The organism is Staphylococcus sp. GDY8P57P (assembly GCF_017892585.1).
Lineage (GTDB): Bacteria > Bacillota > Bacilli > Staphylococcales > Staphylococcaceae > Staphylococcus > Staphylococcus borealis.
Genome location: NZ_JAESLK010000019.1, coordinates 244,706 through 360,048, shown reverse-complemented (window position 1 = coordinate 360,048; position 115,343 = coordinate 244,706). Strand labels below are relative to the sequence as shown.

Annotated in this window: 111 protein-coding genes and 1 pseudogene (1 of these 112 cut by a window edge); 42 read left to right on the top strand and 70 right to left on the bottom strand. The window is 33.4% G+C overall.

The annotated features are described in order from the left end of the window. The 5 genes from KA878_RS08595 to KA878_RS08575 all read left to right on the top strand — a co-directional run. Nucleotides 1-183 carry the 3' portion of a hypothetical protein gene (locus tag KA878_RS08595; protein WP_193839044.1) on the top strand. It extends 168 nt beyond the left edge of the window, so the window shows 183 of its 351 coding nt (coding positions 169-351); its start codon lies off the left edge, out of view; its stop codon occupies nucleotides 181-183. A gap of 221 nt (nucleotides 184-404) precedes the next feature. Then, the gene (locus tag KA878_RS08590; protein ID WP_193839043.1) at nucleotides 405-1,457 is read left to right on the top strand and encodes a MupG family TIM beta-alpha barrel fold protein; all 1,053 of its coding nucleotides are present in this window, start codon (nucleotides 405-407) and stop codon (nucleotides 1,455-1,457) included. Next, complete coding sequence (gene murQ, locus KA878_RS08585) at nucleotides 1,457-2,344, top strand: N-acetylmuramic acid 6-phosphate etherase (RefSeq protein ID WP_193839042.1); 888 nt, start codon at nucleotides 1,457-1,459, stop codon at nucleotides 2,342-2,344. Before KA878_RS08590 ends, murQ begins: the two co-directional genes overlap by 1 nt. A 12-nt stretch (nucleotides 2,345-2,356) precedes the next feature. Further along, on the top strand, nucleotides 2,357-3,790 hold the full coding sequence (locus KA878_RS08580; protein ID WP_193839041.1) for a PTS transporter subunit EIIC: 1,434 nt from the start codon (nucleotides 2,357-2,359) through the stop codon (nucleotides 3,788-3,790). Beyond that, on the top strand, nucleotides 3,791-4,663 hold the full coding sequence (locus tag KA878_RS08575) for a MurR/RpiR family transcriptional regulator (protein ID WP_053028609.1): 873 nt from the start codon (nucleotides 3,791-3,793) through the stop codon (nucleotides 4,661-4,663). A gap of 274 nt (nucleotides 4,664-4,937) precedes the next feature. On the opposite strand, the gene KA878_RS08570 is transcribed toward KA878_RS08575, so the two are convergent. Continuing rightward, complete coding sequence (locus tag KA878_RS08570; protein WP_075108046.1) at nucleotides 4,938-6,326, bottom strand: amino acid permease; 1,389 nt, start codon at nucleotides 6,324-6,326, stop codon at nucleotides 4,938-4,940. A gap of 421 nt (nucleotides 6,327-6,747) precedes the next feature. On the opposite strand from KA878_RS08570, the gene KA878_RS08565 reads away from it, so the two are divergent. Then, on the top strand, nucleotides 6,748-7,098 hold the full coding sequence (locus KA878_RS08565; RefSeq protein WP_193839040.1) for a hypothetical protein: 351 nt from the start codon (nucleotides 6,748-6,750) through the stop codon (nucleotides 7,096-7,098). Beyond that, entirely contained in the window at nucleotides 7,098-7,289 is a 192-nt protein-coding gene (locus KA878_RS08560) for a hypothetical protein (protein WP_053028612.1), read from the top strand. Before KA878_RS08565 ends, KA878_RS08560 begins: the two co-directional genes overlap by 1 nt. A gap of 122 nt (nucleotides 7,290-7,411) precedes the next feature. Here KA878_RS08560 and KA878_RS08555 read toward each other — a convergent pair whose 3' ends face one another. Together KA878_RS08555 and KA878_RS08550 are read right to left on the bottom strand one after the other, a co-directional pair. Further along, nucleotides 7,412-7,603 carry a hypothetical protein gene (locus tag KA878_RS08555; RefSeq protein WP_053028613.1) on the bottom strand — a complete coding sequence of 64 codons (192 nt, stop codon included), beginning with the start codon at nucleotides 7,601-7,603 and terminating at the stop codon, nucleotides 7,412-7,414. A 5-nt stretch (nucleotides 7,604-7,608) separates the two neighbouring features. Beyond that, the gene (locus KA878_RS08550) at nucleotides 7,609-8,253 is read right to left on the bottom strand and encodes an HAD family hydrolase (RefSeq protein WP_193839039.1); all 645 of its coding nucleotides are present in this window, start codon (nucleotides 8,251-8,253) and stop codon (nucleotides 7,609-7,611) included. A 309-nt stretch (nucleotides 8,254-8,562) separates the two neighbouring features. On the opposite strand from KA878_RS08550, the gene KA878_RS08545 reads away from it, so the two are divergent. Continuing rightward, nucleotides 8,563-9,093, top strand: coding sequence for a hypothetical protein (locus tag KA878_RS08545; RefSeq protein WP_075108049.1), 531 nt, complete (start codon nucleotides 8,563-8,565; stop codon nucleotides 9,091-9,093). A 254-nt stretch (nucleotides 9,094-9,347) separates the two neighbouring features. Here the strand turns inward: KA878_RS08545 and KA878_RS08540 are convergent, their stop codons facing one another. Further along, the gene (locus KA878_RS08540) at nucleotides 9,348-10,949 is read right to left on the bottom strand and encodes an alpha-glucoside-specific PTS transporter subunit IIBC (protein ID WP_075108050.1); all 1,602 of its coding nucleotides are present in this window, start codon (nucleotides 10,947-10,949) and stop codon (nucleotides 9,348-9,350) included. Between the two features lie 190 nt (nucleotides 10,950-11,139). Between KA878_RS08540 and KA878_RS08535 the strand changes: the two genes are divergently transcribed. After that, entirely contained in the window at nucleotides 11,140-11,901 is a 762-nt protein-coding gene (locus KA878_RS08535; RefSeq protein ID WP_075108051.1) for a MurR/RpiR family transcriptional regulator, read from the top strand. A gap of 154 nt (nucleotides 11,902-12,055) precedes the next feature. Here KA878_RS08535 and KA878_RS08530 read toward each other — a convergent pair whose 3' ends face one another. From KA878_RS08530 to hutG, 7 genes are all read right to left on the bottom strand, one after another. Next, nucleotides 12,056-12,571, bottom strand: coding sequence for an SRPBCC family protein (locus KA878_RS08530; protein ID WP_075108115.1), 516 nt, complete (start codon nucleotides 12,569-12,571; stop codon nucleotides 12,056-12,058). Nucleotides 12,572-12,698: 127 nt separating this feature from the next. After that, nucleotides 12,699-14,009: a Na+/H+ antiporter NhaC family protein gene (locus KA878_RS08525; RefSeq protein WP_053028618.1), complete on the bottom strand. Its 1,311-nt coding sequence runs from the start codon at nucleotides 14,007-14,009 to the stop codon at nucleotides 12,699-12,701. Between the two features lie 118 nt (nucleotides 14,010-14,127). Continuing rightward, nucleotides 14,128-14,739, bottom strand: coding sequence for a flavin reductase family protein (locus KA878_RS08520; protein WP_075108052.1), 612 nt, complete (start codon nucleotides 14,737-14,739; stop codon nucleotides 14,128-14,130). Nucleotides 14,740-14,819: 80 nt separating this feature from the next. Continuing rightward, nucleotides 14,820-15,701 (bottom strand): SDR family oxidoreductase, encoded by an 882-nt coding sequence (locus KA878_RS08515; protein WP_075108053.1) that lies wholly within the window; start codon nucleotides 15,699-15,701, stop codon nucleotides 14,820-14,822. 126 nt (nucleotides 15,702-15,827) lie between these two features. After that, nucleotides 15,828-16,952 (bottom strand): amidohydrolase, encoded by a 1,125-nt coding sequence (locus KA878_RS08510; protein WP_193839038.1) that lies wholly within the window; start codon nucleotides 16,950-16,952, stop codon nucleotides 15,828-15,830. Then, nucleotides 16,949-18,124 (bottom strand): SulP family inorganic anion transporter, encoded by a 1,176-nt coding sequence (locus tag KA878_RS08505; protein WP_193839037.1) that lies wholly within the window; start codon nucleotides 18,122-18,124, stop codon nucleotides 16,949-16,951. Before KA878_RS08505 ends, KA878_RS08510 begins: the two co-directional genes overlap by 4 nt. 221 nt (nucleotides 18,125-18,345) lie before the next feature. Further along, nucleotides 18,346-19,281, bottom strand: a complete 936-nt coding sequence (gene hutG / locus KA878_RS08500) for a formimidoylglutamase (RefSeq protein WP_070854612.1) — start codon at nucleotides 19,279-19,281, stop codon at nucleotides 18,346-18,348. A 255-nt stretch (nucleotides 19,282-19,536) separates the two neighbouring features. Between hutG and sdpC the strand changes: the two genes are divergently transcribed. Then, on the top strand, nucleotides 19,537-20,628 hold the full coding sequence (gene sdpC, locus KA878_RS08495; protein ID WP_193839036.1) for a peptidoglycan release complex CPBP-like subunit SdpC: 1,092 nt from the start codon (nucleotides 19,537-19,539) through the stop codon (nucleotides 20,626-20,628). A 202-nt stretch (nucleotides 20,629-20,830) separates the two neighbouring features. On the opposite strand, the gene KA878_RS08490 is transcribed toward sdpC, so the two are convergent. After that, nucleotides 20,831-21,532: a ribose 5-phosphate isomerase A gene (locus KA878_RS08490; protein ID WP_075108057.1), complete on the bottom strand. Its 702-nt coding sequence runs from the start codon at nucleotides 21,530-21,532 to the stop codon at nucleotides 20,831-20,833. A 161-nt stretch (nucleotides 21,533-21,693) separates the two neighbouring features. On the opposite strand from KA878_RS08490, the gene KA878_RS08485 reads away from it, so the two are divergent. Further along, nucleotides 21,694-22,356, top strand: a complete 663-nt coding sequence (locus KA878_RS08485) for an MOSC domain-containing protein (RefSeq protein ID WP_193839035.1) — start codon at nucleotides 21,694-21,696, stop codon at nucleotides 22,354-22,356. Nucleotides 22,357-22,433: 77 nt separating this feature from the next. Here KA878_RS08485 and KA878_RS08480 read toward each other — a convergent pair whose 3' ends face one another. The 4 genes from KA878_RS08480 to KA878_RS08465 all read right to left on the bottom strand — a co-directional run bounded on the left by KA878_RS08480 (nucleotide 22,434) and on the right by KA878_RS08465 (nucleotide 24,941). Beyond that, nucleotides 22,434-23,444: an aldose epimerase family protein gene (locus KA878_RS08480; RefSeq protein ID WP_193839034.1), complete on the bottom strand. Its 1,011-nt coding sequence runs from the start codon at nucleotides 23,442-23,444 to the stop codon at nucleotides 22,434-22,436. A gap of 30 nt (nucleotides 23,445-23,474) precedes the next feature. Continuing rightward, nucleotides 23,475-23,801: a YnfA family protein gene (locus KA878_RS08475; protein WP_070854607.1), complete on the bottom strand. Its 327-nt coding sequence runs from the start codon at nucleotides 23,799-23,801 to the stop codon at nucleotides 23,475-23,477. Between the two features lie 200 nt (nucleotides 23,802-24,001). After that, nucleotides 24,002-24,757 carry a hypothetical protein gene (locus KA878_RS08470; RefSeq protein WP_193839033.1) on the bottom strand — a complete coding sequence of 252 codons (756 nt, stop codon included), beginning with the start codon at nucleotides 24,755-24,757 and terminating at the stop codon, nucleotides 24,002-24,004. Beyond that, nucleotides 24,744-24,941: a helix-turn-helix transcriptional regulator gene (locus KA878_RS08465; RefSeq protein ID WP_075108061.1), complete on the bottom strand. Its 198-nt coding sequence runs from the start codon at nucleotides 24,939-24,941 to the stop codon at nucleotides 24,744-24,746. The genes KA878_RS08470 and KA878_RS08465 overlap by 14 nt, the downstream gene beginning before the upstream one ends. A gap of 213 nt (nucleotides 24,942-25,154) precedes the next feature. Between KA878_RS08465 and KA878_RS08460 the strand changes: the two genes are divergently transcribed. After that, entirely contained in the window at nucleotides 25,155-25,763 is a 609-nt protein-coding gene (locus KA878_RS08460; RefSeq protein WP_053028630.1) for a DNA-3-methyladenine glycosylase, read from the top strand. Nucleotides 25,764-26,076: 313 nt separating this feature from the next. Beyond that, complete coding sequence (gltS, locus tag KA878_RS08455) at nucleotides 26,077-27,288, top strand: sodium/glutamate symporter (protein WP_075108062.1); 1,212 nt, start codon at nucleotides 26,077-26,079, stop codon at nucleotides 27,286-27,288. An 83-nt stretch (nucleotides 27,289-27,371) separates the two neighbouring features. Here the strand turns inward: gltS and fni are convergent, their stop codons facing one another. Together fni and corA are read right to left on the bottom strand one after the other, a co-directional pair. Beyond that, nucleotides 27,372-28,421: a type 2 isopentenyl-diphosphate Delta-isomerase gene (gene fni, locus KA878_RS08450; protein ID WP_193839032.1), complete on the bottom strand. Its 1,050-nt coding sequence runs from the start codon at nucleotides 28,419-28,421 to the stop codon at nucleotides 27,372-27,374. A gap of 44 nt (nucleotides 28,422-28,465) precedes the next feature. Further along, the gene (gene corA, locus KA878_RS08445; RefSeq protein WP_053028633.1) at nucleotides 28,466-29,413 is read right to left on the bottom strand and encodes a magnesium/cobalt transporter CorA; all 948 of its coding nucleotides are present in this window, start codon (nucleotides 29,411-29,413) and stop codon (nucleotides 28,466-28,468) included. A gap of 120 nt (nucleotides 29,414-29,533) precedes the next feature. Between corA and KA878_RS08440 the strand changes: the two genes are divergently transcribed. Continuing rightward, nucleotides 29,534-30,010: a thioesterase family protein gene (locus KA878_RS08440; protein ID WP_075108064.1), complete on the top strand. Its 477-nt coding sequence runs from the start codon at nucleotides 29,534-29,536 to the stop codon at nucleotides 30,008-30,010. 3 nt (nucleotides 30,011-30,013) lie between these two features. Further along, nucleotides 30,014-30,418 (top strand): hypothetical protein, encoded by a 405-nt coding sequence (locus KA878_RS08435; RefSeq protein WP_193839031.1) that lies wholly within the window; start codon nucleotides 30,014-30,016, stop codon nucleotides 30,416-30,418. A 271-nt stretch (nucleotides 30,419-30,689) separates the two neighbouring features. Here KA878_RS08435 and KA878_RS08430 read toward each other — a convergent pair whose 3' ends face one another. Then, entirely contained in the window at nucleotides 30,690-31,589 is a 900-nt protein-coding gene (locus KA878_RS08430) for an alpha/beta hydrolase fold domain-containing protein (RefSeq protein WP_193839030.1), read from the bottom strand. 194 nt (nucleotides 31,590-31,783) lie between these two features. On the opposite strand from KA878_RS08430, the gene KA878_RS08425 reads away from it, so the two are divergent. Further along, the gene (locus KA878_RS08425) at nucleotides 31,784-32,431 is read left to right on the top strand and encodes a hypothetical protein (RefSeq protein ID WP_193839029.1); all 648 of its coding nucleotides are present in this window, start codon (nucleotides 31,784-31,786) and stop codon (nucleotides 32,429-32,431) included. A 127-nt stretch (nucleotides 32,432-32,558) separates the two neighbouring features. Here KA878_RS08425 and KA878_RS08420 read toward each other — a convergent pair whose 3' ends face one another. Both KA878_RS08420 and KA878_RS08415 read right to left on the bottom strand, forming a co-directional pair. Continuing rightward, nucleotides 32,559-34,613, bottom strand: coding sequence for a DHA2 family efflux MFS transporter permease subunit (locus KA878_RS08420; RefSeq protein ID WP_193839028.1), 2,055 nt, complete (start codon nucleotides 34,611-34,613; stop codon nucleotides 32,559-32,561). A gap of 12 nt (nucleotides 34,614-34,625) precedes the next feature. After that, nucleotides 34,626-35,273, bottom strand: a complete 648-nt coding sequence (locus tag KA878_RS08415) for an HlyD family secretion protein (RefSeq protein ID WP_053028639.1) — start codon at nucleotides 35,271-35,273, stop codon at nucleotides 34,626-34,628. Between the two features lie 128 nt (nucleotides 35,274-35,401). On the opposite strand from KA878_RS08415, the gene KA878_RS08410 reads away from it, so the two are divergent. Beyond that, nucleotides 35,402-35,953 (top strand): TetR/AcrR family transcriptional regulator, encoded by a 552-nt coding sequence (locus tag KA878_RS08410; RefSeq protein ID WP_053028640.1) that lies wholly within the window; start codon nucleotides 35,402-35,404, stop codon nucleotides 35,951-35,953. A gap of 74 nt (nucleotides 35,954-36,027) precedes the next feature. Here KA878_RS08410 and tcaB (KA878_RS08405) read toward each other — a convergent pair whose 3' ends face one another. The 3 genes from tcaB (KA878_RS08405) to tcaR all read right to left on the bottom strand — a co-directional run bounded on the left by tcaB (KA878_RS08405) (nucleotide 36,028) and on the right by tcaR (nucleotide 39,506). Continuing rightward, on the bottom strand, nucleotides 36,028-37,236 hold the full coding sequence (gene tcaB, locus KA878_RS08405) for a putative multidrug effflux MFS transporter TcaB (RefSeq protein ID WP_193839027.1): 1,209 nt from the start codon (nucleotides 37,234-37,236) through the stop codon (nucleotides 36,028-36,030). A 323-nt stretch (nucleotides 37,237-37,559) separates the two neighbouring features. Then, nucleotides 37,560-38,936 carry a membrane-associated protein TcaA gene (tcaA, locus tag KA878_RS08400; RefSeq protein WP_075108070.1) on the bottom strand — a complete coding sequence of 459 codons (1,377 nt, stop codon included), beginning with the start codon at nucleotides 38,934-38,936 and terminating at the stop codon, nucleotides 37,560-37,562. Between the two features lie 111 nt (nucleotides 38,937-39,047). Beyond that, the gene (gene tcaR / locus KA878_RS08395; protein ID WP_107629005.1) at nucleotides 39,048-39,506 is read right to left on the bottom strand and encodes a MarR family transcriptional regulator TcaR; all 459 of its coding nucleotides are present in this window, start codon (nucleotides 39,504-39,506) and stop codon (nucleotides 39,048-39,050) included. 165 nt (nucleotides 39,507-39,671) lie between these two features. On the opposite strand from tcaR, the gene KA878_RS08390 reads away from it, so the two are divergent. Next, entirely contained in the window at nucleotides 39,672-40,628 is a 957-nt protein-coding gene (locus KA878_RS08390) for a YdcF family protein (RefSeq protein ID WP_193839026.1), read from the top strand. Between the two features lie 172 nt (nucleotides 40,629-40,800). Here KA878_RS08390 and KA878_RS08385 read toward each other — a convergent pair whose 3' ends face one another. Both KA878_RS08385 and KA878_RS08380 read right to left on the bottom strand, forming a co-directional pair. Further along, nucleotides 40,801-41,466, bottom strand: coding sequence for an ABC transporter ATP-binding protein (locus tag KA878_RS08385; protein ID WP_075108072.1), 666 nt, complete (start codon nucleotides 41,464-41,466; stop codon nucleotides 40,801-40,803). Then, nucleotides 41,466-42,521, bottom strand: coding sequence for an ABC transporter permease (locus KA878_RS08380; protein ID WP_075108073.1), 1,056 nt, complete (start codon nucleotides 42,519-42,521; stop codon nucleotides 41,466-41,468). The genes KA878_RS08385 and KA878_RS08380 overlap by 1 nt, the downstream gene beginning before the upstream one ends. A 135-nt stretch (nucleotides 42,522-42,656) precedes the next feature. Between KA878_RS08380 and KA878_RS08375 the strand changes: the two genes are divergently transcribed. Genes KA878_RS08375 through KA878_RS14335 form a run of 3 tightly spaced genes read left to right on the top strand, consistent with a single transcriptional unit; the run spans nucleotide 42,657 to nucleotide 44,996 of the window. Beyond that, complete coding sequence (locus tag KA878_RS08375; protein WP_053028646.1) at nucleotides 42,657-43,331, top strand: response regulator transcription factor; 675 nt, start codon at nucleotides 42,657-42,659, stop codon at nucleotides 43,329-43,331. Then, nucleotides 43,324-44,697 carry a sensor histidine kinase gene (locus tag KA878_RS08370; RefSeq protein ID WP_193839025.1) on the top strand — a complete coding sequence of 458 codons (1,374 nt, stop codon included), beginning with the start codon at nucleotides 43,324-43,326 and terminating at the stop codon, nucleotides 44,695-44,697. The genes KA878_RS08375 and KA878_RS08370 overlap by 8 nt, the downstream gene beginning before the upstream one ends. Further along, complete coding sequence (locus KA878_RS14335) at nucleotides 44,685-44,996, top strand: DUF3021 domain-containing protein (RefSeq protein WP_075108076.1); 312 nt, start codon at nucleotides 44,685-44,687, stop codon at nucleotides 44,994-44,996. The genes KA878_RS08370 and KA878_RS14335 overlap by 13 nt, the downstream gene beginning before the upstream one ends. A 74-nt stretch (nucleotides 44,997-45,070) precedes the next feature. Here the strand turns inward: KA878_RS14335 and mqo are convergent, their stop codons facing one another. Then, on the bottom strand, nucleotides 45,071-46,549 hold the full coding sequence (gene mqo / locus KA878_RS08360) for a malate dehydrogenase (quinone) (RefSeq protein WP_070854589.1): 1,479 nt from the start codon (nucleotides 46,547-46,549) through the stop codon (nucleotides 45,071-45,073). Nucleotides 46,550-46,857: 308 nt separating this feature from the next. On the opposite strand from mqo, the gene KA878_RS08355 reads away from it, so the two are divergent. Then, complete coding sequence (locus KA878_RS08355) at nucleotides 46,858-48,009, top strand: glycosyltransferase family 4 protein (RefSeq protein ID WP_193839024.1); 1,152 nt, start codon at nucleotides 46,858-46,860, stop codon at nucleotides 48,007-48,009. A gap of 511 nt (nucleotides 48,010-48,520) precedes the next feature. Here KA878_RS08355 and KA878_RS08350 read toward each other — a convergent pair. After that, on the bottom strand, nucleotides 48,521-50,122 hold the full coding sequence (locus KA878_RS08350; protein WP_075108078.1) for an L-lactate permease: 1,602 nt from the start codon (nucleotides 50,120-50,122) through the stop codon (nucleotides 48,521-48,523). Between the two features lie 375 nt (nucleotides 50,123-50,497). On the opposite strand from KA878_RS08350, the gene KA878_RS08345 reads away from it, so the two are divergent. After that, nucleotides 50,498-52,186, top strand: a complete 1,689-nt coding sequence (locus KA878_RS08345; RefSeq protein ID WP_193839023.1) for a CDP-glycerol glycerophosphotransferase family protein — start codon at nucleotides 50,498-50,500, stop codon at nucleotides 52,184-52,186. Between the two features lie 76 nt (nucleotides 52,187-52,262). On the opposite strand, the gene KA878_RS08340 is transcribed toward KA878_RS08345, so the two are convergent. Next, nucleotides 52,263-52,778, bottom strand: a complete 516-nt coding sequence (locus KA878_RS08340) for a GNAT family N-acetyltransferase (RefSeq protein WP_193839022.1) — start codon at nucleotides 52,776-52,778, stop codon at nucleotides 52,263-52,265. Nucleotides 52,779-52,940: 162 nt separating this feature from the next. Between KA878_RS08340 and KA878_RS08335 the strand changes: the two genes are divergently transcribed. Next, the gene (locus KA878_RS08335) at nucleotides 52,941-53,174 is read left to right on the top strand and encodes a twin-arginine translocase TatA/TatE family subunit (protein ID WP_107629235.1); all 234 of its coding nucleotides are present in this window, start codon (nucleotides 52,941-52,943) and stop codon (nucleotides 53,172-53,174) included. Continuing rightward, nucleotides 53,116-53,871, top strand: coding sequence for a twin-arginine translocase subunit TatC (gene tatC / locus KA878_RS08330; protein ID WP_075108082.1), 756 nt, complete (start codon nucleotides 53,116-53,118; stop codon nucleotides 53,869-53,871). Before KA878_RS08335 ends, tatC begins: the two co-directional genes overlap by 59 nt. A 67-nt stretch (nucleotides 53,872-53,938) precedes the next feature. On the opposite strand, the gene KA878_RS08325 is transcribed toward tatC, so the two are convergent. The 3 genes from KA878_RS08325 to efeO are packed head-to-tail and all read right to left on the bottom strand — an operon-like array spanning nucleotide 53,939 to nucleotide 57,748. Next, nucleotides 53,939-55,684 (bottom strand): FTR1 family iron permease, encoded by a 1,746-nt coding sequence (locus KA878_RS08325; RefSeq protein ID WP_193839021.1) that lies wholly within the window; start codon nucleotides 55,682-55,684, stop codon nucleotides 53,939-53,941. Then, complete coding sequence (gene efeB, locus KA878_RS08320; RefSeq protein WP_193839020.1) at nucleotides 55,665-56,891, bottom strand: iron uptake transporter deferrochelatase/peroxidase subunit; 1,227 nt, start codon at nucleotides 56,889-56,891, stop codon at nucleotides 55,665-55,667. Before efeB ends, KA878_RS08325 begins: the two co-directional genes overlap by 20 nt. Next, nucleotides 56,888-57,748, bottom strand: coding sequence for an iron uptake system protein EfeO (gene efeO, locus KA878_RS08315; protein WP_053028659.1), 861 nt, complete (start codon nucleotides 57,746-57,748; stop codon nucleotides 56,888-56,890). Before efeO ends, efeB begins: the two co-directional genes overlap by 4 nt. Nucleotides 57,749-58,082: 334 nt before the next feature. Here efeO and KA878_RS08310 point away from each other — a divergent pair, with 334 nt between their 5' ends. After that, the gene (locus tag KA878_RS08310) at nucleotides 58,083-59,078 is read left to right on the top strand and encodes an acrylyl-CoA reductase family protein (RefSeq protein WP_193839019.1); all 996 of its coding nucleotides are present in this window, start codon (nucleotides 58,083-58,085) and stop codon (nucleotides 59,076-59,078) included. Nucleotides 59,079-59,134: 56 nt separating this feature from the next. On the opposite strand, the gene KA878_RS08305 is transcribed toward KA878_RS08310, so the two are convergent. From KA878_RS08305 to KA878_RS08270, 8 genes and pseudogenes are all read right to left on the bottom strand, one after another. Further along, nucleotides 59,135-59,536: a GNAT family N-acetyltransferase gene (locus KA878_RS08305; RefSeq protein WP_075108086.1), complete on the bottom strand. Its 402-nt coding sequence runs from the start codon at nucleotides 59,534-59,536 to the stop codon at nucleotides 59,135-59,137. Between the two features lie 21 nt (nucleotides 59,537-59,557). Then, nucleotides 59,558-60,589, bottom strand: coding sequence for an NAD(P)/FAD-dependent oxidoreductase (locus KA878_RS08300; protein ID WP_193839018.1), 1,032 nt, complete (start codon nucleotides 60,587-60,589; stop codon nucleotides 59,558-59,560). 196 nt (nucleotides 60,590-60,785) lie between these two features. Beyond that, a complete protein-coding gene (locus KA878_RS08295; RefSeq protein WP_075108088.1) occupies nucleotides 60,786-61,202 on the bottom strand; it encodes a DUF2871 domain-containing protein in 417 nt (138 codons plus the stop codon). 207 nt (nucleotides 61,203-61,409) lie between these two features. Then, the gene (locus KA878_RS08290; RefSeq protein ID WP_053028664.1) at nucleotides 61,410-62,021 is read right to left on the bottom strand and encodes a YcnI family protein; all 612 of its coding nucleotides are present in this window, start codon (nucleotides 62,019-62,021) and stop codon (nucleotides 61,410-61,412) included. 14 nt (nucleotides 62,022-62,035) lie between these two features. Then, the gene (locus KA878_RS08285) at nucleotides 62,036-63,283 is read right to left on the bottom strand and encodes a copper resistance protein CopC (RefSeq protein ID WP_075108089.1); all 1,248 of its coding nucleotides are present in this window, start codon (nucleotides 63,281-63,283) and stop codon (nucleotides 62,036-62,038) included. Nucleotides 63,284-63,700: 417 nt separating this feature from the next. Further along, the gene (locus KA878_RS08280; RefSeq protein ID WP_193839017.1) at nucleotides 63,701-65,056 is read right to left on the bottom strand and encodes an MATE family efflux transporter; all 1,356 of its coding nucleotides are present in this window, start codon (nucleotides 65,054-65,056) and stop codon (nucleotides 63,701-63,703) included. 112 nt (nucleotides 65,057-65,168) lie between these two features. Then, on the bottom strand, nucleotides 65,169-65,597 hold the full coding sequence (locus KA878_RS08275; protein ID WP_053028667.1) for a MarR family winged helix-turn-helix transcriptional regulator: 429 nt from the start codon (nucleotides 65,595-65,597) through the stop codon (nucleotides 65,169-65,171). 159 nt (nucleotides 65,598-65,756) lie between these two features. Continuing rightward, nucleotides 65,757-67,039, bottom strand: a pseudogene (locus KA878_RS08270) (YhgE/Pip domain-containing protein). A 165-nt stretch (nucleotides 67,040-67,204) separates the two neighbouring features. Between KA878_RS08270 and KA878_RS08265 the strand changes: the two are divergent. Both KA878_RS08265 and KA878_RS08260 read left to right on the top strand, forming a co-directional pair. Further along, nucleotides 67,205-67,819 (top strand): TetR/AcrR family transcriptional regulator, encoded by a 615-nt coding sequence (locus tag KA878_RS08265; RefSeq protein WP_002487365.1) that lies wholly within the window; start codon nucleotides 67,205-67,207, stop codon nucleotides 67,817-67,819. Between the two features lie 31 nt (nucleotides 67,820-67,850). Beyond that, a complete protein-coding gene (locus KA878_RS08260; RefSeq protein WP_075108091.1) occupies nucleotides 67,851-68,792 on the top strand; it encodes a magnesium transporter CorA family protein in 942 nt (313 codons plus the stop codon). A 47-nt stretch (nucleotides 68,793-68,839) separates the two neighbouring features. Here KA878_RS08260 and KA878_RS08255 read toward each other — a convergent pair whose 3' ends face one another. Continuing rightward, complete coding sequence (locus KA878_RS08255) at nucleotides 68,840-70,282, bottom strand: sucrose-specific PTS transporter subunit IIBC (RefSeq protein ID WP_075108092.1); 1,443 nt, start codon at nucleotides 70,280-70,282, stop codon at nucleotides 68,840-68,842. Nucleotides 70,283-70,462: 180 nt separating this feature from the next. Here KA878_RS08255 and KA878_RS08250 point away from each other — a divergent pair, with 180 nt between their 5' ends. The 4 genes from KA878_RS08250 to KA878_RS08235 all read left to right on the top strand — a co-directional run bounded on the left by KA878_RS08250 (nucleotide 70,463) and on the right by KA878_RS08235 (nucleotide 75,023). Beyond that, nucleotides 70,463-70,840, top strand: coding sequence for a YbgA family protein (locus KA878_RS08250; protein ID WP_193839015.1), 378 nt, complete (start codon nucleotides 70,463-70,465; stop codon nucleotides 70,838-70,840). Between the two features lie 1,023 nt (nucleotides 70,841-71,863). Further along, nucleotides 71,864-73,969: an AraC family transcriptional regulator Rsp gene (gene rsp / locus KA878_RS08245; RefSeq protein ID WP_193839014.1), complete on the top strand. Its 2,106-nt coding sequence runs from the start codon at nucleotides 71,864-71,866 to the stop codon at nucleotides 73,967-73,969. 67 nt (nucleotides 73,970-74,036) lie between these two features. Continuing rightward, nucleotides 74,037-74,459 carry a pyridoxamine 5'-phosphate oxidase family protein gene (locus KA878_RS08240; RefSeq protein WP_193839013.1) on the top strand — a complete coding sequence of 141 codons (423 nt, stop codon included), beginning with the start codon at nucleotides 74,037-74,039 and terminating at the stop codon, nucleotides 74,457-74,459. A gap of 210 nt (nucleotides 74,460-74,669) precedes the next feature. Beyond that, on the top strand, nucleotides 74,670-75,023 hold the full coding sequence (locus KA878_RS08235) for a DUF4889 domain-containing protein (protein ID WP_053028691.1): 354 nt from the start codon (nucleotides 74,670-74,672) through the stop codon (nucleotides 75,021-75,023). A gap of 154 nt (nucleotides 75,024-75,177) precedes the next feature. Here KA878_RS08235 and KA878_RS08230 read toward each other — a convergent pair whose 3' ends face one another. Beyond that, entirely contained in the window at nucleotides 75,178-76,455 is a 1,278-nt protein-coding gene (locus KA878_RS08230; RefSeq protein WP_193839012.1) for a cation:dicarboxylate symporter family transporter, read from the bottom strand. Nucleotides 76,456-76,617: 162 nt separating this feature from the next. Then, nucleotides 76,618-76,977 carry a DUF3139 domain-containing protein gene (locus KA878_RS08225; RefSeq protein ID WP_193839011.1) on the bottom strand — a complete coding sequence of 120 codons (360 nt, stop codon included), beginning with the start codon at nucleotides 76,975-76,977 and terminating at the stop codon, nucleotides 76,618-76,620. Nucleotides 76,978-77,257: 280 nt separating this feature from the next. Between KA878_RS08225 and KA878_RS08220 the strand changes: the two genes are divergently transcribed. Together KA878_RS08220 and KA878_RS08215 are read left to right on the top strand one after the other, a co-directional pair. Continuing rightward, a complete protein-coding gene (locus KA878_RS08220; RefSeq protein WP_075108098.1) occupies nucleotides 77,258-77,701 on the top strand; it encodes a MarR family winged helix-turn-helix transcriptional regulator in 444 nt (147 codons plus the stop codon). A gap of 223 nt (nucleotides 77,702-77,924) precedes the next feature. Then, on the top strand, nucleotides 77,925-78,341 hold the full coding sequence (locus KA878_RS08215; protein WP_075108099.1) for an Hsp20/alpha crystallin family protein: 417 nt from the start codon (nucleotides 77,925-77,927) through the stop codon (nucleotides 78,339-78,341). A 74-nt stretch (nucleotides 78,342-78,415) separates the two neighbouring features. On the opposite strand, the gene KA878_RS08210 is transcribed toward KA878_RS08215, so the two are convergent. From KA878_RS08210 to KA878_RS08120, 19 genes are all read right to left on the bottom strand, one after another. Next, nucleotides 78,416-79,573, bottom strand: coding sequence for a nitrate/nitrite transporter (locus KA878_RS08210; RefSeq protein WP_193839010.1), 1,158 nt, complete (start codon nucleotides 79,571-79,573; stop codon nucleotides 78,416-78,418). A 367-nt stretch (nucleotides 79,574-79,940) separates the two neighbouring features. Further along, complete coding sequence (gene nreC / locus KA878_RS08205; protein ID WP_193839009.1) at nucleotides 79,941-80,594, bottom strand: nitrate respiration regulation response regulator NreC; 654 nt, start codon at nucleotides 80,592-80,594, stop codon at nucleotides 79,941-79,943. A gap of 21 nt (nucleotides 80,595-80,615) precedes the next feature. Further along, nucleotides 80,616-81,650, bottom strand: a complete 1,035-nt coding sequence (gene nreB / locus KA878_RS08200) for a nitrate respiration regulation sensor histidine kinase NreB (RefSeq protein WP_053028697.1) — start codon at nucleotides 81,648-81,650, stop codon at nucleotides 80,616-80,618. 9 nt (nucleotides 81,651-81,659) lie between these two features. Next, nucleotides 81,660-82,109: a nitrate respiration regulation accessory nitrate sensor NreA gene (gene nreA / locus KA878_RS08195; protein WP_210125911.1), complete on the bottom strand. Its 450-nt coding sequence runs from the start codon at nucleotides 82,107-82,109 to the stop codon at nucleotides 81,660-81,662. A 23-nt stretch (nucleotides 82,110-82,132) separates the two neighbouring features. Next, nucleotides 82,133-82,816, bottom strand: a complete 684-nt coding sequence (narI, locus tag KA878_RS08190) for a respiratory nitrate reductase subunit gamma (RefSeq protein WP_070854659.1) — start codon at nucleotides 82,814-82,816, stop codon at nucleotides 82,133-82,135. Further along, complete coding sequence (narJ, locus tag KA878_RS08185; protein WP_053028699.1) at nucleotides 82,809-83,384, bottom strand: nitrate reductase molybdenum cofactor assembly chaperone; 576 nt, start codon at nucleotides 83,382-83,384, stop codon at nucleotides 82,809-82,811. Before narJ ends, narI begins: the two co-directional genes overlap by 8 nt. Continuing rightward, nucleotides 83,377-84,930 (bottom strand): nitrate reductase subunit beta, encoded by a 1,554-nt coding sequence (gene narH, locus KA878_RS08180; RefSeq protein ID WP_053028700.1) that lies wholly within the window; start codon nucleotides 84,928-84,930, stop codon nucleotides 83,377-83,379. Before narH ends, narJ begins: the two co-directional genes overlap by 8 nt. Next, nucleotides 84,920-88,603, bottom strand: coding sequence for a nitrate reductase subunit alpha (locus tag KA878_RS08175; protein ID WP_210142137.1), 3,684 nt, complete (start codon nucleotides 88,601-88,603; stop codon nucleotides 84,920-84,922). The genes narH and KA878_RS08175 overlap by 11 nt, the downstream gene beginning before the upstream one ends. A 207-nt stretch (nucleotides 88,604-88,810) precedes the next feature. Next, nucleotides 88,811-89,755, bottom strand: coding sequence for a uroporphyrinogen-III C-methyltransferase (cobA, locus tag KA878_RS08170; RefSeq protein ID WP_075108102.1), 945 nt, complete (start codon nucleotides 89,753-89,755; stop codon nucleotides 88,811-88,813). Continuing rightward, nucleotides 89,746-90,060 carry a nitrite reductase small subunit NirD gene (gene nirD / locus KA878_RS08165; RefSeq protein WP_011274977.1) on the bottom strand — a complete coding sequence of 105 codons (315 nt, stop codon included), beginning with the start codon at nucleotides 90,058-90,060 and terminating at the stop codon, nucleotides 89,746-89,748. Before nirD ends, cobA begins: the two co-directional genes overlap by 10 nt. Nucleotides 90,061-90,063: 3 nt before the next feature. Continuing rightward, nucleotides 90,064-92,475, bottom strand: a complete 2,412-nt coding sequence (nirB, locus tag KA878_RS08160; RefSeq protein ID WP_075108103.1) for a nitrite reductase large subunit NirB — start codon at nucleotides 92,473-92,475, stop codon at nucleotides 90,064-90,066. Nucleotides 92,476-92,723: 248 nt separating this feature from the next. Beyond that, nucleotides 92,724-93,440: a sirohydrochlorin chelatase gene (locus KA878_RS08155; protein WP_193839007.1), complete on the bottom strand. Its 717-nt coding sequence runs from the start codon at nucleotides 93,438-93,440 to the stop codon at nucleotides 92,724-92,726. Nucleotides 93,441-93,646: 206 nt separating this feature from the next. Beyond that, nucleotides 93,647-94,468, bottom strand: a complete 822-nt coding sequence (locus KA878_RS08150) for a formate/nitrite transporter family protein (RefSeq protein WP_075108105.1) — start codon at nucleotides 94,466-94,468, stop codon at nucleotides 93,647-93,649. A gap of 142 nt (nucleotides 94,469-94,610) precedes the next feature. Then, complete coding sequence (locus tag KA878_RS08145; protein WP_053028706.1) at nucleotides 94,611-94,793, bottom strand: hypothetical protein; 183 nt, start codon at nucleotides 94,791-94,793, stop codon at nucleotides 94,611-94,613. A 59-nt stretch (nucleotides 94,794-94,852) separates the two neighbouring features. Continuing rightward, nucleotides 94,853-95,332, bottom strand: coding sequence for an SRPBCC family protein (locus KA878_RS08140; protein WP_075108107.1), 480 nt, complete (start codon nucleotides 95,330-95,332; stop codon nucleotides 94,853-94,855). A 158-nt stretch (nucleotides 95,333-95,490) separates the two neighbouring features. Continuing rightward, nucleotides 95,491-96,006 carry a YceI family protein gene (locus KA878_RS08135; RefSeq protein ID WP_053028707.1) on the bottom strand — a complete coding sequence of 172 codons (516 nt, stop codon included), beginning with the start codon at nucleotides 96,004-96,006 and terminating at the stop codon, nucleotides 95,491-95,493. A gap of 136 nt (nucleotides 96,007-96,142) precedes the next feature. After that, entirely contained in the window at nucleotides 96,143-97,693 is a 1,551-nt protein-coding gene (adcA, locus tag KA878_RS08130; RefSeq protein ID WP_193839006.1) for a zinc ABC transporter substrate-binding lipoprotein AdcA, read from the bottom strand. A 442-nt stretch (nucleotides 97,694-98,135) separates the two neighbouring features. After that, entirely contained in the window at nucleotides 98,136-98,729 is a 594-nt protein-coding gene (locus KA878_RS08125; protein WP_075108110.1) for a DsbA family protein, read from the bottom strand. 22 nt (nucleotides 98,730-98,751) lie between these two features. Continuing rightward, the gene (locus KA878_RS08120) at nucleotides 98,752-99,111 is read right to left on the bottom strand and encodes a DUF4467 domain-containing protein (RefSeq protein ID WP_053028710.1); all 360 of its coding nucleotides are present in this window, start codon (nucleotides 99,109-99,111) and stop codon (nucleotides 98,752-98,754) included. Between the two features lie 254 nt (nucleotides 99,112-99,365). On the opposite strand from KA878_RS08120, the gene KA878_RS08115 reads away from it, so the two are divergent. Continuing rightward, complete coding sequence (locus KA878_RS08115) at nucleotides 99,366-100,610, top strand: aminoacyltransferase (protein ID WP_193839005.1); 1,245 nt, start codon at nucleotides 99,366-99,368, stop codon at nucleotides 100,608-100,610. Nucleotides 100,611-100,683: 73 nt separating this feature from the next. Here the strand turns inward: KA878_RS08115 and KA878_RS08110 are convergent, their stop codons facing one another. The 4 genes from KA878_RS08110 to KA878_RS08095 form a co-directional block, all read right to left on the bottom strand. Beyond that, on the bottom strand, nucleotides 100,684-101,415 hold the full coding sequence (locus KA878_RS08110) for an amino acid ABC transporter ATP-binding protein (protein ID WP_193839004.1): 732 nt from the start codon (nucleotides 101,413-101,415) through the stop codon (nucleotides 100,684-100,686). Continuing rightward, entirely contained in the window at nucleotides 101,412-102,131 is a 720-nt protein-coding gene (locus tag KA878_RS08105) for an amino acid ABC transporter permease (protein ID WP_053029051.1), read from the bottom strand. The genes KA878_RS08110 and KA878_RS08105 overlap by 4 nt, the downstream gene beginning before the upstream one ends. Continuing rightward, nucleotides 102,112-102,912: a transporter substrate-binding domain-containing protein gene (locus KA878_RS08100; RefSeq protein WP_053028713.1), complete on the bottom strand. Its 801-nt coding sequence runs from the start codon at nucleotides 102,910-102,912 to the stop codon at nucleotides 102,112-102,114. The genes KA878_RS08105 and KA878_RS08100 overlap by 20 nt, the downstream gene beginning before the upstream one ends. Before the next feature lie 265 nt (nucleotides 102,913-103,177). Continuing rightward, nucleotides 103,178-104,629, bottom strand: a complete 1,452-nt coding sequence (locus tag KA878_RS08095; RefSeq protein ID WP_193839003.1) for an MDR family MFS transporter — start codon at nucleotides 104,627-104,629, stop codon at nucleotides 103,178-103,180. Between the two features lie 168 nt (nucleotides 104,630-104,797). Between KA878_RS08095 and KA878_RS08090 the strand changes: the two genes are divergently transcribed. Continuing rightward, nucleotides 104,798-104,911: a putative metal homeostasis protein gene (locus tag KA878_RS08090; protein ID WP_142237115.1), complete on the top strand. Its 114-nt coding sequence runs from the start codon at nucleotides 104,798-104,800 to the stop codon at nucleotides 104,909-104,911. Nucleotides 104,912-105,006: 95 nt separating this feature from the next. On the opposite strand, the gene KA878_RS08085 is transcribed toward KA878_RS08090, so the two are convergent. Next, nucleotides 105,007-105,693 (bottom strand): 2,3-diphosphoglycerate-dependent phosphoglycerate mutase, encoded by a 687-nt coding sequence (locus KA878_RS08085; RefSeq protein WP_011274961.1) that lies wholly within the window; start codon nucleotides 105,691-105,693, stop codon nucleotides 105,007-105,009. Between the two features lie 512 nt (nucleotides 105,694-106,205). Here KA878_RS08085 and KA878_RS08080 point away from each other — a divergent pair. Beyond that, nucleotides 106,206-106,727 carry an aggregation-promoting factor C-terminal-like domain-containing protein gene (locus tag KA878_RS08080; RefSeq protein WP_193839002.1) on the top strand — a complete coding sequence of 174 codons (522 nt, stop codon included), beginning with the start codon at nucleotides 106,206-106,208 and terminating at the stop codon, nucleotides 106,725-106,727. A gap of 319 nt (nucleotides 106,728-107,046) precedes the next feature. Here KA878_RS08080 and KA878_RS08075 read toward each other — a convergent pair whose 3' ends face one another. From KA878_RS08075 to KA878_RS08065, 3 genes are all read right to left on the bottom strand, one after another. After that, complete coding sequence (locus KA878_RS08075) at nucleotides 107,047-107,928, bottom strand: cation diffusion facilitator family transporter (protein WP_053028716.1); 882 nt, start codon at nucleotides 107,926-107,928, stop codon at nucleotides 107,047-107,049. Nucleotides 107,929-108,139: 211 nt separating this feature from the next. Beyond that, on the bottom strand, nucleotides 108,140-108,520 hold the full coding sequence (locus KA878_RS08070; RefSeq protein WP_053028717.1) for a GtrA family protein: 381 nt from the start codon (nucleotides 108,518-108,520) through the stop codon (nucleotides 108,140-108,142). Between the two features lie 27 nt (nucleotides 108,521-108,547). Continuing rightward, nucleotides 108,548-110,020 (bottom strand): hypothetical protein, encoded by a 1,473-nt coding sequence (locus tag KA878_RS08065; protein WP_193839001.1) that lies wholly within the window; start codon nucleotides 110,018-110,020, stop codon nucleotides 108,548-108,550. A 138-nt stretch (nucleotides 110,021-110,158) separates the two neighbouring features. On the opposite strand from KA878_RS08065, the gene KA878_RS08060 reads away from it, so the two are divergent. From KA878_RS08060 to KA878_RS08040, 5 genes are all read left to right on the top strand, one after another. Then, a complete protein-coding gene (locus KA878_RS08060; protein WP_193839000.1) occupies nucleotides 110,159-111,304 on the top strand; it encodes a glycerate kinase in 1,146 nt (381 codons plus the stop codon). 17 nt (nucleotides 111,305-111,321) lie between these two features. After that, entirely contained in the window at nucleotides 111,322-112,122 is an 801-nt protein-coding gene (locus KA878_RS08055; protein WP_193838999.1) for a hypothetical protein, read from the top strand. A gap of 235 nt (nucleotides 112,123-112,357) precedes the next feature. Beyond that, nucleotides 112,358-113,557: a putative multidrug effflux MFS transporter TcaB gene (gene tcaB, locus KA878_RS08050; RefSeq protein WP_075109327.1), complete on the top strand. Its 1,200-nt coding sequence runs from the start codon at nucleotides 112,358-112,360 to the stop codon at nucleotides 113,555-113,557. A gap of 208 nt (nucleotides 113,558-113,765) precedes the next feature. Continuing rightward, entirely contained in the window at nucleotides 113,766-114,434 is a 669-nt protein-coding gene (gene scdA / locus KA878_RS08045; RefSeq protein ID WP_193838998.1) for an iron-sulfur cluster repair di-iron protein ScdA, read from the top strand. Nucleotides 114,435-114,454: 20 nt separating this feature from the next. Continuing rightward, on the top strand, nucleotides 114,455-115,213 hold the full coding sequence (locus tag KA878_RS08040) for a class I SAM-dependent methyltransferase (RefSeq protein ID WP_247878259.1): 759 nt from the start codon (nucleotides 114,455-114,457) through the stop codon (nucleotides 115,211-115,213). The last annotated feature ends 130 nt before the right edge of the window (nucleotides 115,214-115,343 follow it).

The window sequence follows — 115,343 nt, the reverse complement described above, 5'->3', positions numbered from 1 at the left end:
GACGCTAACAACAGTCACACATCATCTTCCCTTGAACTCAAACATACTTATCATAAATTACTAAATCATTTATCCTCACACCCGTTACATGATTTTCAACAAGGAACGATATTAATTGATTTACAACAACGCCAAAATCAAATTCATCAAACATTCGTTCACTTGTCAAATGCGTTCCAGTAGTTTCATTCCCCCTGTACAACCATCGATGCCCATTATTTCTTCAAACTTTTATGCATCTTTCTTAGTTATAAATTAACGTCAATTCTGTCATTCAATCTCATCTTTGAATACGTAGCGATTCACCAATTAAATATAAAAATTATATAATATATATGTAAATTGTAATAAAAAACGTGAAACGCTATAATTGTAAGTGATTACAGTAATTAAGGAGGATTCACATGCTAGGTTTCTCAGTCTATTTAGGTCAACCATTAAATATTTCTTATATTTTAGATATGGTTCATCATGGTTATGACGTTATTTTCACATCATTACAAATACCTGAGGAAAATGATGAGACAAAATTGACGTATTTGGGAGAATTATGTCAATTACTAAAAGATACATCAGTAACCTATATCATTGATATCAATCCTTCATTGCTGAATCAAAACGTTTACCGTTTTTTCGATCAATTTCCAAATGGGGATTTTGTTATTAGAATAGATGAAGATTTTAAGCGTAGTTTAATAGAAGACTTATATCAGCATCATTTAAAGTGTTGTTTAAATGCTAGTACGATTACCGCTCATACCCTTGATACACTTTACAATCAAAAATCATTACCGAAAATTTATTTTTGCCATAATTACTACCCTAGACCTGATACAGGTTTAGCTTTAAGTTTCATTGAACAACAAAATGAACTTATACGAAAATATGATGAACATGCTCCGATTATGGCCTTTATTCCTGGAACTACTTTTAGAGGTCCAATGTTCAAGGGACTTCCAACTATTGAGCAACACAGACATATGACGTTACTTCAATCTGCACAAGCTTTAGTTGATTCTAGACTAAACTATATTCTTATTGGTGACACTGCTATCACCCGCTCAGAGGCAATCGCTTTACAGCAGATGATTGATCATCGTCATTTCAAGCTTCGTCTAACTTATTTTGATGAATCATACGAGCAACTCATCTTCAAACATCATACATCTCGTCTTGATGCACCAGAACATGTCATACGATCTAAGTATTCTAGATCAACAAAGGTCAATATTCCTCCTAATAATCAGTCGAATCATAATCGTACTAGAGGAGATATTACAGTGGATAATTCACTTAACAAACGTTACGAAGGTGAGTTGCAAATTATTAAATCAGATTTGCCTAGTCATAAAGCGATTAATCATGTTGCTTCAATATGTGCTGAAGATATAGCAATCATTGACTTAATCCAACCTGGTGACACATTTGAATTTATTACTGAAAAGGAGAAACGCTAATGGAACATTTAACAACTGAAAGTAGAAATACACAAACGATGCATTTAGATGAAATGTCTATTTTTGAAGCTTTAAAAGCAATGAATCAAGAAGATCAATTAGTAGCTAAAGCAGTAGCCTCTATACTGCCACAGTTAAATAAAGTCATTGAAGCAACCATCACTCGATTTCGCGATGGTGGTCGCATTATATATATTGGAGCAGGTACAAGTGGTCGTTTAGGTGTATTAGATGCAGCCGAATGTGTTCCAACCTTTAATACACAGCCAAATGAAGTAATCGGTTTAATTGCTGGAGGTCAACAAGCTATGACTGAAGCAATTGAAGGTGCTGAAGATAACGTAGAAATGGGAATGACCGATTTAAAAACAATCCATTTAAATCATAAAGATGTTGTCATAGGTATTTCCGCAAGTGGACGTACGCCTTATGTTAAAGGAGCGTTAACGTACGCTAATGAAATCAATGCAATGACAGTCGCTCTATCATGCAATTCAAATAGTGACATCAGTACAATCGCCAATCATGCACTTGAAGTCAATGTTGGACCTGAAGTATTAGCTGGCTCTACGAGACTAAAATCAGGCACAGCACAAAAGCTTGTGCTTAATATGATATCAACCATGACTATGATTGGTGTTGGAAAAGTGTATGATAACTTGATGGTTGACTTAAAGGCGACAAATTACAAACTTGAACAACGCTCTATACATATTATTGAAGACATTTGTGGCTTAACTTTTGAAGAAGCGCAATCACTATATCAACAAGCCGACAATGATATCAAAGTTGCAATCGTTATGAATCTATGTGACACAACGAAAAGTGATGCTAAATCGAGACTAGTAAAGCATAACGGTATTGTGAAACAAGCAATTCAATCTTAAGGAGGCAATGATATGAATAAGGATCAACAATTAGCCCATCACATCTTAGATGCGGTTGGTGGCATTGATAACGTGGATAATATCATTCATTGTATGACACGTGTGCGTTTAAAAATAAATGATGAGTCAAAAATTGATTACTCAAAACTTAAAAATATAGATGGTGTACTCGGCGTAGTACAAGATGAGCGTCTTCAAGTCGTGGTTGGACCCGGTACAGTTAATAAGGTATCAGCTGAAATGGTCAAGCTAAGTGGTGTGCAACTAGGAGAAGATATCCCCCATCATAGCAATAAGTCTAATATTGAAGCGCAAGCTAAAGAAAATAAAAGTGACTATCAACAAAAGCACAAACAAAGTAAACTAAACAAGATTTTAAAGTCTATTGCTAACATCTTTATACCATTAATCCCTGCATTTATAGGTGCTGGTTTAATTGGTGGTATTGCAGCAGTACTCAATAACTTTATCACAGCAGGCACTATTTCAGCCGATTGGGTCAAACAGCTTGTAGCCGTACTTAATGTCATTAAAGATGGTATGTTAGCGTATTTAGCTATCTTTACTGGATTTAATGCTGCTAAAGTATTCGGTGCAACACCAGGTTTAGGTGGTGTTATTGGGGGTACCACATTATTAACAGGTATTACTGAAGACAACCCAATCAAAAATATCTTTACTGGTGAACCTTTATTAGCAGGTCAAGGTGGTATTATAGGGGTTATCTTAGCAGTATGGTTATTAAGTATGATTGAGAAAAAGTTACATAAAGTCGTTCCAAATGCGATAGATATTATCGTAACACCAACAATTTCATTACTCATTATAGGTTTGCTAACGATATTCTTAATTATGCCTATTGCCGGATTTATATCTGACGGTTTGGTGGGCGTCGTAAATTGGGTCATTGGTGTAGGTGGCATATTTAGCGGATTTATTATAGGTGCGTTCTTCTTACCACTTGTTATGTTAGGCTTACATCATATATTCACCCCGATACACATCGAATTAATTAATCAATCTGGTGCAACTTACTTACTACCTATCGCAGCAATGGCTGGTGCTGGACAAGTAGGTGCAGCTTTAGCTTTATGGGTAAGATGTAAGCACAATACAACACTAAGAAATGCGATTAAAGGTGCATTACCTGTTGGTTTCTTAGGAATTGGTGAACCGCTTATTTATGGTGTGACTTTACCATTAGGTCGACCTTTTATTACCGCTTGTATCGGTGGTGGTATTGGCGGTGCTGTTATCGGTGGAATTGGTCATATCGGTGCTACCGCAATAGGACCTAGTGGTATTTCATTATTACCTTTAATTGCACATCAGAAATATTTAGGCTACATTATAGGATTACTATCTGCGTACCTAGGTGGTTTTATTTTCACATACTTTTTCGGTACGACTAAAGAAATGAGAAACTTAAATAAACTAGGTGATTAGATGACAAACATTTTATATTTAATCGACGACAATTATCCTTCTTTTTCTAAAAATGAAAAGAAATTATCACGATTTATATTAAACTCACCACATAAAGTGATTCGCATGTCGAATCAGGAGATTGCTGAAGAACTGGAAATGAGTGTTTCAACATTAAATCGATATAGCCAAAAATTAATTAATCAAAGCTTTCATGAAGTCAGAACACAATTAGCAACATTATTCCCTAAACAGGAAACACCGTATAAGATTGAACTGCTTAACAATGAGTCGGTAGACACTTTAAAAAAGAAGTTATATCATCGTGCAGAAGAAGCACTTCAAAAGAGTTCTACCTTTGCGGATAATGCAACAATAGATAACATATGCAAACAGTTTAAACGTGCGAATACGATTTTTATATTTGGCTATGGCGCATCATACGTCTGTGCTACGGATTTATATCAAAAATTATCGCGTATTGGGCTAAATGTTCAACTTGTACAAGAAACACATTTATTCACAACGATGTTGTCTACGCATGATAAAGATGATTGTGTAGTATTTATAACGAATAACGGCGATCAAAGTGAACTTCGAGCGATGGTCAAAGTGGTTTCAGATTACCATATTCCAATTATTACCATCTCAAGTTCTGAGCATAATCATGTAGCCAAGCTTTCTGATATTGTTCTAACGTATGGCCATTCAGACGAAAATGAATTGCGTATGGGGGCAACTACTTCTTTATTTGCTCAGATGTTTACGATTGATGTTCTTTTCTATCGTTATATTGCATTAAATTATGAAACGTCATTAGATTTCATTACGCAATCAAAAATGGCACTTGATAATTATCGTAAGCATTTATCAAATGTGGAATTTAAGCATTAATCTTTTCAAACAAGAAATAAGATATAGAAAAGCCAGTAAGTGAATTTAATAAAAATTCTCTTACTGGCTTATTTAATGTAACCAAGACATTATGACTTGGGTTTTAGCTCATTTTGTTACGACGCTTTCTTTCGGTAAAAGCGTTAAAAAGAGAGCGGTACAGAATTGATTTAAATTCATTGTACCACTCCCCTTCATATGAATCTAAGCACTTTGTGTCTTAGTCCATTTTGAATCATGTGTTGATGATGTTTGATTTGATTGATTTATGCGCTTATTTAACTTTACGGTATCCATCATTTTTGTGATGTCCACGAACGAAGTAGTAAGTCGTTACCGCTGCTAAGAAAATAATACCAATGACAACTGAAACAACTGTTTCTTTGTTGAATAACATGCCAATTAATACAATTAATAAGAATAAGATTGTAATTGCACTCGCAAACGTTCCACCTGGCATTTTAAATGGATGACCTTCAACTTTCTCAGGATGCAATCTTCTGAAACGAATGTGACTAATTAAAATCATAAACCAAGGAATCATACCAGGTAATATAGATGCACTATATACATATACGAAAATACTATCCGCACCTTTAATAAATAAAGGAAGAATAACATTTAATAACGCACCTACTAAGATACCTAAAGCAATGGCTAATACTGGATAGAATGGCACACCATTTTTCATAACTCGTGTAAAGATTTTAGGCATTTGACCTTTTTGAGCTAATGTAAAGATCATACGACTTGCACTAAAGATACCTGAGTTACATCCAGATAATGCTGCAGTTAAAACAACGAAGTTAATTAATCCAGCTGCAAAAGTGATACCAATTTTAGCAAATGTAGCTACGAATGGGCTACCGATTTCACCTAATTGATCCCATGGATAGATAGTAACAATTACGAAAATCGCACCAATGTAGAAAATTAATATACGCCAGATAACACCGTTTACTGCACTTTTAATATTTTTCTGAGGATCTTTTGTTTCTCCGGCAGTGATACCAATTAATTCAACGCCTTGGTAAGAACCAATAACAATTGATAATGCAAAGAAGAAACCTACAAATCCATTAGGCATAAAGCCACCATGAGACCATAAATTTGAAAGTCCAATCGCATGGCCACCATTACCAATTCCAAAGAAGATTAATCCTAAACCAGCAATGATCATTAATATAATTGTTACAACTTTAATCATTGCAAACCAGAATTCAAATTCACCGAATGCTTTAACAGAAGTTAAGTTAGCTGCTAATAATAACAGCACGGCAACGACACCAGGAATCCATTGTGGCAAGTTCGGGAACCAATAATTCATATACTCGCCCACTGCAATAACTTCACTCATTCCTACAACAATCCATTGGAAGATATTACTCCATGCTGTCATATATCCTGCTGCAGGGTGAATGTAATCACTCGCAAATGTAGCGAAAGATCCAGTAGTTGGATTTAAGTAAATCATTTCCCCCATTGCTCTCATGATTAAGAATAAAAAGATCCCTGCGATTAAATACGCAAAAATAACTGATGGACCAGTCCATTTAATCGTACTTGTTGCTCCCATAAATAAACCAACACCAATAGTACCACCAAGTGCGATCATTCTAATTTGACGTGCACTTAGCCCCCTATGTAATTCATTGTTATCCATTAAAATAACCCCATCTCTATTAAATCTAAGGTTCGAATACTTTTGTCTTTCAGAAAACCCTCTTTTGCTTTCCTTCTTTTCCCTTAAAAGTTCCTTTACCTTAATGAAGTTATTATACTATAATTTGACAAAATTAAAACATAAATTTTACAACTTTTTGAAATCGCTTCCATTACTGTTGTAATAACTCTTTTCAAATTTTTAAAAACCTTGATTTTACAGTATTTTTGCCATTTAAACAAAGTTACTTTTTACAATATTTTTTATTGAGATTTTTCACTTTTACAAATAATCTTTTTTTAATTCAATTGTTTATAATCATTTTCTATGCGTTTGATTGATGGGAATGTCGTAAAATGAATTTAGAGTGTGATATACTTTTGTTAGAATTTTTACTGATCAATACAAGGAGTATTAATGAATGCAAGCATTGTTAAAAAAGAGTGTTAAAATTTCTATTATATTTGGCATCGTTTTCTTTCTATTAAACTATTTCAGTGCCAATCATGATACCGTTAATCCACTAATCATAAGAACAATTATCGCAACTTTAACTTTTTTCTTATTATATTTTGCTGTGTTTACAATTTTCAATTCAGATGAGCGTAAGTTAAAATTTGGCATTACGTTGCCAATCGCTTTAATTCTTTTCATAATTATAGGTGCCCTCTTCTTTACACTGGAAATGGGTGTTATAGCGGGTCTCATTGTTGGTCTTTTAGCAGGATTTATTTGGGAATGGATTGATAAACAGAATGGAGGTACAAAATAATGTCTGTCACAATAGGTATCATTTTAATTATTGTCTTACTTATACTAAGTTTAGTGCCTAATTATAAAGCGATGCAACAAGCTAAATCACAAGGTCAAAAATCCACACGTTATACAATTATGGTAGGTATTGATTTAATTCTCATCGTCTTATTAATCGTCACTATTATATTAAAAGTATTTATGAATTAAGCGGTAATCATAATCTAATCGTAAAACTAGATTTTTATAGAAAGAGGGAGTGGGACGACGAATTTAAAAGAATTCTGTCCCACTCCCACTCTTTTCTATTTACTAACTATCATACGAGTGCTTTATATTCTTCCTTGTAACAATAAGTAATAGCCTATAGTAGCTAAAATCAAATAGATCATTGTACCGACAACGAAAGAACGCACTTGAACTTTAAAAGGTATATGTTTACTAAATATAGGGCCTAATACTAAATTTCCTATGCCTATGATAATAGGACCTGCTAAAAAGAATATGATAATTTGCCACGACATCATATTTACTCCTTATTCGCTTCAAAGAATGTATTTACTATCTCTTCAAAGCTTAAATCTTTGCCGACATAAGCGATGTCAGAAAAGTCTTGTGCTTCTGTCATCTCATTTGTATTAATAATTACATCTAACCCAGCATTCATTGCACCAGTAGCACCATTAGCTGAATCTTCAATAGCTAAGCAGTGTGCAGGTGAATAATTTAAGCGTTGTACAGCCGTTAAATAAAGCTCTGGGTCTGGTTTCACCGCTTCAACATCTTCTCTTCCTACAATCACATCAATATAATCGTTAATACCTAACGTTTGAATCGTAGGCATAATTTCTTCCCTATAACTACTTGTCGCAATCGCCATAGGTATGTGTCGTTGCTTTAAATATTTCATTAATGAAGACACTGTGTCGATAATATCTAATTCATGACTCGTATTATTATGTTCATCATATATTTTTTGTTTCTTCTCAATGCCAATTTGTTGTTCAAGATAGTCATGTAACCCTTGCGCATGTCCCCCAATGTGACTTCTGTAAAACTCAAGTGTTACAGGTTTCACGCCATGAAATGAAAGATGTTTATTAATTATTTCATATAAGTGTTTCTCAGTATCTATTATGGTACCGTCGAAATCAAATACTATAGCTTTATACATAAGATTGCTCCTTTAATTACTCCAATTATTGCTAAGTTTATCATATGACATATGAATTTCATACTTCGCCGAATACGTACTAACACGTTTAGAAGAAAACGCTATTTGAATGCGCAAATTTAATTCCATGTTAAATCGCGTTACGATTAGATTACAAAATAATTAAATCGAAGTTCATTCAAAAGTCCTAGTGCTAATATTAATAAAGAGTGATACAATCAGTGTGTATAAAAGAACGGTGTACGACTTAAGGGAATTTACAGGCTAAATGCTTTTTACATACGTTAAATAAATATAGGAGGTCATTGCATGTTGTTAGACAAATTTGAAACTTACATCATCAACATTGTAGGTTTAAAATCTAGATCAACTCGAAAACATTTAATTAAAGTCTGCAAAGACGTTAAATTTTGCGATTCATTTCAATATTCAATAATCAAATACGATGATATACCCGTTTTAGAAGTTAGCTTACCTAAGCAGCAACTGCCATATTTTATTAGCTTTTTAAGTTTTTATCAATTCTCAATTTATCAAATTTTATCTCCTAAACGAGTAAATACGTTACTAGATACTGAACAACCTTATCAATCATCTAAACGTTTCGATTTAGCAATAGACGGCCTCCAAGATGCATTCATTAAAGATAAAGTTATTGATATTATGACTTATTTCTCAAATAACTTTGATATCAAATACACATTAAATAACAACTGTGCAAGCGTATGTTGTGCACCTGAAACATTCAGCAAATTACTACAAACGATTGCATGCAGAAATATTGATATTCTTTCTGCATCTTATAAAACACGTGTACTACATAAAGCAAACATTTCTTAATTAACTATCATCATAGTAGTTCAATAATACGTAGAATAACCAAACTAGTTAGGAGTGGGACAAAGAATTTAAATAGCATTCTGTCCCACTCCTTATGCATTTTCTTTTTATGATAACAATGGGTTTAAATCCAAGTGACGCTCTGTTTAAGGTGAGTAAGTGATAGAAACGTTTTACCAAAAAGGATTGTACACAAAAAAAGACCAGTAGAAAATCTTATTCCAGATTTTCTACTGGTCTTTTAATTAAATACATTATTTTTTATCATTGTCATCATAAACTAAATGTTCAAATGCTTCACGTACTTGTGGGACAGTCATTCCAACTACCACCTGAACGTTTTTACCACTTTTCACGAGTCCATGAGCCATTTGTTCATGAGTGAAGTAACCACTATCTTCAACTTTTGATTCATCATTAACTGTTAGGCGTAAACGCGTTGTACAATTTGTAACGTCTTTAATATTTTCTTTTCCGCCTAATCCTTCTAGATAATAATGTGCTTTCGCTTCATATTCATTGCTAGGTTCAAAGCCTGAATTATCCGTACTTCCATCGCCTTTTTTCTCTTTATAATCTTTCTTAGAGAATAATTTAACTTCTTCTTCAGCTCGACGTCCTGGTAATGGAATATCAAATTTCAAGATTAAGTATCTGAATACAACGAAATAGATACCTGAGAAAATCAATCCTATCACAACTTGAGCTACATAAGTTAACCAATGATTTTGTCCTAATGGAATCCAGTTCGTCGCGATGAAATCGAGTAAACCACCGCCCATGTTACCAACAACGCCGAAACCATACATAATTGTATCCATTGTCGCTGCTAATAATGCATGAATTACAAATAAGTAAGGTGCGATAAATAAGAATGTAAATTCTAAAGGTTCAGTAATACCAACAACTACCGCAGTTAAAGTAGCTGGTACTAACAATGCTGCAACCTTTTTACGGTTTGCTTTAGGCGTTGTAGAATACATTGCTAGTGCAATACCAATCGCACCAAACACTTTACCGTTACCTTGTAACATGAAACCATAATGGAATTGTTCTTTTAAAGGTTTACTACTTTCAGCAAACTCATTTAAATGTCTAAACCATTCTGCTTTAAGTCCATCTTTTGCTACAACTGGACCTACTTCAATTGGTGCATAAATGAAGTGATGTAAACCAGTTGGAATTAACACACGTTCTAAGAAATGATATAACCAAACACCAATATAACCAGATGCGATAATGAAATGTTGCATTGATTCAATACCACTTTGTATTGTTGGCCATACAACACATGTGATTGCTGCAATTGGTAACATAACAAAGAATGATATTGTTACAACAAATGTTAAACCTTGGAATACACCTAACATTTCTGGTAATTTCTTGCTATAGAATCGGTTATGTATCCATGTCACGATGGCAGAAATAATGATACCACCAAGAATATTTGTATCTAATGTTTCGATACCAGCAATTGCTTTTAACCCAGTTACATTTTCAACACCTTTTTCTAAGTTGGCACCAAATGTATGTGGCCATTGCGTTAAAATCGCGTTGATAAATGTATTGAACATTAAATAGCCCATTAATGCAGCTAAAGCAGCATGACCAGGTGCTTTCTTAGCTAATGATAAAGGCAATCCAACCACGAATACAATTTCCATATGATTGAAGATAACCCAACCACCTGATTCAATCACAGACCAAAATTTAAACCAAAATGTATGATCATTTGCTAATCCGCCCATGATAGTTGGATTTTTGAATAATGTCGCAAAACCTAATACAATCCCAAAGAATGCAAACATTAATACGGGAACGATCATAGCACTCCCAAATCGTTTAATAGCGTTCATAATTTAACCCCCAAATCTTTCTATGTTGTACTTAAGTCCATCGTACATATAAAAGCGTTTTCTTAATATCTATTATAGTAAACGCTTACACATATACAATGACGTTGACCGATTTTGAAATAATTTTGTATAATCAGTTTATGTTTTCTATACATGAAAATATTTTCAGGAAAGAATGAGAGGTGTCTTTGTGCTATTAGATGAAAAAGTAAATGCTAATTTCGACAAGTTAAATGATAACGACCTTCAAATTGCACATTTTGTAAATACGCATGTCAATCAATGTAAAACTTTAAAAATACATGAACTCTCGCAATTCACTCATGCATCTAATGCTACGATTCATCGTTTCACACGAAAATTAGGATTTGATGGTTATAGTGACTTTAAATCCTATCTTAAATTTGAAAGCGAACATTTAAGTCAACTGCCCAAAGATTCAATGGATGCTTTTAAACAAGAAATAGAAACAACATTTAGCTATTTAGATCGCATCGATTATAATTTGATTACAGATAAACTGAATCATGCATCTACTGTTTATTTATATGGCACCGGTCGCGCGCAAAAAAACGTTGCGGAAGAAGCGCAACGAATACTGTTAACAATGCATAAAAATATCATTGTCTTACATGACGTGCACGAATTAAAGATGGTACTGAACCGTTCAGTAGCTGAAGATTTATTTTTCATTATTTCTCTTTCTGGTGAAAGTCATCAACTTTCAGATGTAACTAATCTACTTCAATTACGTCAAAAATATTTTATCTCAGTGACAACAATGAAAGATAATACACTAGCGCAAAAGGCTAGCTACAACGTTTATGTATCAAGTAATACGTTCTATTTATATGATGGTACAGATTACTCAAGTTTTATTAGTTATCATATTTTCTTCGAAACATTACTACGAAAATATAACGAACGTAAAGATATCGGTGAACTCAGTTAAGCACGATTAACAAATTAGGGGTGGTACACCATTCGTAATGAATGTAGTGTACCACCCCTACTTTTATGACTGACTTATCTTGAGATATCATGAGACCATTGTTAACTGAAATCAACCAACTACTGTCAATGTTTGTAGTCGTTTCAGTCATTGATTATAATAATTGATTATCTTCTACATATTGTTCAAGTATTTGATGCATTTTATCGAACATCAATTCTAGACCATGAACAGTTGAGTCATGATATTCTTTTTTCTTTTGTTTATATTCTAATGTTGTTAAACGTCTTTCACGTTCGACTAATGACTGATAATAGAAGAACATTTGTGTACCGCCACTTTCACGTTCTTCAAATTCGACTTCAATAATATCTTCTTGATCACTTAATTCAGGCATACCAATTGTCATTTTAATATACTCGTTATTAACGAGTTCTTGATATGTACCTTGAATTATATTTTGACGCCCATTACGTGAATCTACAATTCGATATGAACCGCCTTCTTTCATATCTACATCAATAGATTTATTTGTACGTTGAGAAGTCATAAACCATTGTTTTAATAAATCTGCGTCTGTCCAAGCTTGATATACTAATTCTGGTGAGTATTTCAATAAGCGTTCGATATGAATTTCAACATGTTCATTCTCTACATTATATTTTGCCACTTGTTTCACCTACTTTCACTCTTACTTCTATTTTAACGTATTTCAATACAGTTCCAAACTTTGAACTATTAAAATGTTTAATTATTTTAAATTTCTTAATAAAAAACAACCTACACAACTGAGCTGATTACTTAGGATTGCTGTTCGGCTTAGCTTTAACACGTGGATATCTTAATATAATAGCTAAAATGCCACAAATTCCTAGTAAAAAGGAATAAATACAATACGGCATAACACTAAACGGAGATATACTTGCCACGCCAGCCGCTGCAATGACTTGTGGACTATAAGGTAAAAAGCCTTGGAAACATCCCGCAAATATATCTAACAAACTTGCTGATTTACGCGGATCAACATCATATTCATCAGCAATATTTTTCGCAAGTGGCCCCGACATGATAATTGAAATTGTATTATTAGCTGTTGCAATATCTGCAGCACTCACTAATCCAGCAATACCAAATTCTGCGCCACGTTTCGTTTTAACTTTAGAACGAACAAAATTCAATAACCATTCAATGCCACCGTTGTGTTGAATGATTCCAACTAAACCACCAATTAGCACTGCAATGATTGCAATATCCTCCATACCAATAATTCCTTCTGATACTGCTTGTAATAATCCCTTCCAACCAAAAGAACCATCAAACAAGCCAATCAAACCAGATAATAATGTACCACCGATTAAAACGATGATTACATTCACACCAATCAGTGCTAAGGCTAATACCAATACGTAAGGAATGACTTTAATTAGATTGTAGTCATAGCTTTTAGAGTGATCTATTGAAATGCCATTAGTAAGGAAGAATAAGACAACGATTGTTAATAGTGCTCCTGGTAATACAATCCAAAAATTCACTTTAAATTTATCTTTCATTCGTGTCTTTTGCGTTCGAACTGCAGCTATCGTTGTATCAGAAATCATCGATAAATTATCGCCGAACATGGCACCACCTACAACCGTACCCATTGCTAACGCTGCTGGAATATCCGTTGCTTGAGCAAACCCAAAGCCAACAGGTGCTAATGCCGCAACGGTTCCTACTGAAGTACCCATTGAAATAGAAACAAACATACATATTACAAATAAACCAACGATAATTAAATTTTGCGGTATTAATGATAAACCTAAATTTACAGTTGATTCAACGCCACCCATTTTTTCAGTTGTGGTTGAAAAGGCACCGGCCAATATAAAGATAAAGACCATCAAAATAATGTTTGAATGACCTGCACCTCTTGTAAATACCTCAACTTTATTTGCGAATGTTTCTTTTCTATTCATAATTAAGGCAACGATAACAGTAATTGTGATTGCTACATTAAGGGGCATATTTGTAAAATCACCTGTAACTGCACCAACACCTAAAAACAAGGCAATAAATAATACTAGTGGCAGTAATGCCCATGCATTGCCTTTTCTTTGTTCTTCCATACTTAACCTACTTTCCTTATAAAAATAATTTTATTATTAAAGTTACAAGAATACTGTCATAACGTCAATAAAGTTTTATGGAAATTGCATATTTAAAACCATCGTTTGTGACATGACATTAACGATTAGGTCGTTCAATTGTAAATTGCTCTCCTAATTTAGCGTAATCATTACCTGCTAAACGTGCAACAGGTTTGAGTTGATTTGCATTAATTTTACTGTCTCCAAAATATACATCGTCCTGTATATGATACTTAACAATTGTTCCAATAATTAAATCGGCGCCCTCATCTTCAGAGCCTAATAAAATCATTTGTTCAAGTTGACACTCAAATCTAATTTTGGCTTCTTTGATTGCTGGTACATCAATAATATCAGAAGTAATCATATGGAGTTCAGTCAAATCAAGTTCATTGTCTTCAGGTTGGATTGGCGCTGCAGTTTTATTAATTTCTTCAACATTATCTTCATCCGTAATATGAACAACAAATGATTTAACGTTTTCAATATTGATTGCAGTATCTTTGCGTTTTCCTGCTTTTCTTTGTGCGGAAATAGCAATCATAGGTGGCGCATTATTAACGATATTGAAAAAGCTAAATGGCGCGGCATTTAAACGCCCTTCACTATCTGAAGATGTAACAAATGCGATAGGTCTTGGAATAATCGAACCACTTAATAATTTATAATTTTGAACATCTGATAATTGGTTAGGATCAATGTGCTTCACGTTCTATCACTCCTACTCATTTCATTATAAAAACGCAAGAGTCTTATTCAAACCCTTGCGTTGGATTTACAATCTTATATTTAATTAATTTGAATACCACCAGTTACACCGAAGACTTGACCAGTTGTATAACTTGAGTCCTCAGAAGCAAGTAAGACGTATGTGCCAGCGAGTTCTACAGGTTGTCCTGCTCTACCTAGTGGTGTATCTTGACCAAATTGCGGTATCGCAGACTGTGGTTGACCTCCAGTGATTTGTAAAGGAGACCAGAATGGACCAGGTGCAACGCAATTCACTCGAATCCCCTTCTCTCCTAATTGTTCAGAGAAGCTTTTCGTGAGTGAGATGATGGCTGCTTTTGATGCTGCATAGTCGTGAATGAGTGGATTTGGATTATACCCTTGAACAGATGATGTTGTTGTTATAGATCCTCCAGGTTGTAAATAATCTAATGCCTTTTGCACGGTCCAAAATACTGGATATACATTGGTTTCAAATGTTTCTTTAAACGATTGCGTATCAAATCCTTGTAATGTGTCATGATACTGTTGATGACCTGCTACTAATGTCACATTATCTAAACCACCTAGTTCATTATACGCTTGTTCAACTAAATCATAATTAAATTGTTCATCACGAACATCCCCAGGTATTAAGACAGCTTTACGCCCTGCCTTTTCAATAACGTCTTTAACTTCTTGCGCATCCTGTTCTTCACTTGGAAGGTAGTTAATGGCAACATCGGCGCCTTCTTTCGCATAAGCGATGGCAGCCGCACGTCCAATTGCTGAATCGCCTCCCGTTACAAGTATTTTATAATCCAATAAACGATGATGTCCCTCATAGGAAGTTTCGCCACAATCAGGCTGTGGTGTTAAATTGGATTGAAGTCCTGGTAAATCTTGTTCTTGTTTTTCATAATCAGATGACTTAAATTTAGTTCTTGGATCTTGTGCGCCCATTTTATTCAACTCCTAAAGCATGTTTAGTGTTTGTTTACCCGTTCTTATTGATTTTTAAATCAATTATTGAAAAATATCATACAGCCACACACCATATTTAAATTTCATCATTGACGATGAATTAAATTAAAGTTCTTCAAACAACTGATCAATGAGCGTTATAAAATATTCTGGGACTTTCTCAAGTATACGTTCATCTGGATCAAATTTCGGATGATGTAGATCGTATTTACTATTTGAACCAATAAATGCAAACACACCAGGATGATTAGTTAATAAACCAGAAAAATCTTCGCCAATCGTATATGGATTCTCTAATTCAATGATGTTATAACCGACCTTTTTAGCGGCTTCTTTAGCATGTTGCGTTAAGTACGCATCATTGACTACCGTTCCTGGAAGTCTAGTGTAAACAACTTCAATTTCTACATTAAATAATTGCTCTAACCCTTGGGCTATCTCATGAAATCGTTGTTCTATATAATTTTGAATCTCAGGTTTAAACGAACGCACTGTGCCTTGGACATAAGCTTGATCAGCAATTACATTCCATGTATTACCAGATGATACTTCTCCAACCGTCACTACCGCGCTATCAAAAGCCGATATATTTCGACTTACAATCGTTTGTAGACTTGTAATTAATTGACCGAGTACCATAACTGGATCATTACCTTGTTCAGGTTTCGCAGCATGTGCACCTTTACCGTGAATTTTAAATTCAAAACGATCAACAGCGGACGTAATAGGCCCAGCCTTAATTGCAAATTCTCCAATATCTAATGTTGGATAGTTATGGAATCCAAGAATAGCTTTGACATCATCCAAGACGTCTGTCTCTGCAATTGCTTTAGCACCATAACCCGTTTCCTCTGCAGGTTGGAATATCAATTTCACACGACCTTTAAGCGTTTGCTCTTGTTCTTTTAATTTAGTGGCAATAGCTAAGATGCTAGCCATATGAATATCGTGGCCACACGCATGCATCACGCCTTCATTAGTTGAAGTGAATTCATGTTCAACTTGCTCTGTAATCGGTAACGCATCTATATCTGTACGTACAGCAATACATGGTTCTCCTTGACCAATTTCAGCTATGAGACCTGTTTCTAAAGGAAGGTCAATGATTTTAATATCATATGCTTGTAATATACGTTTTATACGTTTCGTCGTTTCGTATTCTTTCTGAGATACTTCAGGAAATTGATGAAATGTTCGTCTCCAATTGACATAGTCATTAAACGTTGTCATATCGATTGTCGTCCTTTCTTTTTAAAAATAAAGTGAATACCATAATAAATCAATGTCCCTATAACGACACCAATAGCTAAATTGTGAGACATTAAAATTAAAATCATCGTTATCATCATAACGATGCCATGTGTAATTGGTGCTTCTCTCAAATGTTTAAATGTACGTCTATCAAACGTATTTAAGGATATCGTAATAAGTACCGATGCCAAAACTGCCATAGGAATTAATCCTACAATTGGGCCCAAAATGACAACACAAGATAAAAGAAACATTCCAGTAATCAATGTCGCTAACCGTGTTGTGGCGCCCATTTTAAAATTAAACTTTGACTGACCTAGTAAAGCGCTTGAACCATAGCCACCTAGAAATCCAACTAACACATTAGCTAACCCTTGACCCATCACTTCACGATCTTTATTCGATTCACTTTGCGTTATGGTGTCCATCATATCGTTAGTAAGATTGGTTTGAACGACAGAAATGATAGCCATGGTTAATGCATATAACATGATAATACTAAGTGCATGTGCATTTAGTAATTCTGTATAAACAGAAGGCTTAGGGAGGGTGAGTCGAATTTGTGCTAAATCATGTACCAATTGAACATTGGGTTTAATTAAATAACTTACTACTGTTAATACGATGATGGCGATTAGTGGCGCCGGTATCAATCGTATCAATTTCGAGGATAGATAAATGATAAGAAATGTTGCAATTGCTACATAATACGTTGCAGTTGTAATGCCAAAGATATATTTTATTTGTGTCGTAAGTAGTAAAATCCCCAATGCATTCATAAATCCTATAACGACAGTATCGGGAATATGATGGAGTATCTTATCAATACGACATAACCCAAAGATAATCAAAATGATGCCCATAACAATTGTTGACATAACTAAATAATGAACATTGTATTGTTCAACAAGTGGTGCACCTACAATAGAAATACCACTACTCGGACCAGATACCATACTAATCCGTTCTCCTAATAAACTTATAAACAACATCATTAATCCACAACTCATCAGCCCTACAGTAGGACTAATATGCACGATAAACGAGAAAGCTATAGATACTGGGAGTAATGCTAACCCCATTAAGATACCAGCCAAGATATTTTGTGCAACATCACCACGCCATTGTTGCTTATAGCTTAATCGTTTCATTACCAGTCACTCCCCTATTAGTTTATATCGTAACATAATTGTCAAACTTTTCTATCAATTTAAATTTAAAAAAGAGCGCAACAGGAGTGGGACAGAATTCTTTTTAAATTCGTTGTCCCAGCCTCACGTTCCGCTCTCACATATATGAATACATGATTTATAAGCAATTGATACGTCATCGATAACGATATAATCTTATCATTCACGTTAATTATTGATACTTATACTAAGAAATGATGAATTAAATTTGCTGCTAATTTAGATGTACGATCATCTACATCATAGTCAGGATTGGTCTCTGCAATACTAATGGAAGATACCTTCTCACTTAATATGATTCGTTTACTAATTTCAAATACTGAATGCGGATATAATCCCAACACACTTGGTGCACTAACGCCCGGCGCAAAGGCACTATCAATCACATCCATACATATCGTAAACATAATCGTATCGTGATCGTGAATAAATCGTTCTACTTTATCTTTAATGGTTGGTGATACTTGATGTAAGAGTTCATCCGCATACACATAGATAACATCGTTGTCTTTCGCATAATCATACAATGCGCGCGTATTGCCACCTTGAGCTAATCCTAGTACTAAATAATCAGCCTTATCATCATTATCTAGTATTTCTCGAAACATCGTGCCAGATGTAGGTGGTTCATCAGGTCGTGTATCGAAATGCGCATCAATATTTATAATGCCAATTGAAGCATCTGGATAGACATCTCTTGTCGCTAAATATTGGGCATAGGCAATATCATGTCCACCACCAATGAGAAAGGCTTGCTGGTGTTGTTGAATAACTTTAGCGGATAACTGTGCCATCTCTTGTTGCGTCTCTCTTAGACAGTCATTCGTATGTGAGACATTGCCATAGTCAACAAGCATATCACACTCACTTAAATCCGGAAGTTTCGCAAACTCACGTTTAATAGCGTCTGGTCCTTTTCTTGCTCCGACTCTCCCCTTATTGTTCTCTACACCTTTATCAACCGCATATCCTAAGAAACCAACGCCTGTCTTCTCTCCTACATTTTCCATTTTTTCTAAATTAGCAAATTGTACTGTTTGAAAATGTCTAAACTGTTTGGGATCTGTGTCGCTATCTAAACGACCTGTCCAAAGTTGCGGATTACCTTGTGTATACATTTCATTGCCCCCTATTGATTTACTCTATACCATTATCTTACACCACAATGTAATGCATCGTTAATGTTACGTTATACTTTTGCTTACCCTTTTCAAATTAATTTAAGACATTAAAAATTGTTTTCAATCATATAAAAATAATTCAAGACTATTACATTTTAATGATATTTAAAATGGACAATTTATTTATACCCTTGTAATATGTATAATATTAAAGAAAGAGTTTTTACGGTTACCCTAATGGAGGTTACATAAATGAAGACGAATCGTATATCAGGATTTCAATGGGCGTTAACAATATTCGTATTCTTCGTAGTTACGATGGCGCTATCATTAATCCTACGAGATTTCCAAGCAACAGTAGGTATCAAGCGTTTTGTATTTGATCTTACTGACCTTGCACCGTTTATCGCAGCAGTTGTTTGTATTATTGCATTTAAAGATAAACGTGCTCAATTAGCTGGATTAAAATTTTCAGTTGATATCAGAGTTATTGAACGTATATTACTAGCACTAATTTTACCGCTAGTGATTTTCATGATTGGCATGTTTAGTTTTAATACTTTTGCCGATAGTTTCATTTTATTACAAGCAACTGATTTATCTGTATCAGTGCCAACAATCATTATCGGTCATCTTTTAATGGCACTTTTTGCGGAATTTGGATTCCGTTCATATTTACAAAATATTGTTGAAAATAAAGTGAATACATTTTTTGCTTCAATCATTGTTGGTTTAATTTATTCTATTTGGGCAGCAAATACAACTTACGGAATGGAATATGCAGGATATCACTTCTTATATACATTCATGTTCTCAATGATTATCGGTGAATTAATTCGTGCAACAAAAGGACGTACAATCTATATTGCAGTTGTATTCCATGCCGCAATGACATTTGCGCAAGTGTTCTTATTTAGCGAAGAAACTGGTGACTTGTTCTCAATGAAAGTCATTGCTTTGAGTACAACATTAGTGGGTATTATCTTTATCATTTTAAGTTTAATCATCAGATTTATTGTATATAAAACAACAAATCGTTCACTAGATGAAGTCGAACCTAACAATTATTTAGATCATGTGAATGATGACGACATTACAAACTCAGATAGTGAAGATGTAGCTGATGACACAAGTGCTGACAAAGAAGACAACAAGACCGTTCATCCTAACTATGATGACAGTGTAAGTCACGCATCACAGTCTGAGACATCTTCAAGTAGTTCAGATGTAGAACTTAAAGAGAATACGGCTTATAAAGAAGAAAGACGTTCATCTGTTGTTGATGATGCCAAAGATGAAATCGACCATGTAAATGACACAGCGAATCATAAAACGGATAAGTAAAGCTTATACGCCTTGTGATTTCTTATAAAGACTCACAAGATATTTAAAAAGCCTAGGACATAATTAATATGATGGTGCTATTTTGCAAATTCGCAGTAGCTGACTGAACTGAAAATGTACTTAAATCAAGCTTTTTTCAGTTCTAGTCATCCTTGCGGGGGTGGGACGACGAATTTTAAAAGAATTCTGTCCCACTCCCTTATTATTCGTTTAAACTCGTTTTATTTATAATTTTAACCCCATCTTGTGTACCAACAATCACTTGATCAGTAATATTTAAAAAATATCCTGTTTCCAAGACGCCAGTTAAATGAATTAAATAATCATGAAATGTAAATGGATCAATCTGTTTATTTAATTGACAGTCTAAAATATAATTCCCATTATCAGTAATAAATGGTACATCATCACTCATACGACGCTCTGTCACGACATCTTCATACATTTCAATTTTTTTAGCAATATGCAACCAATTAAATTTATCTACTTCGACTGGTAGTTTAAAACCTTCACCTAAATAATTAACGAGTTTGCTTTCATCCGCTAAAACAACAAATCGATGCGCCATTTCATCAATTACTTTTTCACGAAATAAAGCACCGCCACCACCTTTAATTAAATTAAGGTTAGGATCAACTTCATCAGCGCCATCTATAGCCAAGTCAACGTGATCAACATCATTGATATCAACAATATGAATATCTAACTTCTTCGCAATTAATGCACTTTTATTAGAGGTACACACACCTGTAATATTTAATTGTTCATTATGAATTCTTTCAGCAATCTTTGGGATAAGCAATTCTATTGTGCTCCCCGTACCAATTCCTAGTATCATATTGTCTTTGATTTGAGCTACAGCATCATCTACTGTCATGAATTTAAGTTCTTTAGCATCTTTCATCTTAACTGTGACCCCTTTTCAATTATACTCAACTATTATTTTACATGACGTTGAAACAAATACCTAGTTCAATATGAGAAATTCTTTTATCATTTTTCTTATCTTTTAATTGTGAGTATAGTAAAATTTTGCTTATTAACTTTATCTGGGGGGAGAAGGCAATGATTTCAGTCTATGCAATTTCAGTAGGCAAAATTGAACAATTAGATTACGGTCAAAAAAGAGAAATGCGATCAGCTTTAAACAAGGCACCTATTTCAGGAAAAATGTGGTTATCCAAAACTGGCTTTGCAGAAGATGAACAAGCGTACAAAGACCATGGTGGGCCTCATAAAGCAGTATGTTGCTTTAGCAAATCGCATTATAACATGTATAAACATGCGTTGGACACAGTTCCAGATTATGCAATGTTTGGTGAAAATTTAACTGTAGAAGACTTAGATGAAGCAGATGTCTATTTTGGAAATCAATATCAATTAGGTGAAGCAGTGATTGAGGTGTCTGAAATTAGAGAACCGTGTTGGAAGATTCAAACTAAGTATGGCATTACAGATTTGGTTAAACGAATGACTTCGAGTGGCAAAACTGGCTTTTACTTTCGAGTCATACAAGAAGGCTATGTAGACCAAGATGATGATTTAAAATTAATTCATTTAGCAGATGAAACAACACGACTCTCTGTACAAGAACTGAATGAAATTTATTATAACGACCGCAAAAACGTCAATCGATTGCGCTATGCGTTACAAAATCCATATTTAAGTGAAACTCGTATAGCTAAATTACAAAAGCTATATCATCATGCACTTAAAACAACTTCATAAATGACTAGTAAGGGACAGAAGTAGAAATACGATTTTCACAAAATTTATTTCTTCCTCTGTCCCTTACTATTTTTATATTATTTTTCGGCTACGTGATACATTGTCTTAGCGTAAAATGTGTCATTCGCTTTTAAAATAGATTGTGCTTTATTACCATACACATTAATATCATTAGGTAAAAATTGCGTTTCTAGAGATACACCTGAGTGCGCTTTATAAATATTAAAATCACTATCCCAACTTGTCGTATCATTAAACGTAAAGATGACGACATTCGGCATTGTTGTAGTAACATCTAATAAGAACTCATCATTCTCAATGAAAAATTGCTTATTTCCAACATCGAATGGATGATCCAACCCATTTCTTGCACCAACCTGTTCTTTCAATTGGGCATTATCTGAGTTAAAAATATCACTAAACGAAATGCAATTTGATTTAAATATATTTACTAAATCAATTGGACTTGTGCTTGTAATTAAATTATGACTGTCAACTGGATACATATTTAATTGTTCACTCTTAATCTTGTGATTATCTATAACATTGTTATCTCTATTTAAATTGAAATAGACGTGATTCGTTGGATTAAATAGTGTATCTTGATTCGATTGTGCTTCATATTCTACTGTCCATCGGTGTTCTACATCATATGTATGAATCACTTTAATAAACATATCTCCTGGGTACCCATCTTCCATAGACTTAAGTTGAACAGTAAAGGTAATCTTTATATTTGTAATGTTATCTTGGATGTCGTAATTAAAAAGTCTTTGATCTAAACCATTATTGCCACCATGAAGGTGATGCAGGTGATTATTAGCTTCAAGTTGATATGTTTCACCATTTAAATTAAAACTGGCATTACCAATACGACCTGCATAGCGACCAATTGTGGCACCAAAATGAAAAGAATTAGATGGATAAAATTCATCCGCTTCAACTTTATTGCCTAAAACGATGTTGTTATCATGGTATTTCCACGAAACGACGCGCGCACCAAAGTTGGTGAATACAATATTCGTTTCATCGTTATCAATTTTGATTAAGTCAATACCATGTCTTTGCTTTTCTACTTCAACTATCATTACTTACGTCTCCCTCTTAAACACGCTTAATCAGGTTCTGTTCGGTAATATCATAACGCATACACCAATCACACAGATGCATGCCCCAATTAGATCATACTTATCAGGTGCTTGTTTATCGACAATGTATGCCCATATTAAGCTCATTACAATAAACACGCCACCATAAGCAGCATAAACACGACCGAAAGTTGGAAACGACTGGAATGTTGCAATGACACCATACATCATTAATATAACGCCACCTATAAATCCCAACCAACTTGATTGTCCTTCCCTTAACCACAACCAAATTAGATAGCCACCACCAATTTCACAGAGACCTGCTAATAAAAAGATAAAGATTGAATAAAGCATAGAAATGACCTCCAACGATTACTAAAGTTAGCCTCATTGTATCAATCCAATCATACCTTTATCTATTTAAATTTTAAGCACTGACTTTTCCACATACATATTGTTACACTTTTTTTATTAATATTCCATAGATTTTATATAAATTAAAAAATGAAAACGCTATCTATTAGGAATTTAATAGATAGCGTTTAATGACTATTTTATTCATCATGCAACTTACATAAGTGCTTCGTCTTAACTTTGACAATAAGCAATAAAATGACACTATATATGAGTGCTATGATAGCGACTAAAGGGAATCGATGCATGGCGAATTCAATAATGACATCAATCACACTCACAATGCTTAATCCAATCATTATCCAATTAAAATTTGTCGCATGGACATTTAATATGACAAATTTTTGTTGTTCATCAGCATATCTATAATTGGGGATTAAATTCAATATGCCTCTTGGTGTAGCGCCACGATTCTCTAAGTTTGGTGTGTTCATATCTGTATATTTAATACGTTTATCATCAAACATATATAATGCAACTATGACACCGACACCAATGATTAGCCAACTTGGTTGAAATACCCACTCATAATGACTCGTATGATTAAGGTTCGGCGTTAAAATATTAGCGACAACAATGATATATATTATCCATACGATGAGATAAATAATTCTTTTTAATTTGGCGTAATGATTGAGTTTTGATTTGTCACTAAAATCATGAACATAAATATGAATGTCATCTATGGTTTCTGAATGAATCGTTAATTTACTCACGATAACGATTAAAAGAAATACACTACCAATAAAAAATGGTGAAAGATACTCACGTTGCAAGTCATTAAACATTGCGAAGGCGATAATGGCGCATAAGAAATTTAAACTTAAGATGCCAAGTTTTGCTTTCAATGTTATGATTTGTACTTTCAAAGCGTCATTATCTTTAATCTTCCTCATCCTCCCAGAATAAATCATTTAAAGTCACTTCTAGTGTTTTAGCGATATTAATACATAATTTTAATGACGGATTATATTTGTCATTCTCTATCATATTGATGGTTTGACGTGATACACCAACCGAACGTGCAAGCTCTAGTTGAGAGATTTTCTTTACACCTCGATATACTTTCACTTTATTCATTTTTCCACACTTCTTTCAACATCCCATATTCATCATCATAACGATTTAACAGGCTAATAGTCAATTATATATGACATATATATTAAGTCATTTCATTATTCGTTCACTTCAATTATAATTGCTATCATAATATATTGTCATTGTGTTATACCAGTCAAAACTTTATCTTTATGATATACATGCATTTATTATTACAAGAAAGAAGGTGAATTTGTGGATTTTGTATCAAAACCGACGATAGAAACTGCTAAAGCGTTACTCGGTGTCAAAGTTATCTATCAGGACGAATTTCAAATGTATAGTGGCTATATAGTCGAAACTGAGGCTTATTTAGGATTTTCAGATCGTGCTGCTCACGGGTTTGGCGGGAGACAAACACCGAAAGTAACGTCACTCTACAAAAAAGGTGGTACCATTTATGGACATGTGATGCATACGCACTTATTGATAAACTTCGTAACACGAAATGAAGGTGTCCCTGAAGGTGTATTGATTCGTGCTATTGAACCTTTAGACGGCATTGAAGCGATGAAGCAGAATCGTAATAAATCAGGATATGACTTAACGAATGGTCCGGGTAAATGGACAAAGGCCTTTAATATCCCTAGGGCAATTGATGGTGCCACATTGAATGATTGTCGTTTATCTATAGATACGAAACATCGTAAATACCCAAGAGACATTGTGGAAAGTGCTCGAATTGGCATACCCAATAAAGGCGATTGGACAACTAAACCATTACGATACACCGTCAAAGGCAACCCTTTCGTTTCTCATATGCGTAAATCTGACTGTTCCAACCCCGATGAAACTTGGAAATAAATAAAGCTAATACGCGTTATTTTTGCTCTAGAAATGTGACTTGCACGTCAAATTCTAGAGCATTTTTTTACAAAATAATATTAATTGCAATCGCTTTAAAAATTAATATTAATTGCAATCACTTTAAAAATTAATATTAGGATTAATTTTTTATACTTTTATAAACTTATTAAAAGTTCTTATTATACAAAAATCATAATTACTATCCTAGAAATCTATATTTTTTATATGTATAATGTTATATATGGGGATTTATAGCGCTTACATCAAGTGCTATTTATTTTTTAAATCGTTTCTTAAGGGGGCTATAAAAATGGAATTAGATGCAGTCACAACATTATGTCTCGCCTGTCTTTTATTTTTATTAGGTGAATTTATCGTCAAACACGTTTCATTTTTACAAAGAATTTGTATACCACCTCCCGTAATAGGAGGCTTATTATTTGCAATTCTAGTTGCGATCTTAGATACATTCAATATTATTCAAATTAAATTAGATGCTAGCTTTATTCAAGATTTCTTCATGATGGTGTTCTTTACTACCATTGGCTTAGGTGCATCATTCAAATTATTTAAAATTGGTGGAAAAGTATTAATATTATATTTTGTATGCTGTGCTTTTCTAGCAATATGCCAAAACTTCATTGGTATCTCATTAGCTAAAGTATTACATATTAAACCATTATTAGGTTTAACTGCAGGTTCAATGTCAATGGAAGGTGGGCATGGTAATGCTGCCGCTTATGGTAAAACATTAGAAGAAAGTTTTAATATCGATTCAGCTGTTACAGCAGCACTTGCTGCAGCAACTTTAGGTTTAGTATTTGGCGGATTAGTAGGTGGACCTTTAGTAAAAGCACTCATTAAACGCTATAATTTAAAACCAGAAAATAGTGACGATACTTTTAAAGATTATAGTAAAGTTGAATCAAATGAAGTCCTGCACGGCAAATACGAACCAACGCAAGTATTCTTTATTCAATTAACCATTATTGCAGTATGTATGTCTGTAGGAACATGGATAGGCGATCAGTTTTCAAATTTAACTGGTCAAAGTTTACCTATGTATGTCGGTTCTATGTTTGTAGCCGTAGCAATTCGTAACATATCCGAATATGCGAACCTACAACTCATTGATTTAAAACTCAATGACCAAATTGGTGATGTGGCATTAGGATTATTCTTATCATTAGCATTGATGAGTATTCAACTTACGCAAGTATATTCTCTCGCATTACCACTTATCGCCATCGTCTTAGTCCAAGTTGTATTTATTTCATTATTTGCATTCTTTATTTTATTTAGAGTGCTTGGTAAGGACTATGATGCTGCAGTCATGGCCGGTGGTTTTATTGGTCATGGTTTAGGTGCCACACCAAATGCAATGGCGAACCTAGATGTGATCACTAAGAAATATGGAAGTTCACCTAAATCCTATTTAGTCGTGCCAATCGTTGGCGCCTTCTTAATTGACCTAGCTGGTGTACCAATCGTCATGGGCTTTATGAATATTTTTGGAAATTAAAATTGATGTTTGCACTATTTAAAAAGCAAGTTGAGCATTTGTACGCTCAACTTGCTTTTTTATCTAATATTAATTATTTTAGATTATCCTCGATGAATGTCTAAACCACGTTGGTCTATCCATGACATTAACTTCTGGTCGAATACTAACTTACTTTGTTTTAATTCGCTAATATCTCTTGCATTTAACATCGTCATTATTGATTTCGTATGTGCAATAAATGATTCAACATATTCAATCGTTGTTGTAATGCCGCCATTTTCAACTTGGTTTAAAAATGGTCGAGACATCCCTACTGCTTTCGCACCTAAAGCCAAGCTCTTAACGACATCTAATGGTGTTCGCACACCACCACTAGCAAAGAAATTGAGTGAATCTTGATAAGCCGAACTTTCTAGTAAAGACTCAACGGTTGACTGTCCCCAATTTGCAAGATAGTCCATGTCTTTGTTTGTGCGACGTTCATTTTCGATTGTGACAAAGTTCGTTCCACCTTTACCACTTACATCAACATAAGTCACACCTACATCAATTAAGTCTTTGTATAATTCTTTACTCATACCGAAGCCAACTTCTTTAATAATGACCGGCACATCTACACGTTGAACGATAGATGCTACATTATCTAACCATGTTGAAAATTCTCGGTTTCCTTCAGGCATAACGAGTTCTTGCGGTGCATTAACATGTATTTGTAGCGCTTGTGCATCTAATAATTTCACCGCTTCAACTGCTTTATCTACAGGAACATCTGCACCAACATTACTAAAAATAGTACCTTCTGGGTTGGTTTGACGTGCAATACTAAACGATTCAGCCATTTTAGGATTTCTTAACGCAGCATGTGTTGACCCTACTGCCATCGCTAATCCAGTTTCTCGAGCCACGATTGCAAGTTTCTCATTAATTTGTTTCGTCCACTCACTACCACCTGTCATCGCATTAATATAAATTGGATACGTCATATCAAAATCCGTCGTACGACTTGTTAAGTCCACATCATTTACATTAATACTAGGGATAGAATGATGTACAAATCGCACTCGATCAAAGTCTGATTGCGGTGCATCACTTTGAGCCATTGCTATTTCGACATGTTCATTTTTCCTCTGTTCTCTTTGAAAATCACTCATCTTTGTACCTACCTTTACTTTAAATAATAAAATTTCAAATTATATTAGAACCATTTTTTTCTTTTGAAAAAGATAATCAATGCGATAGCTATAATTAACATGACCACCATACAAATAGGATAACTATAGTGCCATTTAAGCTCTGGCATGTACTCGAAATTCATGCCATATACACCTGCAATAAATGTTAAAGGAGAGAAAATAACTGACACTAACGTAAGTACTTGCATAATACTGTTCATTCTAAATGATGAATAAGATTCGAAGTTTTCTCTTATTTCATTAGCCATCTCTTGTGATGTTCTGATGATATTATTCTGTTTAATAAGATGGTCGTCGATATGTTGAATATACATTGAATGCTTACTATCTACAATTAAATTACCTTCTGTTTTAATGGTATTTACCAATTCTTGCATAGGGAACAATACCCTCTTAATCTTGATTAAATCGGATTTAATTTGAAAGACATTATCCATAATCTTTTTACTTTGAGTGTCATCTACATGCGCGTCTTCAAAGTTATACGTTTTATCTTCAATTGTATACACGAACTCAAAATATTTATCTACCATCATATCTAATATATGTATCACTATATCTGCACAATCTAAGTCAGGATCATGGTGATGTGCGTTCATCTTTGCCACTTCATTTAATGATTCGAAATGTTTATGATGATACGTAACCAGTACTTTCTCATTTAGAAATACATTCAAAGAGATTGGAGAAAAATCATCTCTATACATGCTATGAAAGACTAAATATTGATATGATTCATAGGATTTATATTTTACACGTGGTACACCAGTAATGGCATCCTCTAACTCTAGATAGTTAAATTCAAATTGACTGACTAAGTAATCATTCTCTGCTTGTGTTGCATTTTCAAAATCGAACCAAACAATTGTTGCTGCTTCAGGAATATCGTCAACACTGTCAACTTGTGTAAGTGATTGATTTTTAGTTTGATATCGAATCGTCATTGTCATTGTTACATTTACCTCCTGCATGACCATACGTCTTTCATTCTACCATGAATTAAATCATGTGTATGTGTTAATTTTATTTAGTAAAATAGAAGCATCTATATATGAGTGAGGTCTGATAAGATGAGCAATCCATTAGTTATTAACAATGTTGTACATGCATCTCAAATTGATCATAACAATCATATGCATGATTCAGAATATAATAAAGCATTTAGTGCAGCTGTAAACGAATTTAATTACACACATGGACTTTCTTTAGAAGAACGCGAAATCCTTCATTACACGATGTTTACATTAGAAGAACATACGACGTATCTTGTAGAGTTGTCCCTTGATTCCACTTATCGAATCGAAGTTTATATTTATGACTATGACTATAAACGTGTGCATTTCTTTTTAATGCTTTATAACAATAAGGATGAGTTAGCTGCAACGAACGAAGTCATGATGATGGGGATTGATGCTAACAAACGCAAGTCAGCACCGTTTCCAACCGACTATCATCAAAATATTGCGCGTTATTATCAACAGCAAGGTACGATCGATTGGCCTAAACAATTGGGTCATCAAATTGGCATACCTAAAAAGGAGAACTAAAACATGGGACGAACATTCCGCAATCAACTATTAGAATTATTATATGATTTAAACGATGATTTAAAAGTAAATTTAATCGCACTCAATACGACAAAACAATTATTTATGAACGGTCCAAGTCAAGAATTACTGAAAAGAGCATTTAATATAAGTTATCATCAAGGACAAAAGCAAGCAATTGAAGCTCTACGAAATATCACTGAAGCGGAAAATGATGATCAACACTTACAATATGTTGTGCATCGTTATATCAATGAATTCACTGATGCTTCTTTAAATTTAAATGCATTATCGGAACAACAACTAGCATCACAAACAGATTTAGCCCAAGTGATAGATAACCATTATCATCACTTAGGCCAAAAACAAATCATGATTCAAGTACAGCACTTGCTTAAACAGTATTAATGTACATAGATACGAATAATTTATGATATAGAAATAGAGAAGCGCATAGGACAACATTCTTTTTAAATTCGTCGTCCACTCCCATTCTGCTTTGTTTGTAAAATTGCTTGGTGAAACGCTCTTTGTTGGAGCCCCGCATGCAAAGCATACCCGTGCAAACGCATACTGAATTTGCTTGCCTTATTAATTCAGTCGATTACGACGCATTTGCTACGTTGCCCATATGATGTTGAGGATTTCAAACGCTAAACGTTATTTAATTTAATACCCATTATACGTCAATCGTTTTAGCGATTTGTTTAATTACTTTGTGAGATTCATGTATAGGAAATAATGGGAAATCATGGAACATTTTAGGATATTCAAAGAATTGAACAGATTGGCCATTCTCCTCCATATTATAGACAAAACGTTTCATATCTGGATAGTAAATTTCTCTGCCACCACCAAATATCACAACTGGTGGTAAATCTTGAAGTTGTCCATAAATAGGTGAAATTAATGGATTAGCCAAAGCTTCCCCTTGCGTCCATACATTGAATATGCGATGTAAACCATCTCTATTTACGAATCGATCTTTATTCATTAAGTCCTCAGTAATTTCTGGGTTAGTTAGCGTCGCATCTAACATTGGTGACAGTAGATAAACTTTATTAGGTAGTGGTTGCTTTTTAGCTATAAGTTGTTGAACGTAACTTAAAGCTAAAGCACCTCCTGTACCATCGCCCATAATGACAATGTGTTTTGGATCTACTTCTTCTAATAAAGACTGATACACAGCATCTATCGCATTAAATGTGTCATCCATATGGTGTTCTGGCGTTTTAGGATAAATAGGCAGTACAACTTCATACAATGTACTTAGTGTCAGTTTATCCATAAATCTCCAATGAAATGGAGAGGGTTGTAGTGTATTATAGCCACCATGAATATAAAGTATTTTCTTTTTGGTTTCATGGCGGAAGTTGAATCTAAATACTTGCATCTCATCGAGTGACAACTTATCTAAATTAGACTTAACATTTAAACTTGAAGGTTGTTTATGTTTAGCTTGATTAATGTCTTTTCTCTTATCCATAAACTTATCAAAATCCGAATCATTATCAAACAATATTGAGCGGTTGTGCAGTAAGTATCGATTGATGATTCGATTAACCATGTGTGATCTCATAAAATTCTACCTTCCTTAATTAATAATAAATTACTTAAACGTTATTACATTAAGCTCAAAAAACGATATAATTGAAATTACGTTCTAAAAATTCTCGATTAATTTTTTAATATAATATTGTTATTTGCATATTAAATTCAGTATAAATTAGTCAAACTTAGAAAACAATGAATTATAGTAAAGGAGTTAGAAAAGTGTCAGAAAGAAAAACAATCCAATATGATGATAGACCACCTATTCATAATCAATATTATCCTCGTTCTCATCGTTACAATCAAAAAAGAAGATCTTGGGTGAGTTTGATGATTCAAATGATTATTTTCGTATTAGTAGCTATCACTGGTTATAGTATGTATAAACAACCTATCTTCAATTTAGCCTTTGCCAACCAACCTATCAGTTATGCTCAAATCAAAGATTTTCAAAATACGGTTACACAAATAGGCGCACTCAACATTAATTTAAGTCAATTAACTAATTTAGAAGACATAGCCAATCGCCTTGTATTAGTATTTAATGTATTTTTTATTTTAGCAATTATAAGTTTGATCATCTCTGCTTTAACGATAATCTTTAATCGAACTTTACTAAAGCTTTTTAATTTTATTATTATTTCTATTATGCTCATAATGTCCATTTATTTTGGTTACGCCATACAAGTGATTGGTCAACGTATTGCAGATAAATTACAAAGCTTTTCTTTGAATGTTTCAGCTAACCAAATTATTAATGAAGCTGACGCCATTCATAACGCGCTCATTCTATTAGTATGTAGTTTAGCCTTATTAATAATTAGTTTCTTTTTTAGAAATCGTAAAACAAATCAATACACTATTAAATAATCTCACTTATGCCATTGTAGACGTTAAACTCAAGTCACAATGGCTTTTATTGTTGTAATAAAAAAAGTATCGATCACACTTATCAAAGTGTACCGATACTTTAAAAATAATGTCCCCCAACATCATTTTATTTAAATTTATTACTTTCCGCATGCATCATTCTTTCATGTTCTGCATCAGCGCCTTTTTTGCCTTTTAAGAATAAACTTAAAACAAATGCTAAGAAAGCTAATCCAGTCGCAATCCAGAATGCATCGTTAATGCCTTCGATATATGCAAGCTGATTAACATATTTCAAGATAGCTTGTAATGCTTCAGATTGACCGCCATATTGTGCCGCCATTTGACGTACATGATCTTGAATCACAGGGTTTGTTTTATCTAATTCATCTGCAAACGCACCAACATGATTTGTTGTTTGCGTTGTCATAACAGTAACAAGAATCGCCGTACCAATTGAACCTGCTAATTGTCTCATTGTATTAAGGAATGCGTTACCGTGAGAGATTAGTCTTGGTGGCAGTGCGTTAATCGCTGCTGTCATAAGTGGCATCATAACGAATGCCATACCAAATGATCGAATAACATAAATACTCATAATATGAAGATATGGTGTATCCATATTTAATTTAGTAAGTTCCCATGTTCCATAAGTCATTACTGCTATACCGAATAATGCTAATGGTTTTAAACCGATTGTATCAAGTAGCTTACCAGTAATTGGGCCTAAGATACCCATTACTAACGAACCAGGAAGTAATAATAATCCTGAATCTAGTGCTGAGAAGCCACGTAAGTTTTGCAAGTAAATTGGTAATAAAATCATACCACCGAATAAACTCATCATTACAACCATATTAATAATAGTTGTAAGTGTAAATGTTGATGATTTCAACACTTCAAGGTTTAACATTGGTGCTCTCATTGTTAATTCACGAATAACGAATGCAACAATAAATATTACACCAATAATAAACATAATTACAATTTCAGTTGAACCCCAGCCTTTATTTCCGGCTTCACTGAAACCATATAATAATGCACCAAATCCAATCGTACTATAAACAATACCTTGATAATCGGCTCTTGGATTTGTTGTTTTTTGGTACAGTCTGAACCAGAAGTAACCAAAAATCATTGCTGCAATACCTAGGAAGAACATACCATAGAACATAACATTCCAATGATAGTTTTGTACGATATAACCTGATAACGTAGGTCCAATTGCTGGTGCCAATATCATTGCTATACCCATTGTTCCCATTGCAACCCCACGTTTTTCTGGTGGGAAGATTGTAACGATGACGTTAGAACCTAATGGCATTAATACACCAGCACCAATGGCTTGAAGTACACGTCCACCCATCATCATTGGGAAGTTATTCGAAAGTGCACAGACTAAAGACCCAATCGTGAATAATAAAAGTGCAATAATAAATAACTTACGATACGAATATTTATTAAATAAGAATGCACTAATCGGGATTAAAATACCATTAACTAACATGAAACCTGTCATCAACCATTGTCCAGTTGATGCCGAAATATTGAATTCTGTGTTGATTTTAGGCAATGCAACGTTAAGCAATGTTTGGTTTAAGATGGCAATAAACATACCAAACAACATTGCAGCTAAAATTTTATTTCTTGTAATCCCTTTTCCAAACACAAAATCTTCTTTTTGTTTTTTGATGCGTTCGTTAACGCGTCCTTCTTGAGAAGCGGGATTAATTGGTTCATAAATTGAATCTTTTGGTAGATGTTGATTATTTACATCATCATCTTGTTTATCATCCTCAGTAGCATCATCAGAATAATGTAAGGAATGTGATGCTTGCTTTTGCTCAGGATGTATTTGCTCTGAGGCATGATCTTGTTGATCTTGTTCATTCTCGAAATGATCTTTGCGTTTATCATTTTCAATGTGTCGATTTTCTGTGTTTAAGTGACGAAATTGATGATCATCATGGTGAGCATCTTGCGTACGTTCTGACGCTTGATCTCGGTCTAAGTCACTGATTTTAAATTTAGATGGATTAATTTGACTTTTAGATTCTTCATTTACGTGTTGTCCCTTAGTTTGGTTCTTACGTTTCTTGCGTGATTTCAACACAAGAACGTTAACTAAACCAACTAAAATGACCGCTAAAACAATATATCCAACAATGAAGGTCGTTGTCATTCTATGACCCCCTTAGTTTTTATGAATTTTAACTTCAGCGTTCATTCCAGGAACAACATTTTTAGATGGTGCAGAATCTAAAGAAATTTTAACTGGTACTACTTGTGATACTTTAGTGTAGTTACCGTCAGTGTTAGATGATGGCATTAATGAGAAGCTAGCTGCAGTCGCTTGGCCTACTTCTTCAACTTTACCGTCAATATCAGAATCTTGACCGTCAATAGTTACATCAACTTTGTCGCCTTTTTCTACACTGCTAACATCTTTTTCGTCAATATTTGCCGTAATATATAAATCATCTAAATTGTAAGCATAAGCAATTGGTGAACCTGCTTGTGCAACTGAACCTTCCATACCACTTGTTTTAACGATTGTACCGTTTTGTGGCATTTTGATATCCATAGTTTGTGACTCACCGCTTTGGCTTTGACCACTCACTTCTGCTACTTTGTCACCTTTTTTAAGTTTGTCCCCTTGTTTTGCATCAAGAGATTTAATTTGACCTGAAGTTGGACTAGAGATTTGAATTTGATCTCCATCAACTTTGGCATTATCAGTTGTTACATAACTTGTAGCATTATGATATAAGTAGAAACCTACGATACCAACTACAACTAGAACAACGATAGTGATGATATTAATTAACACCATTTTTTTCATTGAACATTTCCTCCTATTTGCTTTTCAAAATCACTTTTAATATTATAAAGACATATACATAAAAATAACACCAACAATTATCGTTAAATTGTCGGCTATGTGAAGTTATAGATAAATTAGGTGACACGATGAAACAAAATGCTAAATATAAAATAATCAAAAGCTTAATCGATTTATTAGAAATTCATCCCATTGAAGATATATCCATCAAGATGATTTGTGCAAATAGTAATGTCAATCGCTCAACTTTCTATGATCACTTTCAAGATAAATATGATTTGCTATCTAAAATTCAAAATTATCATTTAAATAAATATGAACATCTACTAAACGCATTTTCTTTTAACTTCGATAACATTAAAAAGAATCCTGAGAAAGTTTATAAATTCTTTCATATTATTTTAAAATATATTTATAGAAAGAAAGCATTTTACCATGCCATTTTTATTTCTCATCCAAACAAAGCATTAGTAATGGAATATATTGAGATTACGAAACAATATTACACAAACATTTTAGGAGAAAATCATACAACCATTCAAAATGTACCCTTCTTTATTACGTACACAATGAGTGGGCAAATCGGTGTAATATTAAATTGGTTACGATTAGGGTGTCAAGAAAGTCCTGATGAGGTCGCAAGTGCGTTACTCGCTAACACGTTAAAAGTTCAAAGATAGTCGTATGGAAGTTTAAAAGTCAATATCAAACAAAGTAGCCAATAAATGAACCTTTCATTTATTGGCTACTTTGTTTATGCTTTATCATGTTTGAACACTTTAACATTTAATAATTGTAAAATAATAAGTAACATGGCTGTGAGACTAATTATAATAATGTACGGCATGCTATTATATTCACCTTTTAAATTAACAAGCGGTGTGACAAGTCCGCCTAATAACGATTGCAATAATCCTAATAAACTTGATGCACTTCCGCTTCCAGTCGTACGCTCTTCCATTGCAATTGAAAATCCTAAAGTTGCTACACCGGTTACTGGGGCAACTAATACAATAAACCCTATAACTAATAATGCAAAATGCCAGTGATTCAACAATGTTAGTGACACGATAACGACGCCTAGAATTTGAACAGCTGTAAATGCACGTAACAATGCTTGTGGATGAAAATAGTCTACCAGTTTACCTGCAATTTGACTTGCAATGATGAGTGTAATACCTATGCCAGCAAACATCCAACTGAAATGTAATGGTGAAACACCATATATTTTTTGAACTAAAAATGGCGACGCTGATATATAACTAAATAACATAATAAATGTAACACCTTGTATTAACATTGGTAACACAAATCGAGGTGTTGTAAGTAAACTTTTAAAATTACTAAAAATGACTTTAACTCCACTACTATCACGCTGGGCTACTGATAAAGATTCAGGAACTTTAAATACTGAGCCTAGTACCATTAACACACCAAATATCGTTAAAATGGCAAATACCATTCGCCAAACAGCAAAACTTAAGATTAATCCTCCTAAAGCCGGTGCTACTACAGGTGCGACACCATTAACAAGCATGAGTAACGCTAAAAACTTCGTCAGTTCGTTCCCACGATACATGTCACTCGCAACGGCTCTTGATATAACCGCGCCAGCACCACCTGTAAATCCTTGAACAAATCTTAGAAATATCATAACCCAAATATTCTCAACGAATACTATACCTAAACTTGCTAAAGCGAATACAACCATAGAAATTACTAATGGTTTTTTACGTCCCATACTATCAGATATAGGACCTACAAATAAGTTACCTAATCCTAAACCTATCATAAATAAAGATAGTGTAAGTTGTGCATTAGCTGTCGTCGTATTAAAATCATTCTTTAATTCAGGTAGTCCTGGTAAAAACATATCTATCGATAAGGCACCTATGGCCGTTAAAGCACCTAATATAATAATAAATAAGGGTGAATGTTTTCTTTGGTTTTGCTCTATATCCATTAACGTATCCCACCTTTGTAGGTTTCATATTTTCTATGTATTAAAAAAAGAACGAGCGGGCGTAGGACGGAATGATTTATTCAATTCGTTGCCCCACCCCAGCTTGCGTTGCTTATAGTATTTCTTAATGACATGCTTTTTAGTAATCCCCGCATGCAAGTATGATTAAAACTGAGAAAAGCTTGATTGAAGCATTTTCTCAGTTTCGTCAGTGACTACGAATTTACAAAATAGCATCATTACATGATTGATAAGCGAGGCTTTATTGTTATAAGCAATCATATTAAACTATTTCTTATCCTAAACACTTGGTATTGTTCAATTTATTTTGAATCAACGAGTTGAAGATTCCCGGTATGATGATCCTCAGTTAATTCATAATCCGTAATTTCATATTGACCATTACTATTCAGATGCTGCACTTTAGTGTTAATCGTGTTACCTTGTTGACTGGCACTAATAATTTGTGGATTTATGAAAGCAGCTGAATGATTTAAATTATTTTCTATCATTTTATAGATGCTGGATTTATCTTTTAAAAATGTGCTTACTAAATTAAAGTTACCTTGAGAAATAGCGCTATTTAGTGTTAAAGAATAATTGTTAAAAAAATGACTCAATTTTGTTTTTAAGCTATTTTCTTCAGCTTCTTTTTCTTCAATATAATCACTAATCTCTTCATCATCAAACTCTAATACTGCACTATTAATATTACCTAAGTCTCTTGCTTTAATTGTTTTAGTCTCTGTACGGAATGTTTTTCCTTTAGCCTTTCCTAAGGCAGATACGGTCACATCTTTCGTTTGAGGATACGGTCCATACTCTCTAGATCGACTGTATTTCATTTGTTTATCATTAATTTCAACTTTTAGTGAGTTTTTGTCTAAGTCACTTTTTCCTTTTAATTTTACGGTTAATAGTGCTTCATTGAAATTTTCATTTACTTCAACTGTGTTTCCTTTACCATATCTAAAATCAAATTTAAGCTGACCGCTAAATGTGCCATACTCTGTTTCCTTTTTAGCATCAATAGAATATATGCCTGGAATATATCTACCAAGTGACGTTGTTTTATTGGCATCAGCAATAACCGTTTTCTTTTTACCGCCATCTTTGAACTCATATTTCGTATCAAGCTTAGGTTTAACAATTGCTTGTTTTGTTGGTGCGGTGTAACTCATATTATCAAATATGAGTAATCGAGTTCCGTTTTTACTCACACGTAAGTAATTATTACCCGCACGTGTTTTTAAATTAATTGCCTCTTTGGAATCACTTTTATTTAATGTTTCAACAGTTGATCTAATATCATGTGCAAATTTTTTCATACCGACTTCACTTCTAATGTAGTCAATATAGACGCTCGCTTCATCCGAATCGATATGAGAATTTTTAGAACTTAATAACGTTGCGACCTTTTGTGAATCATTATTATCAATAGCATTAACTAAAATTTTAGTTTGCGCGTCAGGCGTGTTATAATTCCTTACCAATAAAAATACAATGATGAGCAATATAACAATAAATGCAACGATTGCCCAAGGAATAAATTTTTTAATCTTAATATTTGATGTGTTGGTTTGAGGGGTATGGATTTGCTTGTCTTTGCTGTCTGATTTTTTATATTTCTTCCCACAATTAGGACACTTGTTCAGATTATTATTGTCAATTTTCTGTCCACATTTCGGACATGTACTCATTTAGTCACCAACTTCCCCACTACTATATTAAATTTAACGATTGATATTGTACGTTCAAGTTAAGAATATGATATCTATTATATAATAATCGGTCTAAAGCTTCATACTAATTTAAACTTTTGAATTAAATTTTTTTACTCTTTCATCTATTATATATAATACACTTAACGCTTTCTCAATATCTTTACTTGATAAGTCTGCCACCATATCACTGACAATGTCACTAACAATCTCATTATTTTCTTCAGTATATTGACGACCTTTGTCTGTTAAAACAACATATTTCAGGCGTTGATCGATATTGTTATTAGATTTTTGTAATGCTACGAAGCCACTGTCAATGAGTTTCTTGATACGTCTACTCACCGCTGCTTTATTAACACCTTGCTTCTCAGTTATTTCTGTAATTGATAATGCATGATGATGGCTTAGTAATCTGAGTACATTGGATTGTTCCATTGAAATGCCATACTTACTTTGTTGATCTTTTAATAGCTTGGCGGTTAAAGTATTGGTATCATCGATGAATTGTTTCATAAATTCGATGTGGTTTCTAGAAATTCTGCTCATTGCTTTACTCCTTGTTAATTAGTCATCCATTACGTTTATACATACTCTGTTAAATCATATCAATAAACAATTCTCTTGAAAACCTCATTCCGTGGTTAATAGTTGCTAAATGGTAAGTGGTTCGATTACATTTATATATATATAAAGAAATTCGAGGTACTTCCTATGTTCGCAATTATTTTAGCTCTCATTGTGTTATGTATTGTAGTAGGTGTATTATTCAATGTAAAACAACTTTTAAATTTAACAACATTTATAATAACTGTCATATTGTGCATGATGATTACCGTCATAAATGTATTAACAATGACAATACCTACTACACTCATACTACTTATGATTATTACTACGCTTGGTTTACTACTGAAACATTATCATCTTTTTACACTTAAAAAAGGAAAAACATTTTTAAATAAAATGATAAAACATCTCATATTAGGTGTACTATTCACGGCGATTCTTGCATACCTTAGCACGATGCCCATTCCTATCATCAATGGCATCTTCCTATGGCTTACGATGGTTGCTATAAGCACATGTTATGCATTCTTACTCTATATGGCTTGGTCTTCGGCTTTAGGTCGTATAACCACGCAAAATCAATACGCGTTAATTATGGTATTGGGTGCTGGTATATTCACAAAGAACGTTACACCGATGTTAGCTGATAGATTAAATCGTGCACTAAGCGTTTATCATCAACAAAAAGGGACATGCAACGTGCTTGTGAGCGGTGGCCAAGGACCTGATGAACCAATATCTGAAGCATTGGCGATGAAACATTATTTAATTGATCACGAGGTTCCTGAGTCTAATATTATCGTAGAGGAACAATCAACCAATACCTTTGAAAACTTTTATTATTCTAAAAGAATCATAGGCAATCTATATAAACATCCTCCTAGTATACTTTGTGTCACAAGCCAATTTCATATTTTACGCGGCATGAGATTTGCACAAATAAATCAAATGAAAGTCGATGGTATTGGAAGTCATACACCCTATCATTTCTTTAATGTTGCGTTGATTAGAGATTTCTTAGCACTTATGTATCAATATAAACTACTCTTAACCATTTACTTTGCAATTTTATTTTTTGCATCAATTTATATCTTATTTTAAAACATAAAGATGGGAGTTGGATAGAATTCTATACGAATTCATCATCCAACTCCCAATTGATTATGCTTGTATCATCGTTTAATGACATATGTTAGTCGTGCTCGCTTCTTGTCTAACTATTATTATACGATTTACTTTATACAATGATTAACTACTTCAATATTTGTACTTTTTATAACTCTATTTTACCATCTTCTATTTTAACCACTCTATCTGCATATTCAAATAATCTTTTATCATGCGTAATCATAATACCAATCATATCTTTGGTTTGAACTTGAGATTTAATCATTTGAACAACAGATGTCGCTCTATCCGCATCTAAACTTGCTGTCGGTTCATCCGCTAATATAATTTTAGGTTCATTCATAAAGGCCCTCATAATCGCCACACGTTGTTTTTCTCCTCCAGATAACAAATGTGGATAAACAGCTAGACGATGACTCAAGCCTATTTCATTGAGTAGTCTCTGCGCTTTCTCTTTAGCCTCTTTACGTTTACTTCCCGCTTCTTTAGCTACAATCGTTAATTGTTCCTCCACAGTTAAATAAGGTACGAGATGCGATGATTGAAAAATAAATCCGATATCATTTAATCTTAGACTGGTTTTATCTACATCATTAGAGAATAATTGCTTATCATTATATAAAATATCTCCACTTGAAGGACTTAATAATCCCCCTAAAATATTTAGAAGTGTTGATTTACCTGAACCAGATGCGCCACTAAGAATAATAAACTCGCCTTGATTGACCTCAAAATTAATCCCTTTTAACACTTCAGTTCGAGCATCTCCACTACCAAATGTTTTAGTAATTTGATTAAGTTGTAATGTCATTATTCCATACCTCCAATTGCCTCTATCGGATCTACTCTTAGTACTTTTATAAAGGATAGTAATGCACCTATTAATCCTACGATTAGAAATACGGCAATCATTAATAATACCTGACTATAATTTAAATAAAATGGCATTGTCACTGGCATAACCGTATTCAAAATAAGTATGACAATAAATGCTAAAATAACGCCAACCATTGTTGTTAAAACAATTTGTAGTAAAAGTGCAGTTAATAAATGTTTGGTCTTAATACCAATAGCTTTTAGAATACCTATTTGAGGGATCTTTTGAATCGTCATCACATAAAAGAATGCACTTAATACGATAGCTGTAATAACAAATAAGCTAATAATCATTAAATTAAGTGGCATTTGCTCTGCCTGGTAACTAGCAATGTTATCTGTTAACGTCTTTTCGTTCACTACTTTTATACCGTCTATTTGATTAAGTGACGCTTTGTCATCTTTATTTATATTTTCAACAGGGTAGAATGTTGATATTTGCTTATTCATTGATTCAAACGCTTCTTTATTCATTAATATCATTGAACTATGGGAATACATGGTTTCATTCATTATCCCGCTTATTTTATAGCGCGTGTCATGCCCTTTAAATGAAACGTAATCTCCAACTTTCAAATCATTTCCAGTTAATTTTTCACTTATAGCGATTTCATCTTGTTGAGTTGGATAGCTACCAGTTATAAGTTTTGGCTTAAGATGTTTTGGTGTGCTAAATGTAATAACATCTTGCTCGTCTTGATTGATTTTAAGTGTTTGTGTGCCTATTTGCGTGGCATCTTGATGAATGATATCTTCTATTTTATCTTTCTGAGACTGATTCATCTGTGAACTTTCTAACTTAGGCTCTTTATTATCTTCAACAATATAATGTTCTGCCGGCATATTGTTTAAATATGATATATTTTCTCGTGCTAATCCTTGTGCTAATCCGCTAATAAATAGAACCATACTTCCTAATAAAAAGATGATTAACATGATTAATGTGTAACGAAATTTATAAAATTTTATTTCTTTCCATGCTAAATTCATACTTACTACCTCCCACTGCTATTTCAATACACAGTTTAATGACACAATATGAACTGAATATGAACTTTAATGGAATTTGTTTTTTGATATAGTTATTCATATAATCATGTTAAATATATTAAAGGAGTAATAATGATGGTGAAGTGTTTAATTGTGGATGATGACTACAAAATATTACATTACGTTTCTCAGCATCTCGAAGCGGCTCAAATTCAAACCGTTACACATGCCAGTGGAGAAAACGCATTACAATACCTTACAAATAACCAAGTTGATATTGCTGTAGTCGATATTATGATGACTGGTATGGATGGATTTGAACTGTGCCAAGTGCTAAAAAATGACTATGACATACCTGTTATTATGCTAACAGCACGAGATGCGCTAAGCGATAAAGAACGTGCATTTGTGAGTGGAACAGATGATTACGTTACGAAACCATTTGAAGTGAAAGAATTACTATTTAGAATTAAAGCTGTACTAAGACGTTATCAAATTAATTCTCAAGATATTATAAAATTAGGCAATGTAACTTTAATTCAAGAATATATGGAAGTCATTGTTGGATCCAAAAATGTAAATTTACCTACTAAAGAGTTTCAATTATTATTTTTATTATGTGGTCAGCCAAAACATATTTTTACGCGCAACACATTAATAGAGCGCATTTGGGGGTTCGATTATGAGGGAGATGAAAGAACGATAGACGTACATATCAAACGACTACGTCATCGTCTAAATCAATTAAATGCCACGATTGAAATACAAACGGTTCGTGGACAAGGATACAAGGTGATTACCCATGTTTAAATCTCTTTATACACGTATTGCAATCTATACAATTACCGTTATTCTATTTAGTGCTTTAGTAAGCTTTCTATTCGCTAATATATATTACCATTTCAATTTAAAAGCACATAATGATACTAAGATAATGCGTACTTTAAAAGAAGCACGACAATTTCATGCCTCTTCAAATCAGTCTGAAAGTCAAGCCTATTTCAAACACCTAGGCGATATGAACTATCAAATTATGATTGTAGATCGTGCACATCATAAAACATTTTATGGTGAACCATTTCGCCAAGACACGATTTCAAACGCCGCGATCAACCAAGTTCTACAAGGCGAGGACTATCACGGTATCAAAAATAAGCCATTCGAATTATTTGTAACTGGATTTTTTGATAATGAAACAGATAATACTGTAGGCGTCCGCTTTACCCAAAATCATCAACCGCTTGCCGTGTTTATGCGTCCAGATATAGGCGAAACCTTTAGTGAGTTTCGTACTTTCCTTTCAGTATTATTAATTTGTTTATTAAGTATTTCAATCACCCTAGTTATCGCATCAACTTATTCAATCATTAAACCTATAAAAACGCTAAAGCAAGCTACAGAGCGTTTAATACACGGGGATTTCGATACACCCATTTATCAAAGTCGTCATGACGAAATCGGCACACTACAATATCGATTCGACGCTATGCGTCAAGCATTAAAACAAGTCGATGATATGCGACAACACTTCGTTCAAAATGTTTCACATGAAATCAAAACACCATTAACACATATTCAACGTTTACTTACAGAATTACAATTTACAGCGACGCAAGAAAAAAGGCAGACATACATTGATGAAATTCACGACGAAGTAACTCGATTAAGTAATCTCACAAAGGAATTACTTCTCCTATCAGAATTAGATAATGCCAATCATTTACGCTTTGATGATCATATGCACATTACTACGATGATTAAAGAAATTATACGTCATGAGCAATTCGAATTAGATAATAAAGATTTAATGTTGTTGTCTGATTTAAGTGACGTTTATTTCCAAGGAAATAGTCGTTTATTACATCAAGCATTCTCTAATCTTATTCAAAATGCGATTAAGTACGCTTCAATTGGTGGTACAGTTGAAGTTAGGCTTTCTCATGAGCATAATGATTCAATTTTATTTAGTGTCAATAATGAAGGAAATACGATTCCATCAGAAACTCAATCACATATTTTTGAGCGATTTTATAAACTGAACGAGCAAGATAATAGTAATGGCTTAGGCCTAGCCATTACGCAATCAATTATTAAATTACACCAGGGCGAAATTAGCGTGTCTAGTGACGTACAACGAGGTACTACCTTTACGATTAGACTGACATCAAACTTATAAATATATGCCATTTATATCATCATTTAAACCACTTACACAGTGAGAACGACCGGATACTTATTTTTACGCATACAGACTGGAGTATCACACGTGCTACGCTATTACATTTCATATTTAGCTATATTGGTTTACTGCCCATTGGTATTTTAGCCGGATGGTTTTCAATTAAAATTTCAAATATTTTGATATTCACATTTTATTTCATCATTATATATTTGATGATTTGGATTAAATCTTACTTTACAAACAAAAAGTACGTTACAGAAATTAATCGACAACTAAATAAAAGGGAGAAATAAAAATTGGCTAGTTACTCATGGAATTGAATTAGAGTAGCTAGCCAATTATGTGTTATCTATACAAACTAGTGCGATTATTTAACATTTAAATATTTTTGAATTTCTTTATTTACTGCACGATAAACGTCTTCATGTTCAGTTAATTTAAGACCGAATGAAGGTACCATTTCTTTAATCTTAGGAATCCAGTTTTTAAACTCATTACCATAACAACGTTGTAATAAATCAAGCATAATATCTACTGCAGTAGATGCACCTGGAGAAGCGCCTAATAAGGCAGCAAGTGATCCATCATCCGATGTGATGACTTCTGTACCAAATTGTAAGTTCCCTTTGCTATCTTCGGTATCTTTGATCACTTGTACACGTTGTCCTGCAACAATAACTTCCCAATCTTCATCTTTCGCATTAGGCACAAATACACGTAAATCATTCATACGATCCTCATGCTTTAACATCAGTTGTGAAATAAGGTACTTCGTTAAATCCATTTCTTTGATACCTGCTGAAAGCATCGTTAATACATTATTTGGTTTTACTGAACGTATTAAGTCTAAATTTGAACCTGTTTTTAAGAATTTAGGTGAAAATCCTGCAAACGGTCCAAATAATAAAGCACGTTCACCATTTACAAATCGCGTATCTAAATGAGGCACTGACATTGGTGGTGCACCGACACTTGCTTTACCATATACTTTCGCATGATGTTTCTCAATCACGTCTTTATTCGTGCAACGCAAGAATAAACCACTTACTGGGAAACCACCAATATGTTTTGATTGCTTAATACCTGTTTTTTGTAGAAGTGGCAAACTTGCACCGCCAGCCCCAATAAATACAAATTCTGATTCATATGCCTTGCTTTGACCAGAATTTAAATCTTTAACTGTCACTTTCCAGTTTCCATTATCAAGTTTCTCAATATTTTCAACTTCTTGTTTATAAGATACTTCTACATTTCTATCTTTTAAATTAGAAATAAGTTTCTTTGTTAATGCACCGAAGTTTACATCTGTACCACTCTCATCACGAGATAATGCTATAGGCACATGTGATGTTCTTCCTTCAACCATTAACGGAACCCATTCTTTAATTTTGTCACGATCTTCAGTAATATCCATTTTTTCAAATAGAATATTTTCTTTTAATGCTGCGACTCTGTTTTTAAGAAATTTCACATTAAAGATACCTTTAACAAAACTCATATGCGGCACAGATTGAATAAAGTTAGCAGGATTCTCTAATTGACCTGTTCTAACTAAATGTGCCCAAAACTGCTTAGAGACTTGGAATTGTTCGTTGATTTTAATTGCTTTCGTAATGTCAACGGAACCTTCCTTACCTTCTTTAGTGTAATTTAATTCACACAGTGCAGAGTGCCCTGTCCCAGCATTGTTCCAAACATTTGAACTTTCTTCACCAGATTGTTCTAATTTTTCAAATATTTTAATTTCTTTGTCTGGAGATAATTCTTTTAATAACGTTCCGAGTGTTGCGCTCATTATACCGCCACCTATTAAGATGACATCTGTTTTGCTATGTACTGAACTCATAACAATACAGTCCCCCTTTTTTTCACATCTTTAGTCGATAGGATATTGACCTTGGCTTAATAAATTAAAACGCTTTCTTTATTTATTAAAATTTTTAATATTAACTTTACGCTATACGTAAAATCGACTTTTTATTAACTAGTTTAATTATATACATAATCCCCCCATGAAAAAAGTGTTTACATAAAGTTTTCATCTTTTAATAGATAAAGCAGGGTCGATAGACGATTCGAATGATATTGCTATTACTATTAGACATACATAAGAAATGCTATAATTCACTATTATGAATCATTAGAGGTGTAACTATGAAATCATTCACATTTTTTATGCATAATGTCTATGCTTTAGGCGGAACTGTGAAAGCTGTTTCTGAATTAGCTAATACACTTTCCGATAAGGGGCATCACGTAGAAATTATTTCTGTTTTTCGTGCGCAAGACGAACCTTATTTTAAAATAAATAACAATATAAAAATAAAAACACTAATCGACTATCGTTTAAAACCTCAGAACATTAAAGCAATCATTATGAATCGTATTAATAAGTATACTTCCCTATTGAAACCAACCGAAATAAACCATCATGAACCTGGATTAAATCAATTTTCAAAATACGTAGAAAATAAAATGATTAAAGCGATTAAAAAAGTAGATACAGATGTGCTTGTAGGTACTAGAGCGAGTTTTAATATTTTAATATCAAAGTATCATCCTAACGATGTGATGACGATTGGAATGGAACATATGAATTTACAAGCACATCCAGAACACTATCAACAAGATATACTTGATGCGTGTCGTAAATTAGATCTTATTACAACGTTAACGAAACAAGATCAGTTAAATTATGCGCAACATATCAACACACCTGTTTATACCGTTCCGAATATCATCAGACCAGTTAAAAATGATACTAACAAAGAGAATATTATCATGAGTGCGGGTAGATTAGAGTTTGAAAAAGGCTTTGATATTTTAATAGAAAGCATTCGTCGAATTCAAGATGATCTTAAGCGACTCAACTTTAAAGTAGAAATATATGGAGATGGCCAAGAACGCGAGTCTTTGCAACAACTGATTGATCAACATCATTTAAACGATTTAATTACACTTTATAACGCAACGCAACAACTTAATACTAAATTAGCTAAAAGTAAAATCACCGTCGTACCGTCAAGAAACGAAGGGTTTGGTATGGTTGTATTAGAAGCAATGGCGCAGGATAATATTGTTATCAGTTTTAAAGATACACTAGGGCCTGCAAGTATCATCACACATCAGGTTAATGGTTACTTAGCAAATTATGGTGATGCTGGTTCATTAGCAAAATACATCGACATCGCTATGAATCATATTGATGATGCCGACCAGATGGTTCATGAAGGACATGTTACTTTAAAACAATATACACCTACCACTGTTTATGAAACATTTATGTCCGCTATAAATAGCATTTAAACTTAAAGCACTACTCCGCCTCGGTAAGCATCTCAACTTAAGTGAAACGAGAAGTCAAATAAGCCCTACTTTATAAGCTGTCCCCTATGAATGGCCCCTGCACTGAGAAACCGGGTTAATCAGGTTCTACAAGCAAAGCAAGTCGGGGCCCCAGCAAAGAGAATTTCATCAAGAAATTCTACAAACAAAGCAAGCTGGGAGTCGGGGCCCCAACAAAGAGAATTTCACTAAGAAATTCTACAAGCAAAGCAAGCTGGGAGTGGACGACGAATTCAAAAGAATTCTGTCCCACTCGCTGTTCTGCTATCTCTTTTTATCTTTCCGTATATCGCTTGTCTTAAATGACGGTGAAACCTTTTCTAAAATATACACACAACGTATAGTTTGTTTATACAATAAAGAAGCCAGTAAATGAATTTATAAAAAACTCATTTACTGGCTATTTTTCTAGGAATTATGTGCTGCTCTCATCTTCATAAGAACTATATTTATAAGCACTCATTTATATTGATTACAGAATTAGAGATAAGATAAATGTCCAAATACAGATGAAGATTAATAATCCAACACTGTAACGTAATGTCATTTTAAGTAATTCTGATTCTTTACCTACTTCTTTAACAGCAGCAGTCGCGATTGCTATTGATTGAGGTGAAATTAATTTCGCTGCTACACCACCCACTGTATTTGAGGCTACGAGTAATGAACCGCTTGTACCAATTTGTTGTGCAACTGATGCTTGAATTGGTGCGAATAATGAGTTGTTATTAACCACTGATCCAGTCATAAATACACCAATCCATCCTAAGATAGGAGATAATACTGGGAAGACATTTCCAGTTTTAGCAATACCTTGACCCATTGCTGCACTTAAACCACCATATGTAGTGATTTTAGAGATCGCAAGAATGAAACAAATTGTTAATACTGGCAACCATAATTCTTTAAATGTGACACCAAATAAACGTCCTGCATCTCCGAAACTTACTTTCTTAGCCATTAATACTGTGATAATGATTGTGATTAAAATTGCTGTACCTGTTTGTCCAATGAAATTGAAACTTAACATGATTGATTTATTAGCCACTTCACTGAATGTACCTGGTAAAGTGAAGTTAAGCACTAATGCTGATAATTTACCGTTTGGTAAGAATAAGTTTTTAAAGAATGGTGCACTCCAAATCATAACTACAATTGTTAAGATAACGAATGGACTCCATGCATATATAATTTCTTTAGCATTATGGTGTTTCGCCGGCTCAGGTTCCACATCTTTTTGCACTCTGAAAATATGTTTTGGTTGGAATTTTCTTGAGAATAAAGCTAAAGCACCCATTGTTACTAATGGTGGGATGATATCAGCTAATTCAGGTCCGTTGAATACTGTTAATAATCCTTGCAATAATGTATAAGTTACTGATACAACTAAGATAGCTGGTAATGTTTCTTTAACACCTTTTAAACCATCAATGATAAAGATAAGTAAGAATGGTATAAAGAAGTTAATAATTGCTAATGTTAATGTAGAAGTTTGTGATACACCCATTGCATGTACGCCACCTGGTAAGTGGAGTGTATCTACCACACCAACTGGAATTCCGATGGCACCAAAAGCACCAGAAGCAGCATTCGCTACTAAACATAACATTGCAGCTTGTAATGGTCTAAATCCTAGTTGAGCAAGTAATAACGCACAAATTGCGATTGGTACACCAAACCCAGCTGCACCTTCTAAAAACGCATTGAATGCAAAACCAATTAATAATAATTGGATACGTTGGTCTTGTGAAATACTTGTAATACTATCTTGAATCGTATTAAATTGTCCAGATTCTTGAGTGATTTTGTAAAGTAATACTGCCATCATGACAATATAACCAATAGGTATAATACCTTGATAGAAACCTTCTACAACGCCACCTGTTGCAATACCAAGTGGTAATTTAAAGAATGGGATGGCAATAAGTAATGTAACAACCAAAGTTGTGATTGCAGCGTAAATACCTTTCATTTTAAATACAGTTAAGCATAATAAGAATAGAATAATAGGTACTGCTGCGATTAAGCTAGATAATACCAAATTATCAAATGGATCAAATGTTTGAACTAACATAATTTTGACTCTTCTTTCCTTTAGTTTGTATTAATGAACATTCTAGCGATTTAACAATTGAAATGTGAGCATATTTCTAATTGTTATAAGGTAAATTAGTTTGTCGACAAGTTAATCGTGCTAGATTTCACAAATTTAAGTCTTGTGAACTTTTTCACAATAAAAATATACCATCTTTCTACTTAAATGACAATACTATATAGTACTTTTTATAAAATTTTTGTTAAATTTTTAACAAATTAAAAATCCTCTTTTTTCAACAAAATTTCCCAAACTTTTTAATTAATCAATGCTACCATTTTTGTAAATATGAATTTTTCTTAGTCACATGGTAAAATATATTTAAGAAATTTAAGAGTTAAAGGACAATGTATGATGATTAAACAAATAAATATTTCAAATATGCGCCATCTTGCATTACAACTAAACAAAGCGAAATCAGCTGGTTATTCACATTTCATTCCTTATTCAAATGATATTAAAATCAATCATGATATGTTGGAAGCTGTCGCTGCAACACATAATTCAATCGCAGTAGACTATACGATAAATGACTTATATTTAAATGACTGTCGCTATTTTGGCGATGATACATTAATTTTTTTATCATGGATGAAAAATATCAATCATTATCCTAATATCATTTTCAATATTGAACGTGCTTTATTCCATTTATCTAAATATGATATCCATTCTATTATGGATTTAGCCGTCGTTACTGTTTTGAAAGATGAAATCGATATTGATAATCATGTCGTTTTTAATTTCATTCATGAATGTCCGACAAGTAATGCATTTTGGAACTCCTTAGATACATTTGATATTAAAAAAATTAATCACTTTGATTTAAATAAATTAGCTTATATTCATGGACACCCTATTCCATATTCTAAGTTTAAATATCCGGGTAAAGAAGATGAAATGCGCTTTGTAGATAGTTGGCTTATCACTACTAAATTTAAATTACCCAAATGGATTTATAGAAAGATGCAAAATCATGCATTAAAAAAGCATCGTAATCTAAGCTATGTATATGATAAAGATCCTTCAAAAGTTAAAAATCATGTTGTGTTTTTAGGATTTGATTATGGTTATAGAGGTAACTCTAAATATTTATTCAATTATTTTGTGAAGAGAAACCCTACTACTGAAGCTTATTTCATCACAAATGATCGACGTGGACCATACTTTTTACCTACTGATGCAGAAAATAATAAAGAATTAATAGAAACTGCCAAAATTGTCGTTATCGAAAGTTATATGCCCGATGAATTCAAACCAAATGGCACTGTGATTCAATTATGGCATGGAACACCAATCAAAAAGCTCTTCTTAGATAGTAAAGAACCAGACCAAAATAAAAATATCTACAATTATAAGGCCCGTAAGTATAATAAATGGCTTAAACAAGACTACCTTTTAACAGATTCCGAGGCAGCTACGGGCTTGTTTGAAACAGCATTTCCAAATCAACATACGGAACTGATTTCATATGGTTATCCAAGAATAAGTTATTTATGCCACTATCAAAATGACAAAAATCATCAGAAGAAAATTAAAGATGCCTTAAATGTGGATCGAACAAAGCCAATTTTATTATATGCACCTACGTGGCATGCAGATAAAGATGCTACAGAATTAATGACCATCTCTCCAGAATTATTGGAAGCATACCATGTTATTTTCAAAGGTCATGTTGAAGATGATATGACCCTTCCTGAAGGTGCAATTGAAGCACCAAGTCATATTGAAACCCAAGATTTATTATTAGTATCGGATGTTGTAATTACCGATTATTCTTCAATTATCTTTGATGCTTTAACGATTGGCAAAAAGGTATGTCTTTACACACCAAATCATGCGGCTTATCAACAAGAACGTGGTGTATATGATGATGTTATGAATAGTTTATCTAAAGTTTGGTATACAGATGAGGCATTATTGCACAATAATTTAATACATCATTCATTATCTGATATTTCTAACCATCCACTCGTAAACGATAATAATATGTCATTAAAAAAATTAACGCAATTGATGCGAGATATCATTAATCATAAATAAGTATGATAAGGGAGTGGGACAGAATTCTTTTAAATTCGTCGTCCCACTCCCTTATCTAGTTTCAACATATTCTATGCTAAACCTTTCTTTCCATGATTAAATCTATATCAACGACATCACCAGTTATAAATTCATGTTGCCCAGTCACTTTGAATCCATGTTTCTTATAAAATGATAATGCTTGTTGATTATGTTCCCACACACCTAACCAAACTTTACTTTTACTGAGTTCTCGAGCTTTATCGAGTGCCAGCTGGATAAATGTGTGCCCTCTTCCTCCACCTTGATAAGTTTTATAGAAGTAAATCCTTTGAATTTCTAAATAGTCCTCACCCATTGTTTCTGTTTGCGCGTCACCAATATTAAGCTTCAAATATCCGGCAATGTGATTATCTACTTTATAAAAGTAATGAAATGAATTAGGATTATTCAATTCATTTAATAATACTGTTTCGTTATAACTTTTCTTAAAAAATTGTTCGAAATCAGCCTCTGTGTATTCACCCTCAAATGTATCGTAAAACGTTGTTTCTGCAATTTGTCTTAAATCACTAACATCTGTAACTTGAATCATCGTTATTTGTTCAGTCATCATTCAATCCCCCTCATTCATCATGAATTACGTATTTTTATTGTATAAATTATTCCCTATAATCGTCTCGCTATTCAATAAATTCGTTTAATTTGTGAACGGCGAAAATTCCTATTGATAATATTTATCAATGAGTATAAAGTAAAGATGATATTATTATATATGATGAGTGAGGTAATAAACATGTTTGTATTAGGAATTACAGGACCAACCAGTTTAGTTGTAATTAGCATCATTGCTTTGATTATATTTGGCCCTAAAAAGTTACCACAATTTGGCCGAGCAATTGGTAGTACTTTGAAAGAATTTAAGTCTGCTGCAGAAAATATAGATACAGATGAAAGTCACGATACGCCCAGTAAAGAATCAAAACAACAACGAGAACATACAAAATAGCAATACGCTTTTAGGACACTTTGATGAATTACGCGCTCGTCTCGTCAAAGTGTTTATCGCTTTTATTGTTGCAACCATTATTGTATATATTTCATCACATTGGTGGATGAAACCATTTATACATTATATTAAACGTGCACACGTAACATTACATGCCTTTTCTTTTACAGAAATGATTCAAATTTACATTATGATTATCTTTTTTGTAGCTTTATGTTTAATCATACCCATTGTGTTTTACCAATTGTGGGCGTTTATTGCACCAGGACTTCATGCGTATGAACGAGGTTTTATCATTAAATACAGTTTATGGTGTGCGTTATTATTTATCATTGGCGTTGCGTTTGCGTTTTTTATAGGCTTTCCATTGATTATTAATTTCTCTTTGACATTATCTGCCATTTTAAGCATTGAACCAGTTATTGGATTTAAGGCTTACTTACATGAATTAATACGATGGCTACTCATTTTTGGCATTTTATTTCAACTTCCTACGTTATTTATGGGACTTGCTAAATTTGATTTAATAGATGTTAAAGCACTTAAGCACTATCGTAAATATATTTATTTTGGTTGCTTTGTAATAGCGAGTATTATCGCACCACCAGATATCACTTTAAATTTACTCTTAACATTACCACTAATCATCCTGTTTGAGTTTAGTATGCTTATTGCCAGACTATCACATCGCGCCTAAACACAAATAAACCTCAAGCCCTTGTTACATACAGGGCTTGAGGTTTTTATTTGATTATTAATATGTCTTAATGATGCTCAGAAATAGTTTGTTTGTGCTGACGATTTTTGAAAATGAAAAACACAATCAATATAATGTAAATTAATTGCGCTACAATTGACTCAACATTAGGATAAAATCCTATAAAACCAATTGTAGGTAAACCTTCAATGCCATGTTGTGGTAATGTTCCTAACAATTGAAGTTTCTGAATACTTACACCAAGCATTTTGAATGCCATTACAAAAATTAAAATTGAAAGCACTCTAAAGATGTAATAAATAGGTATAAGTTTGACTATGAATCTAAATAGTAATGCAAAAATGATCAATATAACAATCGCTAATGCAATACCAATCACAAAATCCATTGTCGTAATGCTACCTATCATACCCATATAGAAAATGATAACTTCTACACCTTCACGCAGAACAGAAATCAAACCAATTGTACCTAACAATACTAGGTTGCCATTACTTATCGCATTTTGGTACATATTTTGAATCATGTCATTCCAACGTTTAGCACTTGAACGTCTATGCATCCAAATACCAACCACATACATTAAAATAACTGCGATAATGCCAAGTGTAGCTTCCATGCCTTCACGTAATAAGCCATTATTTCCAAGCGTTTGAATGAAGACTACAGCTAAGGTAATACTTAGAATTAATCCCAATATTGCCCCACCAATAACACTAGCCGTACCTTTATTGTCCTTAACGTTGCGTGTCATTGTCGTTAATGTCATAATGACTAACAATACTTCTAACCCTTCACGTAAGAAGATGATCATGACATCTACAAATGTATAGCCTTCTTGACCTACAGTGTCTTTAATATCTTTATTAATATCTTGTAAGCCTTCTTTAACGCGATCTTTATTGCTTTGATCTAAAATACTTTGGTAATAAGGTATCTTATCTTCAATTGTCGTATATAATGTGCCATTTTTAGTTTGAATTTTACCCTCTACATACGGCCAAATTTGAACAAATTTAGATAATGCTGCATCAGTTTGATCTAAGTGATTGTCTTCTATCCCTTTAATCGCTTTATCTAACTCATCATTAAGTTGTGTTACTTTATATTTTCCATTATCTGCGCTAGATTGTTTTTGATCCACTGTATCAATACTTGTTTTGAATGTTGTCCAAGCATTGTCTACTTTTTTAGTATCTAATGGTTCTTTTTGAATGGCAACACGTAACTGCATTAAATTAACTTCAATTTGACCATATTTACCTTCGTCATAATTTCTGATGGCAGTTTCATGCGTTGTCCAAATTTGATTCAAACTATTATTAATTGATTGTAATTCGGCATCATTTTTATGTTTAATGGCCTTCTTGATTGGTTCATCTTTAGCATCAACTTGTTGCTTTAGTGTTTTAATTTCACCGCTAATATCTTTTGTAGAGACTGCTTCTTCATAAGCGATTAATGATTTTGTTAAATCAGAAAGTTTGTCAGCTTTCGCTTCAGTTGAAGACGCTTTATCTACCGCTTCTAATTTTGACTTTACGTCTTTACCTTCTTTGTTATCTTTAATATTTAAAGATTTCACTTTTTCTTTAATATCAGCGAGTGCATTTTGCTTTTCTTGATTGCTTTTAGCTTTATCTTCTATCGTTGATTTTGCATCAGTTATCGCCACATACACATCACTGATTTTACTATCATCTGCAGCACTAACTTGATGTGGTGGAACTATTCTAATAACGGTGAGAATAAGGATTAACACAGCGATTAATTTAATTAAATAAGGTTTCACCGATGTAACCTCCCTTTTTGACACCTGGCAATACAAGGAAGGATGCAGAACCTCGATGTGTAATATATTCATTAAGCTTATCACTATGACCTAAATTATTTTGAATATCTATAAACTGTTGTGTTGATTTTTGGAAACAAATAAACATTAAACCTGTTTCTAACGCGCCAGTTTTCGCATTTGTTCCATCATTATAATTATAGGCACGACGTTTAATAGATGTTTTAACTTCACGTGCTAGACGCGCATGCGCATTAGGATCGATAACATATTGGCCACTGCTATCTTTCGCATCTAAATCAATATTGTCGAATTCTTTTTTTCCAGTTAATGGTGCACCTGATGCACGTTTACGACCAAATGTTGCTTCTTGTTCTTCTAATGACGTTCGGTCCCAAGTTTCAATATGAATTTGAATACGACGAATAATACAATATGTACCATTTTTAGCCCATCCATCATCGATAAACACATACTTTTTAAGTTCATCATTTTTGCGTGGATTCACTGTACCATCTTTAAATGCCATTAAATTCCTTGGTGTTTCTTCAAGCTTTCCAGATACAAAGCCATTCTGAGACCACTTCATTTTAACTACATCTCTAAATGGTCGAATCAAGTTGTGAATTGCATGAAATGTAACTTGCGGATCGTTTGAACATGCTTGAATCATGATATCGCCATCACTGTACTCATCATCTAACTGATCATTTGGAAAATGTGGTAAGTCCTTAAATCCTGCTGGAATTTTAGATGACATACCGATTTTCTTTAGAAAAGATTTACTAATACCAAACGTTAATGTTAATTTACTAGCCCCTAATCCTATTGATTCGCCAGTATCTACGGGTGGTAATAATTCATTCTGACTATCTTTAGCAGCTGGCGCACCATCTGTCATGTTTACTGACATTTGCGTCCATTTTTTAAACATATCTTTAATTGCATTTTTATCTTTGGTTTTTAAATCTAGTGCGACAAAGTTACAATTTTTTTGTGTTGGCGTTGTGATACCTGCTTGTACACGACCATAAAATTCGAAAGCATCTTTGTCTTCATTCTCAGGTGTATCGAACATCGATTTAAATGAAAGAATACTACCTGCGCCACTAGCACCGATCACAACACCGGCGCCACCTATACCAAGCATTTTTAAGAATGAACGGCGGGAAACTTGGTCATTTTGTTTATCATCTACATTACTCATTCTGTAACCACAGCCATTTTACTTAGTGGTTCACCAAGTGAATTCACAGCATCTGATAATGCTTTTCTATCTTCTTTGGTTACTGCACTATAATCTTTATAACCGTCGCCATCTTTATACTTATCTAGCAATTGATTAACTTTATCGAAATTCTTTTGAATATCTGAACTTAATTTTTTATCTTTTTTATCCAATTCTGGTTTGAATAATTCATAGATTTTTTGTGCACCTTCAATATTTGCCTTGAAATCATATAAATCAGTATGAGAATAAATTTCTTCTTCTCCAGTAATTTTAGAAGTTGAAACTTCATTTAATAAATCAACTGAACCTTGTAGCATTAATTTAGGTGTAATATCTAAAGTATCTGCTTTCGCATCTAATTCTTTAGCATCTTTTAATAATTGATCAGCATCTTTTTTAGTTGTTTCATCTATTTTATTGTCTTGATAAAGTGACTTTTCAATTTTATGATAGCCTGTCCATTGATCTTCTTTTTTCTCTTCTTTCATATCTGCTAAACGCGCATCAATCTTAGGATCTAAATCACCAAAAGCTTCTGCGACAGGTTCTGATCTTTCATAATACATACGCACTTTAGGATATAATGCTTTAGCTTTATCCATATCATCTGCTTTAATTGCCGCAACAAATTTTTCTGTGCCTTCTAAGAATTTATCAAGTTGGCCATCCGTATATTTTTCATATTCTTTGGTAGCTTTTTGTAAAGCGGCTTTGTTCTCACCTTTACTGCTTTGTGACTGCTTGTCTTTGCTACTATCGTCACTGTGACCATTATTGCCACAAGCTGCTAAAAGTAACGATGATGCAAGTAAAATAGTTGGTAATTTTTTCATTATGTATTCACCTCAATATAGTTTAGGCGATTATCCTTTGAAGATGATTCGTGTTAGTAACCTTACGCTATATTTAACACCAACTCACAATCATGGTTATAACGTCTTTTATATTCATATAAACACTTTTAATTTTCAATTGATAATCATTATCAAATTTATTATAGGTTTACCCCTTTGATGTGTCAACAACAATTCAAATACAATTTTAACTTAAAATTTTTTTATCTTTTTAAATTATTCATCTTTACTCATTTAACTAAGAGAAAGTATAGAACAATTGAGATGCGGGTATTATATACTTACGAAGTTTAATATAAAGGAGTCACATAATATGAAAGAACAATTTAAAGCTTTTATAGTAGATAAAACTGAAGATGGAAGTGTGAAACCTGACTTTACTCAAATAACTATGGATGATTTACCAGAAGGTGACGTCTTAATCAAAGTTCATTATTCTGGAATTAATTATAAGGATGCCTTAGCTACAACAGATCATAATCACATTCTAAAATCATACCCGATGGTACCTGGTATCGATTTAGCAGGCGTTGTAGTTAAATCAGAGGATCCAACGATTGATGAAGGCGAAGAAGTGATTGTTACAAGCTATGATTTAGGTGTCAATCATTATGGTGGTTTCAGTGAATATGCACGTGTAAAATCGGATTGGGTCGTTCAATTACCTGACAATCTGTCGTTAGAAGAGGCTATGATTTATGGTACAGCAGGTTATACAGCTGGATTAGCAATTGAGAAATTAGAAAAAGCTGGTTTTATGACATTAGAAGGCGGTAAAGTCCTTGTACGTGGGGCATCTGGTGGTGTTGGTGCATTAGCTGTTCTGATGTTATCTAATTTAGGATATCATGTTGTTGCTAGTACTGGTAATAAACATGCAGTAGATAAATTAGAAACCTTGGGGGCAAATGAGATTATTGATCGTATTACACAAAATGATGATAAGCCACTTGGTTCTAGAACTTGGCAAGCTGCCATTGATCCAATCGGCGGAAATGGTACACCTTACGTCACAAATCGTATCAATAATAATGGTGGTGTCGCATTGATTGGGTTAACCGGTGGTGTGTCATTTGATGCAACTGTTTATCCATTTATTTTGAGGGGTGTCAGCCTTGTCGGAATTGATTCTGTATTTACACCTATGAAACTCCGCGAGCGTGTTTGGAGACGTTTAGCGACGGACTTAAAATCGAATCAACTACATGATATTAAGCAAATCATCACATTTTCAGAATTACCAGAAGCGATTGAAACCGTATTAAATCATGACAATTTTGGTCGTATTATCATCGATTTTAATGCATAATAAACAAGCACTAGGACAATCAAGTATGATTTGATTCGTCCTAGTGCTTGTTATAGTTAAAATACGATATACATACCACCTGATTTTGGCTCTGTGGATGTAAACCCAAATTTTTTATAGAGTTGATCGGCTGGGTAATCCGCAATCAAACTCACGTAAGTCCCCTTTTCAGCGACGGAATGTAAATATGACATAATTTGCTCTAATATGATTCTGCCACAACCTTGGCCTTGATAGTCTGGATCAACGGCTATATCTACAATTTGAAATGCCGTTCCACCATCACCAATGACTCTGCCCATGCCTATCAGTTGTTGGTCATCATAAATGGTAATATTAAAACAACTATTAGGTAATCCTTTGCGCGCTGCAGCTATTGACTTTGGGCTCATACCTGCCTTAACTCTTAAATGACAATACGCCTCAGCTTCTGGTGCTTCATGAGAATATCTAATCATCGTAATCCCCCTTGGTTAATTTTATAAATATTGTTTAATAACAGCCTTATTAGATTCTTTAAATACGTCATTATGACTTGAAACATATCCTTCTTTGTATGCATCAGGGTCAATATACGTTTTAGCTAGATTCGCTGCATTTCCAGCATCACTAAAAGCACTTGCGATAAGATGCACTTTAGCATCATGGTGTACGATATCGCCACAAGCAAAGATGCCAGGAATACTCGTTGTTGTATTACCAAATCCTTTAACACGATAGTCATCATATAAATCAAGTTTAGATGTACAATCTGTTAATAGTGGATTCTCATGATCAAAGCCATGACTAATAATAACGTCGTCAAACGCTCGAGTGATTACTTCACCAGTCTCACTATTCTCAAGTGTCACTTCCTTGATACATTCACATTGATTGTCACCAATTAACGCTTTAATTTGTGTTTTAGGCATTAATGTCACATTTAATGATTCAAGGACTTGAATCATCACTTCGTACCCTTTAATATCTGACTTTCTATAAACTAATGTAATTGAATTGGCGATATTTGCTAAATCTCTTGCCCAGTCTAAAGCCGTGTTACCACCACCAGAAATCAATATATCTTTACCTTTAAATTTAGAAAATGATTGAACAACATAATGTAAATTCGTTAAACGATATCGTTCAGCATCTTTAATTTGAAGTGGTTTTGGATTAATTATGCCACCACCAACTGCAAATATGACAGATTTTGATTCATAGATGTGTCCACGATCTGTTTCAACTTCAAAATGTCGTTCGGCTATTTTACGTATATCTGTGACACGTTCGTTTAAATTCACTTTAGGGTTAAAATGTAATCCTTGGTCGATCAAGTCTTTAATAATCTCAAAGCATGGTTTCGGAGCGACGCCACCAATATCCCAAATAATCTTTTCTGGATAGATTTGCATTTTACCACCTAGTTTATCTTGCACGTCAATGATTCGCACTGACATACCTCTTAGTCCCGCATAGAAACTTGCAAATAACCCAGCAGGTCCGCCTCCAATAATTGTTACATCTTGCATCATTTATCCTCCCAAGATTGTGTCCCTTTTCAAATGATAATAATTATCATTATTTTGCCTATATTATACAATATGTGCATATATTATTGAAGAAAATCATATTTTCAAATCATCGTAACAATACTTTATTTATAAAAAAGACTTTCCATACATAACACTCACGTGCTATTAATATGAAAAGTCTCCCTATTATCAATTAATCTCTTGGTTCTTTTATAGCTGCTTGTCGAATTAAGAAAAATAATAATAATAATCCGGCTAGCATACCTGTATGACCGATACCGGCAAACCCAGCAAATGCTTCCGGGGAAAAGCTTTTTCCTAATACTTGGAAAGTGCCTTTCGTTACCATCATACCAATCGTTACAATGACACTGATGTTATAAACATAGTAGAACCAGTTAAATAAGTAATAACTACTTAATTTGAATACCTTCTCTAGGGGTATAAGAATTAAAAACATAAACATACCTAAAATAAGTGTATGCGTATGTACAATAGATAATTGTGTATCGCCCGTAAAATCATGTGCTTTTGTCAACTCTCTATAGTAGAACCCACTAATGAGCCCTAAAATCATGTAGACTAAAAACGCATATAATAATCGTCGCATAAATAATGCCTCCCTCACACTAATATTATAATTTATTATCGTTAACTTTAAAGTGACAATATATGCAATATTGCGTTACATCATTGTCATTGCAGTAGCGTTTAGGGAGTTGGACTAGAACAGACAAATTATAAAGTAACGCGCTTAAGTGTTAAGTTAATTACTTTATATTGACTAAGTATCCTTTTGTCCTTGACTCACTTAACATTATTTATTTCTTGAATGTTTAAATAGTGCTACTAATGATAATATAATGGCAATAATTGAAACGATCCATAAAGCAATTGAACCACCTGAAGATTGTTGTGCACTAGCAGTATCTTGTGATTTTTCATCTTTCGTTTCTACTGCATTAGCGTTCTTTTTAACTTCTAACGTTGGTGCTGGGTGTTCACTATCTTCTTTACCAGTCCATTTGACTTTATCATCATTATCATAGGTTTGAATAGCTTTGAATTCATACTTGCCTTCATCTTTAGGGCTAGCTACAACAATTGGGAAATCCATAAATTCATCAGGTCCAATCCCTTTACCTTTAGCTGTCCAAGTAATTTTAGTGATATTACCTTTTTTATCTTTATCTATTTTGTGTTTATAACCATCCACTGGTTGAATATTAACAACTTGTACTTCTTTTGGAACTTCTAATTCCACTTTTTCAGTATGATCTTTTTGTTCTACTGGTACTCTTACATCTACTTTTTCATAGGATTCAGGATCCACTGCTTTAGGATTCAAAGTGACGTGTGCGTCTGCTACTTTAAAGAAACCTAGTGCAAAAAAGAGTATGAAACTTGTCGCTAATAATTTTTTAATCATCTTTTTTCTCCTTTTTATGGAATACTAATTTGGCTCATAATTACGCCGATCAAAATAAGCACAATACCAATTACAACTTCTATAATAAGTGAAGATTTATTGACTCTATGACGTTTGTTAAGTGCACGTGTTGTTTGCAATAATCCTAGTATCATCATGATTAACGTACCAATGACTTTAACTAATAAGAATACCGTCCACGTTTGCATGTTTGTCCAAATTGATAAAATATTTGTTTGATCAATAGACATTAACACGCCTGAAATAATGATAATCCCTACTGCTGCAGCATTAACTTTAAACAATATTTCACGTAATAAATCTACAGCGTCTTTCTTACGTGTAAATACTGAAATTAATAAATAACATAGTGCGCCTAACCATAAACTGATACCTGTTAAATGAAGCGTTCTAAGTATAATTGACCATAATGGCACACTTTGTGACCATGCATGACCTGACATACTCATTGCTAAAATCATAGCAATAGAAATCATCCAATACCATGATTTCTCCATATTTCTTAAGACGAATAAGCCACTTAATACGATTAACGCAATGGCACTTAATATATATGGAAATTGCGTTATCACGCTAGGTTGAAGTGATAATATGTCATCTAGTACATCTGAAGATAATGTCATTAAGTAGAGTATAAGCGACATTAAATAGGCCATCATCATGATTAAAGATACTGCAATATGTCTAGGAAAAACATCAAATGTTGATAAATTATTACGACGTGCAATACCATTCAACCAATATAGCCCTACAAGTATGATTGTTGCACCTTCCGCTATGTATCTAAATAGACCAAACCAGAAATCAGGTGTTTCATAAAAGGCTGGAGATGTATCGACACCACTTGCTGTCTTTTCACCTACTGAAAATTCAAATCGATCGCTAATCTCATGCCCATCAGCGGATACGGTATGCCATTCTATTTGCTGTGTACCATGTTGAACTTTATCAGTTGGAAATGAGAGCGTTTTGGAATGTCCCGTTGTAGTAGGATCTATATCGCCTACTTTATCCCCTTTATCATTGTATAATGTGATTCCCGAATATTCAGCATTCACTGGCTCATTAAATGTTAACTCTATAGCATCAGGTTGCTTTGATATCACCCCATTTTGTGGTGGTGTTGTTTTTTCCAAAGTTGCATGCGCAGATGCGACATTTTGAAGTGTTGGAATTAACAATAATAAAAACATCATTACCAATGCCAAAGCTACTTTAGAACTTCGTTGTAAATTCACCATTGCCATCCTCCCATAAAATTTTGCTCATCCATTTATGATAAAATAATGTGTGCTATTTAACAATAATTATTCTAATTTGTCACTTTTTATCCAAAAATAAAAACTGGCAGTAGTTGGGACATAAATAACATAGTGATGCTATTTGGGAAATTCGCAGTAGCTGACTGAACTGAAAAGGCGCTTAAAGCAAACTTTTCTCACTTCCAGTTATCCTTGCTTACGAGGCCCCAGCAAAGAGAATGTCACTAAGAAATGCTACAAGAAAAGCAAGATGGGAGGGGACGACGAATTTTAAAAGCATTCTGTCCCACTCCCTCCTTATTACTAGACTTCTATTAACTCAAATTTCAAGCTCAATCTTCATTATAAATCGTTTTATGCGCTTGAATTTATATTGTTAATCTTTTAGTCATTTTATTAAGCTTCAATTAAAGATGCTGTATCAACTGTTAAGCGATTTCTTAAGGCATACACAATAAACATTGCTAACAAAGCACAAACTGTTTCAGCGATTAATAACGACCAAATGACACCAGCTAATCCAAATAAACTATTTAAAACAAATAGAACTGGAATAATAACTGTCCCTTGTGCGATAGCCATAATCGTAGCACCGCGACCCTGTCCTGTAGCTTGCAACATACCTGTAAATAAGAAACCAATACCATTTAGAAGTAATGATGTCATAGTAACTTTTAAGATAAATGTAGCTAAGACGACAATTTGTGGGTCTGTACTGAACAATTGAACGATGGTATGACCAGCTAAAAGAACGACAGTCATACAAATGGCAAATATAACTGCAATAGACATGATGACTACTTTAATTGTATCTTTCATTCTAGTTTTATTCGCTACGAAATTGTACGCGATAAGAGGGACAACACCTTCAGAAAGCCCCATAATAATTAATTCAGGAAATTGAACGAGTCTAAATGAGATACCGTAACTTGCGATGGCATAGTTACCATACGTTGCCAAGAATAAATTCACGACCAAACCTGTTACGCCCATCAAGACAACCATTAAGAATGCAGGTATACCAATTTTAAATATTTCTTGCATTATCGCTTTAGTCGGTTTGGCATGTTTAATATTAAGTGATAACGTTTCATTTTTTCTAGAAAAGTAAACAATGAAAAAGATTGCTGCGACCACGTTTGAAATAGCAGTACCTAATGCTGCACCGACGACATCTAAATGTAATCCAAAAATCAAAATCGGATCTAAGATGATATTTATGCCAACACTTGAAAGCATACCAATCATCGAAATAATTGGTTTACCGATTGCTCTAGCAAATTGCTCTAAAACAAAAAATAAAATAACAAACGGTGTACTTAAAAATTCAATTTTTAAATAGTCACTCGTATAGTTCAACGTTTCACCACTGGCACCAAGTATACTCGCAATTTGGTCCGTAAATGGTAGCGTTATGATAGCAATAACAAGTCCCAATACCAAACTACTATATATTGAGAAGCTACTTACATAATGACTTTTAGTGTAATCTTTCGCACCAAGTAAACGTGATATGTAAGTCCCGCCTCCTACACCAAATAAATTACCAAATGCCATGAGTACTGCAAATATAGGTAATGTTAAAGATATCGCTGAAATCATGTGACTATTATCTAAAAAGCCAATAAAGTATACATTTAAGATTCCGTAAATCACACTTAATAATGAGCCTATCATCATCGGTAATGAGAAATGCATCATTGCTTTAAATATAGATGCTTTCTCAAAGTAAAATAATTGTTCGTCTTTCATTTCCATAATCTCCTTATATTAGATATCTAATAATTAGATATCTAACTATATTGTCAAAATAATTGCTAGCTGCTATTCCAACATTACTTTAAATTACAGCTAGCTTTAATAATCAATTTTCTGTTTTAATATTATTCAGCATGCGTTCAAATAAGCTTTTAAGTTGTTGCTTTTCATTCTCATCAAAATCTTTGACAAGTATACTTTCAATATCGTCGAAGATGCTGACAAAAGATTCAACCAGTTGCGTTCCTTCTTTAGTTAATTTCAAATTCTTACGTCTGGAATCCTCAGGATCTACCATCCTATAAATAAGTCCTTTATTCTCCAGACCTTTAAGTATTGAACTTACCGTTGACCCTTTTCGTTTAAATGTCTTTAATAATTCATTTTGTGTTATGCCTTGGTCTTTATGTCTGTATATATAACCTAACGTATGACTTTGTTCTTGTGTAACATTATACTCATCTAGTTTCCGATCAGCGTAATGTTTCATCTCATGCGCCAACATTCTGACTAAATATTGATAGGTAGCCTCCATCGTCTCACTCCATTTCGTTAGATGTCTAACGAATATAATACGCCGATTCTTATAATAGTCAACCGATATATTAAAGTTTGAATTTTCAGTTTATTTTATTTTCAAAAAAGCCTCAAATTTAACACGTTCATGCCAAATTTGAGGCAAATAACTACAGTCCTATGATGGAATTTCAGTACGTTTATTACTATGTTTTCTTACGATAGCAGCAGTTAAACTAGAAACTGCACCAAAAATAATAAATCCTATCATCATCCACATCGTTGCATTCATTTCAATATGACTACCCATGTAGATAATTTCTCTAAGGGTATTTGTATAATGTGTGAATGGATCAATTTTATAAACCCAACCTTGATATGCTTTAGGTAGCATTTCTTTAGGTAATGTGACTAATTGCATACTAAAGAACATTAAAATGACAAAGATTGGAATAGATTTCATTCCTAACCAGACCATAATACCTAGAATTAATCCGATAAATCCAAGTATTGAAATAGCTAAGAAGAGTGCTACTCGGTTTGTATGATTAAAATCGAATCCTAATACACCATGCATGAAGTACACATAAGCGAAACTTGCAGCAAATGCTGTGATTACAGCTAATAACATTTGGCCTAATGACGCAATAATTCTGTGTTGAATTTTAAAGTTATTACTTGTTCTGAAAGCAAAGAATAATAATACAGATGTTACAAGTGATCCCATCCATACTGGCATGAACATTAAGAACGGTGCATTACCGCCACCTTGATGGTCTTTAACTTTATTCAACTCTTGATTATCCACTTTAACAGGGTTAGTGATACCTTTAATGTCTGATGCGCTCACTTTTATATCTTGTTTTTCTAATGTGCTAAGACTTTGTGATGTAATTTGTTTATTCAAATTATCACCCATGCCATCAAGCACATTACCAGTAATCGTAGCTGCTTGCATGCTTGCCTTGCACCTTTATTTACAATCGTTTTAAATGTTGCTTGTTTCACATCAACTTTTTGGTTACCCATTTTTTGTTGCATTTGTTGAACGGCAGCTGCAGGGATTTCACCTGATTCAACTTTTTCTTTCATTTCTGCCTTTTTACTATCCATCACTACTTTTTGTGTTTTACTCATTGCATTTTTAGAAAAGTCTTTATTAAAAATAGCTACCCCATAGTATTTTTCATCTTTAAGACCTTTTTTAATATCTGATTCTTTATCAACTTTAACCCATTTAACTGTATCAGAATCACTATCCATTAATTTATCTTCAATTTTTTTCCCGATATTTACTTTATTACCTTGAATGTCTACACCTTTATCATTGTTTAAAACGGCTATTGGCAATTGTTTTGGTTTTGGATTAAACGCTGGATAAAATGCCAAAGAGAAAATAACTAATAATAATATCGCTGCAATAGGTGCAAGCCATAATAGTTTACTTTTAAAAATATTCATGAAATCTAACCTCCTACAATTTATTGAACAATGTGTTGAATATTTAATACTTTGTAAATTATAATGAGATAGTCAAAAATAAACAATAATCAATTATTCAAATACTGTGTGTTATTGAACAGATTGTACATTTTTGTCTATTTATTATTAGGAGGTCGATATTTTATGAAAGAAGATAGGAGAATACGAAAGACGAAGTCAGCTATTAAGCGTGCTTTTACTGACCTTTTAAAGCGTAAAGACCTCGACAAAATTACTGTTCAAGATATTTCTGATCAAGCAGATATTAATCGTGGTACATTTTACTTACATTATGAAGATAAATACATGTTATTAACCGATATGGAAGATGAATGTATATCCCAAATTTGGACATCGACTCAATTTAATCAACTCGATATTAGTTCACCAGAAAATACCGCTGAAGATTTTATAAATAATGTTTTGACTAAGGTATTACAACATATCTCTGATAACATGGAGTTTTATCATACGATTCTTCAGCTAGAACGTAAAAGTAGACTTGAAGAAAAAATTCATTCCTTAATGAAAGAAAATATGCAAAAATATATTAGTATTAATCATGAGATTGATGGTATTCCTGAAATGTATTTTCATAGTTATGTTTCAGGTGCTACCATTTCAATTATCAAATATTGGGTACAGGATGATCATCGACTCTCTGTAAATGAGTTAACCAAACATATTTTTAATATCATTTATAATGGGCCGCTACGTATTATGATCCAAAATCATTATGAACGTACTCAATCCAACTGAGACTAAATGAATATGAAAGGAATCATTAACCATGCTAACTGCATATAAACATTCAACAAACAATGACATCGTTGAAACGACTTTAGACCACTCTGCATCATGGATTAATGTTGTAGAACCTGATAGAGAAGAAATTGAACAATTAATAGAAACGTATAACGTACCTGAAGATTTTATCCGAGATCCATTAGATGCGGATGAAAGTGCACGTATCGAATATGATGATGACACAGGTTACTCACTTATCATTATTGACTTACCCATCGTCAGTTCAACCAATCGTCGTGTCTTATCATTCGTTACCATTCCATTAGGTATTGTTATTGGAAAAGGACTCATTTTAACAATCTGTGATGCTGAAAATGAATTTTTAGAAAATTATGCGCGACAAGATAATGTGAATTTAAATTTCCATAGTCGTTTTGCATTGGATATCTTATTAACAATTTCAAACCACTACAACAGAAATTTACGACTCTTAAATAAATCGCGAATCCGAATTGAACGTGAGTTAAAAAATAATATTACAAATAAACAATTATATAAATTAATGGAAGTTGAAAAAAGTTTGGTTTACTTCCTTGCCGCTTTAAAAGGTAATGACACTATCATTAAAAAATTGTTCCGATTACCTGCCATCAAACGCTTTGATGAAGACGAAGATTTATTGGAAGATTTAGTGATTGAGAACAACCAAGCGATTGAAACGACAGAATTATATACGGGAATTCTGGAGAGTATCACAACGTCATATTCTTCATTATTATCAAACGAAATGAATAATATTATGAAGACACTGACGCTCTTTACAGTATTACTCACTTTACCAACACTTGTCTTTAGTTTCTTCGGGATGAATGTCCCACTTCCACTCGATGAAAAAAGCTATACATCATGGCTATTTATTGTAGGTATTTCACTTATACTTGTTACAATTGTGAGTATCTTCTTATGGCGAAAACAAAAATTATAACAACAAAAAACCGGTCTTCTGACACATTCAGAAGACCGGATTGTTATCTATTCAGCGGTAGCTCGATAAGCGTTTCGTCGAGATAAAATAAATGTTATCGCTACAGATACGATAAAGGCAATCAGCATACCAACAAAGTAATGTAACCACCCTGCGTGTGCTGGATTAATTGAAATAAACCCTGGTAATCCTGCTGTACCTAAAGCGATGGCTTTAACTTTAAAGAATGAAATATAAGCCGAGCCAATAGCAGAACCAATAATTGCGCCAATAAATGGATATCTTAATTTAAGATTCACACCAAACATCGCTGGTTCTGTAATTCCTAACAATGCTGAAACACCTGCTGCTGAGGCAACACCTTTTAACTTTTTATTATTTTTAATGATGATAAATGCTGCGAGTGCCGCACCACCTTGTGCCACGTTAGACATGGTTGCGATTGGGAAGATAAATGATCCGCCTGTTTTCGCTTGATCAGCAATTAACGTTGTCTCTACAGCAATAAAACTATGATGCATACCTGTAATAACAATTGGTGCATAGAATAGACCAAAGATAAATCCACCAATGGCACCACCAAAGTCATATAACCATGTTAAGCCATCTGATAACCAATACCCAAGTTGTCTAGTTATTGGACCTACAAATAAAAATGTTAGAAAGGCTGTTACTAATATAGATAATAATGGTGTTAATAAATTATCTAATACTGTAGGAATCACCTTTCGTAAGCCTTTTTCAATCGTAGCTAAAATGTAGGCAGCGACCAACATTGGTAATACTTGTCCTTGATAACCAACTTGATTAATATGTAGACCAAACAAGTCCCAATGTGGAATGGCTTTACCCGCTTCTACAGCTTTAGGAAAATCATAAGCACTCATTAATGATGGATGTACTAGAATCATACCTAGTGCTGCACCCAAGAAAGGGTTACCTCCGAAGCGTTTCGCTGCACTAAATCCAATTAGTATAGGTAACAGCGTAAACGGTGCATTCGCAAAAATATTAATCATATCTGCTAAGCCAGCAAATTGACTATGAACATCTATCAACGATTGATGATCATAAAAGAGATCAGGTGCAGTTAATATATTGTTAATCCCCATTAATAACCCACCAGCTACAATGGCTGGAATAATAGGAACAAAAATATCTGAGAGCATCTTCACGAATCGCTGTAATGGATTCATATTTTGCGTTGATTTATCTTTTACATCTGACGTTGTTGAAGCTTCTTTACCTGTTATACGTTCAAGTTCATTAAACACCTTATTAACCGTACCCGAGCCAATAATAATTTGGTATTGACCACCTGTTGAGAATGTTCCTTTAACAACATCCATGTTTGATAAAGCATCTTCATCTACCTTACTTTCATCGTTGAGCACAAGTCTTAATCTTGTAGCGCAGTGCGCCATTGCATCTAAATTGTCTTCACCGCCTATAGCCTCAAGAATATCTTCAGCTGACTTTTTATAGTTCATTACTTTCCCTCCTATTGAATGGAACCGGTTCTATTTATTAATTTAATTGTAACCGGTTCCAAAAAATAACGCAATACGCTTTTTTATTTTCACCATTTGTTCATATTTAAGGTTCATGATATAAACTTTCGGGAACGAAATAAATGACGATACAACATTTAGTAAGCGAGGCGATATTTGATGAAAGAACGTGGCTATATCGAAAAATTATGGCGCGAAGAAAAATATAATGTGTTATACCACAGTCAACAACATTATAATGCTATTCGCGAACTGCTTAAACAGTCCCCTACTTTACCAGACGTTCAGCAGGCAATTGATGACGCACTTAACACAACACCATCACATGGAACGATGATAAATGCGTATGATCATATGTGGGGATATTTCAAACATAAAGCAAATGACCTTGAAAAAGAGCGCGCAGCCAAGCTTAAAGCTGATTTTAATCAAGGCATCATTCAGAGCACTGATTTGTTAATATTTTTAAAACATTTAGCCGATAAATATCATGTGTCCTACTTACAAAATAGTACACTTCTTAATATAGAAGCATAGCGAATCATGTTGAGATTGACTTGCGTTACATAGCATTTCAAACTTTTTATCAATACCGTTAACTAGGCATGTTCATCTGTCATTCCAGCTATAGTTCAAAACACGTTTGTTGTGTTCTTAATTCTATAAAAAAAGTTGAGACGACGTAAATGTTGTCCCAACTTTTTTTAAATTAATTCTGTTTTTCTGCAAAATATTATTCTTGATGGTTTCACTTATAATTAAATCTGTATATTTAAGGAAAATAGATATAAAAACTGTTGCTTATGCATTAGTGATTTAGTAATTGGGGGGAGTTAGGCTCCTTAATAATATACACTAGCATGCTACTGCTAATACCTGTGCTAATGACACATATACATTTCTTATTCTATGATGTATCAATCTAAGCTGTGATGTCTGACTGTTATTTCACTTATTCGTGCTCATATTCGGTCTTGTTGTTTAATCGTGTTGTTCATGAGCAAAACTTCTATATGACCTATAAAGTTATAATAAACTTCAATTGTGTAGGATGGAAATTTCATGATGTTATGTCTTAACGTCATATAGAAGTGATAAGTTTAAGTTATTGATTGTATATGCATCATTAACATGAATGTGATGGCAGATTTTAATCTCAATCATTTAATTATAGGCTTATCTTGATGTATCAATATTTTATGTTGTGATGTCATGATGTTGATACAGAATTAATAAATATAGGATTTCGTAATTATTAACTAAATCAATGAGAATGGTATTTAATTAAAGCTATCGCGAAATCTATATATAGTATGCCTTAAATTAAGTTGTTCTACGCTATTAAAATTTTCCAAATAAGCGACGCTATATTTTCAATTTTTTAATTAAGTTGCTTCTAAGAGAAAATTTTTACCGCTTTCACAAGATAGTAGCGAAATTTTTTTATTTTTAGTTATTAATTTTTTCTTACTTTTAATTTATAATTACTTTTATTATTCACAATTCAATTGAGCCGTATTGTTTAGCACATAAATATAAAAAGCTAGGAGAACAACAAATATGAGTAATTCCCTTCGATTACATGAACATTTAACAACCGCCCCTTTACGTAATATTAATTATGTGATTTTATATTTTTCTTTGACAAATGAATTGACGATGACCATCAATGGTAGCAAGATGGAAATCCATAATCATATTGCCATCGTCAACCAAGGGGATTTATATAATATTAATCATGCTAATGATTTAATTGAGTTAAAGATACCTATCGCTTATTTCTATATAGAAGATAACGATTTCTTTAACTGTTATTTTGATCGGCATTTATTACAGTCAAATCATTTTATAAAATCTCAAATTTTGCAATGTGTTTCTAATTATTCAAACGAAGAAGCACAAGATAGTGAGACAATGTCTAAAATTATCCGCACATTATATAAGGAAGCTGTAGTGAGAAATGCAACATTATATGTACCAACCATGTCCATCGATAATCAATTATTATCTAACATCGTTCTATATATTAATGACAACATTACATCTCATTTATCTCTAATCGATATCGCACAACATGCACTGATTTCAGAATCGTATTGTTCTAATCTATTTGCGCGCATGTTGAATGTCAATTTCAAAGATTATTATACGAGTTTAAAAATTAATCAATCCGTCCGTTTATTAATGACAACGAATCATTCCATTACAACCATTTCTGAAATGTCAGGGTTTAGTAGCCACACCAATTTCACTAACCAATTTAAAAAACACCTTGATGTGAGTCCTAAGCAATTTCGTACAAAGTTAAATCAATTAGAACCATTACCTTCAATCGCAATACGTAGTTCAGTCAGTCAATCATTTTTAAATTTAATTTCACAATTTGAATTTACCGATTACTTAACGACAGAAACAACACAAATTAATATGGCCCATTATAATCCGAAAGACCAAACTCAATTTTCTACTGCTTTTATTGATTTTCAAAACATCAATGAACTCTTTCAATTTGTATTTAATGATTACTTTGATATTGATTTATCCTATTTACCTAGACCAGCCATCTTAATTAATGATGTTAGTGACATGGTAGGCCGGCATACAAATTTAAATTTATTAAATCGTTGCTTTGAAAAATTATTCGAAAAAAATATTAGACTGGCAGTAACAATTAAAAACAATCAAGAATTTAAGATGATATATCAATTGATTATGATTTTCTTACAAAATAACCGAGATTATAAATGGAATAAAAAATTAGTGAAATTTATGCTTGTATTTGATACTGAAACAATGTCTGTCCATGATATTCACCTTGCACACCTTAAACTTAAAAATAAAAACCGCGCTATCAAATTTAGTTTGATGGTGGACGGTTTGTTAAGACAAACAGGTTCATTACAAGAAACCTATGATATTATGCACCGTATGAATTTTGATTTTTATTTTGTAGATATTGAAAATATCGATACCAAAAATGTGTTAATTGATAAACAACAAGGCTTCACTCATTCATCTACACACTTCGAAAATTATTTACGTTTCATAGAAGGATCGAATATACCTTCCACACAATTTATTTATAGTAATTTATCATTGAAATGTTTCAAATACACCAATAATGGTACACAGTCACTTCAATTATCAGATATCGTTTGTCATTTGTATCAATTAATGAGACATGGTGGCGGCGTGTGTTACAAATTAATAGAAACTGACCCAATGTATATTTCCTTATTTAATAATCATGGAAGTCTGCTACCCATCATGCATTTATATCGTTTTGTCGCGACATTTAGTAATGAGTCATTTCAAATAGCAAAAAATTATTTAATGTGCTATAAAGATGGTGATTATCATTTGATACTTTTCAACAAAATTAATGATCGCTATTTATCAGATAGTCAACAGCATTATATTTTTGAAAATGATTTTAAAGAAAATACACTCTTCATAGTCAATACACTTAATAATGAACACGGCTCAATACAACATTTAATTCCTCAGGATAAACGCGATGTGTATATTGAGAAAGATATCATTCAACAACTAGACCAATGCAACCATCCTAAAACAGAATTATTAATTCAAGAAAAGGATTACGCAACATTTCAAGTAACACTTAAACATGACGAAGTTAAATATATTTGTATTAAACCTTCATAGTATTCACGTTGATATGAGTTTAGACATATGTCATTTAGGATATATGTAAACTAAGGAGATGATGATTGTGGAACAACAACAAGCGATTCAAGCAATTGAAAAAGTGTTAGACACTTCTAAAGTTGGTGTATTGTCTACTGCTTACAACAATAAACCAAACAGTCGTTACATGGTCTTTTATAATGACGAATTGACTTTATATACGAAAACAAGTACTGAAAGCACTAAAGTTGAAGAGATTAAACATAATCCTAGCGCATATATTTTATTAGGTTACAATGAAACAACAAACAATAGTTTTGTTGAAATAGAAGCCAATATCGAAGTCGTAGAAGATCAAAAAGTGATTGACTGGTTATGGGAAACACAAGATAAGACTTTCTTTGATTCAAAAGAAGACCCTAAATTATGTGTACTTAAAGTCATTCCTAAAACGATAACATTAATGAACGATGACGATGTCGATACGCCTGTAACGATTACTGTGTAATTTAAAAAGTGTATTATGAATTTGAGCGTGGGACGATGAATTCCAAAATGAATTCCGTTCCACTCTTTTTTGTCAATTTTATTAATTCAACATCTTTGTGTCATTGATATGATTCATTGCGTGTTCAATTTAATATCGTTTATTATTTTATTGCAATTTAATACTATTTTTTGTATAAAAGAGATAGAACTTTTTAAAGGAGTCTATAACATGAAAAATAAAAAAGGTTTAGGTATTGGTATTGCACTGATTGCTATCATGCTTATTGTATGTATTGTTCTAGTGGTCATGATGATGACGGGTGGTCAAAAAGAAACCTATTATGGTTATATGAAGAATGATCATACAATTGATAAAATGGTCAATGAACAAACTGAAAAAGTTGAAAAGAATATCGAATTACCTTCTGATAGCAAAGCGAATGTCAAAAAAGGTGACTTTGTATTTTTAGTTAAAGAAAAAGGATCAGACAAATTCTCAAGAGTATCTAAAGTCGATCATGATGATGTACCACATGGATTAATGATGAAAATTCATGAAATGCATGATATGAAAGGTATGTAAATGGTCATAGATGACTGCCAATGAAGCCCATTGCTTCGTTGGCAGTTTTTTTATGCAATAGTTGTGCTCCAATACAAATCATTGATGTTTTCAAGTAGAACAAAAAAAGTACCGAACGCATTCGCTCGGTACAAAAAATGTCAGATTTCTTTTTTTAAATTGATTGTAAATACTTTTTACCTTGTTCTTTATCATAAACCTTTTCCCATTTAGAGATAACAATAGCAGATAATGCATTACCTACTACGTTTACACATGTACGAACCATGTCTAATAAACGGTCTACACCGATAATTAATGCAAGACCTTGTGCTGGTAAGCCCATCGCACCTAATGTCGTTAATAATACTACGATTGAAACGCCTGGTACCCCAGCCATACCTTTAGAGGCAACCATCAACGTTACCATTAAGATAATTTGCTCTGAAATCGATAAATGGATGCCATACATTTGTGCAACGAATAACGCTGCGATAGATTGGTATAGCGCTGATCCATCAAGGTTAAATGAGTAACCAATTGGAATGACGAAAGATGTGACATCTTTAGGTGCCCCGAACCTTTCCATTTTCTTCATCATAACTGGTAATACTGCTTCTGAACTAGAAGTAGAGAATGCTAATAATAATTCATCTTTCAAAATTTTAATAATTGAGAAGATACTTATACCGCACATTCTTGCTACAATACCAAGAACGATGATAACAAAGAATACCATTGCGAACACAACTACAAGTACTAATTTTAATAACGGAATTAAAGCGGCTGCTCCAAACGTCATTACTGTTGTACAAATAAATGCAAATACACCAATTGGTGCTAATTTTAAAATTTTATTAATCATCCAGAAAACTGCTTCAAGTGTTCCGTTTAAGAAACCTTTTACAGGATCTGCTTTTTCACCTATTGCAGCTAATCCTAAACCAAAGAATACTGCGAAGAAGATGATTGGTAATAATTCACCTTTAGTTAATGCTTCAAATATGTTTGTTGGTACAATGTTTACAATGGTATCAATAAAGTGATTGCCATATGTAGATTGTTCTGCAGCTGATGCAGATGATTGATATTTAGAAATATCGCCTTTAGGTAATTTCGTTGGATCTAAACCAGCACCTGGTTTGAATAAATTACCAATAACAAGTCCTAAAGCAATTGCGATTGTCGTTATAATTTCAAAGTAAAGAATTGCTTTCCATCCATAGCTACCTATCTTCTTTGAATCCCCTAAGTTAGAAATAGATAATGCTAAAGCACAGAATACAATTGGGATGATGATCATTTTAATTAAATTTAAGAAAACGTCACCGAAAGGTTTAATATAATTTGCTACGTTATCTTGGCCAAATAATAATAAACCTACAACTACACCTAGTACCAATGCGATGATAACTTGCATCGGCAAACTAATTTTTCTCTTGAACAGAGCCATGTTGGAACCCCCTTCATCTGACATCGCTTAATTATATCAGATAATTATAAATTGGGATATAAATTTTTTAATAGCGCACGCTACCATACACGTATCCAATAGCACAAAAAAACTGTACATAGACAATAAAATAACGTCTAAATACAGTTTTATAATCAAATGCTATGGTTTAAAATTTTGATCGAAATCATTATATTTCGCATCTTTCATACTTTTTTTAGTTTCAGTATCAAAGCCCTCTGCAAAGATACCTTTACGCGTACCAATTGGTTGAATGACATAAGTCATATGTGGTTCATCTTTAAATACAACTTCTTTGTAATAAACACCTTTTTTGGCACTATAAAGTGTCTCCTCTGATTTAATTTTATCAGTTAAATTCCTTTGCTCTAAATAACTATCAACCGTTTTAATGTTTCTGTGGCCTTGATATGTTTTCATTGCAAAAAAGAAAGCGACTGCTACTACTAATGAAATAGCTAAAATAATACAAATTCTAATCCATTTTTGTTTTTTACTCATTTTGAAACTCCTTTGCACACAACCTAGTCTCAACATATTTAATCACTATCTAAATTATTATGAATGATAGTTTGAAAATTTTAAAGTATTTTTATATTTCTGTAACAAAATAGCCTAACAATTTATCTCTAATTCAAAATAAATCTACACTTACACCCTTTATGTAGATGTACTTTAAAATAACGTTTAAATGACTTGAAAAGTCCATAGAATACTATGATAACGGGCTTGACAATACTTTTAGTTCATACTATCTTTAAATAAGTTAAGGGGGAAATATATGTATGTAAAGGATAGTTATTTAAGTAATCAATTATGTTTTTTATTATATGTTACTTCTAAAGAAGTCATAAAAAAATATACTCACTATTTAAAAAAGCATGATTTAACATATACAAGCTTTATGGTCATCATGGCTATCGAAAATGATGAAAAAATAAATATTAAATCACTTGGACGTCGTGTCTTTTTAGATTCTGGAACACTTACACCTCTCTTAAAGAAATTAGAGAAAAAAGGCTATGTACAACGTATGCGTGAAAAAGAAGATGAACGAAATCTTCAAATTACCCTCACTGAAAATGGTATTAATATTAAACCAACGTTGGAAGCTATCTCTGACCAAGTCTTTGATGATTTTGATATTACACATGAAGAAAACGAAGAACTCGTTAATAGCTTAAAACATGTAATTTCAAAAAACTTCGATTATACAACTAACTAATATTTAATCATGGCAAAAGCATGAACTACTGATTTATCGCAATGACTAGGCTTTATACATAATAGAACTTTTGCCATGTATTTCTTATTCCACACCACTATCTTCTTCTCCTGTTCTATAATACCTTTCGCTTTACGTTAATCGTCTCTATTACTATAATGTACTTTAAAAGTAGCATTTTACAACTATACTATGCTTACTTAAATAAAGGAGAGACAATCGTATGAATAATAGAGATTTTTTCGATCAATCCATTTTTAAAAATAACCCAAAAGATGTATTTCGTGATTTAGGAGAACAAGTATTCAATCAATTTTCATCAAAAAGTTTCCCAACAAATATTTATAATCAATCAAGCCAATATGTATTAGAAGCTGAATTACCAGGCGTTAATAAATCAGAAATTGAACTTAAATTTGAGCATTCTGCACTAACGATTAAAGTACAAAAGCATGTATCAGAACAAACAGGTAGCGTCCAATTAAATGAGCGTGCAAGTGGTGAGCTAGTCAGACATTTCGAATTTAATGATATTGATAAATCACAAATTAAAGCAAGCTATGAAGATGGCATTTTAGTCGTTACTTTACCTAAAGAAGTAAGTGCACAAGATCAGACGACTACCATTACAGTAGAATAATCACTGATACAGTAATATTAAAGAGCAATACAAAGCTATCATTAGCCTTGTATTGCTCTTATGAATGTATAAACTTATTTTGCGTATTCTTTTTTATATAAGTGTCCCATTGTAATAAATGCTAAGATACCGAATATTGCTAAAAGAATAAACGCTAAATGACTTGAACCTGTTAATCCTGTTACGTAAGTAATCACTAGTGGTGGGAAGAATCCGCCTAAACCACCCATCATTGAAACAATACCATTGGCTGCACCAGATTCATTTGCAAAGTATGAAGGCACGAGTTTAAATATTAAACCATTACCTAACCCTGCACAGATACTGATTGTTAAACAACCAATCGTAAATAATGCGATATGACTTGAAATGCCTAAAATAACGGCACCTATAACCATAATAATAAAGTCAATCATTAGTACTTTAACCGCATTAAACTTATCTCCAAGAATCCCTCCGACCGGTCTCAAGAATGTAGCTAAAGCTATAAATACACCTGATCGAATCCCTGCATCTACTTTATCAATACCAAAATTATTTACTAAGTAGTTAGGTAAGAATAATCCAAATGCTACAAAAGCACCAAATGTAATAAAATACCATAGACTTAAATAATATAATTTGTAATTTGATGATAATTTTTTAAATTGAGATGCTAAAGGTACTTTCACTTTTGGTTCATTTTTATCACCAAAAAAGAACATTAAAACGGCAAAAATAGCAATGATAATCAAATAGCTTCTTACTGTTGTTTGCCAACCAATAATACCTGCAATCGGTGGTGCTAAGAATGATGATACTGCTGTACCAATGTTACCCATACCATAAATACCATTCGCAAGTCCTACTTTATCTTTTGAAAAATATTTTGGTACAGACGTTACACCGACTGAGAAAATCGCGCCACCAACACCTAAAAAGAATCCTGATAGCATTAACATGCCTGGTGTTTGTGCTTGTCCTAAAAAGAATATTGGGAATAATAGAACGACAAAACTACAGAAGAATACCCATTTCGCGCCGATAACATTCGTTAAATAGCCAAATGGTACGCGTAGTATTGAACCTAATATAACCGGAATTGCCAGTATAATTGATAACTGACCAGGATTAACCTTAATATCTTGTGAGATATACGGCATTAATGGAGAAATGATACTCCAAGCCATAAATCCTACTACAAGACTTAACGTTTGTAATGTAAGTTGAAAGCCACCTTTTGTCTTATACATTTTTTCACCTTCATCATTTCATTTTCTTTATCAGTAATTGTTATATAAAAGAGGTCAAAAATTTATATTTCAATCACATTACTGATTACATTTAAATTTTAGTAGATTTGTGAAAAAATGAACATAAGGACATTCCCTTATACTGCCGGGGAATCCCCCTATATTTTCTATCCCGAAATGAACATAAATAAAGAGGCCAGGATGGCATTCTTCTCGAATTCGTCTTCCTAGCCTCTTAAGGATGATTAGATTTGAGAACGGCTTAATTTAAGAACCTTCTCAATTCAGTCAGCTACTGCGCATTTGCCATGTAGCTTAAATGATGTTTTTACCTATAACACATTCGTTTTTAGAGATGTAAATGTAATTAAAAATCCAACAATTTCTTTTTCAATGCATATTCAACTAACTCGGGCTTAGATTTTAAATCCAGTTTCGTCATAATATGTGTCTTATGTGCCTCGACCGTTTTAACCGACACAAACAACTTTTCGGCAATATCTTTATTGCCATACCCCTTAGCAATGAGCGGTAAGATTTCTAGTTCTCTTTTAGATAAAATTTTAAAAGGATCATTCGTAGATACGTCATCTGAATGCTTATGATTCACAAATTCATTAACTAACGATGTCGTCAACTTCATATCTACATAGGTTTCACCTTTATAAACTGTGCGAACTGCTAACAATAACTGTTCGTCAGGTGCATTTTTTAAAATATAGCCTTTAGCGCCATTACGAAGAACGTGGAACAGATATTCTTCATCATCATACATCGTTAATATTAAGATTTTAGTTTCTGGAAAGCTTTCTGATATCTTACTTGTCGCTATTAAACCAGATTCGCCAGGTTGCATACTTAAATCCATAATTAAGACATCTGGTTTATGTTCCATCACTTTCTGATAAGCCTCTCCCCCATCAGCAGCGGTTGCAACAACTTCCATATCTTCTTGAAAGTTTAATATCATTGAAAATCCTGTTCTAACGACTGCATGATCGTCTGCGATTACAATCTTCACTTTATATTCCCCTAACTTACTTTAAACTGGTACTTCTAACGTTATAATTGTCCCCTTGCCAATGTGCGTTTCAATGTTCACTGATCCTTTGACAAGTTCTGCTCTTTCGTTCATACCATATAATCCTAACCCTGTTCCTTGTGGTTTCAAATTAGGATCAAAACCATTACCTCTATCAATCACTTCTGCGATAAGACCCTCTGGCGTTTGTTGGACAGACACATCTACTTCATAAACGCCAGCATATTTCAATGCATTAAATATTGCCTCTTGAACCACTCGATAAACGACTGTTTCAATTTCACTATCGAAACGTTGATTTTGAATATTTGATTGATACACAACGTTAAATCCATAATTTTGTTCTAATTGCTTGAAATACGATTTAAAAGCCGCTTCCAATCCTAAATCATCGAGTGATGAAGGTCTTAGTTCAACTGACATGTTTCGAATGTCATTAATTAAATTAGACATTAAAACTTCAATGTGCTCAGATTTCTCAATCAGTTGTGACATATCTTGTTGATATTTTAACAATCTCAACTCAACATCTACATTTAACATTTCTTGAACAACACTGTCATGTAGTTCTCTAGAAATACGTTTTCTTTCGTTCTCCTGTGCGGCAATCGTTTTACGTAACATTTGACGTTGATACATTTTTTCTTGACGCTGAATTTGTGGTGATATGTCTTGTAATGTAAAGGCATAGATTTGAGCCTCTTCATCAATACATTGATAAGACGCTGTAAAAGGTTGAATCTTATTATCCACAGTCTTCATGAACACTTGGAAGTTCATATCATTCGGCTTTGTTGTATCTAAATAACAATTAATACAACTTTGTAATGCAAATTCATTAGAGTAACCTTCACAACGATTACATATTGCATTTGTCATAGCACTATAGTTATTGTCCTTTGAAATGATTTCTTCAGCAGCATCATTCATAGCAATAACTTTACCATCTTTATTCACAAAGACGATTTTTTCGTTCGTTTTTTCATAATATTTTTTTAGTAAGTTCTCTAAATCGAGATTATAAACATCCAACATTAGGATCACCTACATTTCTTCTGAAAATGTCCATAGCTTACCATGAATATCCAACGTTTCATAATCGGGTAACGCCTTACCATCTCTTTGACCTAAGAGTAAGACGCCATATACTTGATTATTGTAACATAATGGAATCGCAACCATTGCTGTCAAGTCTTCAGCAATTAAAATAGGATATTTAATCTTATCTTCAGGTGATAAGATTGAAGCAACGTCGTCAATAATCATTCGTTTACCAGTCTTCATAACCATACCCGCTAAGCCACGGCCTTTACGTAAGATAATCATTTTATAACGTTGATTCGTATTGCCTGAAACATAATGCCATTTAATAGGCGCTGAACTATTATGGTGTTCATATAATGCTACACCTGCAAAATCGTAGCCTTCGTTAACCCTTAGATCATTCAATTGTTGTTGGAAATCCTGCTTCTTAAAAACTGGAGTGGTCGTAATCACATTTGAATCTCCTCTCATACTCATGAACGTGTTTTATGTTTACGATAAACAATATATCTGCGATTAGTATACGATAGTGGCACACTCCATACATGTACTAAACGTGTGAATGGCCAGCAAGCTAAAATTGTAAATCCTAGTAAGATGTGAATTTTAAATGATAAAGGCACATCTGTCATTAAGCTTGCATCAGGTGAGAAAGTAAATAAGTGTCTAAACCAGATAGATATCGTTTGACGATAATCAAAGTCACTTACCACCGCATTCGTAACTAATGTTGAATAACAACCCATGAAAATAATTAATATTAATAAAAAATTGACAAAAATATCAGATGCTGAACTTAGCTTTCTAACATTTTTAATTGTAATACGTCGTGCTGTTAAGAGTAACATACCAATAAACGTCATTATACCAAAGATACTACCAATGTATACAGCACCAAAATGATACATTTCTTCACTAACGCCTAGGCCATCAATCCATTTGGCTGGTATCGCAAGTCCTACGACGTGACCAAAAAATACTGGAATGATACCTAAATGGAATAATAAGCTACCCCATTTTAATTGTTTCTTTTCTAGGAATTCACTAGATTTCGCAGTCCATGAGAACTGATCATATTTATAACGTGCAATGTGGCCAACAATAAAGATAGCTACACACAAATAAGGAAAGATAATCCATAAAAATTGATTAAGCATGAGATGTCACCTCATTTGGAATTTCTAAGCAAGCTTTCAATGTATTTCTTAACGCACGTATCACGTATGCATAAGGATTGTTGTCTTGCGCTAATTGATTGGCCATTTCATACGTACCATCTTCAATAATCATAATAACCAATTCAATATTTCCTTCAGCACGTGGATCGTTTTGCCATGTTGCTACATGCAAGAACTGCAACATCAACGGTAGATAATCAGATAACTCATTATCTACCATTTTCAAACCAAACATTTCATATAACACTTTAAGTTTGGCTAACATTTGGCCACGCTCTTTTTGCGTATCAAATTTGTTATAAGTCATATAGAGTGGTGATTTTTTATTGAAATCAAATGTATCTGTATAAATCGCTTTAATTTCTGATAGTGTGAATTGATGCATAATTTCTCTATATTTTACTAAATCATCGTAACCAGGATGTGATGGCTCAATCGTTTCTTCAAATGTTTTTGGATGGAACGTAAGTTTCTCAGGAAAATTAAGTTGCTGTGCAATATATCCAAAGCTTTCTTGATAATAATGAAATTGTTGTAAATTAATCACGGAAAATACCTCCATAGAAATTCTCATTATAAATTTCTTGTCCTGTTTTTCCTGAACCTACTGGAACACCACAGCCTTCACAATTATCACCAAAGTACTCGCCACCGTAACCTTGACTACCTTGTGCATGATACGTATCTAAATAAGTTTCTTTATGAGATGTTGGTACAACAAAGCGGTCTTCATATTTCGCTAAACCTAATAATCGATACATATCTTTAGTTTGAATTTCAGATAATCCAAGTCTTTCTAATTTCGATGTATCAAATTCTTTACCTGTAACTTGAGAACGCATGTAGCTTCTCATCATTGCCATCTTTTGTAGTGATTCCTTAACAGGTTGAACATCACCAGCGGTAAATAGATTTGCTAAGTATTCGATTGGTAAACGCATTTCTTCAATTGCTGGGAAAATCATATCTGGATTTTGACCAGCATTTTTACCTTCGAAATAGCTCATGATTGGGCTCAATGGTGGGCAATACCAAACCATAGGCATTGTTCTAAATTCTGGGTGTAAAGGAAATGCTAATTTATATTCGATTGCTAATTTATAGACTGGTGAGTTTTGCGCTGCTTCAATCCATTCATAGCTAATACCATCTTTTTCAGCTTGTTCAATCACAGCTTCATCGAATGGATTTAAGAAAATGTCTAATTGTTTTTCATATAAATCTTGTTCATTTTCAGCTGAAGCTGCTTCATGAACTCTATCAGCATCATATAATAAGACACCTAAATATCTCATTCTACCTGTACATGTTTCAGAACAAACAGTTGGTAATCCCGCTTCAATTCTTGGGAAACAGAATGTACATTTTTCTGCTTTATTTGTTTTCCAGTTGAAGTAAACTTTTTTATAAGGACAGCCTGTCATACAATAGCGCCAACCACGACATGCATCTTGGTCAACTAAAACGATACCGTCTTCATCACGTTTATACATGGCACCTGAAGGACATGACGCAACGCAACTAGGGTTTAAGCAGTGTTCACATAGACGAGGCAAATACATCATGAACGTTTCATCAAATTGGAATTTAATATCTTCTTCGATTTTTTGGATATTTGGATCTTCTGGACCAGTAATATGTGCGCCAGCTAAGTCATCTTCCCAGTTAGGTCCCCACTCGAGATTAAGTTTTTCGCCAGAAATTAATGAGTGTGCTTTAGCCACTGGTGAATGTTTACCTTCTTTAGCAGTTGTTAAATGTTCATAGTTATATGTCCATGGTTCATAATAGTCTTTAATCAGTGGCATATCTGGGTTGTAAAAGATTTTACCTAACGCCATTTTTGTCCAACGACTACCAGATTTAAGTTCTAATTTTCCTTTTTTATTTAAGACCCAACCACCTTTATAATGTTCTTGGTCTTCCCATCGTTTCGGATATCCGACACCTGGTTTTGTTTCTACGTTGTTGAACCACATGTATTCCGCACCTGGACGGTTCGTCCAAGTGTTCTTACATGTTACGCTGCAAGTGTGGCAACCTATGCATTTATCTAAATTTAACACCATTGCAATTTGCGCTTTAATCTTCAAGCCAATTTACCTCCTTCATTTTTCTCACTGCTACGTATACGTCACGTTGATTTCCAATTGGTCCATAATAGTTAAAGTGATAGCTAATTTGTGCATATCCACCTACAAGTTGGGTAGGTTTTAAGTGAATTCTTGTTGGTGCGTTGTGTGAACCACCGCGTGTATCTGTAATTTCTGACCCTGGTGTTTCAATATGTTTATCTTGTGCGTGGTACATGAACATTGTGCCTCTTGGCATACGGTGTGATGTGACAGCTCTTGCAGTTACAACACCGTTTCTGTTGTATACTTCTAACCAATCATTATCGTTAATGCCATGTTCTTCAGCATCTTCATTAGATAACCAAACGACTGGGCCACCTCTAAATAATGTCAACATACGTTCATTATCTTGATATGTTGAGTGAATATTCCATTTACCATGAGGTGTTAAATAACGTAATACTAATGCATCTTGTCCACCTTTAACTTGCTTATCTCTCGTACCGAATACCATTGGTGGTAACGTTGGTTTGTATACTGGTAAGCTTTCACCAAATTGTTGGAACACTTCGTGATCGATATAATAACTTTGTCTACCTGTGAGTGTTCTAAATGGTACAAGACGTTCAATATTGGTTGTAAATGGTGAATATCTACGTCCATTTTTATTTGAACCAGGGAACACAGCTGTTGGTATTACTTCACGTGGTTGTGACGTAATATTTAAGAATGAAATCTTTTCTGATGCGCGTTCTTTTGAAATATCTTTCAATTCCATACCTGTTTGATTTTCTAAATCTTCATATGATTTTTGTGATAATTTACCATTTGTCGCTGAAGATATATTCAAGATGGCATCTGCTACTTTTCTAGCTGTATCGATACGTGGACGATTCGTTCTAACTGATTCAGCATCTTCATCATTCCAAGTACCTACCATACTTTTAAGTTCTTCATATTCGTCTTTAACACTAAAGCTTACGCCGTGTGCACCAACTTTTGCTTTTTCAAGTAATAGACCTAAAGTCACATATTTATCGTAAATTTTAGTGTAATCTCTTTCTACAACTGCGAAGTTTGGCATTGTTTTACCTGGAACAGCTTCAACTTCACCTTTAGACCAATCTTTGACGATACCATATTCAGAACCCAACTCTTGTTTAGAGTCATGGCCAAGTGGTGTCGTTACAACGTCTTTAAATGTACCTGGTAAATAATCTTTTGCCATTTCAGAAACAGCTTTACTTAATGTTTTATAAATATCCCAGTCTGAACGTGATTCCCATAATGGATCAATAGCTGGATTAAATGGATGAATGAATGGATGCATGTCTGTTGATGATAAGTCATGTTTTTCATACCATGTTGCTGCTGGTAAGACGATATCTGAGTACAATGGTGTCGCAGTCATTCTGAAATCCAACGATACTAGTAAATCTAATTTACCTTCTGTATCTTCACGCCATTTAATTTCTTCTGGTTTATCTTCTTCATTAGGTTTAGCCATTAATCCTGAACGTGTACCTAATAAATGTTTCATAAAGTATTCTTGCCCTTTAGCAGAACTTGAAATTAAATTTGAACGCCAAACAAATAATGTTTTTGGATGGTTCTTTCTTAAATCTGGATCTTCGATCGCAAATTGCGTTTCTTTATTTTTCACAGATTCTATCGCTTTATTTAAAATAGCTTCATTTGAATCATCACCCTCATCTTTGGCTTCTTCCCCGAATAATAGACTATTTTTATTAAATTGAGGGTAAGATGGTAACCAACCTAATCTCGCTGCCGTCACATTATAATCAGCTGGATGTTGATGTTTAATATTATTTGCGAGTGGTGATTTCAATTTATCAACATTAGATTCTTCGTATTTCCATTGGTCCGTTGCAAAATAGAACCAACTTGTACCATTTTGTAAACGTGGTGGTCCTTGCCAGTCTTTAGCAAAGGCTACAGTATTCCATCCCTCAATTGGTCGACATTTTTCTTGTCCAACGTAGTGTGCCCAGCCACCACCGTTCACACCTTGACAGCCACATAATAGAACTAGATTTAAAATCGCGCGATAAATCGTATCTGAGTTGAACCAGTGGTTAATACCCGCACCCATGATAATCATTGAGCGCCCTTCTGTATCAATAGCATTTTGCGCAAACTCTCTTGCTACTTGTGTCACTAATTCTGGTTTAATACCTGTTACACGTTGCTGCCATGCTGGTGTATATTTTGATTCTGCATCATCATAAGATGTTGCTTCTAATTCATGGTTAAATCGTTTAATACCATATTGACTTGTCATCAAGTCATATACCGTCGCAACATACACTTCTTTGCCGTTAGCTAATGTGACTTTTCTAGCTGCAATCGGTCTTTCAAAGATGCCATCACCTTGACTATCAAAGTAAGGGAATTGAATCGTTTTGATTTCATATGTGTCTTCCGCCATAGACATTGCTGGATCAATCTTAGAACCATCTTCATTTTCTAATTTTAAGTTCCACTTCTTGCCTTCTTCCCAGCGTTGACCCATTGTGCCATTAGGTACTACAAATTGACGACTATTGATATCGTGAATGACCGGTTTCCATTCGCTATTTTCACTATCCATACCTAAATCACTTGCACGTAAAAATCGTCCTGCTTTATAACCATTGTCGTCTTCATCTAACATAATGACGAAAGGCATATCTGAATATTGTTTAGAATAGTTAATGAACATATCACTCGGATTATCTTGATAATATTCTTGTAAGATAACGTGTGTCATCGCTTGTGCTACCGCTGCATCTGTACCTGGATTAGGTGCTAACCAGTTATCTGCAAATTTAACATTTTCTGCGTAGTCTGGTGCTACAGAAACCACTTTAGTTCCTTTGTATCTTACTTCTGTCATAAAGTGTGCATCCGGTGTACGTGTAAGTGGTACATTTGAGCCCCACATAATAATATAAGCAGCATTGTACCAGTCACTTGATTCAGGTACGTCTGTTTGTTCACCCCAAATTTGAGGTGACGCAGGTGGTAGATCGGCATACCAATCATAGAAGCTTAGCATTTCTCCACCAAGTAAATTAATAAATCTCGCACCTGCTGCGTAACTAATCATTGACATCGCTGGAATAGGGGTGAATCCAGCAATTCGGTCTGGACCATCCTTTTTAATGGTATACAAAATTTGTGCAGCGATGATGTCTGTTACATCTTTCCAGTTAGCACGAACATGGCCACCTTTACCACGTGCTTGTTTATACATTTTCGCTTTCTCTTCATCTTCAACGATTGAAGCCCAAGCAGCAATGCGGTTACCATTATTTTCTTCTAATGCAGTCGTCCATAAATCTAATAATTTTCCTCTAATGTATGGATATTTCACACGAAGTGGACTATATTCATACCAAGAAAATGATGCACCACGAGGACAACCACGCGGTTCAAATTCTGGCATATCAGGACCACAACTTGGATAATCAATTTGTTGGTTCTCCCATGTGATCACACCATTTTTTACGAATACTTTCCATGAACATGATCCTGTACAGTTAACACCATGTGTTGTTCGAACTACTTTATCGTGACTCCATCTTTCACGGTACATTTTTTCCCATTCTCTACTTTTGCTCTCAAGAACTGACCAGTTTCCATTAAATTTTTCAGTTGGTTTGAAAAAGTTTAATCCAAATTTTCCCATCTATATGAATCCTCCTACCGTTAAAGGTATTAACTTATTCCGATTTGCCGTTTTACTTTTGAATTTATAATGATTGTACAATTTTTCACATATGATAGGTATTAGGGAATGTCCTAATTTGAATGGGGGAATCCCTAAAAAATAAAAAAAGCAGGCAGTGGTACTTAACTCTCTAAGAATTTGTAGTACCACGCCTGCAAGGATGACTTAACAATTAATATATTTAATTTTATTGTCATTGATAATTTGTTGATGTAAGTGTTGTTGTGTTGGATGGTAACTTTCATCAACGTCTATTAAACAGCGATAACCTGTTTCTGACATTTCTTCTGCTTTTAATAAAGCATCTTCTTTAGAACCTTTTATCACATATAATGTATCATCAACATTGCGTTCATGTTCTTGTGACACAACGTGTGCTTTATCGATATGATCAACAATCGCGCCTAATATACAGATACCTGGTTCACCTTCAAGTTCATGTTGTTGTAATTGATGTTCAATTGTACTTAATTTACCAATAATTACACGTTGGTTATAACACGTTGCATTAAAGACAATTGCAATCGAATAATCTTCAGTTGTATACGCAGTAATTTGTTTGATAATATGACCTAATCGCTTAATTCCCATATAGATAGCTAACGTACCACCATTAATGAGATTACGAATATCCGTTTCTTGATTGATTGAATCTTTGAAATGGCCTGTCGAGAACGTAACACTTGGTGCTACTGATCGTAATGTCAAACCTAAATCCATTGTTGCAACAGCTGCACTTGCCGAAGTGACACCAGGAACAATTTCGTAGTCAATGTCATAGTCTTTTAAAGTATTCACTTCTTCAGTAACACGACCAAATATCGCTGGATCGCCACCTTTAAGACGTATCACCGTTTGATATTGTTTTGCAGCCTCAACGATTTTCAAATTGATTTCATCTTGCTGTATATGTTTCGCATAAGGTTTTTTACCGACATCAATGATTTCAGCGTCAGCTGGTGCATATTGTAGGATAAGCGGATTAACTAAACGATCATACAGAATAACGTCTGCTTTCTTAATGCATCGCTCTGCTTTTTTAGTTAAAAGGTTGGGGTTCCCAGGACCCGCACCAATCAAATATACCTTTGCCTTCTCATTTATAGACATACATATACGTCTCCATCAATGACTTCCACTTGATATGTTTCAACACATCCCGTATCTGGTTCTTGGACTTCTCCACTTCTTAAATCAACTTTTTGATCATGTAATGGGCAATAAACATAGTCACCACTCACTGTTCCTTCTGATAAAGGCCCTTGTTTATGAGGACAAATATTATTAATTGCATGAATGTCTCCACTTTCAGTTAAGAAAATGCCAATTTCTTTACCATCAACAATTACTTTTTTACCAATTAATGGTGTTAATTCTTCTAATGTCGTTACTTTAACTTTTTCCATAGATTTCATCGTTTACACCCTCTCAACTTCAAAGATTTTTTGAGCTTCTTTATCTTCAACGATTGCTTCCCAAGGTTCGCCATGTCCATCAATCGCTTTTTTAGCATCCATAATTCTATCGAATAATTCTTTTTGACGTTCAGGATCTAATAACACTTCTTTGACGTTTTCAAAGCCTAAACGATTTAACCAAGGTGCAGTTCTTTCTGCGTAAATACCTGTTTCACGATAATATTGCATTAATGCACCACATAATTGGATAACATCATCTTCAGTTTCAACAGTAGTTAATAATTTACCTACAGTAACGTCTGTACCACCGTTACCGCCAATATAAATTTGATATCCATTTTCTACTGAGATAACACCGAAATCTTTAACACCAGATTCAACACAACTACGTGGGCAACCAGATACACCCATTTTAAATTTATGTGGTGTGTCGATATATTCAAATGTTTTTTCTAAACGAATACCTAAGCGTGTAGTATATTGTGTACCAAATCGACAGAATTCTTTACCGACACAACTTTTAACAGAACGTGTTTTCTTACCATAAGCTGAAGCTGAACGCATACCTAAATCTTTCCAAACTTGAGGTAATTCTTCTTTTTTCAATCCGTATAAACCGACACGTTGTGAACCTGTTACTTTAACTAAAGGTACGTTGTATTTTTTAGCAACTTCGCCTAATCGAATCAATTGATCAGCATCTGTTACGCCACCACGCATTTGTGGAATAACAGAGAATGTACCATCGTTTTGAATATTAGCATGGTAACGTTCATTTGCGAATCGTGATTCTTTTTCATCCTGGTGATCATGTGGATATACCATATTTAAATAGTAGTTAATTGCTGGTCGACATTTAGGGCAACCATTTTTATCTTTAAAATCGAGAACATGACGCACTTCTTTAGAAGTTTTAAGCCCTTTAGCTCTGATTTGCGTTACAATTTGGTCGCGTGTTAAGTCTGTACATGCACAAATACCAGTTGGTTTTGCTGCTACAAAGTCATCACCTAATGTGCATTGTAATAACTCGCCGATTTGACCTTTACATTTACCACAAGAGTTACCTGCTTTAGTTGCTTTTGTAACTTCGTCAACAGATGTTAAACCTTTCGTAGTAATTGCATTCACAATCGTACCTTTATCGACACCATTACAACCACAAATCGTTTCATCGTCTGGCATGTCAGCAATTGATGTTACCGCTTCTTCGCCACCTTTGTATAATAATGAAACCAATGTATAGTCTTCTAAAGATTCATGTTTTTTCATCATGTTATAAAATCTTGAACCATCATCCGTATCACCGTACAACACTGCTCCGACAACTTGACCTTCACTTAAGTACACTTTTTTATAAATGTTATCTACACTATTGAAAATTTCAATCCCATGGACATTATCATTTTCAACAATTTGTCCTGCGCTGTATAAATCACAGCCAGATACTTTTAATGAAGTGAATGTTGTAGACCCTTTATAACCTTCTGTTTCTTTGCCAGTTAAATAGTCGGCTAACACTTTACCTTGTTCATAAAGTGGTGCGACTAAACCGTATACTTTGCCATTATGTTCTGAACATTCACCGACAGCGTAAATATTTGGATCTGATGTTTGTAAATAGTCGTTAACGACAATACCTCTATTTACTTCTAAGCCAGCGTCTCGAGCGACTTGTGTAAATGGACGGATACCTACTGCCATAACGACTAAATCCGTCTCAATCACTCTTCCGTCTGCTAATCTAATCGCTTCAACATCATCTTTACCTATAATTTCTTTAGAGTTTGCTTGTAACTCGATATTCATACCTTGACGTTCTAAATCTGCTTTAAGCATACCACCAGCTTTACGGTCTAGCTGCATTTCCATTAGCCATTCTGCTAGGTGTAATACAGTAACTTCCATGCCTTGGTCCATAAGACCTCTTGCACATTCAAGTCCTAACAATCCACCACCAATGACGACTGCTCTTTTTTTCGTTTTAGCGATGTCAATCATACGTTCAGTATCTTCGATTGTTCTCCAACCAATTACACTTGGTAAATCTGAACCAGGTATAGGTAATACAAATGCACTTGAACCAGTTGCAAAAATACAGATATCGTATTTAACTTCAATACCTTTTGAAGTTGTTACCGTTTGAGCGGAACGATCAACTGTTTCCACTGGGTCATTAACGATTAACTCGATGTTATTTTCTTCATACCATTCATATGGATTCATGATTGTTTCTTCAACAGTCATTTTCTTTTGTAATATATTTGATAACATAATTCTGTTATAATTCGGGTAAGGTTCTTTACCAATAATCGTGATATCAAATTGTGAATCAGAACGTTCAAGAATTTCTTCGATCGTTCTTAAACCTGCCATGCCGTTTCCAATCATTACTAATTTTTGTTTAGTCATAAAATATGCCCCTTTTATCACTTAAAATTTACTTATTTTCCATTTGCAATATTTGTTATTATTAAATGTTTGAATTTATACATTTGTTTCTTCACTGTTATTCTATAACAAATCCCCTTAAAAATGTGATTAAATTCACAAATATTAGTAAAATCGGGGAATTCCCTAATACGCTATTTGCACATAAAATAATAGGAGTAGGACAATGCATTCAATACGAATGGCGTCCTACTCCTTATAATCTGAGTTTATTTATTATCTAATTGTTCTAAACGATCACTAATAATTAATTTTAAAATGTTATCAAAGTTGATAGATGGCGTAATATGCAGTGTACCTTGAATATCCATTTCCGAAATCAGGCGTTTCACTTTATTAACAAGGCGTCCATCATATAGAAACATAGGTACAACAATTAATGTTTCATACTGCTCAGCTAATTGGTCTAAATCATTTCTGAAGGTAATATCACCATATAATGTTCGACAAAAGACAGGTACGTCTTGCTTTAGCTTCTTACCAAAGGATTTCAACTCATCATGCGCTTGCGTATATGAAAAACTACCATGCGCAATAAGAACAATGGCATGATTTACCGAAGCATCCACATTAACGTCTCGAATTCGTCTTTCAACTAAATCGACCATTAAATCGTGTGTGCCAAGTGGTTCACTAATCTCGTAATGAATTTGTGGGTGTGTTTGTTTAATGTGCGCAAGTATATTCGGCACATCTACAATATAGTGCATGGCTGAAAAAATTAATAACGGCACCACTTTAAAATGTGTTTCTCCCGCTTGAATTAAACGCCCTATTGTATTCTCAATACTTTTCTCTTCACTCTCTATAAATGCGAGTTCATATTGATAGGTTTCATCTCTTAAGAGCGACTCTAAAAATGCTTCTAACGCTTGATTTTGGTCACCTTTTCTCATACCATGTGCAACTAAAATATTGGCTACCAATCCTGTCATCCCCCTTTAATCCATGTGCAATCACAATCCATTGAATGCGTCATTAAACTTTAAATGTTGATTAAAATCATATGTTTTTCTACTAATCAAGTCAAGTCTGTTGGTTAATTTGTCACTAATAAAAAAAGTTGAGACAAACATAGGGTAGAATTCCTAATGAATTCATTATCCTAGCCGTTAATCTCAACCAATCCGCCTTATTTATTAATTAAACTATCACGTGAACCATTCAAATAGGCATAAACTAAACCAATAAAGATACCCCCACCGATATAGTTACCAATTAAAGCAAACACAATATTTTTGATAACATCTAACCATGAAAGTGCATCTAAATTATAAAACACCATGCCTGCATATAAACCTGCATTAAAGACAACGTGTTCATAACCCATAAATACGAACACGACAACTCCTGCCGCAATAAAGAACGCTCTTGCTAATCCTTCTTTAAATAACATAGATACATAAATACCAATATTAATAAAGAAGTTACAAAAGATGGCTTTAACTAAAATATTTAGCCATGTTGATTCTACTGTCTTCATATGTACTGTTTTACTTAAACTGGCAATCATTTCCGGCGTCATTATATGTGTCCCTTTCATTAAGAAAAATAAAATAAATCCGCCAATAATATTTCCAATAAAGCAGAATAAGAAAATGAGTAGCATCTTATTAATAGTAATCGCTCTGTAATACCAGCCTACCGTTAAATACATAAAATTACTGGTCAATAATTCTGAATTAGTCAATACAATTAAAACTAAAGCTAAACTAAACGCAATCGCACCCAATAAATTAACTAATCCTTCGTTAGTTCCAGCAAATTGTGTTTTAATTGCTAACATAAATACAGTTACGATTGCTAATAAAAAACCTGACATCATCGCTTTCAAAGCGTATCGTCCAGGCGTTTTCTTTGCCATGATTTCTTTCGTCTGTACTTGTCCAACAGCCGCTTCTACAATATCACGAGTTGCGTGGGTATCTTCAACCGTTTTATTGTTCTTCAACATATGTATGCCCCCTACATCCTTTTCAAGTTATGTTTCAATTATATATTTTTTAAGAAAACATGAATAGATTAAATTTCAAACATCAAAAAAGTGAGGTGAGCTCGTGTCGTGTAAACACGATGCCACCTCACTTTGAGATTTACTATTTTTGTGATTTAAGTCTAGATAAATAACGCAATCCTGTAGCAAAGATACCATAGCCTAATGCAGTTCTTAACACATATTTAATTGCACTATTATCAATCGCTTTTGAATTCAATAGGATTGTAGGGATTAAAGTACTAACTGAAAATAAAGCAAGTACTTTCAAATATCTTTCCTTCATTTCATCAACCTCATTTCATCTACATTATAACGTAAATTTAGTGAGATTTTTTGACATCCTTATGACTTTTTACGTTTCAATAGTGCATCAAGTTGGTCTAACGTAGAATTCATTCCCGCTTCTACACCCATATCAAGTGCTTGTTGCGCAGCATCTTTCGTTGGAAAAATTGAAGTTGATGTAACACGCGTGCGTTCCTCTGATTCTGAAGTAAAATCCATGAAAATTTGCATACCAGGTAATGTTGTATCTTTTTCACCTTGAGGCGTAGCAAAGAAATCAAAATATTCAATGTGATGCGGTTTTTCGACTTTTTTATATTCTGTAAGTGTATAACTTGTTTGTTCTGGCATTTCAATCGCAAAGAAAGCATCCCCACCGGCAACCGGATTAAAACGATATACCTTTGTTTTGCCTCCTTGAGGATGGAACCATTGCTCAAATAACGCTTTCGTTGTGTACGATTCAAATACTTCATTGATTGGTGCTTCGAACGTTCTCGTAAATATAATTGTATTATCTTTGATCTGAATTGACATGTTAATCCCCCTACTTTAAAAAATGACTCACTCTGAATTTACCAGTTATTTATTTTTAATACAAAGATATAAAAAAACTCCCTTCAAAATTCACATGATCTCAATGTCTACTTTGAAGGGAGTCTATGCTTATATGTCGTATTTATTGTGACGAATGATTAGTCTTCAAGTGGAAATTCTAAATCGAATTCAACATGTAAGTCTTTGCCTAATAAGAATCCGCCAGTTTCAAGTTGTTGGTTAAATGTAATACCATATTTTTCACGATTAAGATTACCAGTAATAACTAAACCAGCTGTATTTTTACCGTTAAGTGGGTTTAAGCTAATACCTTTATAATCTAAATCAAATGTTTCTTCATGTGTTTGGTCTTTCATTGTTAAGTTACCAGTAACTGATTTTTCATCTACTTTTGTAATTTCAAATTTAATTTCTGGATAGTTTTCAGCGTCTAAGAAATCTGCGCTTTTAAGATGATTATCACGATCTGCTACTTTCGTATCAATTGAATTTGCTTTAACAGTAAACGTACCTTGTAATGAACTTAAATCGTTAAAATCACCTGAGATGTTAGCGTCAAATTCGTTAAAACGTCCTTTAACATTTGATACAACTAAGTGTTGAATAGAAAAGTTAACTCCTGAATGTGCTGGGTCTAAATTTAAATTAGCCATGTTTACATACCTCCAATATTTAAATTATGAAACTACGTAGCTGAAAACCAGTACGATAGTTTGTATAATTATTATACTTAGTATAATAAAACAACTTAAATAGAAATACAAGTAAAACGACTCACATTTAAATGATTTAATGTGCTAACATTTCTTCTTTGATATCATCCTTATCTAATGAAGCAGGATAGTACGTTGGCCAGTGATCCATTTCTTTAAGTAATGTTTCATTGTTATCACCCATAAAAATATGGAAATGTTCAGCTTTCTTAGGTGCAATATTATGATCACTAAACTGAACATATTTCGGTAATGATGGCGTATCATTGTTTTTCAATTTATAAATAAATCTCACACCGCGATTACCTTTCTTATAATCTAAGATTTTTTTACCAACATATTCATACGTTCCAGTTACCTTATTCCCATTTTTTTCAAAAGTAATGTTGTCACCTTCAATATGAATGTTAGAAATATCAGTTTTATAACCTTTTTCATAGTATGCTTTATATTCTTTTGCGGTCATACTGCTATCTTCTTCAGATTTATGTTTCATAACATCATCTAAATCACCATTTTTTAAATAAGGATAAACTGATTGCCATTCACCTTCATAATCTGATAGCGCACGATCTTTAACTTGCTCATCTTTAAAATAACCATCTGAAATTGCTTTGTCATGCTTATGTTCAGCTTTGTCATCTTGCACTTTTATATTGGAATCCAATGCTTTATCTAAAGCTTCAATATTTTTGTTCATTAATGTTTGATAATTTATTGATGTGTCTTTAGATTGTTCTTTATTTAATGACTCCATATTATAGAATTTTAATGGCTTGGCGTTGGTTTCTTTTCTGATTGTCTCAGTCACTTTGTTGGCAACATTATCTTCGTATAATATGTATTTAACATTTTTATCATTTATCTCTTTAACTAATTGTGTAAGTGCTTTTTGAGAAGGGTCTTCAGCGTTCATATTTTGAATTCCCTTTTGAACAAAGCCATAGCGATCTGCGAGATAACCTAATGATTCATGTGAAATAAATACAGCATTACCTTGTTTATCTTTAGTAATGTCTTTTAATTTATTGTCAATGTCATCTAATGATTTTTCTAATTTTTTATAATTTTTCTCATATTCATTTTTATGTTTTGGATCTTTAGCTACTAACTGTTCTTTAATTTCTTTAGCAAAGATTTTATTTTTCTCAGGATCTAACCATACGTGTGGATCATATCCGCCATGATGATGGTGGTGATGTTCATGTGCATCTGCATGTTCTTCATCACCGTGTTCATGCTGATCTGTGAGTAATGTTGAACGGTCTAATTTATCTTGTAATGATACTTTCTTTTTATCATCTTTAATTGTTGCTGCAACTTTCTTAGCGACTGGATCTAAATCGTCACCTGTATACACGAATAAATCAGATTTATTAACCTTTAACATGTCTTTCTGAGTTGGTTCATAATCATGTAAGTCTGAGCCAGCAGGATAAATGGATGATACATTCACATGATTACCACCTATTTGTTCTATAAAAGATTGTAAAGGATAAACGGTTGTAGACACATTGATTTTATCGCCATCCTTTGACGCCTTATTAGAACTATCTTCTTTTCCGCAAGCTACTAAAACACATAATATTATAGATAATAAAACGGTAAGACTTAAAAATCGCTTCATAATGCTCCTCCTAAATAGTAATAATTACGATTTAAAAGTATAGCTTCATTTGTATAAAATTACAATAGTTTTTTTAATTTTCTTATTCATCGTTTTAAAGAAATGACATCGATTAAAATTGATTTATTATATTAATCTCTCGATACATGGTTATCATTATTAGATTCAATGCTTTTGAAATTTAAACCTTCACTTCACGCTAGTAGCATGATTTTCTATGCTGGTCCACCCCATTCTGTTTTGCTTGTCGAATTTCTGGGTGAAATTCTCTTTGCTGGTGCCCCCACCCCAGCTTGCTTTGCTTGTTGAATTTCTGGGTGAAATTCTTTTTGCTGGGGCCCCGGATGACAAAAACGCCCTTCAAAGTTTCATTTTTCAATGTTTACTTCGAAGGGCGTATATCAATTTTAGTGTTAATGCTTATGACACGTTCATTTCAGCATTATAAGTATTTCGTCCACTCTTTAACTTTGTATGGATCTTTTACTTTTTTACCATTGATAAAAACAGTTGGAACTGTGTCAATTTTATTATCTTCTGTTAGTTTCTTTTGTTCGTCAGCTTTTTTCCAAGCGTTACTATTTTTAGTTTTATATTGTTTTTTAATTTCTGTTTTCTGTTGACTTGTAATATCTAATTTATCAATTTCTCTATCTAAAAAGTCTTCAGTCAGCCACTTTTTATTTTCGTCTTTTTGGTTGGCAAATACATTACGTTGAAATGTTAAGTATTTATTAGGCGCAACCTCTTGTACTGCATTGCCAGCTCTTGAACCAACTATAGAGTCTTTATCTAGAAAGCCAGCATTTACAAATTGGTACTCGACTTTATTCGTATCAATATAGTCTTTTTTTATTGTAGGCATGACGTTCTCTTCAACTTTTTTACAGTACGGACATTTAAAATCTCCATACTCAACGATTAAAATCTTCCCGTTTTTTGTTTTAGGTGGTTGTTTCTCTTTGTTGTTAGTACATGCACTCATGATGACGATGATAACCATCAACATGCTTAAAATTGAAATGATTTTCTTCATAGATGCTCCTTTTCATTTTGTATTAATTCATGTTTTCTTCTTTATAATCAGCATCATGTGATTCTATATATTGCTTTGTATCGAAGTTATCCAAATATTTTCCCTTTTTCCCATCAAATTGATATGTGTAGTAATGAACTTCCTCATTATTACTTAATGGCTTATAAGCTAAAACAACATACTTACCATCTTCATAAACATAAATATTCGCATCTTTTTTATCAAAGTGCTTAACCATATCGCCTGTATCATGCTTAGCCATTTGTTCTTGCTTTTGATCTTGCATTTTTACAGCTTTATCTATTTTATCTACATATTTATCATTACCGCATGCTGCTAGCAATACGATACCTAAAGTTAACATAACTAATATACGTTTCATACATTCACTCCTATTGCCCAATTCTATAAATCTCACCTTATACTTCTGTTGCAAATACTATCATACAATGGTTTTAGATTATGCGCTAGTTCATAAAAATTTAGTTTTGTAAAAATATTTATTATTATAAATTAAATATAAATTTCCATCTACAACTAAAGTACGATGTAATTTAATTAGTTATTATGTGTAATATTTAATGTAATTTGCTAAAATGAAATGTAATTCTTAAAAATACAGAGGAGTAGATGAATATGAAATTCGTAACTTTAACATCGGGGGAATTTGAGAAATTTACGTCCAGTCATTTCTCACATTATACGCAATCACGAATTCACTTTGAAAATAGAAATGAATTAAAGGGTGATGTACACATTGTAGGTGTCAAAGATGACAGTAACAACGTTATCGCCGCTACATTAATGACTGAAGCGCGTGCATTAAAAGTATTCAAATATTTTTATACACATCGTGGACCGGTAATGGACTACAGTAATATTGAATTGGTTCACTTTTTCTTTAAATCATTAACACGCTATTTAAAAAAACACAATTGCCTATATGTCTTAGTTGATCCATATATTTTAGAGAACTTACGTAACGCAGACGGAGAAATTTTAGAGAGCTATGATAATCGTGCCGTAATCAAAACGTTGGAAGAACTGGGTTATAAACATCAAGGATGGTCAGTTGGTTACAGTACAATGAGTCAAATACGTTGGTTATCTATCTTAGATTTAAAAGATAAATCAGAAGATCAACTGCTTAAAGAAATGGACTATCAAACTCGTCGTAATATTAAAAAAACGTATGAAATGGGTGTAAAAGTAAGAACACTTCCTATGGATGAAACAGATACTTTCTTCGAATTGTTCCAAATGGCCGAAGAAAAACATGGCTTCAAATTTAGAGACAAACCTTACTTTTATGAAATGCAAAAAACATACAAAGACCATGCTATGCTAAAACTTGCTTATATCGATTTAAAAGATTATTTATCTACTCTTCAAGAAAAGCATGATACATTAACACAACAATTAGCGGACGTTGATGCAGTGTTGAAAGAAAATCCGAATTCTAAGAAAAATAAAAATAAGCGCACGCAAATACAACAACAAGTTGATAGTAACGAACGTAAATTAAATGAAACGAAAGATAAAATCGCCCAAGAAGGCGAAATACTTAATCTAGCCGCTGCTTTATATTTATATAATGACCATGAAGTTTATTACCTATCCAGCGGTTCTAACCCTAAATATAATGCGTACATGGGTGCGTATCGATTACAATGGGACATGATTAAATTCGCGAAAGAACATAACGTTGATCGTTATAATTTCTATGGTATTACTGGAGATTTTAGCGAAGATGCTGAAGACTTCGGTGTACAACAATTCAAAAAAGGATTCAACGCGAATGTGTATGAATATATTGGTGATTTCATCAAACCTATCAAACCTTTCGCATACCGAGTTATGCAACTTTTAAATCGTAAATAAGCACGATAAAAAACATTTCAACTAAAAAACACTTCCTAAAGCACATGTGAGTACTTTAGGAAGTGTTTTGTTATTAGTCTTCATTGATTACATTTAAGAAACGACGTAATTCTTCTGTTTTGGGATGTTCGAAGATGTCTTCCGGTGCCCCTTGTTCACCTATACGTCCTTCATGTATAAAGACGATTTTATTTGAAACTTGACGTGCGAAACGCATTTCATGCGTAACAATGACCATTGTCATTCCTTCATCAGCTAATTCTTTGATTACACGAAGTACATCATTCACTAATTCTGGATCTAAAGCAGACGTTGGCTCATCAAATAGCATTACTTGTGGATTCATTGCTAATGCTCTAGCAATGGCTACACGTTGTTGTTGACCACCTGATAGCGCATGTGGGCGTTGATCTTTAACACTTGTTAAACCAACTTTTTCAAGTAACCCCATCGCTCTTTCTTTAGCATCTGCTTTATTCATTTTCTTAACCGTCACTAACCCTTCCATAACATTTTCCAATGCTGATTTATGCGGAAATAGGTTATAACTTTGAAATACCATACCCGATTGCTTGCGTACGCTTATTTGAGACTTTTTATTGTTAGCTGTGTAGCTTTCACCATTAACCGTTACGTTACCTTCAGTTGGAATTTCTAAAGCATTAATCATACGTAGTAATGTCGTCTTACCTGAACCAGATCGTCCAATCAGTGTCACGACTTCCCCTTTATCTACATTTAAATCAATACCTTTAATGACTTCTTTATCATTGAACGATTTATGGATACCACTTAATTCAATCATGAGTTATACCCTCTTTCAATATATGATTCATAGAAGCTTTGAATAACTGAAATGATGAAACATACTACCCAATACATAACAGCTACAAGTATATAAATTGTGAAATACTCATAAGTTGTAGAAGCGACTTCTTGAGCTTTACGGAACATTTCTGCTACCAAGATAAAGCCAAGTAATGATGTATCTTTAATTAAACTTAAGAATGTATTACCTAAAGCCGGAATTGAAACACGAATCGCTTGTGGCAATATAATTCTTTGAATGGTTTGTCTATAGTTCATCCCTATAGAATAAGCCGCTTCAGTTTGACCTTTAGGTATTGAAATAATTCCACCACGTATAATTTCTGATGCATACGCACCAACATTAAGAGATAAACCAATGATAGCTGATACAACGGATGATAATGTCCATTGTTCATCAGCGTTACCCGTTAATAAACGCCCTAGTTCAGGAATACCATAAAAGATAATGAATAATTGAACGATCATCGGTGTACCACGAATAATTGACACATAAACACGTGCAATACCTTTTAAAACTTTACTTGTTGAAATACGCATTAACGCTGTAAATAAAGCAATGATCAAACCTAAGATAAATGTAACAATGGTAATTGGAATAGAATATTTTAATAATCCTTCCAACATCGGTCCAAATGCTTGCCCTGCCGCATCTAATGCATGTTGTTGTTGACTATTTAGGCTCAGAAACATTTTCACCGAACCATTTCTTACCAATTTTTGCTAATTCGCCATTTTCTTTTAATGTTTTAATGCCATCATTGAAATCAGATACAACTTTTTCATCAACATCTTTATTAAATGCAAATGCTGATTTACTTTGTTCTGCATTACCTTTGATTGCTTTGATTTTAGCATTTGGTTTTTGTTTTTTATAGTCTAAGTAAGATAAGCTATCGTTAAATGTACCATCAACACGATTAGATAATAATAAGTCCATCGCTTGGTTAAAGCCATCAACTTTCGTAATATCTGCACCTTTATCTTTAGCTAATTGACCATAGTTTGACGTAAATGTTTGCGCCATTTTCTTACCTTTAACATCATCAAATGATTTGATATCTTTTTCATTTTCACGAACTACTAAAACTGCGCTTGAATACGTGTAAGGTGTAGAGAATTTATATTTATTCTCTCTTTCTTTATTTACACCTACTTGGTTAGCAATCACATCAAAACGTTTAGCGTCTAAGCCAGCAAACATTGAATCCCATGATGTTTCATTGAATTTAAGTTTGTAACCTTTTTCTTTTGCAACTGCTTTGATGACATCAATATCGTAACCAGTTAATTTGTCTTGTTTATTATGGAAAGTGAATGGTGCATATGTACCTTCAGTTCCTACTTTCAGTGTTTTACTATCACTATTGCTACTACTTGATTTAGAATCACTATTTTTATCTGATGATCCTCCATTTCCACAAGCAGCTAACACAAAGATAAGTGCTAAAGCAACAAATAAAAGTCTTTTCATCTACCTTGTCCTCCATATTCCTATTAGATTAGTCAGAATAAATTAATTCTAATCTCATAGGTAGGAATAGTCAACATTATTTTTATGTTTAATTAAGTGTTCAGAATGTTTGGATATTAATGATAAAGAAAAGAGACCAAGACATAAAGCGTTTATGTTTTAGGGAAGACATGGATTACATTCCTAAAGCTACATTGGAATATCAAGTATTTTCCAAATCACGCTCATCTTGATCTCTTATCATTTCGTGCAATACATTATTAACTTATTGATCTTGCAACTTCGCTTCAGCCTTTACTTTTTTCTTGCTTTTAATTAAAAATGTAAGCAATAAACTAATAATCGTAATGATTACAGCAAACATAAACCCTGAATGGTAACCATGAAGCATAGCATCAATCTGTATTTGTCCTGCCGTTTCAGTTTTATTCATACCGTGATAATCATGCATTGTCGGTTGAAAGTTTTTACTTGCTGTACTTAATATCGTAATCAAGCCTGCTGTTCCAATTGAACCGGCAATTTGTTGAATGGTATTTGTCATTGACGAACCATGTGCATTAAGTTCTGGTGTTAGTTGATTCATTGTATGTGTCATAATTGGCATTAAGCCCAATGCGATACCAATCATACGAATCGCATAAATCGTTGCTAACATAATGGTTGACGTATGCTCGTCCATCACTACAAAGTACGATGTCGTTACCAGTACAATAAACATGCCTATAATCGCTAATACTTTAGCCCCAAACGTTTCATATAACCATCCTGAAATAATCGACATGATGGCCATCACAATGGCACCTGGAAGTAAGATAAGTCCTGAGTCAATCGGTGTTCGACCTAGCAAGTTTTGTACAAACATTGGCAATACTGTTTCAGAACCAATCATTGAAATCATGGTTGCAGCCATTATCGATAACCCAACTGCAAACTCTTTATTCTTAAATACTTTAAAGCTTAATAACGGATTATCAAGTTTTTCTTGGCGCCAAATAAACAAACCTACTAATATTAAGCCACCAATAATCGTGGTTAAGACAAGCGGATCATCCCATCCATCACTCGAAATAGAACTTACACCGTATAACAATCCACCAAAACCTAGTATTGATAATGTGATAGAAATGAGATCGATAGGTGTTCTAACGGTTGTTCCTACATTTTTAATAATTTTTAATGCAATCAGAAATGTGATTGCTGAAATCGGTGCAACGACATGGAACAGTGATCGCCAATTAAAATATTCCACTAAATAACCAGATAATGTAGGTCCAATGGCTGGAGCAAGACCTATAACGAGTCCAAACATCCCCATATATTTACCACGTTCATGCGGTTGAAAGATATCTAGAATGGTCGTCATCATCAATGGCATCATAATACCTGAGCCTAAAGCTTGTATAATTCGAGCAATTAAAAGTATCGTAAAGTTCGGACTAAAACCACCTAGCATCGTCCCAAGGAAGAAGATGACAATTCCAGTTAAGAAGACTTGTCTCGTAGAGTATCGCTGTATAATAAATGCAGATAACGGAATAACAACGCCATTAGTGAGTAAGAATGCTGTTGTTAACCATTGAACTTGTGAATATTCAATATTGAAATCTTTCATGATACTCGGCAATGCTGTAGTAAGTAATGTTTCATTAAGTAATCCAAAGAATCCACCTAATAACATCGTAAATATCATTGCTAATTTTTGTTTATGTGACATACTATTCCCCTTCTATCTATTTATGCGTTCAATAGATACATTTGACTATTATACAATATCATTTTTTGATTTTCATATAAGATATTAATATTATTTTTATAAATCGTAATAATTACTATTTATATTTTTACTATTTTCCTTTATGCTTTTAAAAAGGAGGAATCAAATATGAAACTAGATTTACAAACAGCACGTCGTAATTTGAACAGTCCTAATATCAAAACGCGCAAGCGTGCATTAAAAGTCATCAAACAACATAAACGCAATCGTAAATCAGCTTAATACAATCCATTTCTTCCATAAATAACTCCTAAAAAAGGAGTAGCACATGTAATCTATCGCATAGCATTACTTGTACTACTCCTTTAATTTATGAATTATAAATAATAATGATCAATGACATTTAAATTGTCATCTAATTCGTAAATTAGCGGTGCACCTGTTTTAATTTCATATCCAATAATATCTTCATCAGATACATTATCCAAATATTTAATTAACGCACGTATTGAATTACCATGTGCAGCGACTAAAACCGTTTCTCCATCTAATAGATGTTGAGAAATTTTATCTGTCCAAATGGGTACCACTCGTTCTAATGTCGTTTTTAAACTTTCTGAATAAGGCATCATGCGATGATCTAAATGTCTATAACGACGATCTTTTAAATAAGATTCACGTTGTTCTTCAGTTTGTGCAGGTGGTTTAACATCATATGAGCGTCGCCATTGATGCACTTGTTCTTCACCAAATTCTTTACGTGCTTCATCTTTATTAAGTCCTTGTAATTTACCATAATGGCGTTCATTTAAACGCCAACTCTTATGGACTGGAATCCATTCTTGATCTGATTCAGCTAATAAAAACTGAGTTGTTTCTAATGCTCTCGTTAATAATGAAGTAAACGCTACATCAATTTCAATGCCATTTTCTTTTAATTTACGCCCAGATGTTATGGCTTCATTACGTCCCTGTTCAGATAGTTGAACATCTTCCCAACCTGTAAATAAATTTTTAGCATTCCATTCACTTTGACCGTGACGACATAAAATTAATTTTGGCATATAAAACACCTTCCTATACGTTAGATCGATTGTATGATTTCATTTAGCATGTCATCAATCAATGCCTAACTTCTAATTTAAAATTTACTTCCCTATGCTTTGCAACAAGTGACTTACTCTTTTTCTATTACATTTATTATAAAACTATTTCGCCAAATTTCATAATATCTAAGATTCAGTCCCTTAATGCCATAAATGACGTCATTTTGTCATGTTCGTTATCTTCAGTACATCTTTGATATGTTTTTTTGATTTTGTAGTAACCTATGTCATCAATTAAGGTGCTATAGTGTATCTACCGTAATCAACAGCAAGACTTATTGGGATATCGTGATTAAATGCTATTAATTCAAAGAGCTAACTAAAATTGTGCATCGTTTCGTTTTAGTCCCTATGCATTTAAGTCAGCTACTGCGAATACTTTGGTTAATTCATAATATTGTATTGCCTTAGCCTAAATTTAGTATTTTTAGTTACATTACAAAAACCAATTTTAAAGGAGATTATTTAATATGAAGAAATCAATATTTACGTTAATGACGATGGTATCTTTAGGTGCCGCAGGATTGCAATCAGGTCAAGCGCACGCAAGTGAAATGACACACAACCAACAACAATCATGTCAATATAATCAACATACACAGTTACAACAAACTCAACCTTCACAACAAAATCAATATTCAAAGGTAGCATCAGCAGCAACTACAACTTCAAATACTACTGATACTTCATCAGAAAATACTGCATCAACAAGTAATACTACAACTTCTAGTGATGAAAGTTCATCTTCAGTATACAAACAATTTATCGCAGCTGGAGGAACGCAAGAACTATGGGAGAAAATTGTCTTACCTGAATCCGGTGGAGATCCTAATGCGTCTAACGGACAATATCATGGTTTAGGACAAACCAATCAATCTTGGGGTTATGGTTCAGTTGAAACTCAAACTAAAGGCATGATTTCATATGCTAAAGAACGCTATGGCTCTATTGAAGCTGCGATTAGTTTCCGTGAATCAAACGGATGGTGGTAACATCCAATATAAATAAATGAACATATATTAAGAAAAAGCTGGGACAAAATAAAATGTCCCAGCTTAATTTATCATTTTGGCAGTAGCTGACTGATTTGAAAATGCGCTTAGATCAAGCTTTTTCAAACCTAGTCATCCTTGCGGGCGGGGCCCCAACAAAGAGAATTTCACTAAGAAATTCTACAAGCAAAGCAAGTTGGGAGTCGGGGCCCCAGCAAAGAGAATTTCATCAAGAAATTCTACAAGCAAAGCAAGCTGGGAGTGGACGACGAATTTAAAAGAATTCTGTCCCGCTCCCTTAATCATCATTAATCTCGTTCTAATCAATCATTTGATTTAACGTGTCTGGTTCGGGATGAACGTACACGGAAGAAATGCCTTTACTATGTAAGTGATTTTCTACTTTATCACAAATGTCATGTGCCTGTTGCAGTGATAAATGTGCATCAACAACAATTGTTACATCTAAAAAGATGCTACTGCCATGGTAACGTCCCTTAAGATTATTCACGTCTTTAACGTCTTCTACTTCTAAAACAACGTTACGGTATTCTTCAAGATCTTGCTCATTGAAACCATCACTCAGTGCAAATATGGACTCCTTAAAAATACTAAAACCTGTATAAATAATTAAAAGTCCTAAAACCGTCGCTAATATGACATCGACGATAGATAATCCGAATTGGGTAAATACTAGACCAATCGCAGTCCCTATACTAACAAGACCATCTGACAAATTATCTTTTGCCGCGGAATTTAATGAGCTACTCTTGGTCTTCTGAGCCAGTCTATGATTGATTGCAAAGACACCAATCATAATAAGTCCACTGATTAAACTCACAAAAATTGTAATGACATTTGGTGTATGATGTTCATTCGTAAATATTCGAGGTACATTTTCAATCACAACTTGAATACCCACAAACATAATAATAAATGATACTAATAGTGTAGAGATATTTTCAGATTTCAAATGACCATAAGGATGATTTTTATCTGCTGGCTTAATTGAAATTTTCAATCCAACAATGACAGCAATAGATACAATAATGTCTGTCATATTATTCAAAGCGTCTGCTCTAACTGCTGCTGAATCAAATACAAAGCCTGTTATATATTTAGAAACAGATAAAATGATATAAACTACTAAACTTAAATAAGCACCTCTTTGCGCTAATTTAAGATTTTCACTTTGAGACATGTTGTCTACCACCTTAAATGCTTTAATATCAATAGTATGTACCATCGAAAGATGATTGACAACGTTTTTTAATTTCTATAATTTTCATATATTTAAGCGAATTAAATTTTTCGTAAAACCTAAATATTAATTAAGTTGACACCCATAATAATCATTCAATTTATGGTCTGTCGTTGTCACTGTTGTAATTGTTAAATATAATAGCTTCTTTTTAATCTTTTAAGATCCATTTTGAAACTATAAACGTAATTGGAATTGTGATAATTAATCCAACAAATGGTGCGATTTCAGACGGAAATTGAAACCACTTAACAAACACATATAGTAAGAGTGTTTGCATTCCCATATTAATGACTTGTGTTAAAGGAAAGCTTAAAAATTTCTTTAAAGTTGGCGTTACTTTATAAACAAAATAACAATTCAAATAGTAAGATATTACGAAACTCACTAAGAAACCAACAATGTGACTGATCATATAATTCACATGACATAATTTTAATAATATAAGATACACAATATAATAATTAAGGGTATTAATACCCCCCACAATTATAAATTTAATAATCTCTAAGTGGGTTTGAGTCAACTTCATCGTGATTCTCCTTTGTCGTCATTCTCTTTAATCTTCAAACGGCAATATTTTAAATGAATATTTCTCTGAAATGTGATGAAACTCTTTGAAGTTAGTTACATCCGCTTCATCTGCTGGTGTCATTTCAAATAAATACGTTTCATACGGCAAATGTGATAATTTAATGTGACGTTGATTATTACTCATTTGTGCGTGCACATCTTCTAGTCTCTGTTCACTACGAAAGTGTATATCAGTGAAAATAAACATATTTACAATTGCAAAAATAATTATACAACTTTTTAGAATATTATAATGTTTCAAAGTCAAAAAGCTTAATTCTGAAATTAAAATAATGAGTATTATCATACTAAATAGATAAGCCAAATAAAACTGTCTAACTGAAACTTCAGTAATTAATACAACTGGTAATACACTTAGTGGAATTGAAATCAGCGACATATTTACCAACAATCGATTGTATGGTGAGTGAACGATGAGCTTGCATGATATGACAATACTCACCATAAACATCAGGCACAATACAATATGAATGACTTCAAACGTGAGTGTTTCAGATAGTTGTTTCACATTGAAAGGTTCATATATAACGAATTTATAGATAGGTAATACACACATGCCTATTTGTAAACTGAATTGTTTCTTTTTAGACCACGTTGAGAATGTGCTACTTCTTAAGAGTAATATTATAATGATAATTACGATTAAAGATAAAATCGTATTATTATTAAAAAACAAATTGTTTGGAATATCTTTGAGAAGCGATGATTCAAATTTGTGAGTCAACCCTAACATATCTAAGTGCCCTCTTAACGCCTCAACACTTGAATAAATATAAATATATTTTTCATTTAATAACATGATCATTGCACCACATAATGACAGCAACCATCCAAGCACCAAACTGTAGTCAAGTTTATGGTATCGTATCGCATAGTAAATGATGCCAACCAATAATATTGTAGTATTATAAAACGTTAGAGGTTCAGCAAACCACTGTCCTAATAAACATATTCCCCAAAAGATAAACGCATCTATTCGGCTATATTCTTCTTCCTTAAGTAATCCTTTCAATATAAAACTTAATAGATATAGTGAAAAACATGACCCAAAAACATACGTATAAAAAAATTCAAAGTTACCATAGCTTTGTGAAAATAAAGAATTGGGTATAATAAATAATAAAACCATAATGACAATTAAAATGTTTGTGTTACCTATTTGATTCAATAACTTTAATAACAGTAACACGATAAAGATTGAAATAAGTGCAAATGACATGGTCCGCATTACTATAGAATGAACACTTGCGAATTCTAATATATTGCTAATGTACCGTCCATTAAAATTTTCAAACGCGTTACTAACGACCTGTATGCCATGGGTACTCCCCCAAAACCAATCCGTACTATGTAAAGGGATAATGAAACCTAAGTATCCGTAAAATAGGATTAATCCAATCATCCAGATGTAAAATTCATGTTGTTTAAGTCTATGCATGTCGAACTCCTTTATGTCAGAAGGTTTGATTTTAAATTACAATCAACCTCTCATAATCGATTATATTATATTCTTATTTTATCAATTATACATTTAAATATTATTTTATACTATACCAACACTAGGAGGTTTACGAAGATGAATCTTAAAAAAATAGTCATTGCTACTGATTCATTTAAAGAGAGTATGTCAGCTAAAGAAGCTGGTTTAGCCATTCAAGATGGTTTTAAAGCGGTATTTGATGATGCGATTCACTATGACATTATCCCAATGGCTGATGGTGGTGAAGGCACAACAGATGCATTAAAAGAAGCGCTTAATGCTAAAACCTATACGATTCCTGTACACGATCCATTACATAGAAGTATTGAAGCGTCATATGCCCGCTCGGATGATGATCAAATTGCCATTATTGAAATGGCTGCATCATCAGGATTAGATTTATTATCAAAAGACGAACGTAACCCACTCATTACATCAACTTATGGTGTAGGCGAAATGATATTAGATGCACTAAATCACGATGTTAGCAAAATTATTTTAGGCATTGGTGGAAGTGCTACTAATGATGGTGGTAGCGGTATGTTATGTGCATTAGGTGCGCAATTTCTAGATGCGCAACATCAACCTTTAAAATTAGGTGGTGGTTATTTATCTGAGCTAGCATATATAGACATATCAAATCTAGATCATAGACTGAAGGACGTTACATTTGAGGTTGCTTGTGACGTAACAAATCCATTACTAGGACCTAATGGCGCAACTGAAGTTTACGGTCCACAAAAAGGTGCTGACGCTAAGATGATACCAAAGTTGGATTCCGCACTAGCGATCTATCATGATATGATAGAACAAGAATTAAATCTAAATGTTAAAGACATTCCAGGTGCTGGTGCCGCCGGAGGGTTGGGTACGGGTATTCTTGCATTCTTCAATGCGTCACTTTCTAAAGGCATTGACATTGTGTTAAAAGAAACAGACTTTTCGAGAAGAGTGAAAGACGCAGACCTTGTTATTACTGGCGAAGGTAAAATGGATGCGCAAACTGTCTTTGGTAAGACACCCATTGGGGTAGCAAAAGCAGCAAAAGTACATCATATTCCAGTGATAGCTATTTGTGGAAGTCTTGGCGAAGGGTATCAGGATGTTTACAATCATGGTATAGATAGCGCATTTAGTTTAATTGAACAACCAGAAGCATTACCATCGTTATTAAGTAATGGTAAGCGCAACATGACACATACTGCTGAAAATATTGCTCGACTACTGAAACAAATTATTTGAAATATGAGGTGACTAGCATGAAACGAACAGATAAATATAAAGATTCTTACAAATATGATGAACAATATCGCAAGCGTAATCGACAAAGTGCCGATGAACGTACACGTCATGAGCGACGTGAAAGCCAAGAAGCATACAATCGTAGCAATGCACGTTATCGTGATGATGATTCTAGATATCAAAATGATGACCAACGCTACCATGATGACTATGACCATCAAGCGCGTTATGAGCGACGTAATGATGACTATGACGACAATGGAAACAGATATTATAATGACCGTGACTTCAGACGTGAGCAACAATTAGAAGAAGAAAATGAAAAAAATAAAAAATCAAAAAAATGGCTTATAGCTATTATTGCAATATTGCTTATTATCGTAGCAATATTTGCGACGAGAGCGCTATTTAACCACAATAGTGGTAATGAACAACAAACGAATACTACTTCAAATGACAACCAAGTATCTAAAGACTATAAAAACGAAGTAGAAAATCAAAGTGATAGCATTAAACAACAAGTCGAAGAAGCCAAAAATGACATTAAAGACAAAGTGGATACAGACTCAAGAATCAAACAAATTCAAGATGATATTAATAGTTTAAAAAATAGTGAACAAACAGGCGAAGATTCTAAATTGACTAAATTTTATCAAGATCAAGTAAATAAATTGAAAGAAGCGAATAACGCGCAACAAAATAATGAAAGTCAAAGTAAAGTAAATGACTTACTTAATGATGTGAATACAAAATTTGATGAAATTAAAGAGAAATTAAATAGTATACTTGGTAACTCAAGTGATACAAATGCACAGTGATAAACCCATAAACAAATCACATACAACATAATACGCTATATCTACATTGCAAATACGTTATCGTAGACGACATTGAGAAGACAGATAAAGCATGTTTTCTAAGATATACGTACCGTTGTAAGGGACGAGATAGAAGATAAATTGAATTCTAACTCGTTCCTTTTTTATTTTGTAAATTACAAATGCACAAAAAACCTATATAATGTAATTTGCAAACTTTTTAAGGAGACACATTATGCAACCATCAACACATACAAAATTACCCCTATTGCTACTTATTGTCTTAGGTGTAATGACTGCATTCGGACCTATGATCATTGATATGTACCTTCCTGCTTTACCTGAAGCACAACATCAATTTAGGTCATCAACATCTGAAATTCAACTCACCTTATCATTTGCAATGATAGGTTTAGCATTAGGTCAATTCTTATTCGGACCATTATCTGATGCATTTGGCCGTAAAAGAATGGGTCTTATCATATTATGCGTTTTCTTCCTAGCTACACTGAGTGGTATCTTTGCATCAAATTTAATGCTATTTTTATGTATTCGATTTGTCCAAGGTTTTACTGCAGGCGGCATTATAGTTATAGCCAAGGCTTTTGCAGGAGACAGATATCAAGGTGATTTATTAGCTAAATTTCTAGCATCACTGATGGTCGTTAATGGTATTGTTACAATCATCATGCCTTTACTAGGCGGTCTATCTTTGACACTTGGTTCATGGAGAATTGTCTTTGTCATTCTGACCGTTATAAGTTTACTTGTGCTTATCGGTGTCGTGACGACGATGCCTACTACACATCAATCAGAACATATATCGTTAAACTTTAAAGAAATCTTTTTAGATTTTGGAAGTTTATTAAAGAAACCACGATTCATCATTCCAATGTTGCTACAAGGATTAACGTATGTGATGTTATTTAGTTTTTCATCCGCTTCACCATTCATAACGCAAAAGCTATACAATATGACACCTCAGCAATTCAGTATAATGGTAGCAATTAATGGTGTAGGCTTAATCATAGTTAGCCAAATTGTGGCACTTTTAGTCGAGTATATTAATCGTTTCAAACTCATGATTTACTTAACGTTAATACAAGTAATAGGTGTCGTGTTAATTGTTATTACATTATCAATGCATGGTCCGTTATGGATTTTACTAATTGCATTTTTCTTAAACGTATGCCCTGTCACATCTATTGGCCCACTAGGTTTTTCTATGGCAATGGAGGAACGTACAGGTGGAAGTGGTAATGCTTCTAGTTTACTAGGACTATTCCAATTCATTCTTGGCGGAATCATCTCTCCAATAGTAGGACTCAAAGGACAATATGATGCAACACCATACATGGTTGTCATTATCGTAACTGCAATTGTATTAATTACACTCCAAGTTATTTACTTTAGAAATCATCGTAACCCAGCATAATCATTGAATAGAATCAGGAAGTGAGACAGCATTCTTTATGAATTCGTTGTCCGCTTCCTCTTTTTTTGAAAATAAATTGATTCAAAAATCCGCGCTAATTGTTCACAATTTTTCAATAACTTTCCAACAAATAGGTGACAATACAATTTTTTATAATTGAAAATCATTCTTATTGATTATAATGAAAATAAATAAAGGAGGAATTTCAATGATTAAAAATGAATCTATCGTTGCAGACATTGTTACAGACATGCCATTAAGTGCGGATATATTTAGAAAATATGGTATCGACTTTTGTTGTGGCGGTAACATCACTATAAATGAAGCAGTTAAAAATAAAAAAATAGATGCAGATACATTAATAGAAGAAATTAATGCACTTCCTAAACATGATCAAGGAAACATCAATGTGAAATATCTTGATGCACCTTCACTTATACAATATATACAATCTCGTTATCACGAGACAATGCGTGAAGAATTTAAGAATTTATCTCCTTATGTTACCAAAGTGGCAAAAGTCCATGGGCCAAACCATCCATTTTTAATTCAATTACAAGACTTATATCGTCAATATCGTGATGGTATGCTTGAGCATATGGCTCAAGAAGATGAACACGACTTCCCTGCATTAATTAAACTTTCTCGTGGCGAAGAAGTGGATCATGCTTCAGATATTATCCAAAGCTTGGTTGATGATCACACGCACACAGGACAATTATTAGAAGATATGCGTGAATTAACGAACCAATATCAACCGCCGAGTGAAGCTTGTCAAACTTGGAGATTGGTCTATAACCGTCTTGAGAATTTAGAGCGTGAAACCCATGAACATGTACATCTAGAAAATCATGTACTCTTTAACAAATTCAGTTAAGACAGGAAGTGTTGATTATGGTGACTAAAATAGCTGGCCATACGTTTTTAGCTCAATTAGGTAAAAAGCGTTTACGTCCGGGTGGTGTGCTTGCGACAAATTGGCTTATTAATAAAGGGCATTTTTCAAGTGATAAACGTGTCGTCTTAGAAGTCGCATGTAATATGTGTACAACTTCTATTGAATTAGCACGAACTTATCAATGCCATATTGAAGGCGTCGATTTAAATAAAACCGCATTAGAAAACGGTAAACGAAATGTGGCGAAACACAATTTAGAGTCGCTCATTCATTTAACACAAGCAAATGCAATGAAATTACCCTTTGAAGATCAAAGCTTCGATATTATTCTTAATGAAGCAATGCTCACGATGTTACCTTACCCAATTAAAGAGAAGGTCTTAAAAGAGTATTACCGTGTATTGAAGCCGAATGGTGTTATACTTACACATGATATTGCAATTATCAATAGACAAAATACTGAAACGGTCATTAATGAATTGAGTCAAGCTATTAATATGAAGGTGACACCTTTAACGCCTGAAAGCTGGTACCAACTCTATCAAGAGGCCGGATTCTCAAATATCGAATCGCAAATTGGTCCATTGACGTTAATGACACCAATAGGTATGATGCGTGATGAAGGCCTACTTGGCACCTTAACCATCATTAAAAACGCGTTAAAACCATCTAACCGTAAAATGTTCTTCACTATGTTTAAAACGATGCGAAGACACAAAAAGAATATGAATTATATCGTTCATGCTGTAAAAAAATAAAGCAACACAATCCTACATGGCTTATGTTGCACAAATGACTAGAACTTAGAAGGGGAGTGGGACCGAATTCTTTTAAATTCGTCGTCCACTCCCAGCTTGCTTTGCTTGTAGAATTTCTTGATGAAATTCT

What these genes read in the sequence shown, in the direction of transcription:
- KA878_RS08590 (WP_193839043.1), top strand. Translation starts at nt 405, where the DNA reads ATGCTAGGTTTCTCAGTCTATTTAGGTCAACCATTAAATATTTCTTAT.
- murQ (WP_193839042.1), top strand. Translation starts at nt 1,457, where the DNA reads ATGGAACATTTAACAACTGAAAGTAGAAATACACAAACGATGCATTTA.
- KA878_RS08580 (WP_193839041.1), top strand. Translation starts at nt 2,357, where the DNA reads ATGAATAAGGATCAACAATTAGCCCATCACATCTTAGATGCGGTTGGT.
- KA878_RS08575 (WP_053028609.1), top strand. Translation starts at nt 3,791, where the DNA reads ATGACAAACATTTTATATTTAATCGACGACAATTATCCTTCTTTTTCT.
- KA878_RS08570 (WP_075108046.1), bottom strand. Translation starts at nt 6,326, where the DNA reads ATGGATAACAATGAATTACATAGGGGGCTAAGTGCACGTCAAATTAGA.
- KA878_RS08565 (WP_193839040.1), top strand. Translation starts at nt 6,748, where the DNA reads ATGCAAGCATTGTTAAAAAAGAGTGTTAAAATTTCTATTATATTTGGC.
- KA878_RS08560 (WP_053028612.1), top strand. Translation starts at nt 7,098, where the DNA reads ATGTCTGTCACAATAGGTATCATTTTAATTATTGTCTTACTTATACTA.
- KA878_RS08555 (WP_053028613.1), bottom strand. Translation starts at nt 7,603, where the DNA reads ATGTCGTGGCAAATTATCATATTCTTTTTAGCAGGTCCTATTATCATA.
- KA878_RS08550 (WP_193839039.1), bottom strand. Translation starts at nt 8,253, where the DNA reads ATGTATAAAGCTATAGTATTTGATTTCGACGGTACCATAATAGATACT.
- KA878_RS08545 (WP_075108049.1), top strand. Translation starts at nt 8,563, where the DNA reads ATGTTGTTAGACAAATTTGAAACTTACATCATCAACATTGTAGGTTTA.
- KA878_RS08540 (WP_075108050.1), bottom strand. Translation starts at nt 10,949, where the DNA reads ATGAACGCTATTAAACGATTTGGGAGTGCTATGATCGTTCCCGTATTA.
- KA878_RS08525 (WP_053028618.1), bottom strand. Translation starts at nt 14,009, where the DNA reads ATGGAAGAACAAAGAAAAGGCAATGCATGGGCATTACTGCCACTAGTA.
- KA878_RS08515 (WP_075108053.1), bottom strand. Translation starts at nt 15,701, where the DNA reads ATGGGCGCACAAGATCCAAGAACTAAATTTAAGTCATCTGATTATGAA.
- KA878_RS08510 (WP_193839038.1), bottom strand. Translation starts at nt 16,952, where the DNA reads ATGACAACGTTTAATGACTATGTCAATTGGAGACGAACATTTCATCAA.
- KA878_RS08505 (WP_193839037.1), bottom strand. Translation starts at nt 18,124, where the DNA reads ATGAAACGATTAAGCTATAAGCAACAATGGCGTGGTGATGTTGCACAA.
- hutG (WP_070854612.1), bottom strand. Translation starts at nt 19,281, where the DNA reads ATGTATACACAAGGTAATCCGCAACTTTGGACAGGTCGTTTAGATAGC.
- sdpC (WP_193839036.1), top strand. Translation starts at nt 19,537, where the DNA reads ATGAAGACGAATCGTATATCAGGATTTCAATGGGCGTTAACAATATTC.
- KA878_RS08490 (WP_075108057.1), bottom strand. Translation starts at nt 21,532, where the DNA reads ATGAAAGATGCTAAAGAACTTAAATTCATGACAGTAGATGATGCTGTA.
- KA878_RS08485 (WP_193839035.1), top strand. Translation starts at nt 21,694, where the DNA reads ATGATTTCAGTCTATGCAATTTCAGTAGGCAAAATTGAACAATTAGAT.
- KA878_RS08480 (WP_193839034.1), bottom strand. Translation starts at nt 23,444, where the DNA reads ATGATAGTTGAAGTAGAAAAGCAAAGACATGGTATTGACTTAATCAAA.
- KA878_RS08475 (WP_070854607.1), bottom strand. Translation starts at nt 23,801, where the DNA reads ATGCTTTATTCAATCTTTATCTTTTTATTAGCAGGTCTCTGTGAAATT.
- KA878_RS08470 (WP_193839033.1), bottom strand. Translation starts at nt 24,757, where the DNA reads ATGAGGAAGATTAAAGATAATGACGCTTTGAAAGTACAAATCATAACA.
- KA878_RS08465 (WP_075108061.1), bottom strand. Translation starts at nt 24,941, where the DNA reads ATGAATAAAGTGAAAGTATATCGAGGTGTAAAGAAAATCTCTCAACTA.
- gltS (WP_075108062.1), top strand. Translation starts at nt 26,077, where the DNA reads ATGGAATTAGATGCAGTCACAACATTATGTCTCGCCTGTCTTTTATTT.
- fni (WP_193839032.1), bottom strand. Translation starts at nt 28,421, where the DNA reads ATGAGTGATTTTCAAAGAGAACAGAGGAAAAATGAACATGTCGAAATA.
- corA (WP_053028633.1), bottom strand. Translation starts at nt 29,413, where the DNA reads ATGACAATGACGATTCGATATCAAACTAAAAATCAATCACTTACACAA.
- KA878_RS08440 (WP_075108064.1), top strand. Translation starts at nt 29,534, where the DNA reads ATGAGCAATCCATTAGTTATTAACAATGTTGTACATGCATCTCAAATT.
- KA878_RS08435 (WP_193839031.1), top strand. Translation starts at nt 30,014, where the DNA reads ATGGGACGAACATTCCGCAATCAACTATTAGAATTATTATATGATTTA.
- KA878_RS08430 (WP_193839030.1), bottom strand. Translation starts at nt 31,589, where the DNA reads ATGAGATCACACATGGTTAATCGAATCATCAATCGATACTTACTGCAC.
- KA878_RS08420 (WP_193839028.1), bottom strand. Translation starts at nt 34,613, where the DNA reads ATGACAACGACCTTCATTGTTGGATATATTGTTTTAGCGGTCATTTTA.
- KA878_RS08415 (WP_053028639.1), bottom strand. Translation starts at nt 35,273, where the DNA reads ATGAAAAAAATGGTGTTAATTAATATCATCACTATCGTTGTTCTAGTT.
- KA878_RS08410 (WP_053028640.1), top strand. Translation starts at nt 35,402, where the DNA reads ATGAAACAAAATGCTAAATATAAAATAATCAAAAGCTTAATCGATTTA.
- tcaB (WP_193839027.1), bottom strand. Translation starts at nt 37,236, where the DNA reads ATGGATATAGAGCAAAACCAAAGAAAACATTCACCCTTATTTATTATT.
- tcaA (WP_075108070.1), bottom strand. Translation starts at nt 38,936, where the DNA reads ATGAGTACATGTCCGAAATGTGGACAGAAAATTGACAATAATAATCTG.
- tcaR (WP_107629005.1), bottom strand. Translation starts at nt 39,506, where the DNA reads ATGAGCAGAATTTCTAGAAACCACATCGAATTTATGAAACAATTCATC.
- KA878_RS08390 (WP_193839026.1), top strand. Translation starts at nt 39,672, where the DNA reads ATGTTCGCAATTATTTTAGCTCTCATTGTGTTATGTATTGTAGTAGGT.
- KA878_RS08385 (WP_075108072.1), bottom strand. Translation starts at nt 41,466, where the DNA reads ATGACATTACAACTTAATCAAATTACTAAAACATTTGGTAGTGGAGAT.
- KA878_RS08380 (WP_075108073.1), bottom strand. Translation starts at nt 42,521, where the DNA reads ATGAATTTAGCATGGAAAGAAATAAAATTTTATAAATTTCGTTACACA.
- KA878_RS08375 (WP_053028646.1), top strand. Translation starts at nt 42,657, where the DNA reads ATGGTGAAGTGTTTAATTGTGGATGATGACTACAAAATATTACATTAC.
- KA878_RS08370 (WP_193839025.1), top strand. Translation starts at nt 43,324, where the DNA reads ATGTTTAAATCTCTTTATACACGTATTGCAATCTATACAATTACCGTT.
- mqo (WP_070854589.1), bottom strand. Translation starts at nt 46,549, where the DNA reads ATGAGTTCAGTACATAGCAAAACAGATGTCATCTTAATAGGTGGCGGT.
- KA878_RS08355 (WP_193839024.1), top strand. Translation starts at nt 46,858, where the DNA reads ATGAAATCATTCACATTTTTTATGCATAATGTCTATGCTTTAGGCGGA.
- KA878_RS08350 (WP_075108078.1), bottom strand. Translation starts at nt 50,122, where the DNA reads ATGTTAGTTCAAACATTTGATCCATTTGATAATTTGGTATTATCTAGC.
- KA878_RS08345 (WP_193839023.1), top strand. Translation starts at nt 50,498, where the DNA reads ATGATTAAACAAATAAATATTTCAAATATGCGCCATCTTGCATTACAA.
- KA878_RS08340 (WP_193839022.1), bottom strand. Translation starts at nt 52,778, where the DNA reads ATGACTGAACAAATAACGATGATTCAAGTTACAGATGTTAGTGATTTA.
- KA878_RS08335 (WP_107629235.1), top strand. Translation starts at nt 52,941, where the DNA reads ATGATGAGTGAGGTAATAAACATGTTTGTATTAGGAATTACAGGACCA.
- tatC (WP_075108082.1), top strand. Translation starts at nt 53,116, where the DNA reads ATGAAAGTCACGATACGCCCAGTAAAGAATCAAAACAACAACGAGAAC.
- efeB (WP_193839020.1), bottom strand. Translation starts at nt 56,891, where the DNA reads ATGAGTAATGTAGATGATAAACAAAATGACCAAGTTTCCCGCCGTTCA.
- efeO (WP_053028659.1), bottom strand. Translation starts at nt 57,748, where the DNA reads ATGAAAAAATTACCAACTATTTTACTTGCATCATCGTTACTTTTAGCA.
- KA878_RS08310 (WP_193839019.1), top strand. Translation starts at nt 58,083, where the DNA reads ATGAAAGAACAATTTAAAGCTTTTATAGTAGATAAAACTGAAGATGGA.
- KA878_RS08305 (WP_075108086.1), bottom strand. Translation starts at nt 59,536, where the DNA reads ATGATTAGATATTCTCATGAAGCACCAGAAGCTGAGGCGTATTGTCAT.
- KA878_RS08300 (WP_193839018.1), bottom strand. Translation starts at nt 60,589, where the DNA reads ATGCAAGATGTAACAATTATTGGAGGCGGACCTGCTGGGTTATTTGCA.
- KA878_RS08295 (WP_075108088.1), bottom strand. Translation starts at nt 61,202, where the DNA reads ATGCGACGATTATTATATGCGTTTTTAGTCTACATGATTTTAGGGCTC.
- KA878_RS08290 (WP_053028664.1), bottom strand. Translation starts at nt 62,021, where the DNA reads ATGATTAAAAAATTATTAGCGACAAGTTTCATACTCTTTTTTGCACTA.
- KA878_RS08285 (WP_075108089.1), bottom strand. Translation starts at nt 63,283, where the DNA reads ATGGTGAATTTACAACGAAGTTCTAAAGTAGCTTTGGCATTGGTAATG.
- KA878_RS08280 (WP_193839017.1), bottom strand. Translation starts at nt 65,056, where the DNA reads ATGAAAGACGAACAATTATTTTACTTTGAGAAAGCATCTATATTTAAA.
- KA878_RS08275 (WP_053028667.1), bottom strand. Translation starts at nt 65,597, where the DNA reads ATGGAGGCTACCTATCAATATTTAGTCAGAATGTTGGCGCATGAGATG.
- KA878_RS08265 (WP_002487365.1), top strand. Translation starts at nt 67,205, where the DNA reads ATGAAAGAAGATAGGAGAATACGAAAGACGAAGTCAGCTATTAAGCGT.
- KA878_RS08260 (WP_075108091.1), top strand. Translation starts at nt 67,851, where the DNA reads ATGCTAACTGCATATAAACATTCAACAAACAATGACATCGTTGAAACG.
- KA878_RS08255 (WP_075108092.1), bottom strand. Translation starts at nt 70,282, where the DNA reads ATGAACTATAAAAAGTCAGCTGAAGATATTCTTGAGGCTATAGGCGGT.
- KA878_RS08250 (WP_193839015.1), top strand. Translation starts at nt 70,463, where the DNA reads ATGAAAGAACGTGGCTATATCGAAAAATTATGGCGCGAAGAAAAATAT.
- rsp (WP_193839014.1), top strand. Translation starts at nt 71,864, where the DNA reads ATGAGTAATTCCCTTCGATTACATGAACATTTAACAACCGCCCCTTTA.
- KA878_RS08235 (WP_053028691.1), top strand. Translation starts at nt 74,670, where the DNA reads ATGAAAAATAAAAAAGGTTTAGGTATTGGTATTGCACTGATTGCTATC.
- KA878_RS08230 (WP_193839012.1), bottom strand. Translation starts at nt 76,455, where the DNA reads ATGGCTCTGTTCAAGAGAAAAATTAGTTTGCCGATGCAAGTTATCATC.
- KA878_RS08225 (WP_193839011.1), bottom strand. Translation starts at nt 76,977, where the DNA reads ATGAGTAAAAAACAAAAATGGATTAGAATTTGTATTATTTTAGCTATT.
- KA878_RS08220 (WP_075108098.1), top strand. Translation starts at nt 77,258, where the DNA reads ATGTATGTAAAGGATAGTTATTTAAGTAATCAATTATGTTTTTTATTA.
- KA878_RS08215 (WP_075108099.1), top strand. Translation starts at nt 77,925, where the DNA reads ATGAATAATAGAGATTTTTTCGATCAATCCATTTTTAAAAATAACCCA.
- KA878_RS08210 (WP_193839010.1), bottom strand. Translation starts at nt 79,573, where the DNA reads ATGTATAAGACAAAAGGTGGCTTTCAACTTACATTACAAACGTTAAGT.
- nreB (WP_053028697.1), bottom strand. Translation starts at nt 81,650, where the DNA reads ATGTTGGATGTTTATAATCTCGATTTAGAGAACTTACTAAAAAAATAT.
- narI (WP_070854659.1), bottom strand. Translation starts at nt 82,816, where the DNA reads ATGCTTAATCAATTTTTATGGATTATCTTTCCTTATTTGTGTGTAGCT.
- KA878_RS08175 (WP_210142137.1), bottom strand. Translation starts at nt 88,603, where the DNA reads ATGGGAAAATTTGGATTAAACTTTTTCAAACCAACTGAAAAATTTAAT.
- cobA (WP_075108102.1), bottom strand. Translation starts at nt 89,755, where the DNA reads ATGTCTATAAATGAGAAGGCAAAGGTATATTTGATTGGTGCGGGTCCT.
- nirD (WP_011274977.1), bottom strand. Translation starts at nt 90,060, where the DNA reads ATGAAATCTATGGAAAAAGTTAAAGTAACGACATTAGAAGAATTAACA.
- nirB (WP_075108103.1), bottom strand. Translation starts at nt 92,475, where the DNA reads ATGACTAAACAAAAATTAGTAATGATTGGAAACGGCATGGCAGGTTTA.
- KA878_RS08150 (WP_075108105.1), bottom strand. Translation starts at nt 94,468, where the DNA reads ATGTTGAAGAACAATAAAACGGTTGAAGATACCCACGCAACTCGTGAT.
- KA878_RS08145 (WP_053028706.1), bottom strand. Translation starts at nt 94,793, where the DNA reads ATGAAGGAAAGATATTTGAAAGTACTTGCTTTATTTTCAGTTAGTACT.
- KA878_RS08140 (WP_075108107.1), bottom strand. Translation starts at nt 95,332, where the DNA reads ATGTCAATTCAGATCAAAGATAATACAATTATATTTACGAGAACGTTC.
- KA878_RS08135 (WP_053028707.1), bottom strand. Translation starts at nt 96,006, where the DNA reads ATGGCTAATTTAAATTTAGACCCAGCACATTCAGGAGTTAACTTTTCT.
- adcA (WP_193839006.1), bottom strand. Translation starts at nt 97,693, where the DNA reads ATGAAGCGATTTTTAAGTCTTACCGTTTTATTATCTATAATATTATGT.
- KA878_RS08125 (WP_075108110.1), bottom strand. Translation starts at nt 98,729, where the DNA reads ATGAAGAAAATCATTTCAATTTTAAGCATGTTGATGGTTATCATCGTC.
- KA878_RS08120 (WP_053028710.1), bottom strand. Translation starts at nt 99,111, where the DNA reads ATGAAACGTATATTAGTTATGTTAACTTTAGGTATCGTATTGCTAGCA.
- KA878_RS08115 (WP_193839005.1), top strand. Translation starts at nt 99,366, where the DNA reads ATGAAATTCGTAACTTTAACATCGGGGGAATTTGAGAAATTTACGTCC.
- KA878_RS08110 (WP_193839004.1), bottom strand. Translation starts at nt 101,415, where the DNA reads ATGATTGAATTAAGTGGTATCCATAAATCGTTCAATGATAAAGAAGTC.
- KA878_RS08105 (WP_053029051.1), bottom strand. Translation starts at nt 102,131, where the DNA reads ATGTTTCTGAGCCTAAATAGTCAACAACAACATGCATTAGATGCGGCA.
- KA878_RS08100 (WP_053028713.1), bottom strand. Translation starts at nt 102,912, where the DNA reads ATGAAAAGACTTTTATTTGTTGCTTTAGCACTTATCTTTGTGTTAGCT.
- KA878_RS08095 (WP_193839003.1), bottom strand. Translation starts at nt 104,629, where the DNA reads ATGTCACATAAACAAAAATTAGCAATGATATTTACGATGTTATTAGGT.
- KA878_RS08090 (WP_142237115.1), top strand. Translation starts at nt 104,798, where the DNA reads ATGAAACTAGATTTACAAACAGCACGTCGTAATTTGAACAGTCCTAAT.
- KA878_RS08085 (WP_011274961.1), bottom strand. Translation starts at nt 105,693, where the DNA reads ATGCCAAAATTAATTTTATGTCGTCACGGTCAAAGTGAATGGAATGCT.
- KA878_RS08080 (WP_193839002.1), top strand. Translation starts at nt 106,206, where the DNA reads ATGAAGAAATCAATATTTACGTTAATGACGATGGTATCTTTAGGTGCC.
- KA878_RS08075 (WP_053028716.1), bottom strand. Translation starts at nt 107,928, where the DNA reads ATGTCTCAAAGTGAAAATCTTAAATTAGCGCAAAGAGGTGCTTATTTA.
- KA878_RS08070 (WP_053028717.1), bottom strand. Translation starts at nt 108,520, where the DNA reads ATGAAGTTGACTCAAACCCACTTAGAGATTATTAAATTTATAATTGTG.
- KA878_RS08065 (WP_193839001.1), bottom strand. Translation starts at nt 110,020, where the DNA reads ATGCATAGACTTAAACAACATGAATTTTACATCTGGATGATTGGATTA.
- KA878_RS08060 (WP_193839000.1), top strand. Translation starts at nt 110,159, where the DNA reads ATGAATCTTAAAAAAATAGTCATTGCTACTGATTCATTTAAAGAGAGT.
- KA878_RS08055 (WP_193838999.1), top strand. Translation starts at nt 111,322, where the DNA reads ATGAAACGAACAGATAAATATAAAGATTCTTACAAATATGATGAACAA.
- tcaB (WP_075109327.1), top strand. Translation starts at nt 112,358, where the DNA reads ATGCAACCATCAACACATACAAAATTACCCCTATTGCTACTTATTGTC.
- scdA (WP_193838998.1), top strand. Translation starts at nt 113,766, where the DNA reads ATGATTAAAAATGAATCTATCGTTGCAGACATTGTTACAGACATGCCA.